This is a genomic window from Streptomyces sp. NBC_00457, assembly GCF_036014015.1.
Classification (GTDB): Bacteria; Actinomycetota; Actinomycetes; order Streptomycetales; family Streptomycetaceae; genus Streptomyces.
The window spans coordinates 6,981,715-7,095,011 of sequence record NZ_CP107905.1 but is presented as its reverse complement, the minus strand read 5'-3'; the positions used below and the strand labels follow the sequence as shown (position 1 = coordinate 7,095,011).

104 protein-coding genes, 1 tRNA gene and 4 pseudogenes (2 of these 109 only partly in view) are annotated in these 113,297 nt (G+C 70.0%); 60 read left to right on the top strand and 49 right to left on the bottom strand.

What is annotated here, in order from left to right:
* On the bottom strand, positions 1–129 hold the start of the coding sequence (locus OG828_RS32380; protein ID WP_443062452.1) for a protein kinase domain-containing protein. The gene continues 1,662 nt to the left of window position 1, outside the view; 129 of the gene's 1,791 nt are visible here — the first part of the coding sequence; its start codon is at positions 127–129; its stop codon lies off the left edge, out of view.
* A 230-nt stretch (positions 130–359) separates the two neighbouring features.
* On the opposite strand from OG828_RS32380, the gene OG828_RS32375 reads away from it, so the two are divergent.
* Positions 360–1,085 (top strand): LPXTG cell wall anchor domain-containing protein, encoded by a 726-nt coding sequence (locus OG828_RS32375; RefSeq protein WP_328364472.1) that lies wholly within the window; start codon positions 360–362, stop codon positions 1,083–1,085.
* An 88-nt stretch (positions 1,086–1,173) separates the two neighbouring features.
* On the opposite strand, the gene OG828_RS32370 is transcribed toward OG828_RS32375, so the two are convergent.
* Positions 1,174–1,758, bottom strand: a complete 585-nt coding sequence (locus tag OG828_RS32370) for a biotin transporter BioY (RefSeq protein ID WP_328364470.1) — start codon at positions 1,756–1,758, stop codon at positions 1,174–1,176.
* Between the two features lie 314 nt (positions 1,759–2,072).
* Between OG828_RS32370 and OG828_RS32365 the strand changes: the two genes are divergently transcribed.
* Complete coding sequence (locus tag OG828_RS32365) at positions 2,073–2,714, top strand: superoxide dismutase (protein WP_328440659.1); 642 nt, start codon at positions 2,073–2,075, stop codon at positions 2,712–2,714.
* 116 nt (positions 2,715–2,830) lie between these two features.
* Here OG828_RS32365 and OG828_RS32360 read toward each other — a convergent pair whose 3' ends face one another.
* The 3 genes from OG828_RS32360 to OG828_RS32350 are packed head-to-tail and all read right to left on the bottom strand — an operon-like array spanning position 2,831 to position 5,705.
* Entirely contained in the window at positions 2,831–3,604 is a 774-nt protein-coding gene (locus OG828_RS32360) for an SAM-dependent methyltransferase (RefSeq protein WP_328503144.1), read from the bottom strand.
* 12 nt (positions 3,605–3,616) lie between these two features.
* Positions 3,617–4,246 (bottom strand): histidine phosphatase family protein, encoded by a 630-nt coding sequence (locus OG828_RS32355; protein ID WP_328503143.1) that lies wholly within the window; start codon positions 4,244–4,246, stop codon positions 3,617–3,619.
* 25 nt (positions 4,247–4,271) lie between these two features.
* Positions 4,272–5,705: an FGGY-family carbohydrate kinase gene (locus OG828_RS32350; RefSeq protein ID WP_328503142.1), complete on the bottom strand. Its 1,434-nt coding sequence runs from the start codon at positions 5,703–5,705 to the stop codon at positions 4,272–4,274.
* Between the two features lie 128 nt (positions 5,706–5,833).
* On the opposite strand from OG828_RS32350, the gene OG828_RS32345 reads away from it, so the two are divergent.
* The 4 genes from OG828_RS32345 (at position 5,834) to OG828_RS32330 (ending at position 9,565) form a co-directional block, all read left to right on the top strand.
* Positions 5,834–6,628, top strand: coding sequence for a DeoR/GlpR family DNA-binding transcription regulator (locus OG828_RS32345; RefSeq protein ID WP_328364459.1), 795 nt, complete (start codon positions 5,834–5,836; stop codon positions 6,626–6,628).
* 24 nt (positions 6,629–6,652) lie between these two features.
* Positions 6,653–7,693, top strand: a complete 1,041-nt coding sequence (locus OG828_RS32340) for a 2-hydroxyacid dehydrogenase (RefSeq protein ID WP_328503141.1) — start codon at positions 6,653–6,655, stop codon at positions 7,691–7,693.
* A gap of 232 nt (positions 7,694–7,925) precedes the next feature.
* Positions 7,926–9,371 (top strand): FGGY-family carbohydrate kinase, encoded by a 1,446-nt coding sequence (locus tag OG828_RS32335; protein WP_328503140.1) that lies wholly within the window; start codon positions 7,926–7,928, stop codon positions 9,369–9,371.
* Positions 9,371–9,565 (top strand): hypothetical protein, encoded by a 195-nt coding sequence (locus OG828_RS32330; protein WP_328364453.1) that lies wholly within the window; start codon positions 9,371–9,373, stop codon positions 9,563–9,565. The genes OG828_RS32335 and OG828_RS32330 overlap by 1 nt, the downstream gene beginning before the upstream one ends.
* A gap of 20 nt (positions 9,566–9,585) precedes the next feature.
* Here the strand turns inward: OG828_RS32330 and OG828_RS32325 are convergent, their stop codons facing one another.
* On the bottom strand, positions 9,586–10,230 hold the full coding sequence (locus OG828_RS32325; protein WP_328364451.1) for a mycothiol-dependent nitroreductase Rv2466c family protein: 645 nt from the start codon (positions 10,228–10,230) through the stop codon (positions 9,586–9,588).
* A gap of 148 nt (positions 10,231–10,378) precedes the next feature.
* On the opposite strand from OG828_RS32325, the gene pepN (OG828_RS32320) reads away from it, so the two are divergent.
* Positions 10,379–12,967 carry an aminopeptidase N gene (pepN, locus tag OG828_RS32320; protein ID WP_328503139.1) on the top strand — a complete coding sequence of 863 codons (2,589 nt, stop codon included), beginning with the start codon at positions 10,379–10,381 and terminating at the stop codon, positions 12,965–12,967.
* Between the two features lie 218 nt (positions 12,968–13,185).
* Positions 13,186–14,223, top strand: a complete 1,038-nt coding sequence (locus OG828_RS32315) for a hypothetical protein (protein WP_210577608.1) — start codon at positions 13,186–13,188, stop codon at positions 14,221–14,223.
* Between the two features lie 84 nt (positions 14,224–14,307).
* Here OG828_RS32315 and bla read toward each other — a convergent pair whose 3' ends face one another.
* Entirely contained in the window at positions 14,308–15,252 is a 945-nt protein-coding gene (gene bla / locus OG828_RS32310; RefSeq protein WP_328503138.1) for a class A beta-lactamase, read from the bottom strand.
* A gap of 146 nt (positions 15,253–15,398) precedes the next feature.
* Here bla and OG828_RS32305 point away from each other — a divergent pair, with 146 nt between their 5' ends.
* From OG828_RS32305 to OG828_RS32290, 4 genes are read left to right on the top strand one after another with little or no spacing between them, the layout of a single operon-like run.
* On the top strand, positions 15,399–16,304 hold the full coding sequence (locus tag OG828_RS32305) for a LysR family transcriptional regulator (RefSeq protein ID WP_328503137.1): 906 nt from the start codon (positions 15,399–15,401) through the stop codon (positions 16,302–16,304).
* The gene (locus tag OG828_RS32300) at positions 16,301–16,459 is read left to right on the top strand and encodes a hypothetical protein (RefSeq protein WP_328503136.1); all 159 of its coding nucleotides are present in this window, start codon (positions 16,301–16,303) and stop codon (positions 16,457–16,459) included. The genes OG828_RS32305 and OG828_RS32300 overlap by 4 nt, the downstream gene beginning before the upstream one ends.
* Complete coding sequence (locus OG828_RS32295; RefSeq protein WP_328503135.1) at positions 16,456–16,614, top strand: hypothetical protein; 159 nt, start codon at positions 16,456–16,458, stop codon at positions 16,612–16,614. The genes OG828_RS32300 and OG828_RS32295 overlap by 4 nt, the downstream gene beginning before the upstream one ends.
* A complete protein-coding gene (locus tag OG828_RS32290) occupies positions 16,611–17,537 on the top strand; it encodes a serine hydrolase (protein WP_328503134.1) in 927 nt (308 codons plus the stop codon). The genes OG828_RS32295 and OG828_RS32290 overlap by 4 nt, the downstream gene beginning before the upstream one ends.
* 25 nt (positions 17,538–17,562) lie before the next feature.
* Here OG828_RS32290 and OG828_RS32285 read toward each other — a convergent pair.
* The 3 genes and pseudogenes from OG828_RS32285 to OG828_RS32275 form a co-directional block, all read right to left on the bottom strand.
* Positions 17,563–18,700, bottom strand: a pseudogene (locus OG828_RS32285) (serine hydrolase domain-containing protein).
* Positions 18,701–18,811: 111 nt separating this feature from the next.
* Positions 18,812–19,204, bottom strand: coding sequence for an ester cyclase (locus OG828_RS32280; protein WP_328364431.1), 393 nt, complete (start codon positions 19,202–19,204; stop codon positions 18,812–18,814).
* A 26-nt stretch (positions 19,205–19,230) separates the two neighbouring features.
* Positions 19,231–19,971 carry an SDR family NAD(P)-dependent oxidoreductase gene (locus OG828_RS32275; RefSeq protein ID WP_328503133.1) on the bottom strand — a complete coding sequence of 247 codons (741 nt, stop codon included), beginning with the start codon at positions 19,969–19,971 and terminating at the stop codon, positions 19,231–19,233.
* Positions 19,972–20,066: 95 nt separating this feature from the next.
* Between OG828_RS32275 and OG828_RS32270 the strand changes: the two genes are divergently transcribed.
* Entirely contained in the window at positions 20,067–20,696 is a 630-nt protein-coding gene (locus tag OG828_RS32270; protein ID WP_328503132.1) for a TetR/AcrR family transcriptional regulator, read from the top strand.
* 39 nt (positions 20,697–20,735) lie between these two features.
* Here OG828_RS32270 and OG828_RS32265 read toward each other — a convergent pair whose 3' ends face one another.
* The 3 genes from OG828_RS32265 to OG828_RS32255 form a co-directional block, all read right to left on the bottom strand.
* Positions 20,736–22,496, bottom strand: coding sequence for a TIGR03767 family metallophosphoesterase (locus tag OG828_RS32265; protein ID WP_328503131.1), 1,761 nt, complete (start codon positions 22,494–22,496; stop codon positions 20,736–20,738).
* Between the two features lie 399 nt (positions 22,497–22,895).
* Positions 22,896–23,786: a pyridoxamine 5'-phosphate oxidase family protein gene (locus OG828_RS32260; RefSeq protein WP_328503130.1), complete on the bottom strand. Its 891-nt coding sequence runs from the start codon at positions 23,784–23,786 to the stop codon at positions 22,896–22,898.
* A gap of 2 nt (positions 23,787–23,788) precedes the next feature.
* A complete protein-coding gene (locus OG828_RS32255; RefSeq protein WP_328440645.1) occupies positions 23,789–24,232 on the bottom strand; it encodes a VOC family protein in 444 nt (147 codons plus the stop codon).
* 118 nt (positions 24,233–24,350) lie between these two features.
* On the opposite strand from OG828_RS32255, the gene OG828_RS32250 reads away from it, so the two are divergent.
* Both OG828_RS32250 and OG828_RS32245 read left to right on the top strand, forming a co-directional pair.
* Positions 24,351–24,887 carry a CGNR zinc finger domain-containing protein gene (locus tag OG828_RS32250; RefSeq protein ID WP_328503129.1) on the top strand — a complete coding sequence of 179 codons (537 nt, stop codon included), beginning with the start codon at positions 24,351–24,353 and terminating at the stop codon, positions 24,885–24,887.
* A 244-nt stretch (positions 24,888–25,131) separates the two neighbouring features.
* The gene (locus OG828_RS32245) at positions 25,132–28,419 is read left to right on the top strand and encodes a S8 family serine peptidase (protein ID WP_328503128.1); all 3,288 of its coding nucleotides are present in this window, start codon (positions 25,132–25,134) and stop codon (positions 28,417–28,419) included.
* 48 nt (positions 28,420–28,467) lie between these two features.
* On the opposite strand, the gene OG828_RS32240 is transcribed toward OG828_RS32245, so the two are convergent.
* Both OG828_RS32240 and OG828_RS32235 read right to left on the bottom strand, forming a co-directional pair.
* Entirely contained in the window at positions 28,468–29,208 is a 741-nt protein-coding gene (locus OG828_RS32240; protein ID WP_328503127.1) for a hypothetical protein, read from the bottom strand.
* Between the two features lies 1 nt (position 29,209).
* Positions 29,210–29,731, bottom strand: a complete 522-nt coding sequence (locus tag OG828_RS32235; protein WP_328440641.1) for an RNA polymerase sigma factor — start codon at positions 29,729–29,731, stop codon at positions 29,210–29,212.
* A gap of 208 nt (positions 29,732–29,939) precedes the next feature.
* Between OG828_RS32235 and OG828_RS32230 the strand changes: the two genes are divergently transcribed.
* Complete coding sequence (locus OG828_RS32230; RefSeq protein WP_328503126.1) at positions 29,940–30,959, top strand: aspartate-semialdehyde dehydrogenase; 1,020 nt, start codon at positions 29,940–29,942, stop codon at positions 30,957–30,959.
* Positions 30,960–31,094: 135 nt separating this feature from the next.
* Here OG828_RS32230 and OG828_RS32225 read toward each other — a convergent pair whose 3' ends face one another.
* Positions 31,095–31,574 carry a DUF1203 domain-containing protein gene (locus OG828_RS32225; protein WP_328503125.1) on the bottom strand — a complete coding sequence of 160 codons (480 nt, stop codon included), beginning with the start codon at positions 31,572–31,574 and terminating at the stop codon, positions 31,095–31,097.
* A 120-nt stretch (positions 31,575–31,694) separates the two neighbouring features.
* Here OG828_RS32225 and pepN (OG828_RS32220) point away from each other — a divergent pair, with 120 nt between their 5' ends.
* The 4 genes from pepN (OG828_RS32220) (at position 31,695) to OG828_RS32205 (ending at position 37,658) form a co-directional block, all read left to right on the top strand.
* The gene (gene pepN, locus OG828_RS32220; protein ID WP_328503124.1) at positions 31,695–34,265 is read left to right on the top strand and encodes an aminopeptidase N; all 2,571 of its coding nucleotides are present in this window, start codon (positions 31,695–31,697) and stop codon (positions 34,263–34,265) included.
* 305 nt (positions 34,266–34,570) lie between these two features.
* Entirely contained in the window at positions 34,571–35,104 is a 534-nt protein-coding gene (locus OG828_RS32215; RefSeq protein ID WP_328364405.1) for a hypothetical protein, read from the top strand.
* Between the two features lie 158 nt (positions 35,105–35,262).
* Entirely contained in the window at positions 35,263–35,937 is a 675-nt protein-coding gene (locus OG828_RS32210) for a hypothetical protein (RefSeq protein WP_328503123.1), read from the top strand.
* 2 nt (positions 35,938–35,939) lie between these two features.
* Positions 35,940–37,658 (top strand): hypothetical protein, encoded by a 1,719-nt coding sequence (locus OG828_RS32205; RefSeq protein WP_328364401.1) that lies wholly within the window; start codon positions 35,940–35,942, stop codon positions 37,656–37,658.
* Here OG828_RS32205 and OG828_RS32200 read toward each other — a convergent pair.
* Complete coding sequence (locus OG828_RS32200; RefSeq protein ID WP_328364399.1) at positions 37,630–38,040, bottom strand: nucleotide triphosphate diphosphatase NUDT15; 411 nt, start codon at positions 38,038–38,040, stop codon at positions 37,630–37,632. The two genes, OG828_RS32205 and OG828_RS32200, sit on opposite strands and share 29 nt — an antisense overlap.
* Before the next feature lie 33 nt (positions 38,041–38,073).
* Positions 38,074–38,928, bottom strand: a complete 855-nt coding sequence (locus tag OG828_RS32195; protein ID WP_328442485.1) for a radical SAM protein — start codon at positions 38,926–38,928, stop codon at positions 38,074–38,076.
* A gap of 762 nt (positions 38,929–39,690) precedes the next feature.
* On the opposite strand from OG828_RS32195, the gene OG828_RS32190 reads away from it, so the two are divergent.
* The gene (locus OG828_RS32190; RefSeq protein ID WP_328503122.1) at positions 39,691–40,569 is read left to right on the top strand and encodes a trypsin-like serine protease; all 879 of its coding nucleotides are present in this window, start codon (positions 39,691–39,693) and stop codon (positions 40,567–40,569) included.
* Positions 40,570–40,636: 67 nt separating this feature from the next.
* On the opposite strand, the gene OG828_RS32185 is transcribed toward OG828_RS32190, so the two are convergent.
* The gene (locus tag OG828_RS32185) at positions 40,637–42,106 is read right to left on the bottom strand and encodes an FAD-dependent monooxygenase (protein ID WP_328503121.1); all 1,470 of its coding nucleotides are present in this window, start codon (positions 42,104–42,106) and stop codon (positions 40,637–40,639) included.
* A 115-nt stretch (positions 42,107–42,221) separates the two neighbouring features.
* On the opposite strand from OG828_RS32185, the gene OG828_RS32180 reads away from it, so the two are divergent.
* Positions 42,222–42,806 carry a TetR/AcrR family transcriptional regulator gene (locus OG828_RS32180; RefSeq protein WP_328364394.1) on the top strand — a complete coding sequence of 195 codons (585 nt, stop codon included), beginning with the start codon at positions 42,222–42,224 and terminating at the stop codon, positions 42,804–42,806.
* A gap of 99 nt (positions 42,807–42,905) precedes the next feature.
* Here the strand turns inward: OG828_RS32180 and OG828_RS32175 are convergent, their stop codons facing one another.
* From OG828_RS32175 to OG828_RS32165, 3 genes are all read right to left on the bottom strand, one after another.
* On the bottom strand, positions 42,906–43,199 hold the full coding sequence (locus OG828_RS32175; protein WP_328364392.1) for a hypothetical protein: 294 nt from the start codon (positions 43,197–43,199) through the stop codon (positions 42,906–42,908).
* Positions 43,200–43,416: 217 nt separating this feature from the next.
* Positions 43,417–45,510 carry a 4-alpha-glucanotransferase gene (gene malQ, locus OG828_RS32170; RefSeq protein ID WP_328503120.1) on the bottom strand — a complete coding sequence of 698 codons (2,094 nt, stop codon included), beginning with the start codon at positions 45,508–45,510 and terminating at the stop codon, positions 43,417–43,419.
* A 62-nt stretch (positions 45,511–45,572) separates the two neighbouring features.
* On the bottom strand, positions 45,573–45,848 hold the full coding sequence (locus OG828_RS32165; protein WP_301981076.1) for a hypothetical protein: 276 nt from the start codon (positions 45,846–45,848) through the stop codon (positions 45,573–45,575).
* A 230-nt stretch (positions 45,849–46,078) separates the two neighbouring features.
* Here OG828_RS32165 and OG828_RS32160 point away from each other — a divergent pair, with 230 nt between their 5' ends.
* From OG828_RS32160 to OG828_RS32150, 3 genes are all read left to right on the top strand, one after another.
* Positions 46,079–46,612: a PadR family transcriptional regulator gene (locus tag OG828_RS32160; RefSeq protein WP_328364385.1), complete on the top strand. Its 534-nt coding sequence runs from the start codon at positions 46,079–46,081 to the stop codon at positions 46,610–46,612.
* Positions 46,609–47,295: an ABC transporter ATP-binding protein gene (locus tag OG828_RS32155; RefSeq protein ID WP_328503119.1), complete on the top strand. Its 687-nt coding sequence runs from the start codon at positions 46,609–46,611 to the stop codon at positions 47,293–47,295. Before OG828_RS32160 ends, OG828_RS32155 begins: the two co-directional genes overlap by 4 nt.
* 64 nt (positions 47,296–47,359) lie before the next feature.
* Entirely contained in the window at positions 47,360–48,709 is a 1,350-nt protein-coding gene (locus tag OG828_RS32150; protein ID WP_328503118.1) for an FtsX-like permease family protein, read from the top strand.
* Positions 48,710–48,813: 104 nt separating this feature from the next.
* Here the strand turns inward: OG828_RS32150 and OG828_RS32145 are convergent, their stop codons facing one another.
* On the bottom strand, positions 48,814–49,353 hold the full coding sequence (locus OG828_RS32145; RefSeq protein WP_210576597.1) for an HNH endonuclease: 540 nt from the start codon (positions 49,351–49,353) through the stop codon (positions 48,814–48,816).
* Positions 49,354–49,671: 318 nt separating this feature from the next.
* On the opposite strand from OG828_RS32145, the gene OG828_RS32140 reads away from it, so the two are divergent.
* Positions 49,672–50,772: a mechanosensitive ion channel family protein gene (locus tag OG828_RS32140; RefSeq protein WP_328440631.1), complete on the top strand. Its 1,101-nt coding sequence runs from the start codon at positions 49,672–49,674 to the stop codon at positions 50,770–50,772.
* Between the two features lie 11 nt (positions 50,773–50,783).
* Here the strand turns inward: OG828_RS32140 and OG828_RS32135 are convergent, their stop codons facing one another.
* Positions 50,784–51,203 carry a VOC family protein gene (locus OG828_RS32135; protein WP_328503117.1) on the bottom strand — a complete coding sequence of 140 codons (420 nt, stop codon included), beginning with the start codon at positions 51,201–51,203 and terminating at the stop codon, positions 50,784–50,786.
* A 48-nt stretch (positions 51,204–51,251) separates the two neighbouring features.
* The gene (locus tag OG828_RS32130) at positions 51,252–51,449 is read right to left on the bottom strand and encodes a hypothetical protein (protein WP_328364376.1); all 198 of its coding nucleotides are present in this window, start codon (positions 51,447–51,449) and stop codon (positions 51,252–51,254) included.
* 211 nt (positions 51,450–51,660) lie between these two features.
* Here OG828_RS32130 and OG828_RS32125 point away from each other — a divergent pair, with 211 nt between their 5' ends.
* From OG828_RS32125 to OG828_RS32085, 9 genes are all read left to right on the top strand, one after another.
* Positions 51,661–52,872, top strand: coding sequence for an ROK family transcriptional regulator (locus OG828_RS32125; RefSeq protein WP_328440630.1), 1,212 nt, complete (start codon positions 51,661–51,663; stop codon positions 52,870–52,872).
* An 87-nt stretch (positions 52,873–52,959) separates the two neighbouring features.
* The gene (locus OG828_RS32120) at positions 52,960–54,297 is read left to right on the top strand and encodes an ABC transporter substrate-binding protein (RefSeq protein WP_328440629.1); all 1,338 of its coding nucleotides are present in this window, start codon (positions 52,960–52,962) and stop codon (positions 54,295–54,297) included.
* On the top strand, positions 54,297–55,238 hold the full coding sequence (locus tag OG828_RS32115) for a carbohydrate ABC transporter permease (RefSeq protein ID WP_328503116.1): 942 nt from the start codon (positions 54,297–54,299) through the stop codon (positions 55,236–55,238). Before OG828_RS32120 ends, OG828_RS32115 begins: the two co-directional genes overlap by 1 nt.
* Entirely contained in the window at positions 55,238–56,131 is an 894-nt protein-coding gene (locus OG828_RS32110) for a carbohydrate ABC transporter permease (protein ID WP_328440627.1), read from the top strand. Before OG828_RS32115 ends, OG828_RS32110 begins: the two co-directional genes overlap by 1 nt.
* A gap of 7 nt (positions 56,132–56,138) precedes the next feature.
* Positions 56,139–57,404, top strand: coding sequence for a 6-phospho-beta-glucosidase (locus OG828_RS32105; RefSeq protein ID WP_328503115.1), 1,266 nt, complete (start codon positions 56,139–56,141; stop codon positions 57,402–57,404).
* Positions 57,395–58,366, top strand: coding sequence for an N-acetylglucosamine kinase (locus OG828_RS32100; protein ID WP_328503114.1), 972 nt, complete (start codon positions 57,395–57,397; stop codon positions 58,364–58,366). Before OG828_RS32105 ends, OG828_RS32100 begins: the two co-directional genes overlap by 10 nt.
* Positions 58,367–58,671: 305 nt before the next feature.
* Positions 58,672–60,090 carry a hypothetical protein gene (locus OG828_RS32095; protein ID WP_328503113.1) on the top strand — a complete coding sequence of 473 codons (1,419 nt, stop codon included), beginning with the start codon at positions 58,672–58,674 and terminating at the stop codon, positions 60,088–60,090.
* Positions 60,091–60,104: 14 nt separating this feature from the next.
* Positions 60,105–61,157 carry a glutamate ABC transporter substrate-binding protein gene (locus OG828_RS32090; protein WP_328364360.1) on the top strand — a complete coding sequence of 351 codons (1,053 nt, stop codon included), beginning with the start codon at positions 60,105–60,107 and terminating at the stop codon, positions 61,155–61,157.
* Positions 61,158–61,236: 79 nt separating this feature from the next.
* Positions 61,237–62,571 carry a hypothetical protein gene (locus OG828_RS32085; protein ID WP_328503112.1) on the top strand — a complete coding sequence of 445 codons (1,335 nt, stop codon included), beginning with the start codon at positions 61,237–61,239 and terminating at the stop codon, positions 62,569–62,571.
* 1 nt (position 62,572) lies between these two features.
* Here OG828_RS32085 and OG828_RS49640 read toward each other — a convergent pair whose 3' ends face one another.
* On the bottom strand, positions 62,573–62,893 hold the full coding sequence (locus tag OG828_RS49640; protein WP_443060209.1) for a hypothetical protein: 321 nt from the start codon (positions 62,891–62,893) through the stop codon (positions 62,573–62,575).
* 28 nt (positions 62,894–62,921) lie between these two features.
* Between OG828_RS49640 and OG828_RS32080 the strand changes: the two genes are divergently transcribed.
* From OG828_RS32080 to OG828_RS32065, 4 genes are all read left to right on the top strand, one after another.
* On the top strand, positions 62,922–65,093 hold the full coding sequence (locus OG828_RS32080; RefSeq protein WP_443062451.1) for a tetratricopeptide repeat protein: 2,172 nt from the start codon (positions 62,922–62,924) through the stop codon (positions 65,091–65,093).
* On the top strand, positions 65,094–66,419 hold the full coding sequence (locus OG828_RS32075; RefSeq protein WP_328364355.1) for a PP2C family serine/threonine-protein phosphatase: 1,326 nt from the start codon (positions 65,094–65,096) through the stop codon (positions 66,417–66,419). It abuts the gene before it with no gap.
* A 113-nt stretch (positions 66,420–66,532) separates the two neighbouring features.
* Complete coding sequence (locus tag OG828_RS32070) at positions 66,533–67,879, top strand: vWA domain-containing protein (RefSeq protein ID WP_328364354.1); 1,347 nt, start codon at positions 66,533–66,535, stop codon at positions 67,877–67,879.
* A gap of 82 nt (positions 67,880–67,961) precedes the next feature.
* Positions 67,962–69,413 carry an FHA domain-containing protein gene (locus tag OG828_RS32065; RefSeq protein WP_328503110.1) on the top strand — a complete coding sequence of 484 codons (1,452 nt, stop codon included), beginning with the start codon at positions 67,962–67,964 and terminating at the stop codon, positions 69,411–69,413.
* A 45-nt stretch (positions 69,414–69,458) separates the two neighbouring features.
* Here the strand turns inward: OG828_RS32065 and OG828_RS32060 are convergent, their stop codons facing one another.
* The gene (locus tag OG828_RS32060) at positions 69,459–70,469 is read right to left on the bottom strand and encodes a methyltransferase domain-containing protein (RefSeq protein WP_328440619.1); all 1,011 of its coding nucleotides are present in this window, start codon (positions 70,467–70,469) and stop codon (positions 69,459–69,461) included.
* Positions 70,470–70,610: 141 nt separating this feature from the next.
* Here OG828_RS32060 and OG828_RS32055 point away from each other — a divergent pair, with 141 nt between their 5' ends.
* On the top strand, positions 70,611–71,024 hold the full coding sequence (locus OG828_RS32055; RefSeq protein ID WP_155056979.1) for a globin: 414 nt from the start codon (positions 70,611–70,613) through the stop codon (positions 71,022–71,024).
* Between the two features lie 103 nt (positions 71,025–71,127).
* Here OG828_RS32055 and OG828_RS32050 read toward each other — a convergent pair whose 3' ends face one another.
* The 7 genes from OG828_RS32050 to OG828_RS32020 form a co-directional block, all read right to left on the bottom strand.
* Positions 71,128–71,823, bottom strand: coding sequence for a hypothetical protein (locus OG828_RS32050; RefSeq protein ID WP_328503109.1), 696 nt, complete (start codon positions 71,821–71,823; stop codon positions 71,128–71,130).
* The gene (locus OG828_RS32045) at positions 71,820–72,233 is read right to left on the bottom strand and encodes an acyl-CoA thioesterase (protein ID WP_210576617.1); all 414 of its coding nucleotides are present in this window, start codon (positions 72,231–72,233) and stop codon (positions 71,820–71,822) included. The genes OG828_RS32050 and OG828_RS32045 overlap by 4 nt, the downstream gene beginning before the upstream one ends.
* Before the next feature lie 2 nt (positions 72,234–72,235).
* Positions 72,236–73,900, bottom strand: coding sequence for an energy-dependent translational throttle protein EttA (gene ettA / locus OG828_RS32040; protein WP_328364349.1), 1,665 nt, complete (start codon positions 73,898–73,900; stop codon positions 72,236–72,238).
* A 142-nt stretch (positions 73,901–74,042) separates the two neighbouring features.
* On the bottom strand, positions 74,043–75,455 hold the full coding sequence (locus OG828_RS32035) for a Cys-Gln thioester bond-forming surface protein (protein WP_328503108.1): 1,413 nt from the start codon (positions 75,453–75,455) through the stop codon (positions 74,043–74,045).
* A 260-nt stretch (positions 75,456–75,715) separates the two neighbouring features.
* Positions 75,716–76,192 (bottom strand): single-stranded DNA-binding protein, encoded by a 477-nt coding sequence (locus OG828_RS32030; protein WP_328503107.1) that lies wholly within the window; start codon positions 76,190–76,192, stop codon positions 75,716–75,718.
* Between the two features lie 297 nt (positions 76,193–76,489).
* A complete protein-coding gene (locus OG828_RS32025) occupies positions 76,490–78,742 on the bottom strand; it encodes a GTP-binding protein (RefSeq protein ID WP_328503106.1) in 2,253 nt (750 codons plus the stop codon).
* Between the two features lie 3 nt (positions 78,743–78,745).
* Positions 78,746–80,353, bottom strand: a complete 1,608-nt coding sequence (locus OG828_RS32020) for a dynamin family protein (RefSeq protein WP_328503105.1) — start codon at positions 80,351–80,353, stop codon at positions 78,746–78,748.
* Positions 80,354–80,671: 318 nt separating this feature from the next.
* Between OG828_RS32020 and OG828_RS32015 the strand changes: the two genes are divergently transcribed.
* Positions 80,672–80,747, top strand: a tRNA-Arg gene (locus tag OG828_RS32015).
* Here the strand turns inward: OG828_RS32015 and OG828_RS49635 are convergent.
* Together OG828_RS49635 and OG828_RS32005 are read right to left on the bottom strand one after the other, a co-directional pair.
* A pseudogene (locus tag OG828_RS49635) lies at positions 80,701–81,011 on the bottom strand (transposase); the annotation flags it as partial. The gene OG828_RS32015 and the pseudogene OG828_RS49635 sit on opposite strands and share 47 nt — an antisense overlap.
* Positions 81,012–81,110: 99 nt before the next feature.
* Positions 81,111–81,815: a hypothetical protein gene (locus tag OG828_RS32005; RefSeq protein WP_328503104.1), complete on the bottom strand. Its 705-nt coding sequence runs from the start codon at positions 81,813–81,815 to the stop codon at positions 81,111–81,113.
* A gap of 375 nt (positions 81,816–82,190) precedes the next feature.
* On the opposite strand from OG828_RS32005, the gene OG828_RS32000 reads away from it, so the two are divergent.
* The 3 genes from OG828_RS32000 (at position 82,191) to OG828_RS31990 (ending at position 85,321) form a co-directional block, all read left to right on the top strand.
* Positions 82,191–83,009: an oxidoreductase gene (locus OG828_RS32000; protein WP_328503103.1), complete on the top strand. Its 819-nt coding sequence runs from the start codon at positions 82,191–82,193 to the stop codon at positions 83,007–83,009.
* Between the two features lie 432 nt (positions 83,010–83,441).
* Positions 83,442–84,974, top strand: coding sequence for an MFS transporter (locus OG828_RS31995; RefSeq protein WP_328503102.1), 1,533 nt, complete (start codon positions 83,442–83,444; stop codon positions 84,972–84,974).
* A 77-nt stretch (positions 84,975–85,051) separates the two neighbouring features.
* A complete protein-coding gene (locus tag OG828_RS31990; RefSeq protein WP_328440556.1) occupies positions 85,052–85,321 on the top strand; it encodes a hypothetical protein in 270 nt (89 codons plus the stop codon).
* A 268-nt stretch (positions 85,322–85,589) separates the two neighbouring features.
* Here the strand turns inward: OG828_RS31990 and OG828_RS31985 are convergent, their stop codons facing one another.
* Both OG828_RS31985 and OG828_RS31980 read right to left on the bottom strand, forming a co-directional pair.
* On the bottom strand, positions 85,590–85,796 hold the full coding sequence (locus OG828_RS31985) for a hypothetical protein (RefSeq protein WP_328364331.1): 207 nt from the start codon (positions 85,794–85,796) through the stop codon (positions 85,590–85,592).
* 223 nt (positions 85,797–86,019) lie between these two features.
* Positions 86,020–87,708 (bottom strand): hypothetical protein, encoded by a 1,689-nt coding sequence (locus tag OG828_RS31980; RefSeq protein ID WP_328503101.1) that lies wholly within the window; start codon positions 87,706–87,708, stop codon positions 86,020–86,022.
* A gap of 151 nt (positions 87,709–87,859) precedes the next feature.
* Between OG828_RS31980 and OG828_RS31975 the strand changes: the two genes are divergently transcribed.
* The 5 genes from OG828_RS31975 (at position 87,860) to OG828_RS31955 (ending at position 91,908) form a co-directional block, all read left to right on the top strand.
* Entirely contained in the window at positions 87,860–88,675 is an 816-nt protein-coding gene (locus OG828_RS31975) for an oxidoreductase (protein ID WP_328503100.1), read from the top strand.
* A 141-nt stretch (positions 88,676–88,816) separates the two neighbouring features.
* Positions 88,817–89,914: an SMP-30/gluconolactonase/LRE family protein gene (locus tag OG828_RS31970; protein WP_328503099.1), complete on the top strand. Its 1,098-nt coding sequence runs from the start codon at positions 88,817–88,819 to the stop codon at positions 89,912–89,914.
* 52 nt (positions 89,915–89,966) lie between these two features.
* Entirely contained in the window at positions 89,967–90,563 is a 597-nt protein-coding gene (locus tag OG828_RS31965; RefSeq protein ID WP_328504977.1) for a TetR/AcrR family transcriptional regulator, read from the top strand.
* 143 nt (positions 90,564–90,706) lie between these two features.
* A complete protein-coding gene (locus OG828_RS31960) occupies positions 90,707–91,297 on the top strand; it encodes a TetR/AcrR family transcriptional regulator (protein ID WP_328440550.1) in 591 nt (196 codons plus the stop codon).
* Positions 91,298–91,626: 329 nt separating this feature from the next.
* Positions 91,627–91,908 carry a hypothetical protein gene (locus OG828_RS31955; protein ID WP_328364321.1) on the top strand — a complete coding sequence of 94 codons (282 nt, stop codon included), beginning with the start codon at positions 91,627–91,629 and terminating at the stop codon, positions 91,906–91,908.
* Positions 91,909–91,953: 45 nt separating this feature from the next.
* Here the strand turns inward: OG828_RS31955 and OG828_RS31950 are convergent, their stop codons facing one another.
* The 5 genes and pseudogenes from OG828_RS31950 to OG828_RS31935 form a co-directional block, all read right to left on the bottom strand.
* Positions 91,954–92,757 (bottom strand): ATP-binding cassette domain-containing protein, encoded by an 804-nt coding sequence (locus OG828_RS31950; RefSeq protein WP_328364319.1) that lies wholly within the window; start codon positions 92,755–92,757, stop codon positions 91,954–91,956.
* 2 nt (positions 92,758–92,759) lie between these two features.
* Positions 92,760–93,824, bottom strand: a complete 1,065-nt coding sequence (locus OG828_RS31945; protein WP_328503098.1) for an ABC transporter permease — start codon at positions 93,822–93,824, stop codon at positions 92,760–92,762.
* A 32-nt stretch (positions 93,825–93,856) separates the two neighbouring features.
* On the bottom strand, positions 93,857–94,300 hold the full coding sequence (locus tag OG828_RS31940; RefSeq protein WP_328504976.1) for a substrate-binding domain-containing protein: 444 nt from the start codon (positions 94,298–94,300) through the stop codon (positions 93,857–93,859).
* Positions 94,301–94,406: 106 nt separating this feature from the next.
* Positions 94,407–94,949: pseudogene (locus OG828_RS49630) on the bottom strand (substrate-binding domain-containing protein); the annotation flags it as partial.
* Between the two features lie 352 nt (positions 94,950–95,301).
* Positions 95,302–96,336 (bottom strand): LacI family DNA-binding transcriptional regulator, encoded by a 1,035-nt coding sequence (locus OG828_RS31935; protein WP_328503097.1) that lies wholly within the window; start codon positions 96,334–96,336, stop codon positions 95,302–95,304.
* A 143-nt stretch (positions 96,337–96,479) separates the two neighbouring features.
* Between OG828_RS31935 and OG828_RS31930 the strand changes: the two genes are divergently transcribed.
* The 10 genes and pseudogenes from OG828_RS31930 to OG828_RS31885 all read left to right on the top strand — a co-directional run bounded on the left by OG828_RS31930 (position 96,480) and on the right by OG828_RS31885 (position 106,800).
* A complete protein-coding gene (locus OG828_RS31930) occupies positions 96,480–97,661 on the top strand; it encodes a Gfo/Idh/MocA family protein (protein ID WP_328503096.1) in 1,182 nt (393 codons plus the stop codon).
* A gap of 119 nt (positions 97,662–97,780) precedes the next feature.
* Positions 97,781–98,761, top strand: coding sequence for a 5-dehydro-2-deoxygluconokinase (gene iolC, locus OG828_RS31925; protein ID WP_328503095.1), 981 nt, complete (start codon positions 97,781–97,783; stop codon positions 98,759–98,761).
* Entirely contained in the window at positions 98,736–99,638 is a 903-nt protein-coding gene (locus tag OG828_RS31920; protein WP_443062450.1) for a Cgl0159 family (beta/alpha)8-fold protein, read from the top strand. The genes iolC and OG828_RS31920 overlap by 26 nt, the downstream gene beginning before the upstream one ends.
* A 2-nt stretch (positions 99,639–99,640) precedes the next feature.
* A pseudogene (locus OG828_RS31915) lies at positions 99,641–100,210 on the top strand (5-deoxy-glucuronate isomerase); the annotation flags it as partial.
* The gene (gene iolD / locus OG828_RS31910) at positions 100,207–102,090 is read left to right on the top strand and encodes a 3D-(3,5/4)-trihydroxycyclohexane-1,2-dione acylhydrolase (decyclizing) (RefSeq protein WP_328503093.1); all 1,884 of its coding nucleotides are present in this window, start codon (positions 100,207–100,209) and stop codon (positions 102,088–102,090) included. The pseudogene OG828_RS31915 and the gene iolD, both read left to right, overlap by 4 nt.
* Positions 102,091–102,102: 12 nt before the next feature.
* Positions 102,103–103,599 (top strand): CoA-acylating methylmalonate-semialdehyde dehydrogenase, encoded by a 1,497-nt coding sequence (locus OG828_RS31905; protein ID WP_328503092.1) that lies wholly within the window; start codon positions 102,103–102,105, stop codon positions 103,597–103,599.
* Between the two features lie 29 nt (positions 103,600–103,628).
* Entirely contained in the window at positions 103,629–103,832 is a 204-nt protein-coding gene (locus OG828_RS31900) for a hypothetical protein (RefSeq protein ID WP_328503091.1), read from the top strand.
* Positions 103,817–104,860 carry a Gfo/Idh/MocA family protein gene (locus OG828_RS31895; protein WP_328503090.1) on the top strand — a complete coding sequence of 348 codons (1,044 nt, stop codon included), beginning with the start codon at positions 103,817–103,819 and terminating at the stop codon, positions 104,858–104,860. Before OG828_RS31900 ends, OG828_RS31895 begins: the two co-directional genes overlap by 16 nt.
* A gap of 27 nt (positions 104,861–104,887) precedes the next feature.
* Positions 104,888–105,886, top strand: a complete 999-nt coding sequence (locus OG828_RS31890; protein WP_328503089.1) for a sugar phosphate isomerase/epimerase family protein — start codon at positions 104,888–104,890, stop codon at positions 105,884–105,886.
* Between the two features lie 26 nt (positions 105,887–105,912).
* On the top strand, positions 105,913–106,800 hold the full coding sequence (locus OG828_RS31885) for a sugar phosphate isomerase/epimerase family protein (RefSeq protein WP_328503088.1): 888 nt from the start codon (positions 105,913–105,915) through the stop codon (positions 106,798–106,800).
* A gap of 25 nt (positions 106,801–106,825) precedes the next feature.
* On the opposite strand, the gene OG828_RS31880 is transcribed toward OG828_RS31885, so the two are convergent.
* Together OG828_RS31880 and OG828_RS31875 are read right to left on the bottom strand one after the other, a co-directional pair.
* Complete coding sequence (locus tag OG828_RS31880; protein WP_328503087.1) at positions 106,826–108,094, bottom strand: MFS transporter; 1,269 nt, start codon at positions 108,092–108,094, stop codon at positions 106,826–106,828.
* A gap of 97 nt (positions 108,095–108,191) precedes the next feature.
* Complete coding sequence (locus tag OG828_RS31875; protein ID WP_328364291.1) at positions 108,192–108,881, bottom strand: isochorismatase family protein; 690 nt, start codon at positions 108,879–108,881, stop codon at positions 108,192–108,194.
* Between the two features lie 163 nt (positions 108,882–109,044).
* Here OG828_RS31875 and OG828_RS31870 point away from each other — a divergent pair, with 163 nt between their 5' ends.
* On the top strand, positions 109,045–109,905 hold the full coding sequence (locus tag OG828_RS31870; protein WP_328503086.1) for a LysR family transcriptional regulator: 861 nt from the start codon (positions 109,045–109,047) through the stop codon (positions 109,903–109,905).
* Here the strand turns inward: OG828_RS31870 and OG828_RS31865 are convergent.
* The 4 genes from OG828_RS31865 to OG828_RS31850 form a co-directional block, all read right to left on the bottom strand.
* Complete coding sequence (locus OG828_RS31865) at positions 109,867–110,217, bottom strand: hypothetical protein (protein WP_328364287.1); 351 nt, start codon at positions 110,215–110,217, stop codon at positions 109,867–109,869. The genes OG828_RS31870 and OG828_RS31865 overlap by 39 nt on opposite strands.
* A gap of 77 nt (positions 110,218–110,294) precedes the next feature.
* The gene (locus tag OG828_RS31860; protein WP_328503085.1) at positions 110,295–111,809 is read right to left on the bottom strand and encodes an amidohydrolase; all 1,515 of its coding nucleotides are present in this window, start codon (positions 111,807–111,809) and stop codon (positions 110,295–110,297) included.
* Positions 111,806–112,426: an FMN-binding negative transcriptional regulator gene (locus OG828_RS31855; RefSeq protein WP_328503084.1), complete on the bottom strand. Its 621-nt coding sequence runs from the start codon at positions 112,424–112,426 to the stop codon at positions 111,806–111,808. The genes OG828_RS31860 and OG828_RS31855 overlap by 4 nt, the downstream gene beginning before the upstream one ends.
* Positions 112,427–112,454: 28 nt before the next feature.
* Positions 112,455–113,297, bottom strand: partial view of an ABC transporter ATP-binding protein gene (locus tag OG828_RS31850; protein WP_328503083.1) — the 3' portion only. It continues 147 nt past the right edge of the window; the window shows 843 of its 990 coding nt (coding positions 148–990); its start codon lies beyond the right edge, outside the window; the stop codon is at positions 112,455–112,457.

Sequence of the window (113,297 nt, the reverse complement as noted above, 5' to 3'; positions counted from 1 at the left end):
CCTGGCCTCGCGCAGGGTGCGTTCCCGGCGAGTGCGCGCGTCCTCGCCGTCGAGGCCGTCGATGCGCATTTCCTTCACGGCGACCTGACGATCGAGTATTTCATCGGCGGCTCGCCACACCCGCCCCATACCTCCCTGGCCAATACTTTCGACCAATCGGTAGCGCCCCGTCACCAGTATCCCAGGAACCCCGCCGCTCCTCGTGTTTTCCGTATTCCCCGGCAATCCGCTGCACCCCCTCAACTACTCCTCGTCTGAAACACAATGGTCACACTTCAGGCTGCACCAGCATAGTGCGGAGAAATCTTGTGGTAGCTCTTCAAGTACTGCGAATTCAGGCGCAGCCAAGGGGGACGAACATGAGTTCGCGTCGTATGACGACCATCGCGGGATCGCTGGTTGCGGCATCTCTCTCGACGGTGATGATCCTTTCCGTCACCGCCAGTGCGGATGACCAGGGGCCGGGAAGCAGCAAGGGGGGCAAGGCCGTTGACGAGGCGCCGGCGGATGTCGAGCTGACCACACTGCTGCCCGAGGAGATCTCGGTCGACAACAGTTCACAGGAAACGGCGATGACCGCCACGGTCAAGAACGAGGGGACCAAGGACAGCGGCAAAATCAGGCTCTGGGTCGTGGGCTTCGACGGCATGACCGTAAAGAACGTCCAGGGGTGTTCGCCGATTGCGGAGGGCGATCTTCCCGAGGGCTCGAACAGCGGTTACACCTGCCCGATCGACAATCTCGCGGCCGGTGATTCCAAGTCGTACGACGTCGATGCGACGTACGACGTGAGCCGGACCGGAGAGAAAACCGGAAAGATCTGTCTGCCCGTGCAGAACAGTGACGGAAGCAAGACATTCTGGCAACAGGGCCCGGTGCCGTTCGGCACGACGAATCCGTCACCGGACGCCCCGGCCACCCCGTTGCTGCTCGGCACCGACAACACGCCGGTGGCGCCGGGGAGCGACGAGCTGCCGAAGACCGGTCCAGGACGTGACGTCCTGCCGCTCGGCGCGGCGGGCGCGGCGCTGATCACGGCCGGCGCGGCGGGGCTGTGGTGGTCGCAGCGGAGGCGCGAGACCTGAGTCTCGGCACAAAAGAGCACGAAAAAACCGGGGTGCGGCTCACTGCCGCACCCCGGTTTCACGCTGTCGGCTCACCACAGCCACTAGCTCAGCGCTTGTCGACGAACTTCCAGGCGGTCGGCAGCAGCCCCATCGCCAGAGCCGCCTTGAGGGCGTCGCCGATCAGGAACGGCGTCAGGCCCGCCGCGATCGCCGCGGACGCGGAGATGTCGGCGGCGAAGGCGAGATACGGCACGCCGATCGCGTAGATGATCGCCTCGCCGAGCAGCATCGCGCCCGCCATGCGCAGGACGGAGCGGTCGGCGCCGCGGCGGGCCAGGGCGCCGACGACGGTGGCCGCCAGCATCATCCCGATGATGTAGCCGAAGGAGACGGTGACCCCGGACGCCCCGTTCGCGAACCACGGCACACCGGCCAGACCGGCCAGCGCGTACACGACGAGCGAGAGCAGGCCGCGCCCGGCGCCGAGGCTCGTGCCGACCAGCAGCGCGGCGAAGGTCTGGCCGGTCACCGGCACCGGGGAGCCGGGCACCGGCACGGCGAGCTGGGCGGCGAGGCCGGTGAGCGCGGCGCCGCCGAGCACGAGCGCGGCGTCCCGGACGCGGGAGGCGGGGAGGAGGTCGGCGAGGACCTGCCCGGTGCGGGCGGGGGCGGCGACGGCAGCGGTGCTCATGGGGACTCCGAGTCAGGGCGGTTCGGGACACCGTGACGCTAACCCAGGGCACCTGAGCGCAGCACCGTCACCGCTCGACAAAGGCCGGAGCGCGGCTGTGGTGGGCTCCCGACAAAGAGTGCCGGTTACACGTGACCCGGCGTGATACGGGTCACTGAGGTGGGGCCGCGCAGGTCACCGAGGCGGGCGGAGCCGAGCACTGTAGGGTCCCGCCAATCCGGAACCCGCCGCGGCCCCCTGGTGATCCACCCGGGGGCTTTTTGCTGTTAGCTTGTTGTTGCAAGCTACTTGCAACAAGCCTGAGGGGACCCTTCATGCCCGTCTACACACTCCCGGAACTGCCCTACGACTACTCCGCGCTCGCCCCCGTGATCAGCCCCGAGATCATCGAGCTGCACCACGACAAGCACCACGCGGCTTACGTGAAGGGCGCCAACGACACGCTGGAGCAGCTGGCGGAGGCGCGGGACAAAGAGTCGTGGGGCTCGATCAACGGGCTGGAGAAGAACCTGGCCTTTCATCTCTCCGGGCACATCCTGCACAGCATCTACTGGCAGAACATGACCGGCGACGGAGGTGGCGAGCCGCTTGCCGCCGACGGTGTGGCAGAGCTCGCGGACGCGATCGCCGAGTCCTTCGGATCCTTCGCCGGCTTCAAGGCGCAGCTGTCCAAGGCCGCCGCGACGACGCAGGGTTCGGGCTGGGGTGTGCTGGCGTACGAGCCGCTGAGCGGGCGGCTGATCGTGGAGCAGGTCTACGACCACCAGGGCAACGTCGGGCAGGGCGCCACGCCGATCCTGGTCTTCGACGCCTGGGAGCACGCCTTCTACCTGCAGTACCGGAACCAGAAGGTCGACTTCATCGAGGCGATGTGGCAGGTCGTCAACTGGCAGGACGTGGCCCGGCGTTACGAGGCCGCGAAGTCCCGCACGGATGTGCTGCTGCTTGCGCCCTGAGGCCCCCGAGCGCCCTGCCTCGTGATCGTCTTCTCACCTTTCACGAACGGCAGGCGGAAAGAAGGAAGCCCCCGCGAGGACGTGACTCGCGGGGGCTTCCCATTGAGGGGAGGGCGTCAGGGCTTGCGGCCCACACCGCCGTGCTGACCGATCGGTGTCGGGTTCTCGGTCTCCGGGCGCCAGAGAGGCACCGAGACGACTCCCGGCTCCACCAGTTCCAGGCCCTCGAAGAACGCCTCGATCTTGTCGACCGGGCGCAGGAAGTACGGGACGGCGCCGGTCTCGTTGTAGGCGTCCTGCGCGTTCTCGTAGTCCGGGTCGGTGCCCCGGGAGCCGTCGTTGATACAGAGGTAGCTGCCGGAGGGCAGGCCGGCCAGCAGGCGGCGGACCAGCTCGCGGGCCTGGTCGTAGTCGGCGACGTGACCGAGGATGCCGCTGAGGATCAGGACCGTGGGACGGGAGAGGTCGAGGGTGCGCGAGGCCGCATCGAGGATCTTCTCCGGCTCGTACAGGCTCATGTCCTCATACGCCGTCACGCCCTCGGGGGTGGAGGTGAGCAGGGCCCGGGCATGGGCCAGGACCAGCGGGTCGTTGTCGACGTAGACGATCTTCGACTCGGGAGCGAGGCGCTGGGCGACCTCATGGGTGTTGTCGACCGTGGGCAGGCCGGTGCCGACATCGAGGAACTGGCGTGCGCCCGCCTCCGTCACCAGATACCGGATGCTGCGGCCCAGGAAGGAGCGGCTGCTGCGCGCGATCGTGACGATGCCGGGGAAGACGGCGGTGTACGCGTCGCCCGCCGCCTCGTCCACGGGGTAGTTGTCCTTGCCGCCCAGCCAGTAGTTCCAGATCCTGGCCGAGTGCGGTACCGAGGTGTCGATCTCCATCATGTGGCCATAGTGCTACGTCAGTTCGGGCTCGCAGGGCACATTGAGGGAGAGAAGTGCGGCGGATCCGTCGGCTTTTACGAGGAGTTCGCTGATCGCGGCGTTGCGCAATCGGGGGAACACTCTGCGGTACTCCCCGGCCGGGATCGACAGCAGCGTGCACAGCACCAGACGCAGGAGCGTGTTGTGCGCGACCACGAGGACGCGCTCGCCCGGGTGGGCGGCGGCGATCCGGCGCAGGGCCGCGGCGCCGCGCTCGGCTGCGGCCGACGGGTCCTCCGCGCGGGGGAACGGGTTCGCCACCGGGTCGGTGCGGAACGCCTCCGCCGCGGCCCGGTTCTCGGCCGCGAACTCCGCGAGCGTACGGCCCTCCAGCACGCCGAAGTCGCATTCACGCAGGCCGGGTTCGCGGTGCGGAGAGAGGCCGAGGGCCCGGCAGGCCGGGTCGGCGGTGGCGACGGCACGGGAGAGGGGCGAGGTCCAGATCGCGTCGACCGGATGGACCGCCGCCCAGCGGCCCAGCGCCTCGGCCTGTGCGCGGCCCGTGTCGGTCAGGGCGATGTCGCTGACTCCGGCGTAACGGTTCTCGGCGTGCCAGACGGTCTGGCCGTGGCGGACCAGGAGGAGGGTAGTGGTGGTGCTCATGCTCCGGCAGTATCCATGGTGAGCGTCATGGTTCGGCCGTATCCATCGTGAGGCGGGCGCGGGCGTGGGCCGCGACCTGCGTCGGCAGCCAGCCGCGGGCTTCCAGTTCGTCGATGAGCCGGGCGTACGGTTCGGCGAAGAGGACCGTGCGGTCGGGGCGGGGGTCGACGAGGGTGCGGATGTGGACCATGCGTTCGGCTGTGTCGGCGAGCGAGGGGCCGCCTCCGGTGCCGTACGCCGCCAGCGCGGCCATGCCCAGGGCCGGTTCCGTCTGTTCCGGTACGCGGGCCGTGCGGCCCAGGACGTCGGCGCGGAGCTGGTTCCAGTACGGGCTGCGGGCGGCGCCCCCGGTGAAGGTGAGGGTGCCGTCGAGCGGGGCGCCCAGGTGGTGCAGGTAGTCCAGGCAGAGGCGCTCGGTGAAGGCGACGCCCTGGAGCAGCGCGGCCCACAGATCGGCGTCGCAGCTGGGTTCGCCGAGGAGGACGGCGGTGGCGTCCGGCGCCAGGAACGGGAAGCGTTCGCCGGGCGACGCCAGCGGGTAGGTCACCGCACCGGACGGTTCGAAGGCCGCCGCCTGTGCGTCCATGGCGGCCGGGTCGGCACCAGAGAACGCGGCGGTGAGCACGCCCGCGCCGACGCTGGACGCCCCGCCGGGCAGCCAGCCCCCGTCCGGCGCACGGTGGTTGTAGACGACGCCGGCCGGGTCCCGGACGGGGTGCGAGGTGGCGCCTTTCAGCACCAGCGTCGTGCCGAGCACCGAGTTCCAGGAGCCCTCGCGCAGCGCGCCGGAGGCGATCTGGGCCGCGCAGCCGTCGGTCATCCCGGCGATGACCGGGGTGCCGGCGGGGATGCCGGTGGCCTCGGCGGCGGCCACGCAGACCTCGCCGAGCCGGGTGCCGGGCGGTACGACGTCCGGCAGCGCCCCGTCCGGCAGGCCGAGGATGTCCGGCCAGGCGTCGCGCCCCACGTCGTACGCCGTCTTCAGCGCATGACTCGAGTCGGCCGGCACCCGCCGACCCACGAGCCGTGCGGTGATCACGTCGGGCTGATGGGTGAGCCGTCCGGGCCCGTACGTCTCCGCCAGCCACCGTGCCTTCGGCAGTGCCCAGGTGTCCTGCACCGACAGCCCCGCCGCCCGGGCCTTGACTCCCTGCTCCCCCGCCCGCCCGTCGTCGTACATCAGGGCCGGGCTGATCGGCTCCCCCGAGATGTCGGTCAGCAGTACCGTCCCGGACGTCCCGCACACCGCGACCCCGCGCACCGACGCGTGCCGGGGCAGCGCGGCCTGGGACGCCGCGCACACCGCGTCCCACCACTCCCCCGGGTCCTGCTCGTGCCGTACGCCGTCACGCCGACCGGTCAGCGGGGCCGTACCCCTGCCCAGGACCGTGCCGTCCGCGGTGACGAGCAGCGCCCGGACGCCCTGCGTCCCCAGGTCGATCCCGAGCCATGACTCCATCGGACCTCCCACACCTGGCCGTGAACTTCTCACTCTGCACCGAGGTTTCCACCTGCGCGAGGGATTGACGCCCCCCTTTCGCCGTTCCACCCTCTGTTAACGAGTCGATTCGACGTGTTGGACCCACGATGAGCAACGCACAGCAGGGGCCCGCGGCCCGCCAGGCCGCCATGGCGGAGCAGGTCCTGGCCGACGGCTCGGCGACCGCCGCCGAGCTGGCCGAGCGCTTCGGGGTCAGCCTGATGACCATCCACCGGGACCTCGACGAACTCGAACGGCAGGGGATCGTACGGAAGTTCAGAGGTGGCGTGACGGCGCAGCCGTCCGGGGTGTTCGAGTCGAACGTGCAGTACCGGCTGAAGACCATGCGGGCGGAGAAGGCCGCGATCGCAGGGCACGCGATGAAGTCGATAGAGCCCGGCATGGCGATCATGCTCGACGACTCCACCTCCACCCTGGAGATAGCCCGCAGACTCCGCCTCGGCGAGGTCACTCCCCTCACGGTCGTCACCAACTTCCTGGAGGCGATCAACCTCCTCTCCGACCAGCGCGGCATCCACCTGATGGCCCTCGGCGGCGACTACGATCCGCTGCACTCCTCCTTCCTCGGCGTGTCCTGCGTGGAGGCGGTGCAGTCGCTCCGCGTCGACGTCTGCTTCGCGTCCACGTCGGCCGTGCACGGGGGTTACGCCTACCACCAGGAGCAGCACATCGTGTCCGTGAAGCGGGCGATGCTCGACTCGGCCGCGCGGAACGTCCTGCTGATCGACCACACCAAGCTCGCCCGGGTCGCCCTGCACCGGGTCGCCCCGCTCTCCCGCTTCGATCTGCTCCTCGTCGACGACGGGGCGTCGGCCGAGGCGCTGCGGGACCTGGACGAGCACAAGGTCCGTTACGAGGTCTGCGCGACGCCGACGTCATGACGCCGAGACGGGAGACGCACTGCGATGAACGGAACGCTACGGGTCCTCGCCGCCGGGGATCACTTCGTACTGCCGTCGCTGATCACGTCGGCGGTGGGCCAGGAACTACGCGACCACCAGTGCGACGTGGACGTAAGGGAGTTGACCCTCGGCTGGCCCCTGGAACCCTTCGGCCCGGTAGCCGAGGTGACGGAGGCGAGCGACGCGGAAGACGAACTGATCGAGGCCCTGTCGGACGACCGCGAGGTGCTGGTGACACAGATGGCCCCGGTCACCGAACGCGTCCTCGACGCCTCCCCCTCCCTCCGCCTGGTCGTCGTCTGCCGCGGCGGCCCGGTCAACGTCAACCTGGAAGCGGCCAAATCCCGTGACGTACGGGTGTGTTTCTCACCCGGCCGCAACGCCGCCGCCACCGCCGAGTTCACCGTCGCCCTGATGCTGGCCGCCCTGCGTCGTATCCCGCAGGCCCATGACCTCCTTGCCCGGCAAGGGAGTTGGCAGGGGGCGACCTATTACACGTACGAGCACAGCGGCCTGGAACTGGAGGACCTGCCCGTCGGGCTCGTCGGCTACGGAGCGGTCGGCAGCCGGGTGGCCCGCGTCCTGTGCGCCTTCGGCGCCAGGGTCATGGTCTACGACCCCTACGTCCACGGTGAGATCCACGGACTGCGGCTGTCGTCCCTGGACGAGCTGCTCACCCGCTCCCAGGTGATCACCCTCCACGCCCGCCTCACCCCCGAGACCCGCGGCCTCATCGGCGCCCGCGAACTGGCGCTCCTCCCGCCCGGCGCGGTCGTAGTGAACGCGGCCCGCGGCCCCCTCCTGGACGAGGACGCCCTCTGCGACGCGCTGGAGAGCGGACACCTGTCGGCGGCGGCCCTGGACACGTACGAACGGGAGCCACTCCCCGCCGACTCGCGCCTGCTGGGCCTCACCGAACGCGTCGTACTGACCCCGCACTTGGGCGGAGCGAGCCGGGCGACAGCAGAGAAGGCGGCGTCCATAGCAGCCGGCGAGGTAGGACGCTGGGCACGTGGAGAACCCCTGGCCCACAGCTTGCGGTAAGGGCCCACCAACGCGCACCGTCCCCACGCGCCGGCCGGGAGGGAGCCGCAGGGGGCGCGCCGGTGTCGAGACGGCATGGGGGCACCTCCCGCTCGAGCGAAGCCGAGAGTGGGGGAGCGCGGAGGCGCGAAGCGTCGAGCACGATCGCCGTCTCGACACCGGCAGTGAGCGCCCCCGGAGGCGACCGACCCAGAAATTCAGCACGGAAGAGAAAAAGGAGGATGGTGACGCCGTGTACATCGGGATGGATGTAGGCACGTCCATGGTGAAGGCCGCAGCTTTCGACTCCACAGGCCGTCAACTCGCCGTAGAAGCACGCCCCGTACGCCTCTCCCTGCACAGCGGTCACGTCGAGCAGGACATGGACGAGGTATACACAGCGGTGATCACCGTGCTCGGCGCACTGACCGCCCGCTTGCCGCACGAACCCATCGAACTGGCAGGCCTCACCGGCCAGGGCGACGGAGTATGGCTCATCGACGACTCAGGACGCCCCATCCGCCCCGCCGCCTCCTGGATGGACGGCCGCGCGCATGAACTGCTCGACCGGTGGCAGGCGGACGGCACCTTCGAGACGGTGTTCCGGCGCACCGGCAACGCGATGTTCCCCGGCTGTCCGGGCCCGCTGCTCGCCTGGCTGGACGCGCACGAGCCGAAGTCACTCGACGCCGCGAAGGCGACCGTGTACTGCAAGGACATGGTGTTCCAGCGGCTGACGGGAGCAGCACGCGCCACGACGGACGTGTCGGACGCGTCGATGCCGTTCCTGGACCCGAGGTCGCGGTCGTACGACAACCGGGTCGTGGAACTGCTCGGTCTCACCCACCGCCGGGGCCTGCTCGCCCCCATCAGCGACCCAGTGGCCACGGCTGAGGCACGCGGCGAGGGGCTGCCGGCCGGGACTCCGCTCGCGAACGGCCCGTACGACCTCCCCGCCAGCGCGCTCGGCGCCGGCGTCACCTCCCCGGGCGACGGTCTGCTGATCGTGGGCACATGCCTCGCCGCCCTCGTCGCGACGACCGACCTGGACCTGACCGGTGAGCCGGCCGGGCTGTACATCTCCACCGACCGGCCCGGCCACTGGCTGCGTGCGATGCCGGCGATGGTCGGGACGGCGGCGCTGGACTGGGTGCTGTCGACGACGGGCGTCGCCCATGAGGAGGTGGACTCCCTGCTGACCGACACGCCGCCCGGTGCGCACGGCGTCCGCGTCCTGCCGTACTTCGCTCCCTCGGGCGAGCGCGCGCCCTTCGTCGAGCCCGGGCTGCGCGCCGAACTCACCGGCGTCAGCCTGGAGTCGACCCGTGGCGACCTGGTCCGGGCGACCTGTGAGGGTATCGGCTATGCCGCCCGGCACTGTCTGGAGGCGGCGGGCCTGACGGGGTCGCTCGCGGTGTGCGGGGGCGGGACCCGCAGCCATGCCTGGATGCGGCTGCTCGCCGATGTGCTGGGCCGGCCGCTGCGGGTGGTCGAGGGCGAGGTGGGGGCGCGGGGCGCGGTGCTGGCGGCGGCCGAGCGGTACGGGGTCGCGCTGGACGAGGGGGTGTGGACGAAGCCGACGGAGGTCGTCGAGCCGGACGCGGGGCGGGCCGCGTACTACGCGCAGGGGTATCGGGACCACCTGGTCCGGCTGGCGCAGGCGCGGGCCGCGGCCGGCACCGCGGGGCGGACCGCCTGATGTTCAAACGGTGCCCGAACTGCGGCGGCGGCCCGCTCCAGGAGTTCCGCGAGCTCAACGACGCGGAGAAGGAGATCGTCCGGCAGCAGAAGAAGGAGTTTCCGCCGGAGGCCTACATCCGGTGCGCCCGCGACGGCTGCAGACGCTTCCAGCGGAAACTCAAGTGGGACGACGGGGGCAACTTCCCCGAGTGATCCCTACAGACCTACAAGGCTTACAGGTTGCTGAAGTCCGGCCCCTTCGTCCGCGTGCGCTTGATCTCGTAGAAGCCGGGGACCGAGGCCACGGCGAGGGTGCCGTCCCAGAGGCGGGCGGCGTCCTCGCCCTTGGGGGCGGGGGTGACGACCGGGCCGAAGAAGGCGATCTGGTTGCCGTCGGCGCCGGGCACGGCGATGACGGGGGTGCCGACGTCCTGGCCGACCTTGTCGATGCCCTCCTTGTGGGAGGCGCGCAGCTCGGCGTCGAACTCGAAGTCCTCCTGGTCGAAGTAGTCGATCAGGTCGGCGGGCAGGCCGGTGTCGGCGAGGGCGCCGACGACGGCCTCGCGGGTCGGGCCCTCGCCCTGGTTGTGGATGCGCGTGCCGAGCGCGGTGTACAACGGGCCGAGGATCTCGGAGCCGTGCTTCTGCCAGGCCGCGGTCACCACCCGGATCGGCTGCCAGGCCTTGGTCTCCAGCAGCTCGCGGTACTCCTCGGGCAGCTCGTCCACCTTCGGCTCGTTCAGCACGGCCAGGCTCATGATGTGCCAGCGGACCTCGATGTCCCGGACCTTCTCCACCTCCAGCACCCAGCGAGAGGTCATCCAGGCCCAGGGGCACAGCGGGTCGAACCAGAAATCGACGGGGGTCTTCTCCGACATGTCTCTCCTCATGAGGCGGGCAGGTCTCCGCGGAACCTCTGGGGGAACGTTCCTGCTCGCCCGGCCATTCCCTGATGCCGCCGGTCAGGGCCACATGGCAGGATCAGGGCTGTCCGCATGCTGAACACACCCCGAGGGAGTGCCGCCCGTGCCCGGTGAGAATCTGTCCCGCGACGAGGCCCGGGAGCGGGCCGCCCTGCTGTCCGTCGACGGGTACGACGTGTCCCTCGACGTGCGCTCCGCCGTCGGTGGCGGCGACGGCGAGGACGGGGCGCCGCGCACCTTCCGTTCGGTCACCACGATCCGCTTCCGCTGCGCCGAGCCCGGCGCGACCAGCTTCGCGGACCTGATCGCGCCGAGCGTGACGGCCCTCTCCCTCAACGGCAAGGACCTCGACCCGAGCGAGGTCTTCGACGGGACGCGGATCACCCTGGAGGACCTCGCCGCCGACAACGAACTCGTCGTCGACGCCCAGTGCGCCTACTCCCGCACCGGCGAGGGCCTGCACCGCTTCGTCGACCCCGAGGACGGCGAGGTCTACCTCTACACGCAGTACGAGCCGGCCGACTCCCGCCGCGTTTTCGCCAATTTCGAGCAGCCGGACCTCAAGGCCCCGTTCCGCTTCGAGGTGCGGGCGCCCGAGGAGTGGACGGTGTGGAGCAACGGCGTCGGTGAACTCGCGGACGGGGTCTGGCGGTTCGCGGAGACGAAGCCGATCTCGACGTACATCACGTGTGTGGTGGCGGGCCCGTACCACTACGTCACGGACTCCTACTCCCGTACGTTCACCGACGGTACGACGCTGGACATCCCTCTCGGCGCCCTGTGCCGCAAGGGGCTCGCCCCCTACTTCGACGCCGACGACGTGTTCCTGGTGACCAAGCAGGGCCTGGACTTCTTCCACGACCACTTCGACTACCCGTACCCCTTCGGGAAGTACGACCAGGCGTTCGTGCCCGAGTACAACCTCGGCGCGATGGAGAACCCGGGACTGGTCACCTTCCGCGAGGAGTTCATCTTCCGGGGCAAGGTGACGCGGGCGTCGTACGAGGGCCGCGCGAACGTCGTACTGCACGAGATGGCGCACATGTGGTTCGGCGACCTGGTCACCATGGAGTGGTGGGACGACCTGTGGCTGAAGGAGTCGTTCGCCGACTTCATGGGCGCCTTCGCCCTGGTGGGCGCGACCCGCTTCCAGGACGGCTGGATCACCTTCGCCAACCGCCGCAAGGCGTGGGCGTACCGCGCGGACCAGCTCCCCTCCACGCACCCCGTCACGGCAGACATCCGTGATCTGCAGGACGCGAAGCTGAACTTCGACGGCATCACGTACGCGAAGGGGGCTTCGGTCCTGAAGCAACTCGTCGCCTACGTCGGTCAGGACGCGTTCCTGGAGGGCGCGCGGCGCTACTTCAAGCGGAACGCGTACGGCAACACGCGCCTCGGTGATCTGCTGTCGGTGCTGGAGGAGACCAGCGGACGCGACATGGCGACGTGGGCGCGGTCCTGGCTGCAGACGGCCGGCGTGAACTCGCTGACTCCGCAGGTGCTGCTGGACGCCGAGGGCCGGATCGACGAGCTGGCGGTGCTGCAGGAAGCCGCCGAGTCGCACCCGGAGCTGCGGCCGCACCGGGTGGCGGTGGGGCTGTACCGGCGTTCCGAAGGCGGGGCGCTGGAGCGGTACGCGCGTGCCGAGGTGGACGTCGACGGGCCGCGTACGGTCGTGGCGGAGCTGGTGGGTGCTCAGGCGCCGGAGCTGGTCCTGGTCAACGACGACGACCTGACGTACTGCAAGATCCGCTTCGACGACACTTCGCTGGCCACGCTGAAGGACGGTCTCGGCGGGATGACCGATCCGCTGGCGCGGGCCCTGTGCTGGTCGGCGCTGTGGAATCTCACCCGGGACGCGCTGCTGCCGGCGCGGGACTTCATCGGGCTCGTGCTGCGGTTCGCGGGGCGTGAGTCGGACATCGGGGTGCTCCAGGTGCTGCACGCCTGGGCGAACTCGGCGCTGGTGCACTATGTGGCGCCGGGGTGGCGGCCGGTCGGCGAACGGCTGCTGGCCGAGGGCGCGTTGCGTGAGCTGCGGGGTGCCGAGCCGGGCAGTGAGCACCAGCTGGCGTGGGCGCGGTTCTTCGCGACGGTGGCGGCGGCCGAGGGCGATCTGAAGCTGCTGAAGGGGCTGCTGGAGGGCACGGAGACGATCGAGGGCCTGGCGGTGGACCAGGAGCTGCGGTGGGCGTTCCTGGAACCCCTCGCCGCGCACGGGGTCGCCGACGAGTCGGTGCTCGCCGCCGAACTGGCCCGCGACGACACCGCGTCCGGCAAGCGGCACCAGGTCCGCTGTCTCGCCGCGCGTCCCTCGGCCGCGGTCAAGGCGCAGGCGTGGGCGCAGGTCGTCGAGTCCGACGCGCTGTCCAACGCGCTGGTCGAGGCGACGATCGCGGGGTTCGCGCAGTCGTCGCAACGGGAGTTGATCGCGCCGTACGCGGAGAAGTACTTCGCGGCCATCGAGCGGGTGTGGTCCGAGCGGTCGATCCAGATCGGGATGGACGTGGTGCGGGGGCTGTTCCCGGGGTTGCAGGACTCCGAGGAGACCCTGGCGGCCACGGATGTCTGGCTGTCGGCGCACGAGACGGCTGCACCGGCCCTGCGGCGGCTGGTGCTGGAGGCGCGGGACGATCTGGCGCGGGGGCTGCGGGGGCAGGCGTGCGATGCGCTGGCCGAGGGCGCGTAAAGCTCCGGATGACCCTTGGCCAACGATCACGGCCTCCGTGACCGTTACGGAATTCAGGCAATAGCAGCCGTAACCCCTGGTCCAACCCGAACGGACCAGGGGTTTTCCGTGCCTACTCGGCATCCGAACACCCGTCCTTTAGTGCCAGGTTGTCCGCTTTTGTCGACGGACGTGTAACAACGGTTAAAGGGCGGATCGGACGCGGGAACCTCCGGGTCATGAACCACAACACCCCGCTCTCCCCCCGCCCCCTCCGCCACCTCTCCGAGGTGCACCGCCGCGTCATGACCGCGGCCCAGCTCCGCTCGCACGGCGTGTCCGCGGCCGACGCGAACGACCAGTGCCGGCCCGGCGGCCCCTGGCAGCAGATCCTGCCGGGCGTCTTCCTGCTCCACCCGGGCCCGCCGACCGGCGAGGAGCGGCTGCACGCGGTCCTGATGTACGCGGCACGCGAGTCGTCCCCCGGCGTGCCGGCCCAGCCCGGCGCGGACGACCCGCACCGACCCGTGTACGCGGAGGCCATGATCACGGGCCTCGCGGCGCTGGCCCTCCACGGTTTCGCCTCCGCTCCCCCGCTGCTGTCCCTGGAGAAGCTCGACATCCTGGTCCCCCGGCTGCGCCGGCTGCGCTCCACGGGACCGGCCCGGATCGTCCGTACGGCGGCCCTGCCCACCCCGCAGCAGGTCACCGGCGTGCCCGTGGCCCCCGTCCCCCGCGCCCTCGCCGACGCGGTCTCCGGCCTCGCGGACGCCGGCGCCGTACGCCGCCTCCTCACCGAAGCCGTGCGCGGCGGCCACTGCGAACCGGCTTCCGTGGTCCGGGAGTTGAACAACGCCAAGCTGCTGAGCCGACCGCACGTCGTCGACGCGGTGGACTCCCTGCTGGCCGAGGGCCGCGCGATCGCGGAGGACCGGCTGTACCGCATGGTCCGCGAGTTCGGCCTGCCCGACCCGGTGTGGAACGTCGACCTGCGGCTACCCGGTGGGCCCCACCTCGGCGGCCTGGACGCGTACTGGCCCGAGCAGGCGGTCGCCGTGGAACTGGACACCCGGGCTCCCCGGCAGGACGAGGACGCCCTGTGGTCCGAATACGCCCGCAAGCGCGAGCACCTGGAGCGCCTCGGCATCACCGTCGTCCACATCACACCGAAGAAGCTCCGGGACTCGATGGAACAGCAGGCCACGGTCGTCCGTACGGCCCTGATGGCGTCGGCGGACCGCGATCCGGCCGCGTATGTCGTGGTGCTGCCCCGGTAACGACGGACCGGGACCGGCATCAGGAGGGGAGAGGAGGGGCACCGGGCCCGACGCCCGGGGCCCCTCCTCATGCGCATGTGGCCCCTAGCGACCGAGGCCCTCGACCGCCACCGTGGCCGCCTTGGCGATCAGCGCGTCGTCTCGCTCGGCGTCCTTCTTGCCGCGGGTGGACAGGACCGTCACGACGATGGGGTTGCCGCCGTCGTCGGGCCAGACCACGGCGATGTCGTTGCGGCCGCCGTATCCGGCGGTGCCGCTCTTGTCGGCGACGTCCCAGGCCTTGGGGACGCCGGCCCTGATGAGGGTGCGGCCGGTCATGTTGGTGGTCATCCACTGCCTGAGGAGCAGGCGTTCGTCGCTTTTCAGGGCGTCGCCGAGGAGGAAGGCGCGCAGGCTTCCCGCCATCGCGCGGGCTGTGCTGGTGTCGCGGATGTCGCCCGGAGTGCCCTCGCTCATCTCCGTCTCGTAGCGGTCCATCTCGGTGACGTCGTCGCCGAACTCCTCCAGCACCTTCTCCAGGCCGTCGGGACCGCCGAGTTCGTCGAGGAGCAGGTTGACGGCCGTGTTGTCGCTGTACCAGAGGGTCGCGGCGCACAGCCCCCGCAGGGTCATGCCGGTGTCGACGAAGTTCTCGGAGACGGGCGAGTTCTCGACGAGGTCGTCGCGGGAGTACGTGACCACCTTGTCGATGCCGTCCGTGCCGTACTTCCGCAGGATCGCGCCTGCCGCCAGCGCCTTGAACGTGGAGGCGTACGCGAACCGGTCGTCCGCGCGGTAGCCGACCGAGCGGCCCGTGCCGGTGTCCAGGGCGTAGACGCCGAGCCGTGCGTCGAACTCCCGCTCCAGGGAACGGAATGCGGGGCCGGTGGGTTGCTTCGTGGCTGCCGCCGGTGACTCTGATCTCGCCGCACCGGCGGACGAGCCGGTCCCGGACGCGGATTCCTGGCCGCATGCCGGAAGCACGGCGAGGGCGAGCAGTCCGGCCGCCGCCCAGGCGGCGCCTCGGCGGATGCGAAGCGGATACGTCATGGATGAACCTCCAGGCCGTCGAAGGACAGGTGGGCGGTGTGGGCCCCGGGGAACCCCCTGGACCGCGACCAACTCTCCGGCCCGCGGGGGGCCGAGGTCCAAGACGCGGACGTTCGACTCCATGCTGTTTTGGCATAGTGGAGCGCGTGGATCTTGTCGCGGCATGCCGGGCGTTCGTCAGTGTGAGCGAGCACGGCAGCTTCACGGTGGGCGCCGCGGCGGCCCGTACGGCCCAGTCCGTGGTGAGCCGTCGCGTCGCCGCGCTGGAACAACGCCTGGGCGAGCGGCTGCTCGACCGGTCCTCGCGAGCGGTGACGCTGACGCCCTTCGGCCGGGACATGCTGCCGACGGCGAGGCAACTCGTGCTGCTCGCCGACCGGTTCGAGTACGAGGCGGAGGCGGCCCGCCGGCGGCCGCTGCGGCTCGCCGTGCCCGCCGTCTGCCCGACCGGCGCCCTCGCCCGGCTCATCGCCGACGCACACGAGCAGGGCGTCCTCCTCGACCCGTTTCCTGCCGGTCCGGCCGAGCGGGCCGACCTCGTGAGCTCCCGGCAGGTGCGCGCGGCGCTTCTCGCGGTGGCGCCCGCCGAGGCGGCCTGGACGGTGCCGCTGGGGCTGGCGGTCGCGGACGAGCCCGGCGGCGGGGCGATCTACCTGGACACCCTGCGCCCCGGCCGGGCCGACCGCGACCGGCGGCCCCGGCGTGTGTGGCTCCAGCCGGAGGACGATGTGCCGCACGTCCGGGACCGGCTCACCCGGCTGCGCGACGCCGTGGGGCTGCGCCCGGCCCAGCTGGCCGTCGCACCGGCCGTGGCCGCCGCCGCGGCGGACGTGCTCAGCCACGGCGACGCCCTGCTGTGCTCGGCCCCGCAGGCCCGCGAACTCCGCCTCCACTGGCGGCCCGTCGGCGAGCTGGGCCCCGGCTTCGCCCGCGGTTTCTCGCTCGCGGTGGCGGACGAGACGGACGTCGATGCCGGGCGCATACGCCAGACCTGCGCGCCCGCCATCGCCCGGTGCCTCGGCGCCACGGAGAGCGCGGAGGGGGCCGTATGACCACCGGTACCGAGAGACTGCTCGGGGAGCTGCGACGGGCGCTGCGCGACGGCGGGCTGTACGGCTCGCTCCTCACCGGGCTCATACGCCAGGCGTACGCGCCCGGCATCGCCCCGTGCCTCGGCGCCACGGAGAGCGCGGAGGGGGCCGTATGACCACCGGTACCGAGAGACTGCTCGGGGAGCTGCGACGGGCGCTGCGCGACGGCGGACTGTACGGCTCGCCCCTCACCGGGCTCATACGCCAGGCGTACGCGCCCGGCATCGCCCCGTGCCTCGGCGCCACGGAGAGCGCGGAGGCGGCCGTATGACCACCGGTACCGAGAGACTGCTCGGGGAGCTGCGACGGGCGCTGCGCGACGGCGGGCTGTACGGCTCCTTTCTCGTCCGGGATCTGGAGACGGGCGACGAGATCGGGATCGACCCCGACACCGAGTTGCCGGCCGCGTCCCTCGTGAAGATCCCGCTCGCCCTGGCGACGCTGGAGCGCATCCGGCGTGGCGAACTCGACGGCGCCCAGGTGATCGAGGTGGCGCCCGGGCGGGTCACCACCCCCGGTCCGACCGGCCTGAGCCGGTTCCGGCACGCCGCCCACATCGCCGTGGAGGACCTGCTCTACCTCAGCACCTGCATCAGCGACAGCAACGCCGCCGACGCCCTCTTCGCCCTCACGCCTCCTGCCCAAGTCGGCGCGGTTCTGCACGAGTTCGGGCTGCGCGGCATCGCCGTCCGGCACACCATGGGGGAGCTGATGGACACCCCGGTGGAGCGTTTCGACCCCGCGGACGTCCACCTCGCGCATGCCCTCGCGATCGACGCCGGCACGCCGGGGCGCGGCCACCGGGTGCCGCAACTCGACATCTCGCGCGCGAACACCGGAACGGCACGGGCCTTCGTCGACCTCCTCCAGGCCCTGTGGACCGAGGGCGCCGAGCGCCCGGCGATCCACCCCGAGGTCGCCGCACAGGTACGCGGCTTCCTGGCCAACAACCTCCTGCGCAACCGCCTCGCCCCGGACTTCGAGTCCGACGCCTCCACCTGGTCCTCCAAGACCGGCACGCTGCTCAATCTGCGCCACGAGGTCGGCGTCGTCGAGCATGCCGACGGCCAGACCTACGCGATAGCCGCCCTGACCGAGTCACAGGTCGCCGCCGGCCGGCAGCCGGGCGCCGACGCCCTCATGGGCCAGGTCGCCCGGCGCCTGCGCGACGAACTCCGTTCGAGGTGGGTCTAGAGGCCAGGAGGCCACGGCGACCCCGTCACTTGGCGCAGTACTCCCCCTCGAGCACCGCGGCCGCGTCCCCGGTCCAGTCCCCGTTGAAGTTGAAGGCGAGGGAGTGGCGGCCGTCGGCGGTCGTGACGGCCACCGAGGAGGAGCCGTGGATGCCGCCTTCGTGGCCCCAGACGTGGACGCCGCAGCTGAGCTCGACGTCCATCAGGCCGAGGCCGTAGCGGATGTCGTTCGTGTCGGGGTCCGTCACCGTGGTCTTCATCTCCTTCAGCTGCTCGGCCGGGAGCAGCCTGCCCTGCATCAGGGCGCGGTAGAAGCGGTTCAGGTCCGCCGAGCCGGAGATCATCCCGCCCGCGGCCCCGGCTCCGGAGGGGTTCAGCACCGTCACGTCGTACGTCGGTCCCGTCGCGTCCTCCGCCAGCTTGGAGTAGGCACGGCTGCTGGGCTGCGGGACCGTGGCCCGGGTGCCGGGGACGGAGGTGGCGGTGAGACGCAGGGGCTCGATGATGCGCCGGCGCACCTCGTCGCCGTACGAGTGTCCCGTGGCCTTCTCGATCACCATGCCCGCGACGATGTAGTTGGTGTTCGAGTAGCTGTAGGAGGTGCCGGGCGCGAACTCCGGCTTGTGCCGTACAGCGATCGACACCAGCTGCCGGGGCGTCAGGGTGTCGTAGCGGTGCTTGAAGAAGCCGTCCGCGAGGAAGTACTTGCGGATGAAGTCGTCGTCCGAGGTGTAGCTGTAATTGCCGCTGGTGTGGTTGAGGAGCTGCCGGAGGGTGATCCGCGCGCCGTCGTGGCCGTTGCCCTCGACCACGCCCGGCAGCCACTGCTCCACTCTGTCGTCCAGGGACAGCCTGCCCTCGGCCTCCAGTTGGAAGCACCGTGGCCACGAAGGTCTTGGTGATGCTGCCGACGCGGTAGCGGTCGTGCTCCGAACGCGGCTGGTCCGTCTTGATGTTGCCGACGCCGGCCGTCGTGGACCAGCTGCCGCGGCCGTCCTTCGCGGTCGCCGTGACACCGGGGACACCGGCGTCGACGGCGGCCTCGATCGCCTTGCGGGTGGCGTCGTGATGGCTGCCCTTGTCGGCGGCCACGGCGGGTCCCGCGAGTGCCACGGCCGACAGCGCGACTGCCGTCGCCGCCGCCAGGGTCATCCGTACGGTCATGTCTTCCCCCACTTGTCGTACGCCCTTGAGCTCGGTCGCGGGGAAGGACCCGGCGTCCGGGGGGAAGGTTGCCGCGCCGTGGGGAGGTTGAGCGGCTTTCAGCCCTTCTGGTCAGGCGGCCAGCTGTCGCTGCACTGCCTGGGCGTCGATCAGGTAGTTCATCTCGTAGAAGCGCCCGTCACGAACCTTGTGGAAGGCGTACTCGGCATACTCGACGGTGGTGCCGGTGGGGGGCACGCCGAACCACTCCTTCGCGGGCGTGCCCTTGTTGAACAGACGGGCCGCCACTCGATCACCGTCGATGGCGAGGTCCTTGACCCGCCAGGTGAAGTCGGGGACCGCGTCGACATGGCCCTTCTGGGCCGCGATGACGTCGTCCCGCTTGACCGGGGAGCCGTTCATGACGACCTCGTCGTGGACGAACTCGGTCATGCGGTCGAACTCATGCGCGTTGAGCGCGTCGATGTAGCGCTGGAAGAAGTCGCGCAGTTCGGCGTCAGACATGATTGCCTCTCAGTCTCTCGGAATCGTCAGATCTGGTTCAGCCCGCCGTCGACGTAGAGATTGGCGCCGTAGACGAAGCTGCTGTCCGGCGAGGCGAGGAAGGTCACGGCGGCGGCGATCTCGTCCGGGTCGGCGACCCGCTTGGGGGGCAGGCCGGCCGCGACCGCCTTCAGCATCTCCTCGGCGCGATCACCGAAAGCCGCGTCCCACAACGGGGTGTTCACCGGGCCCGGCGAGATCGTGTTGACCCGGACACCCCGGCTGCCGAGCTCGTCGGCCCAGGCGCGGGCGTAGGCCCGCACGGCCGCCTTCGACGCTCCGTAGGCGCTCATGCCCGCGGCGCCCGACTCGGCGGCGGTGGAGGCGGTGAGGATCACCGAGGCGCCCTCGTTGAGCAGCGGGAGGGCCTTCTGCACGGTGAAGAAGGTGCCCTTGACGTTGATGTCGAAGACCGCGTCATGGATGTCCTCGGTGAGCTCGTCCAAGGTCGCGATGTGGTTGATGGCCGCGTTGGCGAACAGCACGTCCAGGCCCTGACCGCGCTCCCGCACCCTCTCGTACAGGCGGTCCACATCGGCACCGACGCTGACGTCACCGGGCACCGCGGTGGCGTTGCCGATGGCGGCGACGGCCTTCTCCAGCTCGGTTTCGCGCCGGCCGGTGATGAACACGTGCGCGCCCTCGGCGGCGAACCTCTTCGCAGTCGCCAGGCCGATCCCGGTGCCGCCGCCGGTGACGACCGCGGTCTTGCCCTCAAGCTGCCCCATGAATATGACCTCCACAAATTTCGGTACCGATCGATACCGAATGCGACCGTAACACCTTCCGCACCGACCAGTACAGAAGAGGTACGATCGCTCGCATGGAGAAGCGGCAGAAGGCACCGATCGGCCGACCGAGGGGTTTCGACGCCGACGCGGCCCTCGAACAGGCCATGCGGGTCTTCTGGGAACAGGGCTACGAAGGCGCCAGCCTCACCGACCTGACCAACGCCATGGGCATCACCCGCACCAGCATGTACGCGGCCTTCGGCAACAAGGAGGAGCTGTTCCGCAAGGCCCTGGAGCGCTACACCGAGGGCCCCGCCTCGTACGGGGCGCGGGCCCTGCGGGAGCCGACCGCCCGCCAGGTGGCCACCGCGTTCCTCAACGGCTCCGTGCGGGCCACCACCCGCCCCAGCTGCCCCACCGGATGCCTGGGCGTCCAAGGGTCCCTCGCCGCCGGCGACCCGGGACGCGGCGCCCGCGACGCCCTCGTCACCTGGCGCAACGAGCACACCGCTCTCCTGCGCGACCGGTTCCAGCGAGCCGTCGACGAGGGAGACCTGCCCCCCGGCACCGACCCCGGACTGCTCGCCCGCCACCTCATGACCGTGGCCAACGGCATCGCCGTCCAGGCCGCCGGCGGCATCACCCGCGACGAACTCCAGCAGGTGGCCGACATGACGCTGCAAAGCTGGCCACCGGCCACGAACCCGGCACAGCTCCCGTGATGCCCGTGGTGCGGGCCCGGCGCTTCAGCGCCCGGTAGCTCACCCCTTCTTCAGCACCAGCTCGGTGTTCCGGTCGCCCGCCTCCCCCGCCAGCTTCGTACTGGCGCCCGGGGCGTTGAAGGAGAGTTCGCGGTAGAGGGCGGCCAGGCCGGTCTGGGAGAGGTCGGCGAAGTCGGTGCGGTGCGGGGCGGCGGACTCGATGAGGGTGGTGAAGAGCGACAGCGTGCCGTCCTTGTTGTCCACCACCTCGATGATGCGGGCGAGTTGGGGGAAGTCCACGTGGGAGGCGGTGGAGATCTCCCAGAAGGAGTGGCCGCCGGAGCCGGTGCGCGGGGTGATGACGTTCCGGTGGATGTGGCCGTTCACCCAGGCGAGCACGTTGGTGTTGCGGCCGAGCACGGCGAGGACGTCCTCGCCGCCGTGCCGGCGGTCGTTCGGGCGCGCGGGGTCGGGGCGCAGGTTGGTCATCGTGCCGCTGGTGTGGTGGCTGAAGATGATCGCGTACGAGTGCTTGTTCTGCTTCAGCGTCCGGTCCAGCCACTTCAACTGGGATGCTCCGATGGACCCGTTGTAGTGGCCGCCCGCGTCGGTGGTGTCCAGGCTGATGCCGATGACGTCGTCGGAGATGCGGAAGCTGTAGTACTGGGTGCCCGCCTCGACGTTCGCCGCGGAATAGCCGTGCCCGACCGGGCCCACACCCTTGTACGCCGGGTCCAGGTGGGCCTTGACGTACTCGGCGGCGGTGAACGGGGCGCGGCTGTCGTCCGGGGTGACCGAGCGCAGATCGCGGGAGTGCGCCTTCAGCAGGTCGCGGAACCAGGTGCCCTTGGGGTCCGTGTCGCCCTTGAGCGTGTCCTGGAGCTTCTTCGCCTCGGACGCCGACAGGCTCATCAGCTTCTTGCCGCCGACGGCGAACTCGGCGAGATAGGAGTCGCCGTGGCCGTAGGTGCCGAGCGGCATGGCGTCGTGGTTGCCGACGGTGGAGTACCAGGGGATGGTCAGTCCCGGGCTGTTCATCTCGCGGATCGCGGCGGCCAGGAAGCCGTCCAGGTGCGGGAAACCGAGCTGTTTGTCGGCGTCGCGGGTCGTGGAGTCCGGCTGCCAGTACTGCTTGAGGCCGCTGTTCTGGACGCCCTCATAGCGGCGCGGATCCCCGGTGTTGGGGGTGACCCGGCCGCCGCTCATGATCGTCAGGAACCACTCCAGCTCGGACTTGGCGTTGTTGTCCGTGTTGTCGCCGGTGGTCATGGCGAAGTGGAGCGGGGAGCCGGTGACGGGGGCTCCCCGCAGCGCGTTGACCCGCTCCACCAGCGAGATGGCGCCCGGCACGGTCAGCGCCTCCTGCGGCCGCCAGGCGTGCACGTCCGTCGAGCGGAGGAACTCCAGACGCAGCGGGTGCTGGCTGTCGATCAGATGCAGATCGGTGAGCTGCACGAACGCGGCGAGCGCGGTACGGCGGCCCGCGCGGCCCGACTTGGGGGCGGCCAGGTCGCTGCGGACGACGCGCTGCCAGCCGGGGCCGTCGCCGAGGCGCCGGTAGCCGGAGGAGGTGCGGGGGGCGGCGACGCCGGCGAGTGTGGTGCCGCGCGTGTAGGGCACGAGGGGTGCGGTGGCGGCCTCGCGGGCGGTGACGACCGGGGCTTCCTTGGCGATGGCGGTGCTCGCGGTGGCGGCCTGGCTGTCGGTGGGCCGCAGGGCGTAGCCGACGCCGGCGGACAGGGACACCGCCCCGGTGGCGGCGAGCAGCGTACGACGGTGGACCCCCAGCGCGGAGCTGGCGACAGAGCGTATCCGCGACATGCGCGTGTCTCCCCGAGTGCGAACGCGTCGACAGTGGTCGCGGGCCGCCGCTCTCGCGAACTTCCCGCTCGTACTGGATCGTTGGCAGCAGGGATGACCTGCGCGTAAACAAGACCACAACGCGCAACGCCGATCACCGTACGTCGATCTTGGACTACCCTGCGCGTACGCGACCGCTCCGCGAACGTGCGGGATGCGGTCACTCAGCGTTCATCTTCGGGGGTACTGAAGCAAAGCCTCCGCGGAATTCCGGTGTGCTGGCTGCGGGTCCGTCGTGGCTGGTCGCGCAGTCCCCGCGCCCCTTACGGGGCGCGGTACCGCACCGTCGGCAGCGCCCCGAAGGGGCGCGGGGAACTGCGCGACCAGCCCCCACCGGCCCGCAGGTCCATCACCGCAACGTTAATCGGCGGAGGCGGGATTGGCGGGCGAGTATTCGGGCTCGGCCCAGCGCAGTGGCAGCGCCTCCGGCGTCTCGACCGACTCCGTCACCGTGAAGCGGACCGTGCGCGTGCCGTCGGTGGTGAACTCCGTGTGCGCCTCGCCGGTGAGCTGAAGAACCGTGCCCGTCGTCCAGTCCAGGAACAGCAGGCCCGCGCGCGGGTCGGCCACCAGGTTGCCCAGGGTGAGGAACATGGAGTTGCCCGGGTAGTCGCGCCAGCTCAGTCGGGTGGGGGAATCGACGTGCACGAAGCCGGGGTTGCCGCCTCGATGGCTGACGTCGGCTCCGTTCTCGTGGACGGTGGCGAGGAAGAAGGTGTCTGCCGACTCGATGAACTCGGCCTGGTCGGCGGTCAGTTCGGGGCCGAGTCGGGAAGCGCCCGGCCTGCGGCCGTCGACGACTTCGTACGCCTCCCTCTTCTGGAGGTACTTCGGGCAGTTGGCGAACACCCGCTCGGCCTCGACCGCGAAGCCCCGGGGTGTGGGGCGGAGCCGGCCGTCCAGGCGCATGCGGCGGCGGGTGCGGGGGTCGAGGGCGAGGGTGCCGACGGGGGTGCCGGGGGTGGTGAGGGCGGCGGGGGCGAGGGGGTCGGCGGGGTGGGTCGCGGCGGTGACCGAGATCTGGCGTGGTCCCGTGGTCCGTACGAAGCCGGGGGTTCCGGCGAGCGCCGAGGCCCATACCCTCCCGGTCGCCGGGTCGGCCGCACCCAGCATCAGCAGCGGCTGGAGTTCGAGGAAGGCGGCGGCCACCGGTTTGATGCCCTCGCCGACGGACCGGCCGACGTGGTCGGCGAGATCACGGACGCCGACGCGGTCCTGCACGGCGCGCGAGCCCTCGTGATAGACGCCCATGACTAGAAGAAGCCGCAGGTCGGTGCCGACGAGTTCGGGGCGGGGGCGCCTTCCGCGCCGCTCGGCACCGAGATCTCCAGGCGGGTGCCGTCGGGGTCGTGGAAGAAGATGCCACCGGAGCCCGCGCCCTCACTGTGGGCCACGACACCGTCGTACGCGAAGTCCACGCCGTACGCCCGCAGGGCCGTCTCGTACTCCCTGACCTGCTCGATCGAGTCCGCTTCGAGGGCGAGGTGATGCAGGCCCGCCCGCTCGCTGTCGTACGGCTGCTGCGCCTGCTGCCAGAGGGTGAGGACGAGCTGTCCGTCCGCGCCCAGGAACGCGTACCGCCGGTCGTCCTCCTTGCCCTCCGCGATCAGGCCGAAGCGCAGGACGTCCCGGTAGAAGGCGAGCGAGCGGTCGAGGTCGGTGACGTTCAGGCCGAGGTGGCCGGTGCGCAAGGTCATGGCTGTCCCCTTCAGTAGATCTGAGATCTAACCCCTGACATTGAGATTAGAGGTTAGGTTCGGGCACGTCAACCGTTCACGTACTCTTGAGCGGTTAGCAGAGAAGGGAGCCCTCCACATGTCCGCCGACCCCCGTCCGCTCACCGGCGAACCGCTCTCCCTCGACCTGCTCAACACGCGATGGATGCAGGAGGGCGCCGTGCAGGACCTGCTGACCGACACCGACGGGCTCGCGGTGTGGCTCGCGGCGAACCAGCTCGACGTCAATGCCGATGCCGATGCCGCGACGCTCCGGCACGTCCTCCAGGCGCGCGACGCGCTGGCCGCGGTGGTCGACGGATCGCTCGCCGAAGGTGCCGCGGCCGTCGACGCCGTGCTCGCGCACGGGCGGATCCGGGCGACGCTCAGCGCCGAAGGCCCCGGAGAGCTGCCCGAGTTCCGCGACGGCTCCTGGAGGCCCGCCTGGCTCGCCGCGCGCGACTACCTGGAGCTGCTGGCCACCGCGCCGGACCGGATCCGGCGCTGCGCCCACGGCGCCTGCGTCCTGCACTTCTTCGACACGTCACGGAACGGCACCCGGCGCTGGTGCTCGATGGCGACCTGCGGCAACCGGGCGAAGGCGTCCCGGCATTACGCGCGGTCGAAGGATGCCTGACAGGCAGCAGCCCGAAGGGTGGCGGCCTGAACGGGTGGGCGGCTTTGCCCCGTTCGCGAGGTATACCCGTAAAGGCCATCGCGGGTTTTCCCCATACATGCATATCGTTTCGGTCAACACTCCCCAAACATCTGCCCCTTGCGTAAAGCTGTGCGGTCGTCCGGGGTCGCATTCCGGACCAACGTGACCGAGCTTGACCGGCCCGGTCGCGACACGCTCGTTCCTTTACCTGCAAGGGATGCCGATGACCCTCACACCCCAGCGCGATCCGATATCGGGTGCAAGACATGTGGCCCGCATAGCCGTGGCCGCGGGTCTCGTCGCCGCACTCTCCGCGGCCGGGCCGATACCCATGGCCATGTCCGCCGACCAGGCCGCGCCCGCGGCCGACCCCAGCGTCAAGTCCGCCCACGACAAGCTCGGTTCGGACGACGCCGATCTGCTCGCCGAGGCGAAGGCCGGCGGCGCCAAGACGGTCACGATGATGGTGGCCACGGCCCCCGGCAAGACCGAGCAGGTCGCCGAGCAGCTCGACGCGGTCAAGGGCGGCCTGGTGGGCCGTACGTACGACAAGCTCGGCTACGTCCGCGCCACCGTCCCCACCGCGAAGGCGGACTCGGCCATCGCCGCCGCCACGAAGCTGTCCTCCGTGCACGGCATCGACCTGCGCGAGGAGATACCCCTCGACGACCCGACGCCGAGCGCGCACACCACCAAGAGCGCGAAGGCCACGGGCAGTTACCCGGCCCCCGGCAAGAAGACCCCCGCCGAGAACCCGTACAACCCGTCCTTCGAGACGGGCGCCGTCGACTTCGTGGCGAAGAACCCGAAGTCGGACGGCCGCGGTATCACCATCGGCATCCTGGACTCGGGCGTGGACCTCGCCCACCCGGCGCTGCGGAAGACCACCACCGGCGAGCGCAAGATCGTCGACTGGGTCACGGCGACCGACCCGGTCGTGGACGCCGACCGCACCTGGCGCCCGATGGTCACCTCGGTGTCCGGGCCGACCTTCACCTTCGGCGGCAAGACCTGGACGGCGCCCGCGGGCTCGTACCGGATCAGCACGTTCCTGGAGTCGTACACCACCGGCGGCGACGCGGCGGGCGACGCGAACCGGGACGGCGACAAGACCGACTCATGGGGCGTCCTCTACGACGCCGCGGCCGGCACGGTCCGCGTCGACCTGAACAACAACTACGACTTCGGTGACGACACCCCGATGAAGCCGTACAAGAACGGCTTCCAGATCGGGTACTTCGGCACCGACAACCCGAAGACCGATGTCGCCGAACGCCAGCCGTTCGTCATCGAGATCCGCAAGGACGTCGTCTACAACGAGGCCGGCGCGAAGGCCGACTTCGTCAACATCGGCGTCATCGAGTCCGAGCACGGCACGCACGTCGCCGGTATCACCGCCGCCAACGGCCTGTTCGGCGGCCGGATGGACGGCGCCGCTCCCGGCGCGAAGCTCGTCTCGTCCCGTGCCTGCACCTGGTCCGGCGGCTGCACCAACGTCGCGCTCACCGAGGGCATGATCGACCTCGTCACCAAGCGCGGCGTCGACATCGTCAACATGTCGATCGGCGGCCTGCCCGCGCTCAACGACGGCAACAACGCGCGCGCCGAGCTGTACACGCGCCTCATCGACGAGTACGGCGTGCAGCTGGTGATCTCCGCGGGCAACTCCGGCCCCGGCACGAACACCATCGGCGACCCCTCCCTGGCCGACAAGGTCATCTCGGTCGGCGCGACGATCTCCAAGAAGACGTGGGCCGCCAACTACGGCTCCGCGGTGCAGAAGTCGTACGCGATGATGCCGTTCTCCTCCCGCGGCCCGCGTGAGGACGGCGGCTTCGCGCCGACGCTCTCCGCGCCCGGTGCCGCGATCAACACCATCCAGACCTGGCTGCCGGGCGCCCCGGTCGCCGAGGCGGGCTACTCGCTGCCGGCCGGCTACGGCATGCTCCAGGGCACCTCGATGGCGTCCCCGCAGGCGGCGGGCGCGAGCGCGCTGCTGCTGAGTGCCGCCAAGCAGAAGGGCATCGCCCTCACCCCGGCGAAGCTGCGCACCGCCCTGAACTCGACCGCCGACCACATCTCCGGTGTGCAGGCGTACGAGGAGGGCGCGGGCCTGATCGACATCGTGGACGCCTGGGACGCCATCAAGGACGGCGCCACCGCCCACGACTACACCGTCAAGGCCCCGGTCGACACCGCGATCGACTTCGCGCTGAAGACGCCGGGCTTCGGCACCGGCCTGTACGACCGTGAGGGCGGCCTCAAGGCCGGCCAGAAGAAGACGTACGACGTCACGATCACCCGTACCTCCGGCGCGGACCGCGCGCTGCGGCACGAGCTGGACTTCGAGAACAACGCGGGCGGCACCTTCAAGATCGTCGGCTCCGACGTCGTCAAGCTGCCGCTGAACCAGCCGGTGACCGTCAAGGTCCAGGCCACGCCCAAGAGCGCGGGCATCAAGAGCGCGATCCTCGAGATCGACGACCCGCGCACCGAGGGCGTCGACAAGCAGGCCATGAGCACCGTCGTGGTCTCCGCGCCGCTGAAGTACAGCTATTCCGCCTCCGGTTCGGTGCAGCGCAACAGCAGCAAGTCCTACTTCGTGACCGTGCCCGAGGGCGCGAAGGCGCTGGAGGTCGCGATCGGCGGGCTGAAGGGCAAGAGCCAGACCCGGTTCATCGCCATTCACCCGTACGGCGTTCCGGTCGACCCGACGTCGACGATCAACTGCTACCCGAACTACACCAACCCGGACAGCGCTCCCTGCCGCCCCGACGTGCGCTCGTACGCCGATCCGCAGGCCGGCGTCTGGGAGATCGAGGTCGAGACGCGCCGTACGTCGCCGCTGCTCGACAACCCGTACAAGCTGAACGTCGCCGTCTACGGCGCTGACTTCGACCCCGAGGTCGTGACCGTGCCCGAGGCCAAGGTCGGCACCCCGGTCGAGGCGTCCTGGAAGGCGACCAACAAGTTCGCCGCCCTGGACGGCAAGCTGGCCGGCGGCCCGCTCGGCTCGTCGAAGTCGGCCCGCCCGACCATCGCCAACGGCGTGACCCAGACCAGCACGGTCGTGGTGCCCGAGGGCGCCACGTCGCTGGACGTCGCCATCGGCAACGTCTCCGACACGTCGGCCGACCTGGACCTGGTGGTCCTGGACGCCGCCGGCGACGAGGTCGGCAGCTCGGCCGACGGTGACTCGGAGGAGTCCGTCTCGGTGCCGAAACCGGCCGCCGGTACGTACACCGTCCAGGTCATCGGCTACTCGGTGCCGGCCGGTTCGACGGCGTACGACTACCAGGACGTGTTCTTCTCCACCGTCCTCGGCAGCGTCACCGTCGACGACGCGCCGGTGAAGCTCGGTACGGGCGCCTCGGCGACCGTCTCCGCAAGCGTCACCGCCGCTGCGCCCGCTCCGGAGGGCCGTGAGTTCTTCGGCCAGGTCCAGCTGGTCAACGCGCGCGGCACGGTCGCGGGCGTGGGCAGCGTGAAGATCGAGAAGGTCACGCCGTAGTCGTTACGGCTGCTGGGGCGGGCGTCCGAAAGGGCGCCCGCCCCTTTCTCATTCGCAGGTGAGGGTGCGGGACTCGGGGAGGGCCCTGGTGATCCAGGTGCGTTCCCGGGCCATGTCCTTCCTGCCGACGGCCCACAGGTCGGGCGAGGCCGCGTTCCGCTGGAGGCCGATCAGGGCGTGGTCGCCCTTGTCGAGGATGTCCTCGTCCATGACGAAGACGGCCTTGTCCTCTCCCTTGGCGGGCTTGTAGGAGCGGGTGACGTCCAGGGTGACGCGTTCCTGTGCGGTGCCGGGGACCGGCACCACGGCGGTGACCGTGCCCTCGACGACGAGGCGGGCGCAGGCGAGGTAGCGGGCGCGGCTCTTCGACGTGCTCTCCGCCTTTCCCGAGGCGTCGTCGTTCTCCGGCTTCGCCGCGCTGTCCGAGCCGCTGCTGTCCGCCAGCGAGCCGCTGTCGTCCGTCGTCCCCGACCCGGACTGCACGACGAGCCACCCCATCCCCGCGAACAGCGAGGCGGCACACGCCACCGCGAGCCCGCCCAGCGCGAGCCTCAGCGTCCGGCGCCTCCGCAGCCGTACCGCCGGCGCGGGTTTCTCGGCCTTCTTCTTCGCCGGCTCGGCGGCCAGCGCGTCCCCGATGACCCCCAACTGCTCGCGCAGCAGCGCCAGATCGGCGAGAGCCGACTCGTGCTCGGTCATGAAGGCGGCGTCCGCGCGGGCCTCGTCCGTCAGCGGCTCGTCGGTGAGCGCGGCCATCAGCGCGTCGGCGCCGTTGTGTTCGGCGGTCATGTCACACCACCTCGTCCTCGTGCAGGCGGGCGCGCAGTGCCCGTACCGCCGTGTGCAGCCTGCTCTTGACCGTGCCTTCCGGGATGCCGAGTTCGTCGGCTATCGAGCGCACGGGCAGATCGGCGTAGAAACGCAGGACGAGGACCTGGCGCTGGGGGTCGGGCAGCTCGTCCAGACCCTGGGCGACGGCGAGGGAGAGCACGCTGGTGTCCTCGCCGGAGGGGTGCTCCAGCTGGCGCAGGGAGGCCAGGCGCTCGCCGAGCCGATCCTGGCGGCGCTTGGCGCGGTGCCAGTCCATGGCGAGGTTGGAGGCGACCACGGCCACCCATGCGGAGACGTCGCGCGGGGCCTCGTACCCCTTCGCCGCCCGCTCCAGCAGCCGCAGGCGGACCTGCTGCACCCCGTCCGGCAGGTCCGTCTGCGGCACACCGCCCAGCGCGAGCACCGCCCGCACCCGGCGTTCCTGAGCCGCGTCCAGAGGGTCATCGTTCCCCTGGTCACGGCGGGCCTTTCTGCGCAGCACAAGCCACCCCCCTCACCGCGTTTCCTCTACGACGCCGCAGCGCACGGAAACGTTCGGCGGATCTCGGGGAAATCTGCCCGAGGTGTACGTCACACTGCCCGGTGTCCCACTCCTCGGGCATGGAGCGCAAAGAATTGGACAGGCGGACCGGGGTCGGCCGCATGATGGAAAAGCCGCAGACACGTACGTACACGCAGAAGGAGTCGCCGTGAGGGTCGGAATCGTCGGAGCCACCGGGCAGGTCGGCACGGTCATGCGCAGGATCCTCACGGAGCGTGCCTTCCCGGTCACCGAGCTGCGTCTGTTCGCCTCGGCCCGCTCCGCCGGGACGACCCTGGACGGCGTGACGGTGGAGGACGCGGCGACCGCCGACTACCGCGGCCTGGACATCGTGCTGTTCTCCGCGGGCGGCGCGACCTCCCGGGCGCTGGCCGAGAAGGTCGCCTCCCAGGGCGCGGTCGTGATCGACAACTCCTCGGCCTGGCGCAAGGACCCGGACGTACCGCTGGTGGTGTCCGAGGTGAACCCGCACGCGATCGCCGACCGGCCCAAGGGCATCATCGCCAACCCGAACTGCACGACGATGGCCGCGATGCCGGTACTGAAGCCGCTGCACGCGGAGGCGGGGCTGGAGGCGCTGGTCGTCGCGACGTACCAGGCGGTGTCCGGCTCGGGTCTCGCGGGCGTGGCGGAGCTGCACGGGCAGGCGCAGAAGGTGGTCGCCGACGCCGACCAGCTCACCCACGACGGCGGCGCGGTCGACTTCCCGGAGCCCGGTGTCTACAAGCGTCCCATCGCCTTCAACGTGCTGCCCTTCGCGGGCAACCTCGTCGACGACGGTCTGAACGAGACCGACGAGGAGCAGAAGCTCCGCAACGAGTCCCGCAAGATCCTCGAGATCCCCGCCCTCAAGGTCTCCGGCACCTGCGTCCGCGTCCCGGTCTTCTCCGGCCACTCCCTCCAGGTCAACGCCCGTTTCGCCCGCCCGATCAGCGCCGAGCGCGCCACCGAGCTGCTGGCCGCCGCGCCGGGCGTCGAGCTCTCCGACATCCCGACCCCCCTCCAGGCCGCCGGCCAGGACCCGTCGTACGTCGGCCGCATCCGCACCGACGAGACCGTCGACAACGGCCTCGCCCTCTTCGTCTCCAGCGACAACCTCCGCAAGGGCGCGGCCCTGAACGCGGTGCAGATCGCGGAGCTGGTGGCGGCGGAGCTGAGCGCGAAGTAGTCCCCGGCGCCGGGGCCGGTCACTCACGGGTGGCCGGCCCTTTCGCATACCCGAGGAATAGCGCCCTTAGGGGCGCGGGGAACTGCGCGACCAGCCACGACGGAGCCGCAGCGGACCAACGACACATCGCGGCACTCACAGCGGAGCTCGCCGCACCTCGTACAGGAAGCACCCGTACTCCACGGCCCGCACATGCACCAGCGCCACGGCCGGGTCGTCGAACGCCTTCCGGAAGGCCTCGTCGTCGACCGCGTCGACCAGCTCGCCGCCCAGGATGCGGCCCTCGGCAGAGTAGCGCCGGACGGTGCGGTGGGCGCGCGCGAAGGGGTGGCCGTCCGGGTCGGGGCCGGGGCATTCCTCGGCGTGGATGAAGACCGGGCCCTGCTCGTCGTACGCGCCGGGATCCGCTCCTGTCTCGGCGGCCCAGCGGCGCAGCGGGGCGTACGAGACGAGGGCGATCCGCTCCCCCGGCTCGCTGCGGCGCAGACAGCAGCGCAGCGGCGCCCCGCCCTCCTCGTCGGTCACGGGAACCATCTCGCGCCCCGCATCGTCAGCAGAACGCAGCTCCTTCAGGGTCACGGGGGTGATGGGTCGTGCGATGTACGTCGTCGTCATACGAACAGCGTCCTGCGCGTCCGGCCCGCTCACCGGCGGGAACCGGACATCGCGTTTCTCACAGGTCCCGTGGAAGGATGACCGAACCGCCGAAGCCACCCATATCGAGGAGATGACCGCGTGCCTGGCACCAACCTGACTCGCGAAGAGGCGCAGCAGCGAGCCAAGCTGCTCACCGTTGACTCGTACGAGATCGATCTCGACCTCTCCGGCGCGCAGGAGGGCGGTACCTACCGGTCCGTGACCACGGTGCGCTTCGACGTCGCCGAAACCGGCGCGGAGTCCTTCATCGACCTGGTCGCCCCGACCGTCCACGAGATCACGCTCAACGGCGATCCGCTGGATGCCGACGAGGTGTTCAAGGAGTCCCGGATCGCCCTGCCGGGGCTGCTGGAAGGCCGCAACATCCTCCGTGTCGTCGCCGACTGCGCGTACACCAACACCGGAGAGGGCCTGCACCGGTTCGTCGACCCGGTCGACAACCAGGCCTACCTCTACACCCAGTTCGAGGTGCCGGACGCCCGCCGGGTCTTCGCCTCCTTCGAGCAGCCGGACCTGAAGGCCACCTTCCAGTTCACCGTGAAGGCGCCCGCCGGCTGGACGGTCGTCTCCAACTCGCCGACGCCGGAGCCCAAGGACGACACCTGGGTCTTCGAGCCGACGCCGCGGATCTCGACGTACATCACGGCGCTCATCGTCGGCCCGTACCACTCCGTGCACAGCGTGTACGAGAAGAACGGGCAGTCCGTCCCGCTCGGCATCTACTGCCGCCCCTCCCTCGCCGAGTACCTCGACTCGGACGCGATCTTCGAGGTGACCCGGCAGGGCTTCGAGTGGTTCCAGGAGAAGTTCGACTACGCGTACCCGTTCAAGAAGTACGACCAGCTGTTCGTGCCGGAGTTCAACGCGGGCGCGATGGAGAACGCGGGCGCGGTGACGATCCGCGACCAGTACGTGTTCCGGTCGAAGGTGACCGACGCCGCGTACGAGGTGCGGGCCGAGACGATCCTGCACGAGCTGGCCCACATGTGGTTCGGCGACCTGGTCACCATGGAGTGGTGGAACGACCTGTGGCTGAACGAGTCGTTCGCCACGTACACCTCGATCGCCTGCCAGGCGTACTCCCCCGAGTCGCGCTGGCCGCACTCCTGGACGACCTTCGCCAACTCCATGAAGACGTGGGCGTACCGCCAGGACCAGCTGCCCTCCACGCACCCGATCATGGCCGAGATCCGCGACCTCGACGACGTGCTCGTCAACTTCGACGGCATCACGTACGCGAAGGGCGCGAGCGTCCTCAAGCAGCTCGTCGCGTACGTCGGCATGGACGAGTTCTTCCGGGGCGTGCAGGCGTACTTCAAGGCGCACGCGTACGGCAACACGCGCCTGTCGGACCTGCTGGGCGCGCTGGAGGAGACTTCCGGGCGCGACCTGAAGACCTGGTCGAAGCTGTGGCTGGAGACGGCCGGAATCAATGTGTTGAGGCCGGAGATCGAGACCGACGCGAACGGCGTCATCACCTCCTTCGCCATCCGCCAGGAGGCCCCGGCGCTCCCGGCGGGCGCCAAGGGCGAGCCGACGCTGCGCCCGCACCGCATCGCGGTCGGCCTCTACGAACTCGACGACGAGACCGGCAAGCTGGTCCGCGACGAGCGCGTGGAGCTGGACGTCGACGGCGAACTGACGGCCGTACCGCAGCTGGTCGGCAAGCGCCGTCCGGACGTGGTCCTGCTCAACGACGACGACCTGTCGTACGCGAAGGTCCGCCTCGACGAGCAGTCGCTGTCCTTCGTCACGGACCACCTCGGCGACTTCGAGGCGTCACTGCCGCGGGCCCTGTGCTGGGCGTCGGCGTGGGACATGACGCGGGACGCGGAACTCGCCACCCGCGACTACCTCTCCCTCGTGCTGTCCGGCATCGGCAAGGAGTCCGACATCGGTGTCGTGCAGTCGCTGCAGCGCCAGGTGAAGCTGGCGATCGACCTGTACGCCGACCCTGCCGCCCGCGAGGCCCTGCTCACCCGCTGGACCGACGCCACGCTGGCCCATCTGCGGTCGGCGGCGCCGGGCGGCGACCACCAGCTGGCGTGGGCGCGGGCGTTCGCGGCGACGGCTCGTACGCCGGAGCAGCTGGACCTGCTGGAGGCGCTGCTTGACGGTTCGCAGACGATCGAGGGCCTGGCCGTCGACACCGAGCTGCGCTGGGCGTTCGTCCAGCGGCTCGCCGCCGTCGGCCGGTTCGACGAGGCGGAGATCGCGGGCGAGTACGAGCGGGACAGGACGGCGGCGGGCGAACGGCACGCGGCCACCGCCCGCGCGGCCCGGCCCACCCCGGAGGCGAAGGCGGAGGCCTGGGCGTCGGTCATCGACTCCGACAAGCTCCCCAACGCCATCCAGGAAGCCGTCATCTCGGGCTTCGTCCAGACCGACCAGCGCGAGCTGCTGGCACCGTACGCCGACACGTTCTTCGAGGTCGTCAAGGACATCTGGGAGTCCCGCTCCCACGAGATCGCCCAGCAGATCGCCATCGGCCTCTACCCGACCATCCAGGTCTCCCAGGAAACCCTGGCGAAGACGGACACCTGGCTGACCTCCGCCGAGCCGAACGCGTCCCTGCGTCGGCTCGTCTCGGAGTCGCGGGCGGGCGTGGAGCGGGCGCTGAAGGCGCAGGCTGCGGACGCGGTGCAGTAGTCCGTCGTACGTCGATGGGGGCGCCCGGCACGATGCCGGGCGCCCCCTTTCGTACGGTCAGTCAGCAGGCCGAGGCGCCTCCGGCTCCGGCCTCTCGATGCGCGCGAGCCGATATGCAGCCCCCAGTTCCCGACCTTCCTCACAGGCGGTAGGCGCGAAGCATGGCGTCCTCGGCGTACTGCAGGCAGGGCTCCGGCGGGCGCTGCTCGGCATCCCGAGTCGTACGGGAACTGAATGATTCTTCGATCGGCCCGCTCACTGGCGGAGTTGTACCGTCCACCCGACCGCCACGCCATCATGACGGCGTGAGCATCTCGCCGGCCGAGGCCGCGATCATAGGCACTTCACTGGGCGCGACGGCGACCTTGAGCGCCGCCTGGCTCACTCAGCGTGCGACAACGAGGAGAGACCAGGAGCGGCGGCTCTGGGATCGCCGAGTGGACACCTACGCCGACCTGATGAGCACCATCCACGCGTTCGCCCGCATGCGCGCACAGGCACGGCTGACCGGCGAACTCCCGGACAGCGAGGAGCGCAGAGCCACTGCGCAGAACGCCGCCGTCACACTCGTGGCACGCATCGAGCTCTACAGTTCCGAGCCCTTGCGCCTGGCCTGCCAGAAGTCCTTCGACGGGATCGACAAGTGGCAGGAGGCATGGGAGCAGTGGCACAACCAGGGCGAGGACATCCGCTTGGAGGCCGACAAGCGGTGGCAGAGGTTCGCGAGATTCGTCAAGGAGTCGAGGGCGGCCGACCGTGAACTGCTGGAACTTCTGCTCGCCGACGTTCACGTTCACCAGAGGGAACAGAAGAAGTGGATCAGAAGGCTCTTCCTCTGAACTCGACCGGAAAAGACCGCCACCGTCACCCCTTCCGCATCAAGAGAGACATTTCCGAAGAACAGGTCGACCAGGAATTCTGATCATGGCTAGCATTGCCTTCCCAGGGCGGGACGCCTGGATCGCATGACCGGTCAGACGGGGGGAGCCGTACTGCAATGCAGAACGAACACCTGATCGACATTTACGCCAACGGGGAACGTGTCGGATTCGCCTTGCGAACCGAACGGGCGTTCGCCTATACGGCTTTCCATCTCCTGCGGGAAAAACTCGGTCACGATGTTTCCGCGACAAAGCCACCCCTTCACCTCAAGGACGGGACCCCGGTTTCCATCGTGCGGTGCAACAAACCGTCGGACCTGGCACTGCTCAGGATCGAACTGAACGGCACCAGGGAGCCACTGCGGAGAATTCTTTTCGAGAACCCCAGGAAGGGGAACGCCTGGCGAACAACAGCGTCGCCCCGCGCCAACAAACCCCTGACAGGCACGATCATCGAGGCGAACTCCGAGTACTACAAGACGCCCGACCTCAAAGTGAAAGCAATGCGGCTCCGCTGCGAAGGCCAGATCGACGACTACAGCACCTATGCAGGCGGCCCCATCGAGCGCCATCCGTCGAAATCCCCTCCCGTGGTCCTGGGCATGCTCGTCGAGCCGCGAAGGAATCAACCGACCGAGAACAATGAAGCGTTCGCCGTCTCCATGTCGGAAATAATCCGGCTACTACGGAGTTCCGGGAACGGAAGGTCAAGGAATAATTCCAGGAAAGGGTACATCGACGCCCAATGGAACCGGCCCCATCCGAATGGGCGCCCACGAGGGGGAAACTGACCATGGATGGGATCCGTAGCCTCGACGAAGCGACCTCGATGGCGGAGAGGGCCTGCGAGGAAGAAGAAGAGACACGTCAGAGCAGTCATCCCGGAGTCGAGATCGAGGATCTCCTCACCGACTACGTCCACCGGATCTCCACTGGTGCGGCTCCATGGGAGGACGTTCCGAAGAGCATCGGCGCTTACATCGACCTGGCCCAGTCATTACTCGGGCTCGGCATGAAGAAAGAGTCGATGGACTTGACGAACGCGACCTTGCGGAAAATGGAACTCGACGAGAGCGACCGAGTTGTGTACCCGGACGCCGGAATCTGGAATCAGCTGGGAGCGCTGCTCGCGGCGCACGGCGACCTGATGCGGGCCAAGGCCACGCTCAAGTTCGCCCTCGACCGGGCCCATCAGTTCAAGACCCATGAAATCTCCGCGATTCTTGCCAACTTGAGCGAGGCAAGTCTGCAGATGGGCGATGCGCAAGCCGCCGGCCTATGGGCCGACAAGGCTCTTGCCGCGCCCGAACACCCCTGGGAGAGAGACCTGGATGCCCGGCTGACAGCCAACCGCGTGAAGCTCGCCATAGCCCGAACCCATCGGGACACCGAGGATCTGCGCAGCGCGCTGGGCAGATTCAGTGAATCGGTGGGGCTCCTTGTCGAAAGGGACGGAAACCTGAGCCCTCGGGCCATCGACGCGCAAGTCGCCTTAGCCGCCGCGCAGCACGAGTCCGAGCCGGACGGGCAGGCCCTCACCGACCTGGAAGCCCTCCATGTGACGGCTCAGGTGGTACTCGGTCCCAAGCGCCGCGAGGCGATCATCGCTCAGGCCACGCTCGCTGTCGCCGAGTTCGGCGCAGCGGGCGGCTGGGACGGGGTCGACGACGAACGAACCAGGGCCGCCGTGGAAACGCTCGAAGCGGCCAAGAACTACGCGACGGCCTCCCTGGACCTCGGCCGGGCACATCCCCAGACGCGCATCCTGCAGGAGGCACTTGCGGACATGCGTGCTGCCGGGATGACGGACGGCAAGGCCGCGTACCAGATCGAGAAGGTATACCTGCCTCAGGACAGCGGCCAACGCAACGCTGCCAAGAAGGCGGCCCTCCAGGCTGAAAACAACGTCATCCGGCTCATCGCCCACGCGGGCGCTTCCTACTTCCTCAGCCAATTCGACTTCTACCAACCGGTCATCGCCGCGCTGGACCGCAAGGTGCACTTCAACGTCATCATCAGCAGTCCTTGGAGCACTCTGGCAGCCTTCTTGCCCAGCGACCCCACGGCAGATCCCGGAAACTACGGGAACATTGAGGCTCTGGTGCGGAAGAGTCCTTACTACAACGACGCATATCTCAAGGTGACCGAGTCGTATCAGCGGCTCAAGGACAGGTATCCCGACCACGTCGAACTTCGGGTCACACCCATGGACATCGCAGGATCGACGCTTCTCACCTCGGACGTCGGATTCTTCGAGCCCTACACCACATCCGATCCGAACGGCCGGACCCTGCGCGGCATGAGCGCCTTCGAGGTCATGTACCGCAAGGACAGCCAGTACTACCACGATGCCCGCAAAGAGTTCACAACCCAGTGGGAACTCTCCAGCACTTGGGGGGAGTTCCAGAAAACCGAGCAGAGTCATATCGAGACGCTGCAGACCGAAATGCAGGCACACGGCCACGTCCACGTCCGGGAAAAGGTCAGAAGGGGAGAAGTGCCCCTTCCTTGACGCGGCGCAACACCTCCACCGAGCCGATGAAGAGCGGGTCGGGCAGAGCGTCGAGCGGCCAGAACTGCCACTGTTCACATCGGTCCGGCTCTCTCACCTCGATCTCACCCGTGTGGTCAAGGATCTCCACTCCGACCTGCATATGGTGATTGGCGGCGGGATCCGGGTCGGTGACACAGATGATGCGAGCGCCCAGGGCGTGCACTCCGGTCTCCTCCGCCAACTCGCGGCAGGCTGCGCCGGTCAGCGACTCGCCGACCTCGAGGTGCCCTCCGGGAAGTCCCCAAGTGCCATGTCCGAAGACGTTGATCCGCAACCCCAGCAGGACCCGGTTCCCCGAACGGACGATGGCCTGGACCCCCACACGCACGTTTGCCGTCATCTCAACCCCTTGGCTGGTCCGGCTGGTTTCGCATCACTCATCGGGATAGGTTCGGACGAAGTTCTCCATGTTCCGGGACGGCAGCACCAGGTCGGCAGGACGAGGCGCGCCGTCCTCAAGCAGGCTGAAGAAGTTACCGAGCCTCCGTTCCCCGCCCTCGTCGACGACGACCACTTCACAGTCGGGATCGATGAAGAAGTAACTGCCTGTTCGCGTGGAATTCCGGTAGACGCGAAGGGTGACACCACGCTCCTCGGCCTTCTGCTGGCATTTTTCCACCACCTCCTCGAACTCCTCGTCCCCGACCGAGAGCCAATCACCGTTGTCCGCACCGTAATTGGTCTCCGACATTTGATAGACCTTCCAGACGTCAGGAAGCCAGGAGTCCTCCTCGATCAGGTCAAGAACACGTGGCGCACCGGAAACGTTGCGTCTGGTGATCACGGTCCCCAGTTTTACGCGCACTCTTTTATGGTTCTTCCGTACTTCTTTCAGAAGGTCGAGAACCCGCTTCCGGTGCGGCGCGGCACTGCCTGTCCTCAGCTCCCGGTGCTCCTTCTCATCCGCCGATTCCAGCGGGAGCGCGAGCCAGGACAGCCCGGGCAAGACACGCTCCATCACCTTGAGCGAAGCAAGACCATTGGTACTGAGAACAACTCTGGGTGGAAAGCGACCCGGCAGCGGAGAGCTCAATTCTTCAACGAGCTGGGCCAGGTATCGGAGGAGTGTAGGTTCACCTCCCGAAATCACAACACCTTGCACGCCTTCCTGCCGCAGTTTCGCCGCAATCCGGAATGCGACCGCCTGGGGCATGGTGGGAACATCATGTCTGGGACCGAAGCAGAAAGGGCAGCTCAGGTTACATCTGCCGATCGGACGAAGATCCACATAGGGGGGGAGCACTGGGCGAGACTATCCCCATGTCAGCGCCTCTCGGGGCCGAAAAGGTCAAGCGACACCACTGCGGAACAGACTTCCCAGAGTTCGTAGTGATCACGCTCGCGGGCCTCGCCGCTCGGACTGACGCGCTGGACTCCCCGACGCCGAGGCCAGCCGTACTCCCGGAGTGCCCATAGAACTCGTAACACGATCAAGCAAACCACCCAGTAGTCGTGTCGTAGTGGAGCGTGGGAGCGTGGCTCTGGATCGTGGGCGATGACCTGTGTGGCGAAGAGGGCTGGATGCGCGTGGTGTGGGCGGCGACGTCGCCGGAATCGGGACTGTTCCATCCGGTTGAGAGACGTTCAGAGGTGGCGCATCTGTCAGACCGCTTCAACGACCTGCGTTCCCGTGGTCAGGGGTACGTCGAGGTTCACGCGGTCGTCCATCTGATAAGTGACACCGAGCATGGACGACCTCGCCGCGTTCACGGGCGACTTTGTCCTGGATATCGATCGGGCGTGGGACCTGGTGCACGACTTCACCCAGTCGTCATCCACGATCCACGGCCGAGTACTCACACCCTCCCGAACGGGCGAATCGTCACATCGGTCAGCCCGACCAGGGGCACCTCAACAAGATCGTGTTACGAGCTCATAGGGCTTTCCCTATGGATGGATCACCCTCTTGCCGCAACGCTCCCCAGGCGCTTCACTTGGCCCACCTCCCACAGGAGAACACCCACTCCCGCCTGCCGAAGGGGTAGTTCTTTTGTCAGCCCTACGCGTCACCGCCACCGCCGTCACCGCGGCGGCCTGTGCGGCCGTGCTCGCCACCGCACTGCCGGCCTCGGCCATCAACTCCTACAACGCGACGCCCGCCCCCGAGCGCACCGAGGTCGGCGCGCTCGTCGCCACGTGGGACAACGACGACAACCCCGCGACCCCGGACCGGGTCGACTGGGTCTGCTCCGGCACCATGATCGACACGGACACCTTCCTGACGGCCGCGCACTGCACCACCGACTGGCCCGACAACGTGAAGTTCTACGTGTCGCTGGACCAGGATGTGCAGTCCGACCTCGACGCCGCCGCGAAGAAGTACCCGGGCGACCCGGCCGCCCAGGCGAACGCCGTCGCGGTCCAGGGGACGGCCCACAGCCACCCCGACTTCCCCGGGCCCGCGTATGACACCCACGACATCTCGGTGATCGAGCTCTCGGCCGCGAAGATGAAGGCCCGCTGGTCCTTCGCGCCCGCGGCCCTCCCGACCGCCGGTCAGCTCGGCGCGCTCGGCCCGCAGGGCCTCAACTCCACCGACTGGTTCGTCGCCGGATACGGCACCCAGGAGGCCGTCAACGGCCCCGGCGGCCAGACCCACCCCGGCGGCGGCGTCCGTATGAAGGCACCCGTCACCTTCAACGCGCTCAACAACTCCTGGGTGCGCCTGGCCATGACCGCCCCGCAGGGCAACGGCGGTGCCTGCTACGGCGACTCCGGCGGCCCCAACTTCGCGGTGATCGGCGGGAAGAACGTCCTGGCCGCCACCACCATCACCGGCGACACCCCGTGCTACGCGACCAATGTGACGTACCGCCTGGACACCCTGGGCGCCCGCGCGTTCCTGTCGCCGTTCGTCACACTTCCCTAGGGCTGCCGACAGCACACCGAAGGACCGAGGAGCGCGACGCTCTCCTCGGCCCTCCGCCCTCGCGCCCTCACCCCAGATGCGCGGCGAGCGCGGCCTCGATCGCGGCCGGTTCGGCGGTGTCCGCCGCCCAGGCCGCGTATCCGTCGGGGCGCACCAGCACGGTCGTACGGCGGTCTCCTGCCCAGTGCTCGACGGCCAGCCGGGACTCGCGGGCGCCCCTCTCGTCGTAGCCCTCGGGCGTGATCAGCACGAAGCGGCCGCCGCGCAGGGCCTCGTAGAGACGGCCGCTCTTGAGGGCGACGTCGGGGACTCGGGTGCCGGTGAGGCGGTGGGAGAAGTGGGGGGCCGGGTATTTGTAGCCGAGGCCGGAGATCTGGGCCAGGGCCTTGCGCTGGGCGGGGCGGGCGACGTTGACGAGGGCCGAGACGAGTGTGCGTACGGCACGCAGTGCGGGGCTCTGGGCGCGGGCCAGCCGGACCAGACCGCCGCTGCTGCGCAGGACCGCCTTGCCGACGGGGTGGCGTTCGGCCTGGTAGGTGTCGAGGAGGCCCGCGGGCGCCCAGCCCTGGACGGCCGCGGCGAGCTTCCAGCCGAGGTTGGCCGCGTCCTGGAGGCCGGTGTTCATACCCTGGCCGCCGGCCGGTGAGTGGATGTGCGCGGCGTCCCCGGCGAGGAAGACCCGGCCGACGTGGTACTCCGGCGCCTGGCGCTCGTCGCTGTGGAAACGGGAGAGCCAGCGCGCGTCATGCATGCCGTAGTCGGTGCCGAGGGCGCGGCGGGTGACGTCCTTGATCTCGTCGAGGTCGAGCGGGGCGTCGTCGGCCGCCTCGTTGCGACTGTTCCAGCCCATGACGCGGTACCAGCCGTCACCGAAGGACGCGATCATCGCGAAGGCGTCGCCCGCGCCGTTGACGGTGAGTACGCCCTCGGGCTGCTGGGCGAGCCTGACGTCCGCCAGGAGCAGGGACTTGATGACGGAGACGCCGGGGAAGGGCAGGCCGATCGCCTGGCGTACGGCGCTGTGGTGGCCGTCCGCGCCGACGACGTAGGCCGCGCGGTGAGCGGTGACCTCGCCGTCGGGGCCGCGTACGTCGAGGTCGACGCCCTCTTCGTCCTGCCTCAGCCCGACGACCTCACTCTCGTACGCGAACTCCACCCCTGCCTCGCGCGCCCGCCGCTCCAGCAGCCGCTCCACCTCGTACTGCGGGGTGATCAGCAGGAACGGGAAGCGGGACGGCAGCGTGCCCAGGTCGAGTGAGAGGCGACGGAAAAGGCGCAGGCCCGTGATGGTGTCGCCGGTGGCGAGCAGCGGGTCGGCAAGGCCGCGGGCGTCGAGCTGCTCCAGGGTGCGGGCGTGTACTCCGAAGGCGCGGGAGAGGTTGCTGATCTTGTGGGGGCGCTTTTCGAGGAGGGTGACGGGGACGCCGGCGGTGGCGAGGTCACCGGCGAGGAGCAGGCCGGTGGGGCCGGAGCCGACGACGATGACGGAGGGGGTGGTGCGGTTTTCGGTGCCTGTGTCCGTGCCGGTGCCGTTCATGGTGGCCTCCCTGGATGCCAACGTTCGTTTGCCAACGACTGTTGACCAACGCTCGTTGACAAACGTAGGGCCCCGGCCTGGACGTGTCAACACCTGTTGGCCTACGCTTGTTGGCATGACCGACAGCAAGCCCCCCGCCCCCGCCCCGCCCCGCCGCTCCGACGCCACCCGCACCGCGATCCTCGCCGCCGCCCGCGAGCGCTTCGCGACCGACGGATACGAGCGGGCCACCATCCGCGCCATCGCCAAGGACGCGAACATCGATCCGTCGATGGTGATGCGCTACTTCGGCAACAAAGAAGGCCTGTTCGCGGCGGCGGTCTCCGTCGATCTACGGTTGCCGGAGTTCGCCGCGCTGCCCCGGCAGATCATCGGCGAGACCCTCGTGACGCACTTCCTCACGATGTGGGAGGAGAACGAGGAACTCACGGCCCTGCTGCGGGTCGGCGCCACCAATCAGGCGGGCGCCGAGCGGATGCAGGGCATCTTCCGGGACCAGGTCATGCCGGTCGCCCGGTACGCCTGTCCCGACCCCGAGCAGATCCCGGCGCGGGCGGGGCTGGTGGCGACGCAGATGCTCGGGCTGGCGCTGACCCGCTACGTCCTGAAGTTCCCGCCGGCCGTGGCGCTCAGCCGGCAGGAGATCGTGGCGTGGCTGGGGCCGACGGTGCAGAGGTATCTGACGGCCCCGAGTCCATGACACCAAGGAACGCGAAAAGGCGCCGACCTCGCCCACGTACGGCTGCTGCGCGTACGTGCGGCGGGGTCGACGCCCTCGAAAGAGTCTCGGGGAGCCCGGTCAGGCCTTGGAGCCGGCTTCGGCCTTGGACTTGGGCCGGGTCTTGATGTTGCGGGTCGTCACCCGGTGCGCCTCGTGCGACTTGTCCAGGACCATCACCAGGCCGGCGATGACCACGAAGAGGGCGAGCGGGGCCACGACGAACAGGCCCAGCGTCTCGATGACGCTCAGGCCCGGGCCGGGGTCGTCGCCGTCGTCGCGGGTGATCGCGAGCGCGGGGGACGACATGAGCAGCATCATCAGCGTCGTACCGGCAGCCAGGGCGCCGGCGCGCAGGGCGTTCTTCTTGTCCACGGAGCCAAAGTATCCAACCGCGGGAGGGGACGCGCGTCCGGGGTGCCGTAAGAGGCGAACCACGCACACCGGACCAGGCACCAGGGGACCACGCGCCGCCCACCTCACGCCTGCCGCCCACCGGACGACGCACCGCCCACCTTCACGCCTGCCGCACACCGGACCACGCGCCACCCACCTCACGACCGCCGCACACCGGACCACGCGCCACCCACCTTCACGCCTGCCGCCCACCAGCCGCCCGCACCACCTCCACCAGCGCATGCAGCCGCGCCGACCCCGCCAGCTCCTCCAGTGTCATCGGCCTGCCCTCCGCGTCCGCGACCGGAAGCCGCCAGTTCGGGTACTGGTCCCACGTACCCGGCAGGTTCTGCGGACGGCGGTCGCCGACCCCGTCCGGCAGCCAGATGCCGATCATGCGGGCCGGGGTGCGGAGCAGATAGCGGTGGACGGCCTGGACCTCGGCCTCCTCGGCGGACGTGCCGAGGCCTCCGCTGGTCCCCTGCAGGAGACCCAGCTGGGCGAGCAGTGTCAGCCACTCCCCCGTGTCGGCGGCGGCCTCCGCCCGCTCCTCGTCGACGGGGCGCGTCAACAGGCCGAGGCGGTCGCGGAGTTCGACGTGGTCGCCGGTGAGGCGGGCGGCGGTCGGGGGCAGGTCGTGGGTGGTGGCGGTGGCGAGGCAGTCGGCACGCCAGCGGTCGGGGGGCAGGGGGCGGCCGTCGCCCTCCCAGTCCCGTTCGAACCACAGGACCGACGTGCCGAGCACCCCGCGCTCACGCAGCGCCTCGCGGACCCCGGGCTCTACGGTGCCCAGGTCCTCGCCGATCACCACGGCCCCGGCGCGGGAGGCCTCAAGGACCAGGATCGCCAGCATGGCCTCGGCGTCGTAACGGACGTAGGTGCCCTCGGTCGGCGGCAGCCCTTCCGGCACCCACCAGAGCCGGAACAGGCCCATGACGTGGTCGATGCGCAGGGCGCCGGCGTAGCGGAACAGGGCCTTCAGGAGCATGCGGAAGGGGGCGTAGCCCGACTCGGCGAGCCGGTCCGGGCGCCAGGGCGGCAGCCCCCAGTCCTGGCCGCGGGCGTTGAAGGCGTCCGGTGGTGCGCCGGCCGACATCCCGGCCGCGAAGTACCGCTGCTGCGCCCAGGCGTCCGCGCCCTCCGGGTGCACGCCGACCGCCAGATCGTGCACGATCCCGACCGGCATGCCCGCCTCCCGCGCGGCGCGTTGCGCGGCGGTGAGCTGGGCGTCGGTGAGCCAGGCGAGCCGGCAGTGGAAGTCGACGCGGTCCATCAACTCGCCCCGGGCGCGGGCGGTTTCCGTCGAGCGGGGGTCACGCAGGCCCGCAGGCCAGCCACGCCAGTCCGGGCCGTGCACCTCGGCCAGCGCGTACCAGGTGGCGTGGTCCTCCAGCGCCTCGCCCTGCTCGGCGAGGAAGTCGGCGTACGCGGCCTGCCGCCCCGGTCCGAGCGGCACCTCCCGCACCAGCTCCAGCGCTTCCCGCTTCAGCGCCCACACGGCGTCCCGGTCGATCAACTCCCCCTTCTCCAGCACCGATTCCCGCAGCCGCGCCGCCCGCTCCAGCAGCCCCCGCACCCGCTCCCGCCCGTCCACGTACGCGAACTCGGGGATGTCCTCGACCCGCAGATGCACCGGGTCGGGGAAGCGACGTGAGGAGGGCCGGTAGGGGGACGGGTCTGTGGGTGTGCCGGGCACGGCCGCATGCAGCGGGTTGACCTGCACGAATCCGGCGCCGAGCGCCCGCCCGGCCCAGGCGGCCAGCTCGGCGAGGTCACCGAGGTCGCCCATGCCCCAGGAGCGCCGGGAGAGCAGGGAGTAGAGCTGGACTAGGAGGCCGTACGAGCGTCCGGGCGGCGCGGGCAGCCGGGGCGGGGCGACGACCAGGTGGACGCGGGCGGTGCGGCCGTCGGGGGCGGTCGCGGTCAACCGGTGGACTCCGGGCGGGAGTTGCTCGGCGGCGGCGCGGGTCTCGCCCTGCTCGGTCTCGATCCGCAGCCGGGTGCCCGCCGGGAGAGCGGCGAGCGCGGCGGGCGCGCTGCTGCTCCAGCACACCACCGTCGGCGGCAGCAGCCGTTCGCTCAGCTCCCGCTCCCGGTCGGCGAGCGCGGCGCGTACGGCCCCGGGGCTGCTCGCTTCGACACCGAGCGCCGCCAGCGCCCGGGTGAGCGCGGCGGCCGACGCGGTGACGGTGCGGTCGGGCGACGGGCTGTACGACGGGGCGACGCCGTGCAGCTCGGCGAGCCGGGAGAGGTCCTCGTCGGGGGCCGCGGCCGACCGGGGTGCTGTCATCTACGGCTCCGCAAGGGAAGGGTCCGAAGTGTCCGGTGGACATCTACCACTCCGGGGGACATCTACCACTCCGGGCGGAAGGTGTCCGAGTAGGCGTCGAGCTCGCCGGCCGGCGTGTCCGGGTAGGCGTCGGACTCGCTGGTCAGCGGGGCGGCGTCGGCGAGCGGCGGCTCGCTGGTGAGAGGTTCCGCGTCCGGCAGCGGGGGTTCGCTGGTCAGCGGCGCCTCGGCGCAGGCGCCCTCCGCGCTGAAGACGCACAGGTGCAGATCGGATGCGGCGGACGGCTCCGCCTCCTGTTTGGAGAGGGCCGAGAGCAGAAGGTGTGCCGATGCGGCCACGGGGAACTCCTTGTCGAGTACGGCGGGTAAGGCTTCGTACGGGTTACCGCAGCCCTACCCAACGGACGCGAGACCAGACGTCCACGGCCGGACTACGTGCGCCTCATCACACACATCCTGTGCGACCGCAGCACTCCTTCCCGCACTTCTTCCCGCGAATTCCCGCTGGTTCCCGCGAATTCATAGATCACTATTCACTCAGTACATGTAGTGGGTGCATACTGGCCCCCATGAGCACCCGCCACATCCTCCTGGGACTGCTCGCGACGGGACCGAGCCACGGCTACGACCTCAAGCGACGCCACGACGAACGCTTCCCGCAGGCCCGTCCGCTCGCCTACGGACAGGTCTATACGACCCTCCAGCGCCTGGTCCGCGACGGCCTCGCCGAGGTCGACGGCACCGACTCGGACGGCGGTCCGGAGCGCACGACGTACCGCTCGACGGACGACGGTGTGCGTGAACTCGGCAAGTGGGCGGGCGAGATCACCCCGCCCGCGCCCTTCGTGACGAACGAGATCTTCGCCAAGGTCGTCGTGGCGATCCTGTCCGGCGGCGATCCGGAGGCCTATCTGCGCGCCCAACGCGCCGCGCACATGGAGCGGATGCGTGAGCTCACGGCGGTCAAGACCGCTCCGGGCGCCGATCTCGCGACCGTGCTCTCGGCCGACTACGCCCTCAACCACCTTGATGCCGACCTCCGTTGGATGACCACGACGGCGGCCCGGCTCACCACCCTGACCGCGGAGGTCGACGCAGCATGAGCAACCCAGTGCCGCTCTTGGCGGCCCATGATCTGGCGAAGGCGCACGGCAGCACGCCGGCCCTGCGCGGCGCCTCGGTCGCGTTGCAGGCCGGCGAGATCCTCGCCGTGACCGGCGCCAGCGGCAGCGGGAAGTCGACGTTGTTGCACTGTCTGGCGGGGCTGGTCCGCCCGGACGAGGGCGTGGTGACGTACGACGGACAGCGGCTGGACACGCTCTCCGAGAAGCGGCTGAGCGAGCTGCGCCGTACCGACTTCGGCGTGGTCTTCCAGTTCGGGCAGCTCATCCCGGAGCTGACCGCGCTCGACAATGTCGCCCTGCCGCTGATGCTGGCCGGGACCGCCCGCAAGGACGCCCAGGAGCGGGCCGGCGAGTGGCTGGAGCGGTTCGGGGTGCGGGGGCAGGAGGGACTTCGGCCCGGCGAGATGAGCGGTGGGCAGGCCCAGCGGGCGGCGCTCGCCCGGGCCCTGGTCACCGGCCCGAAGGTGGTCTTCGCCGATGAGCCGACCGGCGCGCTGGACTCCCTCGCGAGCGAGCAGGTGATGACGGCCCTGACCCACACGGCCCGCGAGTCCGGCACGGCCGTCCTGCTGATCACCCACGACGCTCAGACAGCGGCGTACGCGGACCGCGAGGTACGGCTGAGCGACGGCACCGTGAGCCCGCTGGAGGTGACGGCATGACGACCCAGCTGTGGACCATCCGCCGAGTACGCCTGAGCAATGTGACCGCCCTGGAGGTGACCGCATGAACGCCGATCTGCGGCTGGCCTGGTTGCTGACCCGAGGCTCGAACCGGCGGGAGTGGTGGCGGGCGGGGCTGATGGCGGTGGGGGCGGGGCTGGCCACCGGGTTCGGGCTGGCGGCCGTGGCGATCGCGTCGATCGAGGGGCAGTACGTCGTGCCGTTCGGCAACGGGCTGCTGAATCAGCCCGGCGAGCGGACGGGCGTGGTCTTCGCGCTGGTGCTCCTGCTGATCCCCGTGCTCGGGTTCCTCGGGCAGTGCGCCCGGGTCGGTGCCGTGCACCGCGACCGGCGGCTGGCCGCGCTGCGGCTCGCGGGGGCCGCGCCGGGACAGGTGCGGCGGATCGCCGCGCTGGAGGCCGGGCTGGCCTGTCTCGTGGGGTCGGTGATCGCCGTACTCGCCTCCGTGGTGGTCGTCCTCGGGGAGTGGGCGGAGCCGCCGGGCATCGTCTGGGCCGGGTTCGTGCTGGTCGCCGTCGCCGTGCCGGTGCTGGGTGCGCTGGTGAGCGCGCTGGCGCTGCGCCGGGTGATCACCTCGCCGCTGGGGTGGGTGCGGCGGGTGCGGACGACGAGCCGGCCGGGGCTCGCGCTCGCGGTGGTGGTGCCGACGTTCGCCGTCCTGGTGCTGCTGACGGCCCTCACGCCGTACCGGGACAATCCCCTCATCGGGTTCGCGATGGTTCCGCTGACGGTTGTCGCCGCGGTGGTGCTGGTCGGGGTGGTCTCGGTGTGGCTCTCGGGGTTCACGGCCCGGCTGACCGGCCGGTACCTCGCCGCCCGCACCGAAAGCCCGGCCGTGCTGATCGCGGCGGAGCGGCTGCGCGACGACCCGTGGGCGGCGGCCCGTACGCATGCGGCGGTGCTGCTGGTGACGGTCGTGGGCACGGGCTTCGTGGGCGTCCGGCAGGGGCTGCTCGCCCATCTGCATGGCATGAGGTACCCGGCCGAGAACATGTCCTTCTACGAGACGGGCCTGAACCTCACGGCCGCCGCTATTCTCGTCGCCCTCACGATCACGCTGTGCGCGCTGGCCGTCGGCACCGCCGAGTCACTGGCCACCCGGCGCCGGGGCCTGGCCGCGCAGACCGCCGCCGGGGTGCCGCGGGCGGTGCTCGGCCGGGCGCTGCTTCTGGAGACGGCGCTGCCGCTCGCGCCCGCGCTGCTCCTGGCGGGGTTCGGCGGCCTGGCGATCGGTGTCGGATACGGCGGGATCGTCGGCGACGTGCTCGCCCCGTCCTCGTTCGCGGCCCTGCTGGTCCCGCTCGCGGTGTACGCGACGTGCCTGCTGGCGGCGGCCACCTCGCTGCCCCTGCTGCGCCGCTCGGCGCACCCCGGGGAGCTGCGCTACACGTGAGGCTTCCGGCCCCGGGGGCACGGGGGACCCTCGGGACCGGCGGAAGGCGTGCCGCATGCCCGGCCGTGCGGGAACCGGCCGGGGCTATGCGAAAGCCCGGATCGTCAGGCGGAAATAGCGCCGTCGATCCGGGCCAGGGCGTCGTCCGCGCCGAACGGCTGCAAGTACGGCAGCCAGCGCGGATCCCTATGGCCCGTCCCGATGATGCGCCAGGCCAGGCCGGAGGGCGGAGCGGGTTTGTGGCGCAGCCGCCAGCCGATCTCGAAGAGATGCCGGTCGGCCTTCACATGGTTGCAGCGGCGGCAGGACGCCACCACGTTGTCCCAGACGTGCTTGCCCCCGCGGCTGCGCGGGATGACGTGGTCGACGCTGGTTGCGACGCCACCGCAGTACATGCACCGGCCCCCGTCGCGCGCGAAGAGCGCCCGCCGGGTCAGAGGAACGGGCCCCCGATAGGGAACCCGGACGAATCGCTTGAGCCGGACCACGCTTGGTGCGGGGACTGTGACGGTTGCGCTGTGCATAAAGGCGCCGGACTCCTCGAGGCATACGGCCTTGTTCTCGAGGACGAGGACGAGCGCGCGGCGGAGCGGTACGACGCCGAGCGGCTCGTACGACGCGTTCAGGACCAGGACATGCGGCACGGATGCCTCCTTGTGCGTCGGCGGCGCGTGGCTCGCGCCGGGACGATCTGTAGTCAGTCTCCCCTCATGCCTGGTGGAAGCGCCACCATGTCCCGGTAACGGGCTGGGAGTGTTTTCGACCACATCTTGAATCATCCCCAGGATCACGGGCGGTTCATCCCACCAGTTCATCCCCGGCGGAGCGCCTCTCCTCCCTCGAACACCGCAACGATCCACACACAATGCCCCGATAGTGTGGTGAGCCTGCCCGTCCGGTGACCTTCTTGTGATCTTTACTGCCTGCCGGCGGGCGGACCGCTGCACCTGGAGGTACCTGCCGTGTCCCTGTCCGCCGTCCTCTTGGCCGCCGGTTCGTCGCCCTCGCCGTCGCCGTCTCCCTCACAGACGACGCCCCCGGCGGTCCCCTCGCTCCAGGACGCGCAGGAGAGCGCGACCAACGCCGCGGGCTGGGTCGAGCAGAACTGGTCCACCTGGCTCGCGATCGGGCTCAGAGTCCTGCTGATCCTGGTGATCGCGGCGGTGCTGAGAGTGGCGGTGCGCCGGGCGATCACCAAGCTGATCGAGCGCATGAACCGCACCGCCCAGGCGGTCGACGGCACGGCGCTGGGCGGTCTGCTGGTCAATGTGGAGCGCCGCCGCCAGCGCTCGCACGCGATCGGCTCGGTGCTCCGCTCGGTGGCCAGCTTCCTGATCATGGGCACCGCGGGCCTGATGGTCCTCGCCACCTTCGAGATCAACCTCGCCCCGCTGCTGGCCTCCGCCGGTGTCGCGGGCGTCGCCATCGGTTTCGGCGCCCGCAACCTCGTCACGGACTTCCTCTCCGGCGTCTTCATGATCCTCGAGGACCAGTACGGCGTCGGCGACACCGTCGACGCGGGCGTCGCCTCCGGCGAGGTCATCGAGGTCGGCCTGCGCGTCACCAAGCTGCGCGGCGACAACGGCGAGATCTGGTACGTCCGCAATGGCGAGGTCAAGCGCATCGGCAACCTGTCCCAGGGCTGGGCCACGGCCGGCGTCGACGTCACCGTCCACCCGTCGGAGGACCTGGACCGGGTCAAGGCGGTCCTCACCCGGGTCGGCGAGGAGATGAGCAAGGAAGACCCCTGGAACGAGATGCTCTGGGGCCCGGTCGAGATCCTGGGCCTGGACAGCGTCCTGCTGGACTCGATGGTCGTCCGCGTCTCCGCCAAGACCATGCCCGGCAAGTCCCTCACCGTCGAACGCGAACTCCGCTGGCGTATCAAGCGCGCCTTCGACGCCGAGGACATCCGCATCGTCGGCGGCCTCCCGGCCCAGCCGGACGGCGAGTCGCCCGCCGACCCGACCGCGGGCATGGCGGCCCCGTCGGTCTACTCGAACACGTCGTCCCCGCAGGCTTCGGCGGCCACACCGCTCACTCCGCCGAGCGCGACGAAGTAGGCGTCGCGCGACTACTCCGGCGCCGCGGCCGACTGGGTCCGCGGGTTGGACACCAGTTCCCACAGGTGCCCGTCGGGGTCGGTGAAGTAGCCCATGTAGGACCCGTCATAGGTGCCCGCGCTCTTGGGGACCGACCCGCCCGCCGCCGTGGCTCGGGCGAGGATGTCGTCGACCTCCGCCCTGCTGCCGATGGCACAGGAGATGACGCACGCGCCCGCCACGGCGGCGTCGGGAGTGGCGACGCCGGCACGGTCGGTGTACGTCGCGTACTCCTCGCGCTCGATCAGGAAGAGCGACAGGTTCGGGAGCTCGAAGAGGACGGCGCCTTCGTCTTCGGCCGCCGCGGACAGGCCCAGTCCGTCCCGGTAGAAGCGCAGGGCCCGCTCCAGGTCGGCGACCGGAAGCGAGAGGACGACGGTTTTCGGCTTCATGGTTTCTCCTGACTCGGTCGGGATTCGCTATGGACTGGTCGTCATGGGCTAGTCGTCGCTGGAGCTGGAGCCCGATTTCCCGCTCCCGCTGCTGCTGCGCCCCAGAAAGCGCACCACCTCGCCCACTCCCAGCGTCACGGCGGCCACCGCCCGCACCCAGCGCGGGCCACCCCGCTGCGCCCAGACGACACAGACACAGGCGCCGACGACGAGCGCGAGGGCGACGAGCAAGACGAGTACGGCCATGTGCCGCCCCTCCTTCTGTTGGGGTCGCGTTCTGTTGTGATCACGCCATCCTGGCAGGACCGGTTGCACGGACCTCTCTTGACGCCCCCTTCGTGCCGGGCTTACCTTCCTGAACACCACGATAGGAAACTTTCCTAACAGTGGTCGGGCGGTGGACTTCCCTCCCCCGGCACTGAAAAGCTGGGCGGCTGAAAGGCAGGTGTCGACTCACATGGCAGGAACCGCCGGTACGCCGGGCACCCCGCGCGTCCTGCGCGCCATGAACGACCGTGCCGCGCTGGACCTCCTGCTGGCCCACGGCCCCCTGTCCCGCACGAAGATCGGCAAGCTCACCGGCCTCTCCAAGCCGACCGCCTCCCAGCTTCTGGCCCGCCTGGAGGCCGCCGGGCTCGTCCTCGTCACCGGCACCAGCGAGGGCCGCCCGGGTCCCAACGCCCAGCTGTACGCGGTCAACCCGACCGCCGCGTACGCCGCCGGGCTCGACGTCACCCCCGAACGCATCCACGCCGCCGTCGCCGACATCACCGGCCGCACGGTCGGCGAGTACGAGCTTCCGACCCCGGGGAGGCGACCCAAGGGGCCCGTCGTCCAACAGGTCACCGACGCCCTCGACGGCGCCGTCAAGGCGGCCGGGCTCGCCCGCGCCGACCTCCACCGGCTCGTCATCGGCACCCCCGGCGCCTTCGACCCCGGCACCGGCCGACTCCGCTACGCCTCCCACCTCCCGGGCTGGCACTCCCCCACGCTCCTCGACGAACTCGCCGCCGCGCTACCGATGCCGGTCGAGTACGAGAACGACGTCAACCTCGTCGCCGTCGCCGAGCAGCGACTGGGGGCGGCCCGGGGGCACGAGGACTTCGTGCTGCTGTGGAACGAAGGGGGCCTGGGTGCCGCCCTCGTCCTCGGCGGCCGGCTGCACCGCGGCTGGACCGGCGGTGCGGGAGAGGTAGGTTTCCTGCCGGTCCCCGGCGCACCGCTCGTGCGGCAGGTGACCAAAGCCAACAGTGGCGGCTACCAGGAACTGGCCGGTTCGCAGGCCATCCCCCACCTCGCGCGCGAGATCGGCATCTCCGACATCCCCTCGGGGTCGCACGCAGAAGTCGCCGCCGCTCTCGTCGCGCGGGCCGCCGCGGAGGACACGGTCCTCAACCGGCTGCTCCTCGAGACCTACGCGACCCGGCTCGCCACGGGTCTCGCCTCCCTCGTCTCCGTCCTCGACCCCGAACTCGTCGTCCTCAGCGGCTCCTCACTCGCCTCCGGCGGCGAGGTGCTGCGGGCCCTCGTCCAGGCCGAGCTGGAGGAGCTGGCCGCGGCCCGGCCCCGGCTCGTCGTGGGCGACGTCCATGAACACCCCGTGCTGCGCGGCGCGTTGGAGAGCGCGCTGGCAGCCACCCGCGACGAGGTCTTCGACACCTCCCGCTGACCCCGTAGTCACACACCTTCTTTCCCCGCCACACCTCCTTCTCTCGCCACACCTTCCTTCCTCGCCCCGTCCCAGGGAGTCCTTGCCATGCCCGGAATATCCCGGAAAGCCGCGATCGCGCTCGCCGCCTCCGCCTCCATCGCCCTGCTCGCCACCGCCTGCACCGGCCAGTCGAGCTCCGGCGCCGAGGACGACGCCTCCAAGGAGACGACCCTCAACTTCTGGCACGCCTGGAGCGCGCCGGCCGAGGTGAAGGCCGTCAAGTCGCTGGTCGCCGGCTTCGAGAAGGCGCACCCCAACATCCACGTCAACGTCGTCGGCAACATGACCGACGACAAGATCAACCAGGCTCTGCGGGCCGGTGGCGGCAAGGCCCCCGACGTCATCTCGTCCTTCACCACGAACAACGTCGGCAAGTTCTGCTCGTCCGACGCCCTGGTCGATCTCAACCCGTTCTTCGAGAAGTCGAAGATCGACCCGGAGAAGACCTTCCCGAAGGCGATGAACGAGTACACGCAGTTCGAGGGCAACCGGTGCACCGTGCCGCTGCTGGGTGACGCGTACGGGCTCTACTACAACAAGACGGCCTTCGACAAGGCCGGCATCAAGAGCCCGCCCAAGACCTGGTCCGAATTCGAGACGGTCGCCAAGAAACTGACGATCGCTCAAGGGAACACATACAAGCAACTCGGCTTCATGCCGAACTACCACGGCTGGGAGTCGACGACCGAGCACTACCTCGGCCAGTTCTCCCCCACGTATTTCGATGCGGACGGCAAGTCCAACCTCGCCAAGGACCCCGCCTTCGAGGCCGGTTTCACCCTCCAGAAGAAGCTCGTCGACGCACTCGGCGGGTACAAGAAACTGGAGACCTATCGCGCCACGCTCGGCGACGAATGGGGCCCGAAGCACCCCTTCCACACCGGTCAGGTCGCCATGCAGCTCGACGGCGAATGGCGCCTCGGCATGGCCCTGGACGCGAAGACGGACTTCGAGATCGGCGTCGCCCCGCTGCCCGTACCCGACGACCAGGCCGATGAGTACGGCAAGGGCTACATCACCGGGACGATCGCCGGAATCGCCGCGACCAGCGAGAAGCAGAACGCGGCCTGGGAACTGGTGAAGTACATGACCACGGACACGGACGCGGTGGTCGGCTTCTCCAACGCGATCCACAATGTGCCGTCCACCCTGGAAGCGCTGAAGTCGCCGAAGCTGAAGTACGACCCGCGTTTCAAGACGTTCCTGGAGATCGCCGCGAACCCGAATTCCACGACGTCTCCCGCGTCCGTCAACGGCGGTGTGTATCTGGCGACGATCCAGGAGTTCGGGTACGACTACGAGAGCGGCAAGGAGACCGATCTCAAGGCGGGCCTCGCCAAGACGGCGAAGCAGATCGACACGGACATCGCGCAGGCGCGGTAATGGCCACGATCACCCTCGCGTCGAAGCGCCGCCGGTCGGCGCTTCGCACGGCCGCCTTCATGTCGCCCTGGCTGATCGGCTTCGCGGTCTTCTTCGCGTATCCGCTGATCTCGACCGTCTACTTCTCGTTCATGCACTACGACGGCTTCAAACCGGCGACGTGGAGCGGAACGCAGAACTGGACGTACGTCTTCGAGCACTACACCTTCTTCTGGCCCGCCCTGCGCAACACCCTGTGGCTGGTCGTGATCATGGTGAGCCTGCGGGTCGTGTTCGGGCTCGGCGTGGGCCTGCTGATCACCAAGATCAAGACGGGTACGGGCGTCTTCCGCACGCTCTTCTATCTGCCGTATCTCGCCCCGCCCGTCGCCGCGACCATGGCCTTCGCGTTCCTGCTCAACCCCGGCACGGGCCCGGTCAACTCGATCCTCGAGAAGGTGGGCCTGCCGGCCCCTGGCTGGTTCAACGACCCCACCTGGTCCAAGCCCGCCCTCACCCTGCTCGCCCTCTGGGGCATCGGCGACCTCATGGTCATCTTCATGGCGGCGCTGCTCGACGTGCCCCGGGAGCAGTACGAGGCGGCCGAGCTGGACGGGGCGCCGGCGTGGCAGCGGTTCCGCTATGTAACCCTTCCCAACATCTCGCCGATCGTGATGTTCGCGGTGGTCACCGGCGTGATCCAGGCCATGCAGTACTACACACAGCCATTGGTCGCCGGGAAGGTCGCATCGGGCGTGATCCAGGGCGCGGGCACCCAGTTCGAGCCCGGCTACCCGGACAAGTCCACCCTCACGCTCCCCCAGCTCGTCTACAACCTCGGCTTCCAGCGCTTCGACTACGGCTCCGCCTGTGTCGTCGCCCTCGTCCTCTTCGCCCTGTCGATGATGTTCACCGCGTTCCTGATGCGGCGCCGGGGCGGTCTCATCCAGGCAGGTGACTGATGACGCAAGTACTCGACAAGCCGGTGGAGTTGAGGGCCCCGGCTTCCCCCGCCGAGCGCACGGCCCGTCGCAAGGCCGTCCTGGAGTGGATCGCGGTCCACGCGCTGGGCGTCGCCGCCGCCCTGTTCTTCGTACTCCCCTTCGTGTTCGTCTTCCTGACCTCGCTGATGAGCGACAGCCAGGCCCTCAGCCGCGACCTGATCCCGGACACCTGGGAGTGGGGCAACTACCAGAAGGTCTTCGACACACCGGGCTTCCTGACCTGGTGGCGGAACACGCTGCTCTACGCCGGACTGGGAACGATCCTTACAGTCGTGTCGTCGATCCCAGTGGCGTACGCGCTGGCCAAGTTCCGCTTCCGGGGCCGCAATCTGTCCCTGATGCTGGTGATCTCGATGATGATGCTGCCACCGCAGGTGGTCATCATCCCGATGTACCTCTTCTGGGCGAAGCAGCTGGACCTGTCCGGCACGCTCTGGCCGCTGATCATCCCGATGGCCTTCGGGGACGCGTTCTCGATCTTCCTGCTCCGCCAGTTCCTGATGACGGTCCCGAACGAGTACCTGGACGCGGCGAAGGTCGACGGCTGCGGAGAGCTGCGCACCCTGCTGAAGGTCGTCGTTCCGATGGCGAAGCCCGGCATCGCCGCCGTGGCGCTGTTCCAGTTCTTCTACGCCTGGAACGACTACTTCGGCCCGCAGATCTACGCCTCGGAGAACCAGAGCGCCTGGACGCTGAGTTACGGCCTGGAGTCCTTCAAGGGCATGCACCACACCGACTGGAACCTGACCATGGCCGCGACCGTTCTCGTCATGGCCCCCGTGATCCTCGTGTTCTTCTTCGCGCAGAAGGCGTTCGTCGAGGGCGTCACTCTCACCGGAGTTAAGGGTTGATCCATCTATGAAACTCACCGTGGTCGGCGGCGGCTCGACCTACACACCCGAACTCATCGACGGTTTCGCGCGGTTGAGGGACACCCTGCCGATCGAGGAACTCGTGCTCGTCGACCCGGCGGCCGAACGGCTGGAGCTGGTGGGCGGGCTGGCCCGGCGTATCTTCGCCAAGCAGGGCCACGACGGCAGGATCGTCACGACCTCCGACCTGGACGCGGGGGTCGACGGCGCCGACGCCGTCCTCCTCCAGCTCCGCATCGGCGGTCAGGCGGCCCGCGAGCAGGACGAGACCTGGCCACTGGAGTGCGGCTGCGTCGGCCAGGAGACGACAGGCGCGGGCGGCCTCGCCAAGGCGCTGCGCACGGTGCCGGTCGTCCTCGACATCGCGGAACGAGTCCGTCGTACGAACCCGAACGCCTGGATCATCGACTTCACCAACCCGGTCGGCATCGTCACCCGCGCCCTGCTCCAGGCGGGCCACAAGGCGATCGGCCTGTGCAACGTGGCGATCGGCTTCCAGCGGAAGTTCGCCCACATGCTGGGCGTCGCCCCCGCGGACGTCCACCTGGACCACGTGGGCCTCAACCACCTCACCTGGGAGACGGGCGTACGGCTGGGCGGCCCCGAGGGCGAGGACGTACTGCCCAAGCTCCTTGCGGAGCACGGCGACCTGATCGCCGCCGACCTGCACCTGCCCCGCCCGCTCCTGGACCGCCTGGGCGTCGTCCCGTCGTACTACCTGCGCTACTACTACGCGCACGACGAGGTCGTACGAGAGCTGCGCACCAAGCCGTCCAGGGCCGCCGAAGTGGCCGAAATGGAACGGCAACTGCTGACGATGTACGGCGACCCGGCCCTGGACGAGAAACCGGAACTGCTCGCCCAGCGGGGCGGTGCCTACTACTCGGAGGCCGCGGTGGACTTGGCGGCGGCCTTGCTGGGCGGCGGGGGCAGCCCGTATCAGGTGGTGAACGCCTACAACCGGGGCACGCTGCCCTTCCTGCCCGACGACGCGGTGATCGAGGTGCAGGCGGCGGTGGGGCCCCAGGGTCCGTCACCGCTGCCCGTACCGGCCGTGGACCCGCTGTACGCGGGGCTGATGGCGCAGGTGACGGCGTACGAGGACCTGGCGCTGGAGGCGGCCGTGCACGGCGGCCGGGAGCGGGTCTTCCGGGCCCTGCTGTGCCACCCCCTGATCGGGCAGTACGCGTACGCGGAAGCCCTCACCGACCGACTGATCGCACACAACCGGGAGCATCTCGCGTGGGCATGACCGCATCCGTCCTCGCCGTCGACGCGGGCAACAGCAAGACCGACGTGGCGGTGGTGGCGGCGGACGGGCAGGTCCTGGCCACGGCGCGCGGCGGTGGATTCCGGCCACCCGCGGTCGGCGTGGAGGCGGCAGTGGACGTGGTCGCCGAGGCCGTGCGGCGGGCCTTCACCGACGCCGGGGTCACCTCCGCCGACCATGTCTCGGCATGTCTGGCCAACGCCGACTTCCCCGTGGAGGAGGAGCAGTTGGCGGCCGCGCTGCACGCGCGCGCGTGGGGCACGACCGTCGAGGTCCGCAACGACACGTTCGCGATCCTGCGCGCCGGGGTCACCGAACCGCGCGGGGTCGCCGTCGTCTGCGGCGCCGGCATCAACTGCGTCGGCATGCACCCCGACGGCAACACCGCCCGATTCCCCGCGATCGGCCGCATCTCCGGGGACTGGGGCGGCGGTTGGGGCCTGGCGGAGGAGGCGCTGTGGTTCGCGGCCCGCGCGGAGGACGGCAGGGGCGAACCGACGGCACTGGCCCACGCCCTGCCCGCGCACTTCCGCCTCGACTCCATGTACGCCCTCATCGAGGCCCTGCACCTGGAGCACATCGAGCCGCTGCGCCGCCACGAACTGACGCCGGTGCTCTTCGCCACCGCGGCGGACGGGGACCCGGTGGCCCGGGCGATCGTGGACCGGCTGGCCGACGAGGTGGTGACGATGGCGACGGTGGCCCTGACCCGCCTGGGGCTGCTGGAGGAGGAGACGCCGGTGGTGCTGGGAGGTGGAGTGCTGGCCGCGGGGCACACGCAACTGGACGACCGGATCAGGGACTTGCTGGCGGAACGGGCTCCGAAGGCGGTGGCGCGAGTGGTGCGGGCGCGGCCCGTGCTGGGCGCGGTGTTGCTGGGGCTCGACCGGGTGGGGGCGGGGGCCGAGGCGCACGAACGGGTGCGCAGTGAGTATGTGACGTAGCACCGGCGCGTACGTGGCACAGCACCGCCGCCACAACGGGACATGACCCTCGAACTCCCACCCGCCCCCCGATGGAACCGAACCGATTCCCCCGGCGTATTCATGGGCAGGGGAGGGTGCGGAGTGCCACGTCATGCCCGAAACTCGGGCTACACCGCTGCGATCCGATCAAGATCCAGTGAAGGCCGGTGCGGAATGTCAGTCCCGGCAGCGATACTTGCGGCGAAGGATGACCATGGGGGAGGTCAGCAGTGACACACTCGCCGAAAAGCAGCGCGGCGCCACCAGCGGGCGCCGTGCCCACGATGCCATCACTACCGCCGCCACCGGGCGACCCCGGCGCACCCGGCCCATCCCTTCCCCCCGCACCACAGGGATCGGCCGCCCCGGACCCCACCGAGCCGCCCCGCCGCACCGCGTTCGCCGAGGGCGTCGACCGCCTCCGCGCGGCGGCCACCACGGAACCCGGCCGCCTGCGCATCATCGGCGCGGTCCTCGCCCTGCTGGTCGTCGCCTTCGGTGCCGTGACGGCCTGGCAGACGACCGAGCGGGCGGACGCGGCCGACGCCGTACTGCACAGCAGCCAGCCGCTCAGCTCGGACGCGGCCGACATCTACCGCTCCCTCGCCGACGCCAACACGGCGGCCTCCAGCGGCTTCCTGGCCGGCGGCCAGGAGTCGGCGGCGACGCGCGACCGGTACGAGAGGGACATCCGCACCGCCGCGGCCAAGCTCGTCAACGCCGCCGCGAACTCGGAGCCCGACTCCCCGTCCGCGGAGACCATCACGCGGCTCAACCGGCTGCTGCCGGAGTACAAGGGCCTGGTCGAGCGCGCCCGGACGTACAACCGCCAGGGCTTCCCGGTCGGCGGCGCGTATCTGCGGTACGCGAACGAGAAGATGCAGACCCAGATGCTCCCCGCGGCCGAGGATCTCTACACGAAGGAGAAGCAGCGGCTGCGCGCCGACTACGCCGACGCGACGCCGTATCCCTGGGCCGCGATCGCTCTCGGTGTCCTCGTGCTCGCCGGGCTGGCCTGGGCCCAGCACCGCAACTACCGGCGCACCAACCGCGTGCTCAACCACGGCCTGGTCGCCGCGACCGCGACGGCCACGGTGGTGCTGCTCTGGCTGGTCGTCGGCCACAGCGTCGCCCGCGCGGGCCTCAACGACTCGTACGACCACGGAGTCCGCTCGCTGAACGTGCTGAACGACGCCCGGATCGCCTCCCTGAAGGCACGCGGCAACGAGAACCTGACGCTGGTGGCCCGCGGCGCCGAGACGGTCACCACCTCGGACGGCAAGACCCTCGACAAGTTCGACGACACCTTCCAGAAGGACATGAAGACCCTCGCCAAGGGCCTGACCGCGGCCGAGGATCTCGCCGACGACAACTCCGGCGAGCAGCCGGTCACGGCGGCCGTGGGCAACATGGAGGAGTGGCACAAGCGCCACACCGCCGCCCGCGCGCAGGACGACAACGGCAACTACCAGCAGGCACTGGACAAGGTGATCGGCGCCAAGGGCGCGACCGGCGAGTGCTTCGACAACGTCGACAAGAACCTCGCCACGGCACTCAAGCACGAGCAGACCGAGTTCAAGCAGGCCGCCGGTGACGGCCTCGACGCGATGACCGGTCTGTCGGTGGGCGCCGCCGTCCTCGCGGTACTCGGTGCCGCTGGCGCGGTACTGGGCATCGGGCGCAGGCTGTCGGAGTACCGATGAAAGGGGGCGTGACGATGCATGCACGGAGGTTCTCCCTTCGCCGCCTCCGAGCCGGCCTCAAGGGCTGGGGCGGTGTCGGTGCGATGGCGGTCGTGTGCGCCCTGGCGTTGGCCTTCGCGCTGCTGCTGCCGAAGACCCAGTCCGCCGGCGACGGCACGGGCACGGACGGCCAGGAGGTCGCCCACGGCAGCCAGGCGCGGGCCGAGGAGTGCGACGACCCGGAGAAGCAGACCCTGTCCCCGTCCGGCGCGGACGGCTCCACCATCGACGCCATCAAGGCCCGCGAGGGCGAGAAGCGGAAGCTGATCGTCGGCGTCGACCAGAACAGCTACCGCTGGGGCTACCGCAACCCCAACAGCGCCGGTACGGCCGAGCTGGAGGGCTTTGACATCGACCTGGTCCACCGGATCGCCCAGGAGATCCTCGGCGACCCGGACGCGGTCCAGTTCAAGGCCATCCCCACCAACCAGCGCATCCCGGCCATCCAGGAAGGCCGCGTCGACATGATCGTCCGCACGATGACGATCAACTGTAGCCGCCTTGAGGACGTCGCGTTCTCCGCGCCGTACTTCAAGACCGGCCAGCAGGTCCTGGCCCCCAAGTCCTCTGCCATCACCGGCTACGACGACTCGCTCGCCGACAAGAAGATCTGCACGGCCGAGGGTTCCACCGCGTACACCAAGCTGGACGAGGACAAGAAGGCGAAGAAGCTGGTCTCCTCCGCCGACATATCCACCACCGTCCCCAACCAGCTCGACTGCCTGGTGCGCCTCCAACTCGGCGAGGCCGACGCCGTGGTGACCGACGGCGCCCTCGCCGCCAGCCAGGCCGCGCAGGATCCGACGGTCGAGCTGAAGGGCGCCCCCTTCACCACCGAGTACTACGGCGTGGCGATGAAGCAGGACGCCGACGATCTGGTACGCCGGGTCAACCAGATCCTCGTGGACTACCGGGAGGACACCGCGAACGGCTGGCAGGCGTCGTACGACAGGTGGTTGTCGGCCACACTGGGTGAGGACCCGGCGAAGGCGGAACCGCCCGCACCGGAGTATCTACGCAAGAGCTGAACCACCGTCAACGTCCGCTCCACGTCAGCCACATAGGAACGTCAACCACATAGGCACACAGAGCAGCGAGAGGTGATCGATGGGCGTCACGGGACCCCCCGGGCCGGTGATGGACCGGGACGAGGTGGACCGTGCGCTGGCGCGGCTCGGCGCGGAGCACGAGGCGATCGAGACCTCGCTCCTCGCCCTGCAGGACCACGCGGGCCGCAGACTCCTCGAAGGTGCGCAGCTGACCGGCGTCACCAAGGAGCGCTGGACGGCGGCCGAGGCGTCGATCACCCTGCTGTGGGCGTACTTCGACGCGTACACGGACGCGTTGCGCGCCGCCCGCGAGATCCGCTCCCGGCGCCGCTGGTCCAGCCGGGAGGACCTGGCGGAGCTGACCGAGCTGCTGCGCGGCGAGGCCGTCACGGTCGCGGGCTCCACCGGCGCCACGGCGAGCGCGCCGACCCTGCACGGCGGCTCGGGCAAGCTCAGCGAGCAGTTCACGCTGGTCACGCTCGTCGACCGGATGAACGAGCTGTACGCGACGTCCCTGGACATGGTCGTCGCCGCCGACGCGGTCTGGTCGGCGCTGCCCGCCCGGATCGATTTACTGGCCGCGGAGCTCCAGCGCACCCGCAAGCTCGCGCACTCCGTCGGCGTACGCCCCGGCGAGCACCCGGCAGGCGACGACCTGGAGCGCATCACCCGCACGCTGACGAACCTGCGCGAGCAGGTCATCTCCGACCCGCTGGCGTTCTGGACGCCCACGCCCGGGAGTTCGGCCCCCGGCGGTGGCCGCCCGGACACCACGGTCTACGACCGTGAGGCGCGCGCCCTGGAGGACGTACGCCGTGAGATCGACGCTGTACTGACCGTCCGTCAGGATGCCGAGCAGCGCCTGGTCAAGCTGCGTGACGTGCTCTCCCGCGCGGACCGTACGCTCGCCGAGGCCCGCACCGCGCGCGGCGAGGTCCTGGCGAAGATCGCGGCCACGGAGGTGCCGGTCGTCAGCGGCCCGCCGACCGTGCTGCAGGAGCAGCTGGCGACGGCCGCCGAGTACCGCAGACATGCCCAGTGGCACCGGCTGTCCCCACTGCTGGAGTCCCTGGAGCAGAAGGCGGAGGACGAACTGCTGCGGGCCCGCGAGTCGTTGACCGCGGTCACCCAGCCGCTGGCGGTCCGCGCCGAGCTGCGCGGCCGGCTCGACGCGTACAAGGCGAAGGTCGCCCGGCACGGCCTCGCGGAGGACCCGTTCCTGATCGAGCGGTACGACGCGGCGCGGCGGATGCTGTGGAGCGCGCCCTGCGACCTGCGAGTCGCCGAACAGGCCGTCCTGCGCTACCAGCAGTTGGCGGCCGAACTGCTGAGCAGCCCGCGCGTCCCGGGGCAGGGCGGGCCGCAGGATCGTAGGGGGGAGCACTCGTCATGAGTCAGGCAGAGCAGAAGTGCCAGCGCCCGGGGTGCGAGGGCGCGTACGAGGACGTGGGCGGCGGCGAGCTGTACTGCGACACCTGCGGTCTCGCCCCGGTCGTCTCATCGAGCGGCATGGTGGGCTCGCCGCCCACCGGCATCAGCCGCAGCGGCAAGGGCTCGTCCGGCAGCGCGAGTTCACGCGCAAGCTCCCGCGCCAGCTCTCGTACGTCGTCACAGTCGTCGAAGTCGCGGCGCTCGGTGTCGGGACGCCTGTCGCGCTCCCTGTCGGGCCGTTCCACAGGCCGCTCGGTGTCGGTGCGCAGCTCCGGCTCCGGCACTGGTTCCAGCGGTCGCAGCCGGCTCGGCGTGGGACTCGTCCAGGTGCCGGGCGTGCCGCGGCCCGACCCGCGCGAGATGGTCCTGGAGAAGGCGGAGGTCCCGGAGCGCAAGCGGTTCTGCTCCCGCTCCGACTGCGGGGCCCCGGTCGGCCGGGCGCGCGGCGAGCGACCCGGCCGTACGGAAGGCTTCTGCACCAAGTGCGGTCACCCGTACTCCTTCGTCCCGAAGCTGAAGGCGGGCGACGTCGTCCACGGTCAGTACGAGGTCGTGGGCTGCCTGGCGCACGGCGGCCTGGGCTGGGTCTACCTCGCGGTGGACCGCGCGGTGTCGGACCGGTGGGTGGTGCTGAAGGGTCTGCTCGACACCGGCGACCAGGACGCGATGGAGGCCGCGATCTCCGAGCGGCGCTTCCTCGCGGAGATCGAGCACGCCAACATCGTGCGGATCTACAACTTCGTGGAACACCTCGACCAGCGGACGGGCTCGCTGGACGGGTACATCGTCATGGAGTACGTCGGCGGCAAGTCGCTGAAGGAGATCGCCAACGAGCGCCGCACACCGGGCGGCAAGCGGGATCCGCTGCCCGTGGAGCAGGCGTGCGCGTACGGCATCGAGGCGCTGGAGGCCCTGGGCCATCTGCACAGCCGCAACCTCCTGTACTGCGACTTCAAGGTCGACAACGCCATCCAGACCGAGGACCAGCTCAAGCTGATCGACATGGGCGCGGTCCGCAGGATGGACGACGAGGAGTCGGCCATCTACGGCACGGTGGGCTATCAGGCGCCGGAGGTGGCGGACGTCGGCCCCTCGATCGCCTCCGACCTGTACACCGTCGCGCGTACGCTCGCCGTCCTCACCTTCGACTTCCAGGGCTACACGAACGTGTTCGTGGACTCCCTGCCCGACCCGGACAACATCGAGGTCTTCCGGCAGTACGAGTCCTTCTACCGGCTCCTGGTCCGCGCCACCGACCCGGACCCGGCCCGCCGCTTCGCCTCCGCGCAGGAGATGACCGAGCAACTCACGGGTGTCCTGCGCGAGGTCGTCTCCCTGCAGACGGGCACGGCCCGACCGTCGCTGTCGACACTGTTCGGGCCCGAAGTGAAGGTGACGGACACCGAGTTGTTCCCCAAGCTGGAGGGGGATGTGTCGCGGCTGGGGGCACGCATGGTGACCCCTCGACGGCGCGTGGCCGGTACCGGTGCCGCCGAGCTGCCGGCCGTCGGATCCGGCAATGGACAGGGCGCCCAGGACCTGGTCAAACACATCAACGCGCCCGCTGCCGCGCTCGCCCTGCCCGTGCCGCACGTCGACCCGAGCGACCCGAACGCCGGGTTCCTGGCGGGCCTGATCGCCTCCGCCCCGGGTGAGTTGATCAGTGCGCTCGCGGCGGCGCCGTCGGAGTCGACCGAGACGCGGCTCCGGCAGATCAGGGCCTGGCTGGAGACCGGCGACTCCGGCACCGCGCTGGAGACCCTGGCACGCTTGGAGGCCGACCACCCGGACGACTGGCGGGTCGTCTGGTATCGAGGCGTCGCCGCACTGGTGACGGGCGATCACGAGAACGCCGCGCTCTCCTTCGACGCGATCTACGACGCCTTTCCCGGCGAGCCCGCGCCCAAGCTGGCGCTCGGCCTGTGCGCGGAGGTGCTGGGCCAGCTCGACAACGCCGCCGAGTACTACCGCCTGGTGTGGTCGACCGACCCGAGCTTCGTGTCCGCAGCGTTCGGCCTGGCCCGCGTCCGGCTCGCGACGGGCGATCGCCGGAGTGCCGTACAGACGCTGGAGTCGGTTCCCGAGTCGTCCATCCATTACACGGCCGCGCGCGTGGCCGCCGTACGGGCGCGGCTGCGTCAGCGCACGGCCGCCGCCGGCGACGTACCCTTCCTGGAGGACCTGACCGCTGCCGCCGGGCAGGTCGAGGCCCTGGAGGCGTATGGTCTGGACCCCGCGCGACGCGAGCAGTTGTCGGCGGAGGTGCTCGGCAGTGCGCTGGACTGGATACTCTCCGGTGGCCAGGGTTCCGTACCCCCCGCCGCCGGGGGACGGGTGCTGCTCGGCAGCGGACTGGACGAGCGGGGACTGCGTTTCGGCCTGGAGCGTTCGTACCGCACGCTGGCCCGGCTCGCACGGGGCGGCGAGGAGAGAATCGATCTGGTGGAACGTGCCAATCGTTACCGCCCCCGGACGTGGGTGTAGTTGATGTCGCAGATGCCCCAGCAGACCGCCCTGTCCCGGTGCCCGAGCTGCGAGGAACCCCTCGAGTCGGGTGACCGTTTCTGCGGTGCGTGCGGATACGACCTGTCCGCCGTCCCCGCACGACCGGAGGACCAACCGACGATCACCATGAACGGCTCGGCACCGCCCCCGCCGGCCGGTGCCGCCGATGTGGACTGGCCCGTCGCCCCCGGCCGGCCCGCCGCCGCGCATCTGCCGGCCGATCTCCCGGCCACGGACCCGGACGGCCACGCGATCCCCGCGCAGGCACCGGTGGGCTCCCCCGTGTCCCCCGCCTCCGGTGTCCGCTTCGACCGCCCGCCGGAGCCCGACGAGTACCCGCTCCAGGCGCCCGACCCGCGCATCGCCGACCTGACGTCCCCGCCGGAGGGCACCACCGTGTGCGTCGCCTGTCGTTCCGGCCGCGTCGACAACGACGGCTACTGCGAGAACTGCGGGCACGCCCAGCCCCGCGAGCGCGACCACATGGAGCAGGAGACCGGCCCGGTCGCCGCCGTCAGCGACCGCGGCCTGCGCCACCACCGCAACGAGGACGCGTTCGCCCTCGGCTGCACCGCGCTGCCCGACGGCGCCCCCGCGACCGTGGCGATCGTCTGCGACGGCGTCTCCTCCGCGACCCGCCCGGACGACGCCTCCCTCGCCGCCTCCCGGGCCGCGAGCGAGTCGCTGCTGGCCGCCCTGCCGCGCGGCACGCACCCGCAGCAGGCGATGCACGAGGCGATCGTCGCCGCCTCACGCGCCGTCAACTCCCTGGCCGGCGAACCCGCCACGGCCCGCGAACACGCCCCGCACCAGAACGCCCCCGCCTGCACCCTCGTCGGCGCGATCGTGACCGCCGGACTGCTGGTCGTCGGCTGGGTCGGCGACAGCCGCGCCTACTGGGTACCGGTGGACCGCAGCTCCCACCCGGCCCGGCTCACCGAGGACGACTCCTGGGCCGCGCAGATGGTCTCCGCGGGCCTGATGAGCGAGGCCGAGGCGTACGCCGACGAGCGCGCCCACGCGATCACCGGCTGGCTCGGCGCCGACGCCTACGAACTGGAGCCGCACACCGCTTCCTTCAAGCCGGACCGTCCGGGTGTAGTGGTGGTGTGCACCGACGGGCTGTGGAACTACGCCGAGGCGGCCGAGGAGATGGCCGAGGTCGTCCCCCTCGACGCCGCCGTGCGCCCCCTGCACAGCGCCCAGGTCCTCGTCGGTCACGCGCTCGACGGCGGGGGCCACGACAACGTAACAGTGGCCGTCGTGCCGTTCCCGGCCCCGCCGCAGGGGGCAGGATCGGCCTGAGGCCACCGCACGAAACGGACTGGAGGGGACCAGTCCGGACACAGTCATCACCCCGCTCCTGTGGGGTTTTCGAGGGGATCTTCAGGAGATCTTCAAGGGGGAGCAGAGAAGGCATGGCCAATTTCTCGAAGTCGAACGTGCCGCAGTTCTCGGTGGACGTCTATCAGAACGAGTACCTGCCGGAGGGCGCTCGCGAGGTCAACGCGATCGTCACCGTGACCGCGACCGGTGGCGGCACGATCGGAAGCGCGGTCGCCGCACCCCACCTCTACGCTCCGGGCCAGGGCCCGGACGCGGCGGTGGCCATCATGGTCGACTGCTCCGGCTCGATGGACTACCCACCGACCAAGATGCGCAACGCCCGGGACGCCACGTCCGCCGCGATCGACACCCTGCGCGACGGCGTGCACTTCGCGGTGATCGGCGGCACACATGTCGCCAAGGAGGTCTACCCGGGCGGCGGGCGCCTCGCGATCGCCGACGCCACCACCCGCGACCAGGCCAAGCAGGCGCTGCGCAAGCTCAGCGCGGGCGGCGGTACGGCCATCGGGACCTGGCTGCGCCTCGCCGACGGCCTGCTGTCGTCCGCGGACGTCTCCATCCGGCACGGCATCCTGCTCACCGACGGCCGCAACGAGCACGAGTCGTCCGAGGCTCTGAAGGCCGCGCTCGACTCCTGCGCCGGACGCTTCACCTGTGACGCCCGCGGCGTGGGCACCGACTGGGAAGTGAAAGAAGTCACAGGAATCGCCTCCACCCTGCTCGGCAGCGCCGACATCGTCGCCGACCCGGCCGGTCTCGCCGCCGACTTCACGCAGATGATGGAGACGGCCATGGGCAAGGAGGTCGCGGACGTCGCCCTGCGGCTGTGGACGCCGGTGGGCACCACCGTGAAATTCGTCAAGCAAGTCGCGCCCACGGTCGAGGATTTGACCGAGCGCCGCACCGAGTCCGGCCCGCGCGCCGGGGACTACCCCACCGGCTCCTGGGGTGACGAGTCCCGTGACTACCACGTCTGCGTCGAGGTCCCGGCCGCCAACATCGGCCAGGAGATGCTCGCCGCCCGCGTCTCGCTGGTGATCCCGCAGCCCGACGGCACGGCCCAGAACCTGGGCGCCCAGGGCCTCGTACGGGCCGTGTGGACCGACGACATGGTCGCCTCGACGTCGATCAACCCCCAAGTCGCCCACTACACCGGCCAGGCCGAACTGGCGCAAGCCATTCAACAAGGGCTCGACCTTCGCAAAGCGGGCGATATCGATGGAGCAACGGCCAAACTGGGCCGCGCCGTTCAGCTCGCCAGCGACTCCGGAAATGCGGATACCGCGAAACTCCTTGCGAAGGTGGTGGACGTTGTCGACGCCGCGACAGGTACTGTGCGACTGAAGGCGAAGGTCGCGGAGGCCGATGAGATGACCCTCGAGACCCGGTCCACAAAGACTGTTCGTGTAAAGAAGTGACCTGAGACAGACGCGAGCCTGACCCCTTGGGGTTGGAGAAATCCGGTCGTCGCGGCCGGAAAGGAGAGGGGGAAGCGCCGACATGCCGACCTGCCCGAACGGACACCAGTCGGGTTCCGACGACTGGTGCGAGGTCTGCGGTCACCGCATGGCCGGTGCCGTACCCCCGCCCCCGGCCGCCGGGTACGGCTACCCGCAGCCCGGCCCGGCCCAGGCCCCGCCGCCCGGCGCCCACCCCGGCGGGCGCCCGCATCTGTCCGCCGTGCCGGACCCCGAGCCGGAACTCTGCCCGCAGTGCCGCACGCCGCGTGAGGGCGGAGCGCCGTTCTGCGAGGAGTGCCGGTGGAACTTCCTGACGAACACGGCGACCTCGTACACCCCCGCGGCCCCGCGCCCGCAGGGGCCCGGCCCGGCCGTGCGCTTCCAGCAACAGCCGCCGCCCGGTCCGTCGTACGGCGGCGGTGAGTCGTACGACTACCAGAGCTCGCGTCCGTCCCAGATGAACCGGCCTGCCGAGCCGCTCCCACCGTTCGGCACGGACCCGTCGGGGCAGGGCGGCCCGCCTGGTCCGCCTGGCCCTATGGGTCCGCCCGGTCCGCACGGTGGTCATGGCGGTCAGCCCGGTCACGGCGGCCAGCCCGGTCCTGGTGGTCCGTCCGGCGGTCACGGCGGCCAACCCGGTCCCGGTGGTCCGTCGGGTCCCGGTGGTCCGTCCGGCTTCGGTGGCGATCCGTCGCGGCAGGGTCCGCCGCCCGGGCCGAACCCCGGTGGTCGTGGCGGTCCTGGTGGACCCAACGGTCCTGGTGGTCCCATGGGTCCCGGTGGCCCCAACGGCCCCGGTGGTATGGGTGGTCCCGGTGGACCCGGTGGTCCGGGGCATCCCGCGCAGGCATTCCAGCAGTCCGGTCCGCCCGCCCCGCCCGCGTTCCCGCAGGAGACGAACAGGCCGCAGCAGCCCGGCGGTCAGTCCTTCGGCGGCGGTGAGGACGACTGGCTGCTCTCCCCGCCCGGCTCGACCGCGCCCGGCGGCCCTGGCGGTCCTGGCCCCGGTCAGGGCGGCTACGGCTACCCGCAGCAAGGCTCGACCCAGGCCCCGCCCCCGCCCGGCCCGGCGTACCAGCAGCAGCCGACGACCTGGCTGGCGACCATCGGTCCGGACCGTGACTACTTCATGGCGATGATGCAGCGCTCCGGCCCCGAGGCCGCGGGCCTCAACCTGCCCGCGTACTCGCCCGAGCAGCAGCGCGCGCTCACCGGCAACCAGGTCACCATCGGCCGCCGCCGCCATTCCACCGGCGACACCCCCGACATCGACCTCTCGGTGCCGCCGGAGGACCCGGGCGTCTCGCACCAGCACGCGGTGCTGGTCCAGCAGCCGGACGGCAGCTGGGCGGTCGTCGACCAGAACTCGACGAACGGCACGACGGTGAACGGCGCCGAAGAGCCCATCCAGCCCTTCGTGCCGGTACCGCTGCAGGACGGGGACCGGGTCCACGTGGGCGCGTGGACGACGATCACGATCCGCCGGGGTTAGCGGCTTCCGCTCACTCGGTGGCTTCCGCTCACTCGGTGACTTCGCTCACTCGGTCAGCAGGCGTGGCCGGTCGTTCGGGAGGGGCCAGGCGTACGGCCCCTCCGGGTCGTCCAGCCAGGCCCACTCGTGCTCGCCGCTGACCGTCACCCCGTAACGCTCCCGCTGCGGCTGCCCCTCGCGCTCCCACAGTGCGTACGCCTCCTGCGGTTCGAGGCTGCCGCGGCTCAGCGCCAGCAGGAAGCGGAACAGCTCGTGCTCCCGGGCCCGGCGCGGTACGCCGCCGAGGTGCGCCGGTTCCGCGTCGGGCCTGGCCGATCCGCGCAGCGGCACGAAGTAGGCGGGCGTGTGCAGGAACCGCCCCTCGGCGTGCCCGGCGTCCCGCACCTCCAGCGCGATCAGGCCGGTGGCCAGCGGTGTCAGGATGCGGGCGCCGGGATTGCACTGGGCGAGCCAGGCGCACGGGATCGAGGTCAGGGTGCAGGTCGCGATGACCCGGTCGAAGGGGGCGCGTTCCGGCACCCCGCGCGCTCCGTCGCCGGTGACGACGGCCGGGTGGTAGCCGGCGGCGGCCAGGTGCCGGCGGGCCGACTCGGTGATCTCCGGTTCCAGGTCGACCGTGGTGACCAGGTTGTCGTCGCCGAGCCGGTGGGCCAGCAGGGCGGCGTTGTAGCCGGTGCCCGCGCCGATCTCCAGGACCCGGTTGCCGTCCTCCACCCGCAGTTCCACCAGCATGATCGCCATGAGCGAGGGCTGGCTGCTGGAGGAGACCAGCTCGCCGTCGCGCAGCCGGGTGGCCAGCGGGGCATCGGCGTACGCCCCGCGCATCCAGCGTTCGCGCGTACGCGGGTCGGGGCTCTCACCCCACCGGCGTTCATAGCCGCCGACGACGCCGACGTAGTAGTACGGCACGAAGAGGTGACGCGGCACCGCCTCGAACGCCTCCCGCCACACCGGATCCCCCGCCCAGGCCCCGCTCAGCTCGATCTCGCGCACCAGCGCGGCCCGCGCCGACGCGGCGAGGTCGTCGAGTCCGTTGTCGAGAGCGTGCGCACCCATACGTCCACTTTCCTGCGGGACGGCCCGAGAGGCGAGCACCCATACCGGTCGAACCGGAATCGACCAGTCAGCACGGATGGGGATCCACCAGTCGGGACGGTGGTCCTAAGCCTTGAGTCCTGGTCCTCCCCGTCTGAGACCATGGGTGATGTGAAAGAGATTCGGCGCGGCACGCTTCAGGAGCAGACCTTCTACGAGCAGGTCGGCGGGGAGGAGACCTTCCGCCGACTGGTCCACCGTTTCTACGAGGGAGTCGCCGAGGACCCGATCCTGCGGCCGATGTACCCCGAGGAGGACCTGGGCCCGGCCGAGGAGCGCCTCACCCTCTTCCTGATCCAGTACTGGGGCGGCCCGACGACATACAGCGACAACCGCGGCCACCCGCGTCTGCGCATGCGCCACGTCCCCTTCACCGTCGACCGCGCGGCCCACGACGCCTGGCTGAAGCACATGCGCGACGCCGTCGACGACCTCGGCCTCTCCGAGGAACACGAGCGCACCCTGTGGAACTACCTGACCTACGCGGCGGCGTCGATGGTGAACACACCGGGCTGACCGCCTCCGGTGTCTGCGCCCCGCAGGGGCGCGGGGAACTGCGCGACCAGCCACAACGAACCAGCAGCCGACGCACCGGCCTTCCAGCGGAGCGCTGGCGCGCTCAGCGGGACACGCTGACGTCCAACGCCCCAAGCCCCGCCCTGCGTACGGCGATCGACCCGTACGGCGTGCGCAGCCTGAGCCAGGCGCCCGACGAGAACAGCGCGAGCTGCGGCTCGTCGGACGCGTGCGTGTCCTGTCGTACGCGAAGAAAGCCCAGTGACTGGGCCGCGTGCACGGCCCGCACCGGCAGATGCGTGTCCCCGACCGACCGGGACCAGATCTCCCGCCCGATCCGGTCGAGTGCGGCCCGCGTACGCTCCTCCGGCGTCAACTCCTGCGTACGGGACCGGAATTCGGCGACCCCCGCCCGGACCATGGCCCGCAGGGCGTCCGGTGCCGGCAGGCCCGGCTCGGGCCGCCACCCGCGACGCGGCGGCAGCACCCCGGCCCACGGGGGCCCGGTGACCTCGGCCGGGACGGCAGCGGTGGCCGCCGGCTCGTCCAAGGCCTCCAGCAGCTCACCCGCGGAGACGGTCACGTCCAGCGTGACGTCGAGCCCGTTCTCGTACGGCTTGGCGAGCCGTACCGCACGGATCGCCAGCACCTCGAAGGACGGCGGCCGCCCGAAGACGGCGAGCGCGGTGCCGGCCGCCTGCAGGCGCACCGCGGCTCCACGGTCGTAGTGGAGCAGCCGGGAGAGGAAGGCCGCGAGGTCCGCCGCCTCCCCCTCGTCGGCGAGGTGGAGCACCGTCATGCGGCGACGGCCTCCTCCTCGTCGTCATCCCTGTACTCCGCGAGGAATTCCCGTTCCTCCGCCGTGAGCCGACGGGGACGCTGCGCCTCGAAGTCGAACGGCACTATCACCGTCGAGGCCCGGACATAGACCTGGTCCGGGTCCTTGACCTCGTAGGTGATGGTGAAGGAAGCCGCCCTGATCTGGGTGATCCACAGCTCGATGTCCACGGGCGTGTGCCGGTGGACGAGCTGCCGCTTGTAGTCGATCTCATGGCGTGCCACCACCGACCCCTGCTTGAAGTCCTTCTCCGGGCGGAACAGGAAGTCGATACGCGCCTCCTCCAGATAGCGGAGGAAGACCACGTTGTTGATGTGGCCGTACGCGTCCATGTCCGCCCAGCGCAGTGGGCAGCGGTAGATGTGCCGCAAGATCAGCCCCGGGTCAGCTTCTTGTAGGTGGCGCGGTGCGGACGGGCGGCGTCCGGGCCGAGCCGCTCGATCTTGTTCTTCTCGTACGACTCGAAGTTGCCCTCGAACCAGAACCACTTGGAGTCACCCTCGTAGGCGAGGATGTGCGTGGCGACCCGGTCCAGGAACCACCGGTCGTGGGAGACGACCACGGCCGCGCCCGGGAACTCGAGCAGCGCGTTCTCGAGGCTGGACAGGGTCTCGACGTCGAGGTCGTTCGTCGGCTCGTCGAGGAGCAGCAGGTTGCCGCCCTGCTTGAGGGTGAGCGCGAGGTTCAGCCGGTTGCGCTCACCGCCGGAGAGGACGCCGGCCGGCTTCTGCTGGTCGGGACCCTTGAAGCCGAACGCGGAGACGTACGCCCGCGAGGGCATCTCCACCTGGCCCACATTGATGTAGTCGAGCTCGTCACTCACGACGGCCCACAGCGACTTCTGCGGGTCGATGTTCTCGCGGCTCTGGTCGACGTACGAGATCTTGACGGTGTCGCCGACCTTGATGCTGCCGGAGTCCGGATCCTCCAGACCCTGGATCATCTTGAAGAGCGTGGTCTTGCCGGCGCCGTTGGGCCCGATGATCCCGACGATGCCGTTGCGCGGCAGGGTGAAGGACAGGTCGTCGATGAGGACCTTCTCACCGAACGCCTTGGAGAGGTTGTTGACCTCGACCACGACATTGCCCAGACGCGGGCCCGGCGGGATCTGGATCTCCTCGAAGTCCAGCTTCCGCATCTTGTCCGCCTCGGCGGCCATCTCCTCGTAACGGGTGAGCCGCGCCTTGGACTTGGCCTGACGCCCCTTGGCGTTGGAGCGCACCCACTCGAGCTCTTCCTTGAGCCGCTTGGCCCGCTTGGCGTCCTTCTGACCCTCGACCTTGAGGCGGGAGGCCTTCTTGTCGAGGTACGTGGAGTAGTTGCCCTCGTACGGGTGGGCGCGGCCGCGGTCCAGCTCGAGGATCCACTCGGCGACGTTGTCGAGGAAGTACCTGTCGTGGGTCACGGCGACGACGGTGCCCGCGTACTTCGCGAGGTGCTGCTCCAGCCACTGCACGGACTCGGCGTCCAGGTGGTTGGTGGGCTCGTCGAGCAGCAGCAGGTCGGGGGCCTCGAGCAGCAGCTTGCACAGCGCCACACGACGCCGCTCACCACCGGAGAGGTTGGTGACGGGCCAGTCGCCGGGCGGGCAGCCCAGGGCGTCCATGGCCTGCTCCAGCTGCGTGTCCAGGTCCCACGCGTTGGCGTGGTCCAGGTCGTCCTGGAGCTTGCCCATTTCCTCCATGAGCGCGTCCGAGTAGTCGGTCGCCATGAGCTCGGCGACCTCGTTGAAACGCTTGAGCTTGCCCATGATCTCGGCGGCGCCGTCCTGCACGTTCTCCAGGACCGTCTTGGACTCGTCCAGCGGCGGCTCCTGGAGGAGCATGCCGACGGAGTAGCCGGGCGACAGGAAGGCATCGCCGTTCGACGGCTGCTCCAGTCCGGCCATGATCTTGAGAACGGTGGACTTACCGGCACCGTTCGGACCGACCACACCGATCTTCGCGCCGGGCAGGAAGCTCAGCGTCACGTCGTCAAGGATCACCTTGTCGCCGTGCGCCTTACGCGTCTTGCGCATGGTGTAGATGTACTCAGCCAAGAGAAACCGTCCGGCAGCTTGAATTCTGGCAGTGGGCAGATACACCCCATCTTGCCCGACCGCCACCCCTCGGGGGAAACGGGTATGGCCGGGGGGCTCTGACCTGGGGATTCGCTATCGAGTTGTCAAGCATCCGTGCCGCTCAGCCCTGTCCAGGCGTCTTCTTGTTCCGTACGAGGACCAGGACGCCGCCGCCGATCACGACGAGGGCGATGGCGGTGCCGCCGATTACGGGGGTCGCACCGGAGCTGCCGGTTTCGGCGAGGTTGGTGTCGGGGGTGGTGCCGCCGACCGTGGCGGGGCTCGGCTCGGTGAGGATCTGGGTCGAGTCGCCGGTGTCGCTGCCCTTTGTCCGGCAGTCGAGGACGCCGGTGAACCGCTTCTGGAAGCCGCCCGGCGCCTCGATGGTGAAGTCGTACGCCTGGTCCTCCTGCAGGGGGATCGTCACCGTCCGGGACTCGCCGGCGGCGATGGTGTGCTCGATGCCCATCAGCTTGAAGGTGAAGTCCTGGTCGCCCTTGTTGGCCGCGGTGAGGTCCACGCCGCCCGCGGCGCAGTTCTTCACCGCGGACAGTGCGGGTATCGGGCCCTGCTCCGCCCAGGTCGCGCTCGCCGTCGCCGAGACCGTGGACTCGCTGGAGCCGGCCAGGATCTGCGTCTGGCTGCGGCTCTCGGAGGCGAAGGCGCGGCCGACCGGCACGGTGGTCGAGGCCTGCACGGTCAGCTCGGCCGATCCGGCTGCGGCGTCCTCGGGGACCTCGAAGAACACCTGGCTGCCGTCGGCGGCGGAGGTGACGGCCTTGCCGTCCCCGTCGACGATCGTCACCCCGCTCGTGGCGGAGTCGGCAGGCGGTGTCACCGTCACGGATTCCGCGTTGGTGTGCACCGTCACCGGGCCGAGCCGCTCGCCGGAGCGGCCGGAGACCGCGGGCGGGTCCAGGGTCAGCGACGCCTTCGGCTCCGCCACGTCGCGGGCGTTCTTCTCGAGGTAGTCCGCGAGCTTCTCGGCCTGCGGGTCGACGGCATCGACGTCCACGTCGTCCGAGTGGCGCCAGATGGCCACCTGGGTGCCGGCCGCCGCGTCCTGCTCGGTGAGGCCGCCCTTGACGCCGGCCTTGGTGGCGAGCGCCGCGAGGTCGTTCACCTGCGGGTAGGAGTTCTGCAGGATCCAGCGGATCTTGCCCGCGTCCTTGTTGACGCCCAGGGACGTACCGCTCCAGGGCGTCTCGTGGTACTTGGCGTCCTTCTGTGTGGGGTTGCGGATGTCGACGCAGTACGTCTGCAGCATGCCGCCGCCCTCGACGGACATCTCGAACAGGCCGGCCGACAGCTCCTGGTCCCCGGCCGCGTCGTGGATCACGGCCGCGCCGTACGTCTTCAGGCCGCCTATGGTCGCGGTCGCACCGCCCTGGTTCTGCGCCGTCCCGTCCGCGACGGCCGTGCCGGCCCCTGCCATCACAGCGGTGACGGCCGCGAGCCCGGACACCGACGTCGCCACGGCGAGGCGGACTGCCCCTCGCCCGCGCGCGGACGGCGCAGAGAACGAAGAAAACACAGAATTCCCCTTCGAGCAGGACCCGTTGACGTGGGGGGTGCGGTCCCACCAGCAGCATCAGAAGCCCCGAGAGCTACGTCCCGCATCCTAGGGACGTGGCGCACCACGCCTCCCGGGGATAACGTCGGACAGCCGATCCGACTCGGAATCGTTATCGCCAAGACCGCTTGTGAGCAGGGCTTACCGACAAATCCACCGCGGTGGTGCGGTGCGCATTCGCCGATAAGCCGTAGTTCAGTCGGCTCAGGGCGAAGGTGACATCACGTCACCGCCACGGGTTCCGGCTCCCGTTGAGCTTCTGCGCCGACCCTGTCCCCGGGCGGCGTCTCCCAACTGGGCTCCGACTGCACGGGTGCCGCCCCGGCCGCCCCCATGTCCGGCTTGTTCGGGCGCCGGAAGACCGATGTCCCCCGTGAGAGGTCGTGCCCGATCGCGACCGCGTCGATGTCGGCCGACGTCCAGCTCTGTCCCTCACGTACGTCCGAACGCACCTTCAGCCTGCCCTGCACGATGACCGGGTCGCCCACCGACAGCGACGACGCCACATTCGTGGCCAGTTGCCGATTGGCCCACACCGTGAAGAAGTTGGTGTGCCCGTCGGTCCAGGTGTTCTTCTCGCGGTCCAAATACCGCGCGGTCACCGCCAGCCGGAACCTCGCCGAACCGCCCGACGCCAGCTCCCGGTACACCGGCTGCGTCGCCACGTTTCCCACCGCGCAGACCATCGTCTCGTTCATCACGACCCCTCCCTCGCCCCGAGCGGTTCACCCCGGGCGGATACGCCGACGGGCCCGTCCCGTACGGCTGCGTCTGCCGCGACGACCCGGTACACCAGGTACGTCGCCGCGTCCGCGACCACCGCGTCCGCCGCGATCGCCGCAGAGCCAGACTGCCTCCGCCGGGCCGAGCCCGCTGAGCGCTGTGGACCACCGACCGCCTGTGGAAAACTCCGTCACCCGAACGGGCGCCCGAGCCCCCGCGCCCTCACCTCAACACGGCCCCGCGCCCTCGCCTCACCACGGTCTCCGCGCCCCTCACCTCACCACGGCCTCCGCCCCCAGCACCCTGCCGTACTGCTCCCGCACCTCCCGATATCGCAGCAGTTCCGCCGCCACCGGATCCAGCACACGCGCCCGCCCGCACCCGGCAGCGGCCTCGCGCAATCGCCGCTCCGCCTCCAGCCCGTACCGCCGTGCCGGTCCCCGCGCCGCGAGCTTGCAACTCCATTCGACGAGCGGACCGCCCACGATGCCCGCCACCATCAGCAGCACCGGCACGCCCAGGTTCGGCGCCATGACCTGAAAGATCTGTCCCGTCAGCCAGACCCCGCCGACGACCTGAAGGATCGTCATGGCGGCCTGCGCCAGCACAGCCACCGGCCACCAGCCCGGCCGCGGCGGTCGCCCCGGAGGCAGTCCGGCCCGCGCGGCCAGCTCGTCCAGCGCCTCGGGCAGCCCCTGAGCCCCCCGTACGGCCGCCTCCCGCACCGCCTGCGCCCAGGGCGCGGGCAGCCCCGCCGAGGCGCGGTCGGACACCGCCCGCACGGCCTGCTCGACACGCTGCCGGGCCGTGACCTCCTCGTCGTTGTGCGTACGCGACGACAGGCGCCCGGTGGGCGGTTCGCGCCGGTCGTTGAACCACCCCCACAGCCGCAGCCAGGGCGTGCCGCACGCGCGACCCGCGTTGCGCAGCCACGCGCGTTCGGCGGCTTCACCGGCGGCGGTCGCGCCCACCGCGTCCGCGAGTCGCGCGGAAAACTCCTCCCGTGCGTCCTCGCTGAGCCCGCTGCGCCGCCCCGTGGCGTAGACGGGCCGCAGCCGCCAGGCCGCGGCGTCCACGTCGGCCGCGATCCGACGTGCCGCTGCCCCGCGTTCCGCCACGAACTCGCCGAGCGCCTCCCGCAGTTCCCCGACCCCGTCCCCGGTGAGCGCGGACAGCGCGAGCACGGTCGCGCCCGGCTCGCCGTACTCCCCCAGGGCGATGCCGTCCTCGTCGAGCAGCCGCCGCAGGTCGTCGAGGACCTGGTCGGTGGCCTCCCCGGGAAGCCGGTCGATCTGGTTGAGGACCACGAACATGATCTCCGCATGTCCCGCCATCGGCCGCAGATAGCGCTCATGCAGCACGGCGTCGGCGTACTTCTCGGGATCGACCACCCAGATGACCGCGTCGACGAGCGCCAGGACCCGCTCCACCTGCTCGCGGTGCTGTACGGCGGCCGAGTCGTGGTCGGGCAGGTCGACCAGGACGAGCCCGCGCAGCTCGGCCTCCGTGTCCGGGTTCTGCACCGGGCGCCGCCGCAGCCGTCCCGGAATGCCGAGCCGGTCGATGAGGGACGAGGCGCCGTCGCTCCAGCTGCACGCGATGGGGGCGGCGGTGGTGGGCCGACGCACCCCGGTCTCCGAGATGTTCACTCCGGCGAGCACGTTGAACAGCTGCGACTTTCCGCTGCCGGTGGCGCCCGCGATCGCCACGACGGTGTGCTGCCCGGAGAGCCTGCGCCGCGCCGCCGCCTCGTCGAGGACGCGCCCTGCCTCGGCCAGCGTCTTGCTGTCGAGCCGCGTCCGGGACAGCCCCACCAGTTCGCGCAGCGCGTCCAGCCGCGACCGCAGCGGCCCGTCGTACGCCAGCGGCGCCACGGTCTGCGGTCCGGGACGCCTGCTCTCCACGATGGCGACCGGCTCAGGGGCAGCGGTCTCGTCGACCCGCCGTGCGATCAGCCCGTCGTCCCAGGGGCTGACGGATTCGGTACCGCCGGACTCCGCAGGGCCGGATTCGGTACGACCGGATTCGGTACGACCGGATTCGGTACGACCGGATTCGGTACGACCGGATTCGGTACGACCGCACTCCGTACGACCGGACTCCGTACGACCGGATTCACCATGCCCGGAGTCAGCGCGGCCGGAGTCATCCCGCCCGGCCTCCGTGGGCCCGGCAGCCCCGGTCTCGCCACGCCCGGTCTCCCCACGCCCGGACTCTCCGCGCCCGGCCTCCTCCGTACGCCCGAATCCGCCGCTCCCGTCCCCCACGCGCGCGTGCTCGTCGAGGTCGCCTTCTGCTTCTGCATCAAAGAACCCGCTGCCCATGGACGCACTCTCCCCGTCAGAACCCTCCCCGAGGTCTCCGGACGTGCTCTCCCTGCTCGGTCTGTCCCCAGGGATGCTGTTTCTGGAATCGCGCTCTTCAGGGAGCTCGATTTCGACGCGCGCGTCCTCGGGGGCCACGCCCTCCGGGCGCTCGGCGTGTTCGGTGTGCTCGGTGTGGTCCCGGTCAGTGATGGCGGTCACCGGTCACCTCTCCTTCTGCAGTACGGACAGCGCGGCGATGAGTTCGGCCTGAGGTTCGGGGTGTACGTCGAGTGCGTCGAGCGGGGCGAGGCGGCGCTCGCGTTCGGTGTGCATGACCCGGTCCAGGTGGTCCGCGAGCAGCCGTCCGCCCCGGTCGCGCAGCCGCAGCGCCCCGTGGGGGCCGATCCGGTTGGCGAGTGCCTCACCACCGGACCGCGCCCGGCGCCCGCCGAGCAGGGTGGTGGCGGCGAGGGCGGCGACCACCTCGGCATCGGGCGCGACACTCCGGTCGAGGTCGCGTACCTCTTCCTCGGCGAACTCCTCGAGCTCCCGCCGCCACCGTCGTACGGCCATCCCGATCCGGTGCTCGGCGCTCTCCAGCGACGGATCGCGGTCGGTGAGCCCGGGAGCGCCGGAGGCGGGTTCGCGCCGCCAGGCGTCGTCGACGCGCTCGTCGGCGGCGGTGACGGCGCACAGCAGGAGGGCGGCAAGGCTCTCCACAAGGGCATCGAGCAGTTCGCCCGCGGAGCAGTCGAGCGGGAAGGCACGCCACCGCTTCAGGGCGTCGCCGGCCAGCACGGCGCCCGCCTGCAAACGACCCCGCACGCGCGCGTACTCGCTGTCGTAGGCCGAGTCGACGGCGGCGGTGAGCCGCAGGGCGGCGGCGTACTGGGCGGCGGCGGCGCTGGCCAGCTCGGGCATCCGGGACCGGAGTGATTCCAGGAGGCCGTACGCCGTACGGGCCATCGAGTGCTGTCGGGCGGCCGGATCCTGCGCCTGCTGGACGAGCCAGGTCCGCAGCGGCGCCACGGCGGTGGACGGCAGCAGCCCGCCGCCCCAGGCGGACTCGGGCAGTTCGGGCACCGTGAACCGGGGTACGTCGCCGAGTCCGGCCTTGGTGAGCAGCGCCGCGTATTGCCGGGACACCTCGGACACGACCTGGTGGGGCACCCGGTCCAGGACGGTGACCAGGGTGACGTCGTACTCCTTGGCGGTGCGCAGCAGGTGCCAGGGCACCGCGTCGGCGTACCGGGCCGCCGTGGTGACCATGAGCCAGATGTCGGCGGCGCAGATCAGCTCCGCGGCGAGGACCCGGTTGTCGGCCACCAGGGAGTCGACGTCGGGCGCGTCGAGGAGGGCGAGCCCGCGCGGCAGGGTGTCGGCGGTTTCGATCCGCAGCACGCGCGCGGGGTTGTCGCCCGGCAGCAGTAGCTCGTCGCCGGGGTCCTGATGGGGCATCCACACGCGCGTGAGGTCGGGCAGCACCCGCATGCCGCTGAACCAATGATGGTCTTCCGGGTTGCACACCAGCACCGGAGTCCGCGTCGTCGGGCGCAACACCCCCGCCTCGCTGACCCGCCGTCCCACAAGGGAGTTGACCAGCGTCGACTTCCCAGCCCCGGTGGATCCACCCACCACGGCGAGCAGCGGCGCTTCAGGCTCTCTCAGCCGGGGCACCAAGTAATCGTCGAGCTGAGCGAGCAGTTCGTCGCGGTTGGCACGCGCGCGCGGGGCCCCCGCCAGGGGCAGCGGGAAGCGTGCGGCGGCGACACGGTCGCGCAGGGCAGAGAGTGCGTCGAGCAGCTGAGGCCGTACGTCCAAGGTCACCACATGCGAAGAATGCCCAATTTTAGGGGATATCTGAAGCATATGAGCATGTCTGCGCGCCGACAGGACACAAGGGATGGAAGGGGCGAGTGGGACGAGGGCGAAGCCCAGGCATAACGAGTGCACAACACCCGAGGTGTGAGGCGCCAAAAGCGGTGCACGATTCGTACCTGCCTGCGATTATCAGGACCGCTTCACCGAACCTCCACATCGAGCCACGGAGGCGAAGCAACAGGGACAAGGATCGGGGAGCCCTATCCTTGTCCCCGGCAATGTCACGGATCAGCCCCCGCCCGGGCACCACGACACAAGCCACCACCGGCCCCCGTAGCTCAGTGGATAGAGCAGGCGCCTTCTAAGCGCTTGGCCGCAGGTTCGAGTCCTGCCGGGGGCGCCAACCAGACCGCGGGGACCCCGGTGGCCGCCCAGCGCCGCCGACCCCTCTCCCGCACTTGGCAGCGCAGGAGTTCAGGGCCCACTGACAGCCGGTCCGGGACTGGTTGAGGATCGAGTTCACGATCTCCCGCATCGGATAGCGGCCCTGGTGGCCGCTCACGCAACGGTGCCGGTTCTTCCAGGCCGTGAGCACCGGCTCGATCAACGCCCACTGCTCGTCGGACAAGTCGCTCTGGTACGGCTTGCGTTCACTCGTCCCACCGATCCCAGCAGACCACCGGCACCGGACCGGAACGTTCCGGCTTTACCCACGCGATCAGGCGACACCAGAACCACTCTCCGGCCGCTCCCGCTGGGCTGGGGATCACTTTGCCGGCCGTCCAGCCGGACAGGCCGACTGAACGTAGCGGACACTGCCCGACGACATGTCCCTCAGTGAGGCCACCGGGCCCGTGGCAGCAACACACCGGCAGCGCCGCCGAGCGAGGAGGGTGGGAGTCGCGAACTCGCCCGGTACGTCGATCCAAGTGAACGCGGCCGCAAGAACGACCAGGAGGGCGAAGGCGCCGAAGGCACTTTGGCCCGAAGTGCGGCGGCGATGCTGTCGGTGCCGGCAAGGCGGAGGGCCCCCGATGGCGCTGCCACTGCGGCCCACCCAGATGCGCGCGCCGTAGAGGTCGTCGCCCGGCTCGACCTGGCCGACCACGACCTCGCCCGCCGGACCCTGGCGGTGCGCCGGGGCGAGCACACTCATGTTGTCCACCTCGACGATCTGAGCACCGCCCTCATGGCCGACTGGCCGCGCGAGCGCCGCCGCCACTGGCCCCAGGCCACCGACCCGCACCTGCTCATCACTTCGCAGTCCTACCGGCACCCGGCTTCCCCGCAGATCAGCTACTGCGCGATGCGGGCCGCGTTCGACCAAATCGGGCTGCTGCCACGGCAGGTACGGGCCGACCGCATCCTGGACAAGGCCCAGGCGACCGCCGACCCGGTCCACCTCGTCCGCATCTTCGGCATCTTCGGCATCCACCCCAGCATCGCCGTGAAGTACGTACACGCCGCGCACACCCGGACAATGCCCTGCTCCGGATCCGCTGACCGGGCGGCACCTCCCAGCCCCATGACGCACGGTGGAAGACGTCGGCCATGCCTTCAATCTGGCCCCCGCCGGCTCCGATGCTCGCCGCACCCACTTCCGATCCCGCACTCGCGCCGGATCAGGCGGCGGAGCCCAAGTGGGACGGCTACTGAGCACTCGTGGGCCGGTGGTCCGGCGACCGGGTGCTGATCCGCTCCCTCGCCGGCGGTATGCGCTTTCCGGACCTTGCTCAGATCTTTCCTGGATCGTCCGGGCGTGACCACTTGCCATCGGCCGACGACCCCCGTATGGTCGTACGAACGTAAGACATACGAACGTACTTTAAAACCGAGGGAGCTCGTGATGACTTCGACAAACCGACCGGTGGCACTCGTGACAGGTGCGTCCACCGGTATCGGAAAGGCGGCTGCCCTCGCGCTCGCCGCAGCGGGTTTCGAGACGGTGGGAACGAGCCGGAAGACGTCGGGAGCCGACCGTCGCGACGGCGTGACGTTCCTCGCCCTCGACGTGGGCAGCGACGATTCGGTCGCTGCCGCGGTGGAGCAGGTGATCGAGCGGTTCGGGCGGATCGACGTTCTCGTCAACAACGCGGGCATCGGCTCCTCGGGCGCGTGGGAGGAAAACTCTCTCGCGCAGGCCGAGCGCCTCTTCAACACCAATGTCTTCGGTGTGATGCGCATGACCAAGGCCGTTCTCCCGCACATGCGCGCCCAGGGAAGCGGGCGCATCATCAACATCTCGTCCGTCCTCGGGTTCCTCCCTGCGCCCTACATGGCCAACTACTCGGCGTCCAAGCACGCGCTCGAGGGGTTCACCGAATCCCTGGACCACGAGATCCGCGAACACGGGGTCCGGGCCGTTGTCGTCCAGCCGGGCGGTACCAAATCCGCGTTCGAGGCGAACACCGTCGCGCCCGACATGCCCATGCAGATCTATGCGGAGCAGCGGCGCATCGCCGACCAGGTGGCGCTGGCGGTCAACCAGGAGGGCGACGACCCCGCCGTCGTCGCGAAGGCGATCGTCGCGGCCGCCACCGACTCCAAGCCGAAGGTGCGGTACACCGCCGGCCGGCAAGCCCGGCTCGTCAGCGCCGCGCACCGATTCCTTCCCGCCGGGGTCTTCGACGGACAGATCCGCAAGAGCAACAAGCTTCCCGGCTGAGATCTGCAGACAGTGAACTGCTCTGATACCGGTGGAGGCTGCGGACTGTCCCGAGGTGGGTGGAGCCGAGTACCCGTGGACGTCGCCGGGGACGGCATGGTCGGGCACTGAGCGGCTTCGTGCACATGGCTGCGGACGAGCGGATCGGCGCGCCCGAGAGGCCGGGCAGTTGCGCCCCGATGTGGAGTCCGGCGATCTGATGGCCGCCGTCAGCCTGCGCACCGTCATCTGCAGTCGTGACATGCGACGAGCGTGACTGATCCGGTCGGTCGGTCAGATCGATATCGATTGGTTCGGCGCTCGGCGCCCGCCAGTAGTCGTAACCAGTAATCACCTCGTACAACGCTTTCGGCCGTCGACGATGACGAGCCGTCCCAGTCCCTGTCTCGATGTCTCGCCACGAAGTCCCGAAGTCCCGAAGTGGGTATCCCCATGTCTGAAACAGTTCAGGCCACCGCCAAGGCGGCAGCCGACTCCCATTCCAACCGCTGGAAAGCGCTGACATTCATCGCGCTCGCCCAGCTGATGGTCGTGCTCGACGCGACCATCGTGAACATCGCGCTGCCCTCCGCCCAGCAGGACCTGGGCATATCCGACGGCAACCGCCAGTGGGTCATCACGGCGTACGCCCTGGCCTTCGGTGGTCTGCTGCTCTTCGGCGGCCGTATCGCGGACAAGTGGGGCCGCAAGCGCACCTTCGTCGCCGGTCTGATCGGCTTCGCCGCCGCGTCCGCCCTCGGCGGCGCGGCCACGAACGAGGCGACGATGCTCGGTGCCCGCGCCCTGCAGGGTGCCTTCGGCGCGCTGCTCGCGCCCGCCGCGCTCTCCCTGCTCGCCGTGATGTTCACGGAGCCCAAGGAGCGCGCCAAGGCGTTCGGCATCTACGGTGCGATCGCCGGTGGCGGCGGCGCCGTGGGCTTCATCCTCGGCGGCCTGCTCACCGAGTACCTCGACTGGCGCTGGACGTTCTTCGTCAACATCCCGTTCGCGGTCATCGCGGCCGCGGGCGCGTACTTGGTCATCCGTGAACCGTCCGGCAGCCGCAACCGTTCGCCGCTCGACCTCCCGGGCGTCGTCCTGTCCATCCTCGGTCTGGTCACGCTGGTCTACGCCTTCACCCGCGCCGAGTCCGACGGCTGGGGCGACTCCACGACCGTCGGCCTGTTCGTCGCGTCGGTCGTGCTGCTCGCCGCGTTCGTCCTCGTCGAGTCCAAGGTCAAGGCCCCGCTGCTGCCGCTGCGCGTCATCACCGAGCGCAACCGCGGAGGCGTCTACCTCTCCCTGGGCCTCGCGATCATCGCGTTGTTCGGCCTGTTCCTCTTCCTGACCTACTACCTGCAGCTCGTGCTGGGTTACTCGCCGGTCAAGACCGGCCTCGCCTTCCTGCCGTTGATCGGCGGCCTGATGGTGGGCTCCACGCAGATCGGCACCCGCCTGCTGACCCGGGTTCCCCCGCGCCTGCTGATGGCTCCGGGCTTCCTGGTCGCCGCGACCGGCATGCTCATCCTCACCCGGCTGGAGATCGGCACCTCGTACGCCAGTGTCATCCTGCCGGGGCTGGTGCTGCTCGGTCTCGGCATGGGTACGGCGTTCATGCCCGCCCTCTCCCTGTCCACGCACGGTGTCGAGCCGCGTGACTCCGGTGTCGCCTCCGCGATGGTCAACACCTCGCAGCAGGTGGGCGGCGCGATTGGTACGGCCCTGCTGAACACCATCGCCGCCTCCGCGACGACCGCGTACATCAAGGACCACATCGGCGGTGCCGGTTCCCAGGCCCAGCAGCAGCTGGTCCAGCTGGAGGGCCAGGTGCACGGGTACACCAACGCGATCTGGTTCGCCGTCGGCATCCTCGTGCTCGCCGCGACCATCGCCTTCACCTTCATCAACACCGGCAAGCCGGAAGTCGGTCCGGCCTCCGGCGAGGGTGCCGAGGATGAGGCGAAGATCCCCGTGATGGCCCACTGACGGCCCGTACACCGGGTACGCCCGGTACTTCGGGTACTGCGATCACTGCGATCACTTCGGGGTACTTCCCGTACTTCGTGTACGGCGCGGGGTGGGGACGCCTCGCCGTACGCGATGCAGGGTCAGCCCCGGCTCCGAGAGCGACGGAGCCGGGGCTGACCGTATTCGGGCCTCTCTTCCACGACGAAGACGCCGAGTACGCGCGTCGGCTCAGTGACAGCGGCGTCCCCTGCGACCTCGACGTCATCCCCGGCGCCTTCCACGGCTTCGACCTCGTGTTTCCCAAGGCCGAAATCTCGCGGGAGTTCTGGCGCCGGCAGGCACGGGCGCTGAAGGGCGCACTGTGAGACCGACCGAAAATGAAGGCAGACCGACTCCTCACGGCGGCGGCAACGGGATCAGGGGGGAAGGGGTGCTCGGACTCATCTCCGAGCTCGGGGACCTCCTGCTGGACGGCCTCAGCTCGGGCATGTCCGAGAGCGTTTGAAGTACGGCAACACCTCGTCGTACGAACCAGCCCGCAGCTCCCATCGTGGGGCACCTGGTGTGAATGACGACAAGCTCTACCCAGCGCTGGGCGTCAGCGGCGCCCGGTCCTTCCCCGAAGGCGGCCAGTCAGCCGATCGGATGCAACCCGTCCCCGAAGTCGATGCGCGCGAGGTCGGCGCGCGAGACGATGCCGAGCTCGGGGAACACGTTGGCCAGGTGATGAGCCACCGTGCGAGTGCGGGCAAGCAGAGGCGCCGCGTCCAGTCGCCGCAAGATCTCCGCGGCTTCGGCAAGGCGGCGCTGGCAGCCGCCAATGCTCAGCTCCGGGATCACAGGGCCACGATCGCAACGGCCTCCACCTCTTCGACACCGTCGACCGGAGGGCTGCCGGGCCCAGGCTCGTCGATCTGACCGTCCGACCGCTTGGGACTGCGGCATCCCAGCCGGTCGGCGGCCTCGGGCGTGCTGGGCGGAACGCCGTGAGCGAGCGCAAGCCGACAAGACACGTGAATCTCCAGCAGGTCACGATCACGCCGATCGGCAGGCTTCGTGACCGTCAAGGGCGGACCAGCTGACGCGTGATGCCGGCGATCACCGCGGTGGCGAGGATCCAGCCGGCGACGATCAGGCCGTAGGCGACGGTCTGCCCCGGGCCATGCGGACTCCACGCGGTCTCCTGGCCGAGGTTCACCGCCGGCAGCAGGAGATCCAACGTGTAGGCAGCCGGCGAGAAGGGCGGCGGGTTGTCGCGGGCGGCGCTCGGAGGCGTGGCCGTGAAGAACACGGTGCCCGCGGCCAGCAGCACCAGCAGCCAGAGGCCGGCCAGCCATGGTCGGTATCCGTAGCCGACGAGCAGGTCCTGGATCAGGCCCCACGTACGGCCAGGTGGTGCGAGCGTCCTGCGGCGTTCGCGCTGCTTGTGCAGCAGGACACGCCGGGCGTCCTCGTCGTGGCCGATTCGCCGGTAGTGCGCCGCGAGTTGTTCGAGGGGCTGGGGTCGGTAGTCGTTCCGGCCGCGGGAGAGCCAGTCGAGTCGTGCCGGTGCGGGGAGGCGAGGCGCCAGGTCCTCGTATCGCAGACCATCGAGCCTGGTTTCCCGTGGCCAGTGCGCCGGGTCGTCACACAGGCTGTCGACCTGTGCCTGGCGTAGATCCAGCACGGTGAGGCGGGTGTTGTCGAGTCGCAGTTCGCGCTTGATCCCTGCGCCACGTAGGTCGAAATCGCCTTCGATTGCGCACACGGCACGGTCGGCGTTGTACCCGAGGCGGCAGTACATGCCGTTTTCGACATCGAGGCCTCGGGCGAGGACCCCGCGGCGGATGGTGGAGCCGTCCAGCTCCGCGCAGCCCTTGATGTGAGCACCGGGCAACCGTAATTGTCCGTCGAGGACGGCGTCGTGGCAGTAGAAGGCGCCGTCGATCGTGGCGAGATCACCCTGTACCGCGACGCTCGGGGAGGTGAACGTCGAGCCGGAGATTTCCACGTCTCCCGTTCGCGCTCCGTAGAGCGACAGCTTGTCGAGTCGGCAGCCCGCGACCTCCAGTTCCCCGTCGAGAGTGATACGGGCCGCGTTGATGTGGGAGAGGTAGCAGCCGCGCAGCCTGACGCTGCGGGTGGCTGCCTCCGTCAGCAACAGGTTGCCGTCGAACACGCAGTGCTCGAACAGGAGCGAGGTCTGCAGTCGTGCGTTGGCCAGGTCGAGGTCGCCGGAGACCCTGACCCCGCACAGGGTGAATCGGCTGAGCGAGTCCGCGCCGGACACCAGGGCAGCGATCACTACGGCGCGGACCCGACGCTCCTCGCTCCACTGTTCCGCCTCGTTGGGGCCGTAAGCGTCGTCGGTTCGGAAGTCGACCACCATCTCCTGGCGGGCCCTCGCCACGAGGCGCTGCTCGGACTCGGACAGGTTGTCGGGCATGTCCATGGCCGAAGCATGCCCGACGACAACCGAGCCCTCAGCCAGCCGCACGTGTGAGGTAAGCCGCCTTTCAACTGGGGTAGGCAGGCTGGTCGGGGGCCGCCGGGCGGCTAACCGCTCCGCGCGGCGGCAGGTCGTGCGGAAGCAGGTCCCACTGGCAGCGGTGCGGCCCTGGCAGAGGAGCGCGTTGACGATTCCCCGCACTTCGTACCGGCCCTGAGGGCCGCTGACCGAGGGGCGCGCGGCCTTCCACGCGGCGATCACCGGCTCGATCAGCGCCCACGGCTCGTCGGACAGGACGGTCTTGTAGGGCTTGCGCTCGCTCACGGTGTTCAGCCCACAACACCTACCGAATCGCATACCGCCCTCTCAGAACTTTTCGGATCGCCGGGCGCGACCACTTGCCATCGGCCCACGACCACTCTATGGTCATACGAACGTAAGACATACGAACGTAAGCTAAACAAAGGATTCCGTGATGCTGACAACTCGACCGGTAGTGCTCGTGACAGGTGCGTCATCGGGGATCGGCAAGGAGACGGCCCGCGGCTTCGTCGCGGCGGGGTTCGAGGTGATCGGAACCGGCCGCAAGACTTCCGGGCTCACCCCGCCCCCCGGCGTGACGTACCTCGATCTCGACGTGGGCAGTGACTACTCGGCCACCGCCGCCGTCGCAGAGGTGATCGACCGGTTCGGGCGGATCGACGTCCTGGTCAACAACGCCGGGATCGGCGCGTCGGGCGCCGTCGAGGAGAACTCCGTCGCCCAAGCCCAGAGCGTCCTGAACATCAACGTCCTCGGTGTCATCCGCATGACGAAGGCCGTCCTGCCGCACATGCGGGCCCAGGGCGGCGGACGCATCATCAACATCTCGTCCGTCCTCGGGGTCGCCCCCCAGCCCTTCATGGCCCTCTACGTCGCGTCGAAGCACGCCATCGAGGGCTACTCCGAGTCCCTGGACCACGAGGTCCGTGAACACGGCATCCGGGTCCTCATCGTCCAGCCCGCCTACACCAAGACCCCCTTCGAAACCAACGCCGCGCAGCCCGACACCCCGCTGCCCCTGTACGCGGAGCGACGACGCGACTTCGACGAGATGGTCGCGGAGGCGATGGAGAAGGGCGATGACCCCGCCGTCGTCGCCAAGGCGATCGTCACCGCGGCCACCGACAAGAAGCCGAAGCTGCGGTACACCGCCGGCCCGCTGGCCTCACGCGTCACCAAGGCGCGCCGCCTCGTCCCCGCCGGAGCGTTCGACAAGCAGATCCGCAAGAACAACCGCCTGCCCGACTGACACGCCGGTCCGGCTTCGAGGGCGCTGATTCCGCCCGAACCATCTCCGATGTACCCGACATCCCAATGTCTCTGACGTCTCTGATGTCCCCAAAGCCACTGATCAATCGATCAGTTACTCGTTGATTTACCGAGGAGAGTCATGCAGCAGCAAGGTCAGCACACGGTCCGGCGCAGTGCATCGAGCACCCGGCGTTTCGGGAAGGCGAGGAGGAAGGGCGTCATGGCGCTGGCGGTCGCCGCGGCGGCGGGCGTCCTGGTCTCGGCGCCGTCCGCGTCCGCAGGAACGGGACAGACGGGACGCTGGTCCGGCGGATCCGTGGTCACCGACGTACGGACCACGGCGACGTTCGACTACGCCGTCGGCGAGGTCCCCGAGAACATCACCGTCAACCCCGACGGCTCGGTGACCCTGTCCATGCTCGGCAGTTGCGCGGTGTGCGAGCGCACCCATGGGCCGCAGCTGATGCGTATCTCCGCGTCCGGAGAGCGCACCGTGCTCGTCACCGGGCAGGTGGGTGAGGCGATCAGCGGCAACACCCGTGGCAGTGACGGCACCGTCTACTACAGCGTGTGGGCCGCGGGCAACGCGGCCAGGAACGGCGTGTACAAGCTGCTTCCGGACGGCACCCCCCAGCGCATCGCCGCGCTGGCCCCCGACTCGGGCCCCAACGGGCTGGCCATCGATGCGGCCGGACGCACCCTCTACATCGCCGACAGCCTCAAGGGCACCATCTGGTCCGTTCCCGTCGCGGGCGGATCGGTGACCCCGTGGCTGACCGATGCCGCGCTCGCGCCAGTGCCGACCGAAGCCCTGCCGATCGGCGCCAACGGGCTCAGGTTCCACAACGGCGCCCTGTGGGCCACCAACTTCAACAAGGGCACCCTGCTGCAGATCCCGGTCACCCCCACCGGCACGGCCGGCCCCATCCGCCAGGTCACCGGCGGCCTGCCCAACATCGACGACATCAGCTTCCTCACCCCCCGCTCCGACGTGGTCTTCGCGGCGCAGAACGGCTCCTCTTCGCAGAACGGTCCGGACAGGGTCGTGGTCATCTACCCCAACGGCACCTACAAGCCCGTCCTGACCAGCGCGGACGGTCTCACCTCGCCCTCCGCGACCGCGATCCGCGGCGACCGGCTCTACGTCACCAACGGCGGGGTCCCCGAGCCCCACGACCCGAAACTGCAGACCGCCAGGATCAACTTCCCGGCTCTCCTCGCAGGCGCGGCACACTGACCCGACCCGGACGGCAGCCGGGGCGCAAGCCCCGGCTCCCATGGAGGAACGCATCGTGCGGTACACGAAAGAACACAAGCAGCAGACACGGCAGCGGATCATCGCGAAGGCCGGCCGCCGACTCAAGCGCAACGGCATCGACGGCTCCGGAGTTGCCACGCTCATGAGGGACGCCGGCCTGACCCACGGCACCTTCTACGCCTACTTCACATCCAAGGACGAACTCGTCACCACCGCGGTCGCCGACCAGATGCGCGCACAGCACGAGAACATCGTCGCGCAGGCGGCACCCGGCCGTGCCGGACTCGAGCAGATGATCCGCTGGTACTTCTCCCCCGAACAGCGCGACAGCATCGAGGACGGCTGCCCCAACGCCGCCCTGCTCGACGAGATCGGACGCGCCACAGATCCCACCAGGCAGGCGTACACCGAGGGCGCGCTCGTCCTCATCGACGGCTTCGCCGCCCGCCTGGCACCCCACGACCCGCCCTCGGCGCGTCTGAAGGCACTCGGCCTCCTCGGCATGATGGCCGGGACACTGCAACTCTCCCGCGCCCTCACCGACCGGCACCTCGCCGACCAGCTCCTCGAACAAGGCATCCGCAACGCCCTCGCCCTGATAGACGCAGACACCGAACAGCACAACTGATGGGGCCGTGTCTGCCTTCACTGATGAAAGCCCCACGCTCGCCCGTCGCCGCTGCCGCCTCTTTGGATTACGTTCGCAATACCATAGACTGGTGAGTCCGTGAAGGGCAACCAGCCCTTCCGGTCGGCGAAGGAGCGTGTGCTGTGGTCCGGTACGCAAAAGAGCACAAGCAGGAGACGAGGCGGCGGATCATCGAGACGGCGGGCCGCCGGCTCAAGCAGGACGGTATCGACGGCTCCGGGGTCTCGACGCTCATGAAGGACGCGGGGCTGACCAATGGGGCCTTCTACGCCCACTTCGAATCCAAAGACGACCTCGTCACCACGGCAATCGCCGACCAGTTGAAGGTACAGGCCGAGGAGGTCGTCGCGCGGGCTGCTCCTGGCCGTGCCGGACTCGAGCAGATTGTGCGCGGGTACCTGTCGCCCCAGCACCGCGAGAGCCTTGGCGACGGCTGCCCCAACGCCGCGCTGCTCGACGAGATCGGGCGCTGCACCGACACAACCAGGCAGGCGTACACCGACGGCGTGCTGGTCCTCGTCGAGGGCATTGCCGAACGCATGGTGCCCGAGGACCCGTCCTCCGCGCGTGTGAAGGCGCTCAGCCTCCTCGGCCTGATGGCCGGGACACTGCAGCTTTCCCGCGCCTTGACCGACAGTCAACTCGCCGAAGAGCTCCTCGATCAGGGCGTGGACAACGCCCTCGCCCTGCTGGACACCTGGCAGCGCGGCTGACGCACTTCCGCGCGCGGACCGGTCGCCCAGTCCGCATGCGCACCAAGACGATCCGATCCGGGCGGGTCGGCGACACCGGATCGGTGCCGGTTCCAGGCTGAGCGAGGCGTGCGTGGAGCGCCGTACCGAGGGCAGTCGAGGCGACCGCACCGAGGTCTCCGCATCGTCACCCTTCGCGGCTCCTGCTCAGCGGCTGACACTCCCCCGTCACGGTCCACCTGCTTTATGGGACGCCTCGCCCACAGATGGGCGCATTGGGCTTCGGATTTCACAATTGATGATGATATGGGCCGGTCCAATGTTCCGTACTCGAACGGAGAACGCCCCACATGCGCATCCGCACGCTCCTGACCGTAACCGCCATGGCTGCCGCAGCAGTCCTCGGCAGCATTGGCCCGGCCACCGCCGGGGACGAAGAGAACAGCGGCAGCATTGTTCAATCCGCTTCCGGGAATGACCAGCCGGAGCATGTCGGACATGAAGTGCCGAGCTCGTCGCCTGAGCACGGCGTGAATCGAATCGGGGGCATTTCCGACCAACGCGAGATTCCGGCTGCGGAGCGTCCTGACGAAGACGCAGGCGGAGGCCTGCTCAGCAGGCTGTTCGGCTGAGCGAACGCAGAGGCTGAGCCCTCTTGGCCGGTGGAGGGCACAGTGTCAGGCTTCCGTCTCGGCCTGGAGTTGCATGTCGGCCAGTTCCGCTTCGAGGTGGGCCATGGCCTCGCCGCCGGCCATGAGGTCGGTGATCTGCTCCCGGGTGCGTTCGCCCTTGCGGAAGTCGTCGGCCTTCTGGCCTCGGATGAGGACGGCGAAGTGGTCGCCGACCATCATGGCGTGGCGGACGTTGTGGGTGACGAGGATGACGGCTACGCCCTTGGCGCGGGCCTGCATGATGATCCGCAGGACGTGGGCGGCCTCCTTGACGCCGAGGGCGGCGGTGGGCTCGTCGAGGATGAGGACGTTGGCGCCGAAGTAGACGGCACGGGCGATGGCCAGGGCCTGGCGCTCACCGCCGGAGAGGCTGCCCACGAGACGGCCGCCGTCGGTGACGCGGGTGATGCCGAGGGACTGCATCTCTCGTACGGCGATCTCGCCGGCCAGCTTCTTGTCGAACAGCTTGAACGGGCCCCAGCCCTTGGTGGGTTCGGCGCCGACGAAGAAGCAGCGCCCGACGCCCATCAACGGGAAGGTGCCGCCGAACTGGTGCACGGTGGCGATGCCCCGGTCGCTGGCGTCGCGCGGGCTGTCGAAGACGACCGGTTCGCCGTTGATCTCGATCGTGCCGGTGGTGGGCTTGTGGAAGCCGGAGAGGATCTTGATCAGGGTCGACTTGCCGGCGCCGTTGTCGCCGAGCAGGCACAGCACCTTGCCGGGCTCCACCTCGAGGGAGATGTCCTGCAGCGCGTTGGTGCCGAGAAACGACTTGCTGATGCCGGTCAGGCGCAGAAGGGGTGCGGTCATGGTCAGGCCTTCTTCGCGGATCGGGGCTTGTAGGACAGGGCGAGCCGGCGGAAGGTGTTGTTCATCAGGACCGCCGCGAGGATGAGGATGCCGAGGATCAGGCTGGCCCAGTCGGAGTTCCAACCGGTGTAGTAGATGCCCTGGTTGACGATGGCGAACGTCAGCGTGCCCAGTCCGACGCCGACGACCGAGCCGTAGCCGCCGGTGAGCAGCACACCGCCGATGACCACGGCGATGATGGAATTGAAGACGAAGGACTGGCCGTTGGCGACCTGGGCGCCGTTGTAGAGGATCGTCTGGATCACGCCGACCAGGGCGGCACCCAAACCGCTGGCCATGTACAGGGCGATCTTCACCCGGGCGACCGGGATGCCCGTGGCGCGGGCGCTCTCCTTGTCGCCGCCGATGGCGAAGATCCAGTTGCCGTACTTCATCATCGTCAGCAGCACCGTGACGAGAACCGCGATGCCGATCCACCAGAAGATCGCCACCTCGAACTGACCGCCGATCAGCTGCCCGAACAGCGACTTCGACAGCGGGTCGGGGTTGATGGGGACGCTCGTGGTGCCGGTCGTGACGCGGGACAGGCCAAGAGTGAGACCGGCCAGACCGGACAGCGTGGCCAGCGTGACGATCAGTGAGTGGACGTTGGTGCGCGTGACGATGATCCCGTTGAGCAGGCCGACCAGCAGCCCGAGCCCGAGCGCGCACAGGATGCCGACGGTCATCGGGGCGCCCCAGTGGCCGGAGACGATGGCCAGCGTCATGGAGCTGCCGGCCAGTACCGAGCCCACGGACACGTCGAGTTCACCGGCGATCATCAGCAGCCCGACGGGGATGGCGATGATGCCGAGCTCGGCGGCGATGTTCAGCCAGCTCGCCGCGCCCGCCGGGGCCAGGAACTTCTCGCCGCCGAAGATCGCGAAGAAGACGAAGACACTGATCGTTCCGATGAGCGCGCCGACCTCGGGGCGGTGGCGCAGTTGCCCCAAGGGGCTCTCGGACTGCTTCGGCACGGCGACGGCGGGCTCTTTCCCGGCCGTCGTTCCGGTAAGTGAGGTTGTCATCGGGCTGTGTCACCTTCGTGGATCGGGAGGGATCAGCGGACGCCGGCCTTGGCACCCGCGATCGCCGCGTCGACGTTGTCGGCGGTGACCAGGAGCGGGCCGGTCAGGATCGGGTTCTGCGGCGGGAGTACGCCGTAGGACAGGTACTGGTTGGCGATCGACACGACGTAGAAGCCCTGCAGGTACGGCTGCTGGTCGATGGCGAACATCTGGTCGCCGGCCTTGATCCGGTCGAGCTGGCTCTGCGAGAGGTCGAAGGTGCCCAGCTTGATCTTGTCGCCGGCGCCGGCCTGCTTGATCGCGGCGGCGGCGCTGTCGGCGTCCCCGACGCCGATCGTCACCACGGCGTCGATGCTGCCGTCCTTCAGCAGCGCGCCCTTGATCGCCTGGGTGACGGCGGACGGGTTGCCGAAGTTGGAGGAGGGCAGGGGGAGTTGCTTCGAAGCGGCGCCCTTGCTCGTGGCGCCGTCCTTGATGCCCTTGCAGCGGGCCTCCTGGTTGGCGGAGCCCGGGGACGGTGTTGACGCACAGGATGTTCTTGGCGCCCTCTTCGGCGAATTTCGCGCCGCCCGCCTTGCCGGCCTCGTAGTCGTCCGACCCGATGTACTTCACCGCGCCGACCCGCTTGGCCGCTTCGATGCCGCCCGAGTTGTAGATGAACACCGGGATGCCCTTGGCGATGGCCTGCTTGATCGCGGAGTCCTGGTTCTCGGGCACCCAGTCCGGTACGAGGATCGCCGACGGGTTCTGCGAGATGGCGGTCAGCGTCAGCTTGGCGACATCCGGGCCGAGGTTGTCGTAGTTCTGCGGACCGAGGTAGGTGACCTTGCCGCCGCCCGCCTTCACCAGCTTCGTCGCGTCCTCGACACCGCGCTTGACCGCGGAGAAGAACGGGTCGTCGGACTTGCCGCCGATGACGTAGATGCTGTTCTTGCCGTTGCTCTTCGTGCCGGACGTCGTTCCGCCCTCGGCCGGCGCCGTCGACTGCCCCGATGTATCGCCGGTGGCCTTACCGCTGGCGCACCCGGTCAGCGCGGCCGCCGTCACGGCAAGCAGGCTCACCAAGGTCAGGCCGCTTCTGGAGAGACGACGGCCGGACTGCCGCCGGATCTGGGTGCGTTCCATGTGCGGGTGCTCCTTCATGTGGTGCCGATTGAGGGCGTGAGCGGGACCAGGCATGTCTCGGGGCGCGGGGTGCTGGGACAACTCGTTGCGGCGGTGTCCGGTACCCGGCACGGCAACGCTCGATCGAGGTGTGAGCGTGGATTCAGCGAGCTCTTTAAATCGCTTTAAGTCCTAAGCGGTGCGCAGAGCATGCTTGCGTTTCGGGAATGTGTCAAGAGTTCGCTCACGAGTGCACGCTGCGGCGTGCGCCTGTCGCATAAAAGTGCATCAGCCACATATGTGCTGCCCGGAGGCCTGGTTCAGGCCTTCCACGCCACGCACAGCGGCCAGACGACTCGACGGCTCGGCGGGATCAGCGCGGTCGGCTCGTGGTCGCCCGTACGACCAGCGAGGGAGCGAGGACGATCTCCCGAGGTGCCGTGCGCCCCTGGTCGAGGCGTTCGACGGCGGCCGTGACGGCCTGCCGGGCCTGCTCCTCGGCGTTCTGGCTGACGGTGGTGAGGTTGAAGCAGCTCAGCCGGGACAGGGTGTCGTCGTCGTAGCCCGCGACGGACACGGCGCCGGGGACGTCGACCCCGGCCCCCCGCAGGGCCGTGAGCAGCCCGATGGCGCTCCGGTCGTTGAACGCGACAACCGCGGTCGGTAGGTCGCCGCCGAGGAGATGCCGCCCGGCCTTCTCGCCGGCCTCCTCGGTGAGGTCCCCGTGCAGGACCCTGATCCGCTCGTCGAGACCGTGACGGCGCATGGCGGCCCGGTAGCCGCGGCGCCGGTCGGTGGCGATGACGCCCTTGCCGCCGTCGACGTACGCGATCGCGCGGTGACCGAGACCCACCAGGTGGTCGACGACCTGGCCTACTCCGTCGTCGTCGGCGCTGCGGACGACGTCGAGGTCGGCGCCGGTGATCCTGCGCCCCACCGAGATGACGGGCGCCCTGCGGTCGAGGTCGGCGAGGACGGAGGCGGGCGCCACCGGGCCGAGCAGGATCAGGGCTTCGCAGCGGAAGGCGAGGAGCGTCTCGACGGCCGTGCTCTCGTCGCGGGTCCGGGTCTGGGTACTCAGGACCAGGTCGTATCCGACGCCCTCGGCGGCTGTGTGGAGATGCTCGACCAGCTCGGCCTGGAAGGCGCTGTGGACGTCGATCATGACTCCGAGCAGCCTGCTGCGCCTGCTGGCCAGGGCGCTGGCCGTGCGGTCGGGACGGTAGCCCAGCTCGGCGGCGGCTTTCAGCACGCGCTGCCGGGTGCGCTCGCTGGGGCCGGGGATGTTGCGCAGCACCAGCGACACCGACGCCGTCGACAAGCCGACGCGCGCGGCGACATCCTCCAGCCGGGGACGCGCAGCCCCGCCGTTGCCGCCCACGGGGCCGCCGGAGCCGAGCTCTTCCACACGACCTCCATGGTTCTGCCGGTTCTGCCGGTTCTGCTGAATCTGCGGTAACAGCCTTGACATCTATCTGTGACGCCGCTGATAGTACCAGGGTTTAAAGCGTTTTAATTCATTGCCTGGCCGGCCACCGGAGGGGAATCACCATGGACACAACACCGATCAGGGTGGCGGTCATCGGGGCCGGAATGGCGGGCCGAGCCCACCTCAACGGCTACCGGCAGGCCGCGACCCTGTACGGCGCAGGACTGCCCGAGGTCCGCCTGGTCGCCGTAGCCGATGCTCACGAGCCCTTCGCCCGGGACGCCGCCCGCCGCTACGGCTACGAGCGGGCCGAGACCGACTGGCGGGCGATCGTCGAGGCCGAGGACATCGACGCGGTCAGCGTCGTGGTCGCCAACCATCTGCACCGCGAGATCGTCGAGGCGCTGCTGGCGGCGGGCAAGCACGTGCTGTGCGAGAAGCCCCTCGCACCGTCCGTGGCCGACGCCCAGGCCATGGTGAAGGCCGCCGAGAACACCGGCCTGGTGGCCGCGACCGGCTTCACCTTCCGCCGCTCCCCCGCCGTCAACGCCATCCGGCAGCAGGTGCTGGAGGGCTCGCTCGGCCCCGTGCAGCACTTCAACGGGCACTACTGGTGCGACTACGGACACGACCCCGACGCCCCCATCAGCTGGCGCTACCGTGGCGGGCCCGGTTCCGGCGCGCTGTCCGACGTCGGCAGTCACCTCATCGATCTCGGCGAGTACTTCTGCGGGCCGGTGCGCAGCGTGCAGGGTGCGGTGCTGTCCATACAGGTCCGCGAGCGGCCGACACCCCTGGGCACCACAGTGGGGCACTCGGCGAACGTGCAGGTGAGCCAGGAGCGGCAGCCGGTGGAGAACGAGGACCTCGCCACCTTCACCGCGACGTTCGCCTCCGGCGCCGTCGGCACCTTCTCCGTCTCGCGCATCGCCCGCAGGCTGGCCAACTCCCTTGGTTTCGAGGTGTTCACGAGGGGCGGTGCGGCGACCTTCGAACTGTCACGGCCCGCGGAGTTCACCATCGCCGACGCGGCGGCCTCCGCCCCCGTGGACGGCTACCGGCGCGTGGTGGTCGGCCCCGGCCACCCCTACATCGCCGGTGGCCTGCCCATGGACTTCCCCAGCGTGGGCCACGGCCAGCACGAGTTCTTCGTCTGGCAGGCCCGCGCCTTCCTGGAGCAGATCGCGGGCCTGGACCGCCTTCCCCCGTGCCCCACCCTCGCCGACGGGCTGCACAACCTGCGCGTCATCGACGCGGTCGTGGCCTCCGCCGATGCCGACGGCAAGGCAGTCACCGTCCAGTAGCCCGCGAAACCTCGTAGCAACAACCTATTGACATGACATTCGGACGGAGTCATCGTTCTCGACTAGAGCGCGCTATTCAAGCGCTTCAAGCTTGTCTGCTCGAAGGGAAGCCAGCTGTGATGCCGTTCGAAGTGCTGACCATGGGCCGCGTCGGAGTGGATGTGTATCCGCTCCAGACAGGCGTGGGGCTGGCCGAGGTCACCTCGTTCGGCAAGTACCTCGGCGGCAGCCCCACCAATGTCGCCGTCGCCGCCGCCCGCTACGGGCGTACCGCTGCCGTGATCACCAAGACGGGCCGGGACCCGTTCGGGGACTTCGTCCGTACGGCGCTGGAGGGCTACGGCGTCGACAGCCGCTTCGTCGGTACGTCGGGCCTCGCGCCCACCCCGGTGACGTTCTGCGAGATCTTCCCGCCGGACGACTTCCCACTGTACTTCTACCGCCTGCCCAAGGCCCCCGACCTGGACATCGCTCCGGGCGAGCTGGACCTGGACGCGGTGCGGGAAGCGTCGGTCTTCTGGATCACCGGGACGGGGCTGAGCGAGGAGCCGAGCCGCTCGGCGACGCTCGCCGCGCTGGCCCACCGGGCGAAGGCGGGGACGACGGTGTTCGACCTCGACTGGCGGCCGATGTTCTGGGGTGATCCGGCGCAGGCGCGCGACTACTACGCCGAGGCTCTCCGCCACACCACCGTCGCCGTCGGCAACCTCGACGAGTGCGAGGTGGCCACCGGTGAGCGTGAGCCGTATGCCGCCGCGAAGGCACTGCTCGCCGCCGGGGTGGAGCTGGCGGTGGTGAAGCAGGGGCCGAAGGGCGTGCTGGCGATGGACCGGGACGGTTCGACGGCCGAGATCCCGCCGGTGCCGGTGGACGTGGTCAACGGGCTGGGCGCCGGTGACGCCTTCGGCGGGGCGCTGTGCCACGGGCTGCTGTCCGGCTGGGAGACCCGCCGCACGGTGTCCTTCGCCAACGCCGCCGGCGCCATCGTCGCGGGCCGGCTGTCCTGCTCCGACGCGATGCCGACGGAGGCCGAGGTCGAGGCCAAGCTCCGTGAAGCATCCCTCGCCTCCCCCGATGGCTCCTCCGAACGAAAGGCGTGACGACGTGCTGTCCGACAACGTGAGCCGGATCGTGGACGCCCGGGTGAGCGACCCCGGCGCCATCGCGGCCGCTGCCGCGCGCCGCGTGAAGGCGGCCTCGCTGCTCGGCGAGCACGGCAAGGCGATGATCATCGCCGCCGACCATCCGGCGCGCGGCGCGAACGGCGTGGGCGGTGACCCGTCCGCCATGGCCGACCGCTTCGAGTTGCTGGACCGGCTGTGCGTGGCGCTGGAGCGGCCGGGTGTGACCGGGGTGCTGGCCACCGCCGACATCCTGGAGGACCTGCTGCTGCTCGGCGTCCTGGACGGCAAGAGCGTCTTCGGGTCGATGAACCGGGCCGGTCTCGCGGGTTCGGTGTTCGAGATCGACGACCGGTTCACCGGCTACGACGCCGCCACGATCGCCGCGATGGGCTTCGACGGCGGCAAGATGCTCACCCGTATCGCCCTGGGCGACCCTGCGACTCCGTCCGCCCTGGAGAACAGCGCCCGCGCCGTGGACGAGCTGAATGGCCGTCAACTCATCGCCCTGGTCGAGCCGTTCATATCGGTGTGGCAGGACGGGAAGATCCGTAACGACCTCTCCACCGACGCCGTCATCAAGTCGGTCAGCATCGCCTCGGGGCTGGGTCGCCGTACCGCCTACACCTGGCTGAAGCTGCCGGTCGTCCCGGATATGGAGCGCGTGCTGGCCTCCTCCACGCTGCCCGCGCTGCTGCTGGGCGGCGAGGTCAAGGACGCCGACGCCGCGTTCGCGTCCTGGGGCAAGGCGCTCAAGCAGCCCACCGCGCAGGGTCTGGTCGTGGGCCGGTCCCTGCTCTATCCCGCGAGCGGCGACGTCGTCGGCGCGGTGAACCGGGCGGTGAGTCTGCTGTGACCTCGTCCACCGTCACCACGGACGGCACGGCCTTCGAACTCGTCGGGCGGTCGGGCGTGTTCGACTCCGTCACCGACTTCGCGTACCTCCCCCGCGCGTCGGGGGCCCTGATCGGCAGCGCATCCGGTGGGAGGTTCGCGCTGCCCTCCGCCCGTACCGAGCAGGGAGGTCACTCGGCTCGGTACGGGCGCAAGGAGGACGTCCCCGTCGAGCTGCGCGGCGCCGGGGTGTGTTCCCGGCAGGTCAACAACTACTGCCTGCCCGGCACCTTCGACGCCGAGCAGCTGCTGGTGTGCGAGGTGCGCACGCCCGGCGGCAACTGGTCGGCGTATCCACCGCACAAGCACGACGAGGCACGGCCCGGCGACACCGTGCCGGTCCCGCACGGCCGGCACGGACCGTCGATCGCCGCGCCCGGCTACGACCTCTACCACCTCGACGTCATGGCCGGTCCGGGCCAGGACCGCGCCCGGCTGATCTGCGACGACCCCGCCCACGGCTGGGTGCGCTCCACCTGGGACGCGCAGGACATCGACGACAGGCTTCCCTTCGAAGGACTCGGCGAGCGATGAACACCATCCGACTGACCACCGCTCAGGCCCTGGTGCGCTTCCTGGCGAACCAGTACAGCGAGCGCGACGGCCAGGAGCAGCGGCTGATCCCCGGCATGTGGGGCATCTTCGGGCACGGCAACGTGGCCGGGATCGGGCAGGCTTTGCTGCAGGCCGCCGTCACTCAAGAGGCCGATCTCCCTTACTACCTGGCCCGTAACGAACAGGGCATGGTGCACGCGTCGGTGGCGTACGCGAAGATGCGTGACCGGCTGGCGGCCTTCGCCTGCACGGCCTCCACCGGCCCCGGCTCCACGAACATGATCACCGGTGCGGCCCTGGCGACCACCAACCGGCTGCCGGTCCTGCTGCTGCCGTCCGACATGTTCGCCACCCGCGCCGCCGACCCGGTGCTCCAGCAGTTGGAGGACACCCGCGGCGGGGACGTCACGGTCAACGACGCCTTCCGCGCCGTATCGAAGTACTTCGACCGCGTCTCGCGCCCCGAACAGCTCATCCCGGCCGCGCTGGCCGCGATGCGGGTGCTGACCGACCCGGTGGAGACGGGTGCCGTGACGCTCGCGCTGCCGCAGGACGTGCAGGCGGAGGCGTACGACTGGCCGGCCGACTTCTTCCGGCGCCGGGTGTGGCATGTGGGCCGTCCGGTGCCGGAACCCAGCGCCGTGGAGCGGGCCGCGCGCCTGCTGCGGGGCGCGAAGAAGCCGCTGATCGTGGCGGGCGGCGGGGCTGTGTACTCCGGCGCCGAGACCGCCCTGCGGGCCTTCGCCGAGGCCACCGGTATCCCGGTCGCGGACACGCACGCGGGCAAGGGCGCCGTGGCCTGGGACCATCCCCGCGCGGTCGGCGGCATCGGCTCCACGGGCTCGTATGCGGCGAACGAACTGGCGCGCGAGGCGGACGTCGTCCTCGGCATCGGCACCCGGTACTCCGACTTCACCACCGCCAGCCACACCGTCTTCGGCAACCCGGACGTCGCCTTCGTCAACCTCAACGTCGCCCGCCTCGACGCCGTGAAGCACTCGGCGGAGCCGCTGGTCTCGGATGCCCGCCTCGGCGTCGAAGCGCTGGCGGGGGCGCTCGCAGACTGGGAAGTGGACCAGGAGTACCGCGACCGCACCCGCCAACTCATCGCCCGTACACGGGAGATCGAGGAAGAGTGCTTCGCACCCGACCGCAACACCGGCGAGTTCCCCGCCCAGACCCAGATCCTCGGCGCGCTCAACGACGTACTCGACGACCGGGCCGTGGTCATCAACGCGGCGGGCTCCATGCCGGGTGACCTGCAACAGCTGTGGCGGGCGCGGGATCCGAAGGCATACCACGTCGAGTACGCCTACTCCTGCATGGGTTACGAGGTCGCCGCCGGTCTCGGTGCGAAGATGGCCGACCCGTCGCGCGAGGTCGTCGTCCTGGTCGGTGACGGCTCGTATCTGATGATGGCTCAGGAGATCGTGACCATGGTCTCCGAGGGCCTGAAGGTCATCATCGTCCTGGTCCAGAACCACGGCTTCGCCTCGATCGGCGCCCTGTCGGAGTCGCTCGGCTCGCAGCGCTTCGGCACCAAGTACCGCTTCCGCGACGGGGATTCGGGCCGACTCGACGGTGGTGTCCTCCCGGTCGACCTCGCCGCGAACGCCTCCTCGCTCGGCGCGGACGTCCTGCACGCCACCAGCGTCGACGAGTTCCGCAGCGTGATGGAGAAGGCCAAGGCCGCCCAGTACACCACCGTCGTGCACGTCGAGACCGACCTCTACGGCCCCAATCCGCCCGGCCACGGCTGGTGGGACGTCCCCGTCAGCCAGACCTCCGCCCTGGACTCCACCCGCGCCGCGTACGAGACGTACGCCGCGAACAAGCTCAACCAGCGGCACTACCTGTAAGGACACCCTCACGTGAAGACCATCCCGCACTGGATCAACGGCAGCCCCGCACCGGGCTCCACCGCCGACACCCAGCCGGTGTTCAACCCGGCCACCGGCGCCGAGCAGGCCCAGGTGGTCCTGGGCGGCGCGGCCGATGTGGACGCCGCCGTCGCCGCCGCCGCGAGTGCCTTCGAGACCTGGTCGGACTCCTCCCTCAGCCGGCGCACCCAGGTGATGTTCGCCTTCCGGCAGCTGCTCGTCGAGCACGAGGAGGAGCTGGGCCGGATCATCTCCGCCGAGCACGGCAAGACCGTCGACGACGCCCGCGGTGAGATCACCCGTGGCCGCGAGGTCGTGGAGTTCGCCTGCGGTCTGGGCGACGTACTGAAGGGGTCCTTCTCCGACCAGGTCTCGCGTGGCGTGGACGTGCACGACTTCCGCCAGCCGCTGGGAGTCGTCGCGGGCATCACGCCGTTCAACTTCCCCGCCATGGTGCCGCTGTGGATGCATCCCATCGCCATCGCGACCGGCAACACGTTCCTGTTGAAGCCCAGCGAGCGTGACCCGTCCGCCGCCAACTTCGTCGCCGAGCTCTATCAGAGGGCCGGCCTGCCCGACGGGGTTTTCAACGTCGTCCACGGCGGTAAGCCGGCCGTCGACGCCATCCTCACCCACCCCGGCATCCAGGCCGTGTCCTTCGTCGGCTCCACCCCGATCGCCAAGTACGTCCACGAGCAGGCCACCGCCCACGGCAAGCGCGTCCAGGCTCTCGGCGGCGCCAAGAACCACGCCGTCGTCCTGCCCGACGCCGACCTGGAGTTCGCCGCCAACCACATCACGGCGGGCGCCTACGGTTCGGCCGGCGAACGCTGCATGGCCGTCTCCGTCGCCGTGGCCGTGGGTGACGCGGCCGACGGGCTGGTCGAGGTGCTGGCCCGCAAGGCCCGCGAGGTCGAGGTCGGCCCGGGCGACCGGCCCGGCACCGAGATGGGCCCGCTGGTCACCAAGGCCGCGCAGGAACGTGTCGAGAACGCGGTCGGAACCGCTGCCGCGCAGGGCGCGACGGTCGTCGTGGACGGCCGCGGACTGAAGGTCGACGGCCACGAGGAGGGCTTCTTCACCGGCCCGTCCCTCCTCGACCACGTCACCACCGAGATGGAGGCGTACAAGGAGGAGCTGTTCGGCCCGGTCCTGGCGATCGTCCGTGCCGAGTCCCTCGACCAGGCCATCGAGTTGATCAACGCCAACCCCTACGGCAACGGCACCGCCCTGTTCACCGCCTCCGGCGAGGCCGCCCGCCGGTTCCAGCGCCGGATCAAGGTCGGCATGATCGGCATCAATGTGCCGGTCCCGGTCCCGATGTCGTACTACTCCTTCGGCGGCTGGAAGGACTCCCTCATCGGCGACTCGCCGATCCACGGCCCCGAGGGCATCCGCTTCTACACCCGCCCCAAGGTCGTCACCTCCCGCTGGCCCCAGACCGAGCAGCAGGTCGCGGCCGGCTTCAACTTCCCCACTTCCAGCTGAAGTTCCCGTCCCCTCCCCCAAGGAACGTCATGGCAACGACGCCGCCCCCGGCCGTCTCCCGGCGGCTGCGGGTCGTCACGGTCATCGCCACCTTCGGCGGGCTCCTCTTCGGGTACGACACCGGCGTCATCAGCTCGGGCAGGAACTCAAGGCCCGCTACTCCTGAACTCCCCGTGCGCTCCCGGCGGTTGGCGTCGGGGCTGGAAAGGACTTCCCCATGTCTGTGCGCGTAGGGGTGATCGGGGCCGGCTGGATCGGTCAGGATCACATCCGCCGGCTCACCGACACCGTGGCCGGTGCCGAGGTCACCGCGGTCACCGACATCGACTCCGCGCGGGCCGCTGAGTCGGCGGCCCGAGCCGGCGCCCGGGTGTGCGCCGACGGTGCCGGGCTGATCGCGGCGGACGACGTCGACGCGGTGCTGGTCACCTCCTGGGGCCCCACCCACGCCGAGCACGTCCTGAACGCCATCGCGGCCGGTAAGCCCGTGTTCTGCGAGAAGCCCCTCGCCACCACCGTCGAGGACTGTCTGCGGATCATCGAGGCCGAGTCGGCGTACGGCCGCCGTCTCGTCCAGGTCGGTTTCATGCGCCGCTACGACGCGGGCTACCGGCAGATGAAGCAGGTCATCGACTCCGGCCGCGTCGGCGAGCCGCTGGTGGTGCACTGCGCCCACCGCAACCCGACCGTCCCGGAGTCGTACATCTCCGAGATGGCCGCGCTCGACTCGGCCGTACACGAGATCGACGTACTGCGCTGGCTGCTCGACGACGAGATCGTCTCCACCCAGGTCGTCGTGGGGCGCTCCACCAGCCGACGGTTCGCGCACCTGAAGGACCCGCAGATCATGCTCTTCGAGACCGCCAAGGGCGTTCGCATCGACCTGGAGCTGTTCGTCAACTGCCAGTACGGCTACGACATCCAGTGCGAGATCGTCGCCGAAGAGGGCCTCGTACGACTGCCGGACCCGGCCTCGGTCGCCGTACGCACGGCGGGCCGGCACAGCACGGAGATCCTCCAGGCGTGGGTCGGCCGGTTCACGGACGCCTTCGACACCGAGTTCCGCGAGTGGATCGCCTCGGTCGCGGCGGGCACCGAGCCCACCGGGCCGTCCGCCTGGGACGGCTACGCGGCGACCGTCATCTCCAACGCCACCGTCGAGGCCCTGACATCGGGCCGCATCGTCGACACCGGCATGAAGCCCCGGCCCGCTTTCTACAGCGGCGGTGCCGTCGCCGTGGATGTTCAGCCCGCCGCCTGACCCGTACGTAGAGAAGGACATCGACACATGGCTCTCAAGCTCGGCGCCTACACCGCCTGTCTGCACGACCGCACCCTCACCGAAGCCCTCGACATCCTCAAGGAGAACGGCCTGACCTCGGTCGAGGTCAACACCGGCGGCTTCATCCCCGCCCCGCACTGCCCGGTCGACCTGCTGCTGTCCTCGGCCACGGCGCGCGAGGAGTACCTGGCGACGTTCGCCGACCGCGGGATGGAACTGACGGGGCTGAACTGCAACGGCAACCCGCTCAACCCGCTCCCGGGGGTCGGCCCCAAGCACGCCGACGACCTGCGCCGCACCATCCGCCTCGCGGGTCTGCTGGGCGTGAAGCATGTCGTCACCATGTCCGGTACGCCCGGCTCGGACCCGGACGCCAAGTACCCCTCCTGGGTGGTGAATCCGTGGGACGGCGTCTACATGGACGTCCTGGACTACCAGTGGGGTGTGGCCGTCGCGTTCTGGAAGGAGATCGACGCGCTGGCGCGGGAGAACGACGTCCGGGTCGCCGTCGAGATGCACCCGCACAACGTCGTCTTCTCGCCGGTGACTTTGAAGCGGCTGGTCGACGAGGGCGGCCTGACGAACGTCGGCGCGGAGATGGACCCCTCGCACCTGATGTGGCAGGGCATGGACGTCATCGCCTCCATCAAGTGGCTGGGCCCGCTGGTGTTCCACGCCGCCGCGAAGGACGCGACGCTCTGCCCGGGCGCCGACATCCGCGGCGTACTGGACACGTCGTTCACGCGCGTGCCCGCGGACGCGCCCAGCAAGGTGCCCACGGGCTACGGCTTCTGGTGCAACGCCTGGCCGGAGAACCCGGCGTGGAAGTTCGTCGCTGTCGGTCTCGGAAACGACGTGCCGTTCTGGACCGAGTTCCTGCGCGCCCTCGCCGAGATCGACCCGGAGATGGCCGTGAACATCGAGCACGAGGACGCCGCGTACTCGCAGACCGAGGGGCTCGCGCTGGCCGCGAAGAACCTGAACGGTGCTGCGGCCGCTCTCTGACCCGCCCCTCTCGCCAAAGGACAGCGATGAAGCTCGCCCTTGATCCACAGATGTTCTACTCGACTCACTCGGTGCTGGAGCTGCCTGACCTGGTGGCGCGTGCCGGTTACTCCTGGATGGAGCTCTCGCCCAAGGACGACTTCATCCCCTTCTTCCGCCACCCGCGCGCCGACGACGCCACCGTGGCCAAGCTGCGCAGGCGCGCCGCCGATGCCGGGATCGGCATCGCCTCGGTGCTGCCGGTGCTGCGCTGGTCCGGCCCTGGGGAGGAGGAGCGCCAGGCGGCGGTGCGCGCGTGGAAGCGGGCCATCCAGATCACCGTCGACCTGGGCGTCACCACCATGAATTCCGAGTTCAACGGCCGCCCCGAAGGCGCCGAGTTCGCCGAGAGCCAGTTCCTGCGCTCCCTGGAAGAGCTGATGCCGGTGTTCGAGCGCGAAGGCGTCAAGCTGGTGCTCGAACCGCATCCGGACGACTTCATCGAGGACGGCCACGCCGCGGTGAACATGGTGCGCGGCCTCAACCGGGACTGGATCTCGTTCCTCTACTGCACCCCGCACACCTTCCACCAAGGCGACGACGCCACCGGCATCATCACCGCCGCGGCCGAGAAGGTCACCTACGTGCACCTCGCCGACACCCTGGACCACACCGCCTCGGGCGGGCTGCGCTACATCGTCAACCCGCCCGGCTCGACCGTGCGTGTGCACCAGCACGCCGAGATGGGCCGGGGAGAGGTCGACTTCGACGAGGTCTTCGCGGCGCTCGCCTCGGTCGGCTTCGACGGGGTGGTCTCCTCCTGCGTGTTCGGCTGGGAGGAGCACGCCGAGGACATCAGCGTCCGCCAACGTGAGAAGGCCACCGCCCTGATCGACAAGCACTTCGGCGCGAGCACGCTCGGCTGCGGGCGCTGAAGCCCTCTCACGACACCGCCGGCCTTCACCCGCGAGGGCGAGGGCCGGTGCGGCGGGCGAGTACAGCGGCCGTGGTGAGCAGGGCGAGCAGGGCGCCGGTGAACCACGTCATCGCGGTGGTCACGGTGGTGTAGCGGGTGGCGATGCCGAGGCCGATCGCGGGCAGGGCGAGGCCGAGGTAGGAGATGAGGAAGAGCCCGGCGAGGGCTTCGCCGCGTTTGGCCGGGGTGGCCATGGCGACGACGGTGCCGACCGCGGACTTGAACAGCACTCCGGCGCCGCTGCCGGCCACGATGCCGGCCACCAGGAACACGGGGAGGCTGGCGGTCTGCATGCCGACGGCGAGAGCGGCCATCCCGGCGGCCTGGGCGAACAGGCCGAGGTTGCTGCGTACCTTGGCGTCGAGCCGGCTGGTGAGCGTCTGCGCCGCCGCCGCGGCACCGAACACGGCGAACACGGTCAGCCCGGCCAGTGCGCGGGACGGGTGGTGCAGGGTGTCGCCGACGAACTGGGGGGCCAGCGAGGTGAACAGGCCGAAGACCGCGAAGGACGCGAAGCCCGCGGCTGCGGCGGCCAGGTATCCGGCCGGGTCGCCGTGGTCGGCGCTGACGCGCTGCGGGCGGTACGCCGGCCTGACCGGCCGCTTCTCGACCGTCTCGGGGGTGAGCGCGACCGCGACGATGCTGATCAGCAGCAGGGCGCCGAAGACCAGGTAGGGCAGGCGCAGGGGCGCGTCGAGGTACTGGGCGAGGAGGCCGGCGACGAGCGGGCCGAAGCCGAGGCCGCCGATGTTGGCCGCGGTGGAGACGATCTCGAACCGTTGCGACGAGGCGCTGGGCCGGTGCGCGCTGTGCAGTTCGTGCAGGTGCGCGGTGGCGGCCGCGGTGAGCATGCCGACACCGAGACCGGTGATCAGCCTGGCGACGAGGAGGACCGGCACAGACTGATCGGTGAGGAACAGCGCGGCGGCGACCAGTTCGAGCGTCAGCGCCGTGATCAGGACTTTTCGTCGGCCGAGCCAGTCCGAGACGTGTCCGGTCAGCAGCAGACTGATCAGTACGCCGACGGCGTAGACGGCGAAGACGATCGTGACCGTGAACGTGGAGAAGCCGTCTCGTGCCTGGTACAGGGGGTACAGCGGTGTCGGGACGGTGGAGAACGCCATGGCCGTGACGAACGCCGAGGCGATCAGCCAGAATCCGGCACCGTGCCTGCGGGCCGAGTGCCCCGAGTGCCGCTTGACTGCGCCCTCGGCAGGTGCCCGGAGAGCGTGCCGGAGTGCGGACAACGACATGTGAGTGCTCCGTTTTCGTATGTCGTAGATCTGTGTACGTTGCCGGTCGCTGCCCGGACCGGTGGGCTCACCGGCCCGGGCAGCGACCGACGGGGGCTCAGGCCAGCCGGCCGTGGGCCTGGGCCCACTTGACCTCGGCCCCGGCGGCCTCACCACCGGTGGCCTCCGCCTGGGCGCGGCCCACCGACTCCATGACGGCCGCGTAGCCCGGGCTGACACTCGCGTAGACGCCGCCCCAGTTGGCCGCGTCGTCGCGGGCCCAGGTCTTCTGGAGCTCGGCCGCAACGCCGAGGACGTCGACGACCTTGACGCCGGCCCGGCTCAGGCGCTCGATCGAGATCCGCTGCGCCTCGTCGGAGTAGGTGCCCGAGGCGTCGATGACGGCGTACACGTCGTATCCCTCGGCGAGGGCCGACAGCGCGGGCTCCACGACGCAGATGCTGGTCATGATGCCGGCGACGAGGAGCGTACGGCGGCCGGTCTGCTCGACGGCGCTGCGGAAGCCTTCCACGTCCCACGCGTTGATCTCGCCGTGACGCTGGACGTACGTCGCCTTGGGCGCGTTCTCGAACACCTCCGGGATCAGCGGGCCGTTGGGTCCCTCGGGGACCGACGCGGTGGCGATCACCGGGGCACCGGCCAGCGTGGCGGCCTTGGCCAGGGCGGCCACGTTGTTGCGCAGCTCGCGGACGTTGACGTGGTCGACGATCTGCAGCAGACCGCTCTGGTGGTCCACCAGCAGTACGGCGGCGTCCGCGGGATCGATGAGGCCGTTGTTGCTCGACACGATGTCTCCTTGGGGGTCTGGTTCGTTCGCCGGCGGCTCCCTTGCTGCCGACACCCTCTTCAACCCGGTGCCGCAGTGGCCGCTTCCCATGTCGAGGAGATGGCTCGAGATAACGGTAATCTCAATCAGAGATAGATTTTGATGCCGGCCGTACGGAGACGGAATGGACCTTCGGCAGATGGAAGTCGTCGTCGCGGTCGCCGAGGAGGGCGGCTTCAGCGCGGCGGCACGACGCCTGCACGTGGTGCAGTCCGCGGTGTCCACCACGGTGCGCACGCTGGAGCGCGAGCTGGGAGCCACGCTGTTCCACCGGACCACCCACCGGGTGTCCCTCACCCCGGCGGGCCAGGCCTTCCTCCCGGCCGCCCGCGCCGCGCTGCAGGCCGCCGAACAGGCCCGCGCCGCCGTCGACTTGGTCAAAGGCGAGCTGCGGGGAGAGATCACGATAGGTGTCATGCAGGGTCTCCACACGGGCCTCGCCCAGGCGCTGGCCGCCTTCCGCCACCAGCATCCGCAGGTGACCGTCAGGCTTCATCAGGCGCCGGCGGACGACCTCCTGCAAGCACTGCGCGACGGCACCACGGATGTGGCCGTCGTGGCGCCGGCCCGTCTCCGGCAGCGGGGCCTGGCCGCACGCGTGCTGAAGGAGGAGGAGATGGTCCTGGTCACGGCGGCGAGCCGCGCCGTGGAACCCGGGCGACCGGTCACCCTCGCCGAGGTGGCCGGCCTGCCCCTGGTGGACTTCCCGGTCGGCTGGGCGATCCGGCACTCGGTCGACCGGGCCTTCCGTACGGCCCTCGTCGACCGCGCCGCCACCTTCGAGGTCAACGACATCCTGGGCGCCACCGACCTCGTCCGCCACGACCTGGGCGTGTGCATCATGCCGGAATCTCTGGCCGCCCGCTTTCCCGACCTGACCGTACGCCGGTTCGCCCAGAACGCACCGACCTGGAAGGTGATGGTGGTGCATCCCCGCGGCCAGCTTTCACCGGCCGTCACCGCGCTGCTGCGCCACATCAAGTAGTGCGCCACATCGAGCAGGTGGCGGCTCGCCCCACAGGGCCTGTCCGCGGAGCCTCCGGAACCGGTCCTCAGCCCGCGGCGGCGGTGAGCGCTCCGAGGGCGCTGGCCTGGGTACGCCAGTCGGTCTGGTTGGGGCTCGTGCCTGCACGCCGATGTCGCAGGACTCGGTGAGCACTCCGTTGCGGGTCAGTGCCGGGTTGCTGATGGCGGCGTCGGCCAGGGTCCGCGCGGTGGCCAGCAGCGAAGCGTCACCGGTCGCCTTCCACAGTTCGGTGAAGCCGCCGATGGCCAGTCCCTGGTTGTAACTCCACACCGTGCTGCCGTTGTTGGCGCAGGACGAGGTCAGCCACAGATACGATCCGCTGCCGGGTGTTCGGAAGGGGTGCTATCTCACCTCCTAGCGGTGTCAGGGCCGTGGGTCCAGGTACCGGCGAGCATGGTCGCGTGCACCGGCATTTCGCGCAGGGTACGAGCGTCCGCGGTGAGCGGGTCGGTGTCGGTGACCACCAGGTCCGCGCGGTCGCCGACCCGGATCAGCCGCCGCTGCCGGGACGAGCCGGCGAGGGCGTCCGCGACCGGTATCCGCTGCTCGGGGTGCCATGGCGGGCGCTCGTCGCCGGTCCGGGTCACGGCGGACGCCATGGTCAGCCAGGGGTCGAGGGGCGCGACGGGAGCGTCGGAGCCCAGTTCCAGGACGGCTCCGGCGGCGAGCAGGTCGGCGAAGGCGTAGGCCCGGTGGGTCCGGCCCGCCCAGTGCCGGTCGGCGACATCGCGGTCGTCCACCGCGTGGGTGGGCTGGACGCTCACGGTGACGCCCAGTTCGGCGAAGCGCGGGATGTCCTCGGGGGCGAGCAGCTGGCCGTGCTCGATCCGGCCGTGGCAGCGCACCGCCTCGAAGGCGTCGAGGGCCATCTCGTTGGCGCGGTCACCGATCGCGTGGACGGCGGGTTCGATCCCGTGGGAGGAGGCGCGGCGCAGCAGGGACACCAGCTCCTGCGGGGGAACCATCTCCAGTCCGTGGGAGCCGGGCTCACCGGGGATCGCGGCCGGGTACGCCTCGTGGCACAGCGCGGTGCGGGTGTTGAGCGAGCCGTCGACGAGCAGCTTGAACGGCCCGACCTCCAGGAGCCCGCCGGGTGTGTCCAGGGTCTGGCCGGTGCGGAGCCCCCGTCCGATCGCGGCCTCCAGGTGCGGGGACCAGATGGAGGCGGCCACCCGGAGCGGCACCGGGGCGTCGTTCATACGCCGGGTCCAGTCCGCGATGTTGTCGGCGAACTCGAAGTCGACGATGCCGGTGACGCCCCGCGCGGCGGCTTCGGCACAGGCGTCCCGCACCCACACGTCCGTCAACTCCACCGAGGCCGTGGGGAGTTGTCGCATGGCCCGCATGCACTCGTCCTCGCGCAGCAGTCCGGTGGGGTGATCGCCGCGCTCCACCAGGGCCAGTCCGGCCGAGTTGAGCCAGGCGCAGTGCAGATCCATGCTGATCAGCAGGGCGGGGCGGTCCGGGACAAGGGCGTCCAACAGGTCCTTGTGGGGCGCGTCCGGCCACAGCCCGTCGCGGAAGCCGTGGCCGATCACCGGCTCCCCGGCCGGCAGGGCGGCGGCCCGCCCGCCGACCGCGTCCGCGGCCTCCCGCGCCGAACGGGCCCCGGACACGTCGAGCCGGCGCCGCAGGCCCGCCCACTGGACCATGTGGACATGCGCGTCCCACAGCCCCGGCAGCAGGGTGCGGCCGTCGAGGTCGACGCTCTCCCCGTCGGAGCGCGGCGATTCACCCGCCGGCCAGACGGCCGTGACGCGACCGGACTCGATACGGACATCGCTCAGCGGTCCGCCCGCCCCGAGGTGGACCCGGCGCAGGGTGAGCGGCCGGGTACCGGGCACTGCTCGCGTCGTGGTCACGGCGTCCTCCGGATGTCGCGCATGGCGCGGGCGAGTTCGGGACGGGCATACGGCTCTTCGGATTCGAGCGCCTTGGCGAGGCGGAGGACGACTTCCTCGCGTTCGTCCTGGCTGAGCTTCGCCTTGGCCGTCACCCGCGTGGCCGGCAACCGGAATCCGGTGACGCCGCCGGCGATCCGGCGGGCATAGTCCTCCACCCGGGCCAGCCGCCACGGTTCGGGAAGGCGGTCCTCGAAGTGGTCGACGGTGGCGGACAGTACGTCGTAGGTGTCCGCCGGGTCGAGCACTTCAGGGCGGCCGCGGACATGCAGGACCGTGAAGTTCCAGGTCGGGACGTGGGGTGTCTCCTCGTACCACGTCGGCGAGATGTAGCCGTGCGGCCCCTGGAGCACGACGACCACCTCGTGGGAGCCGAGTTCGTGCTTCTCGGCGTCGGTCCTGGCGAGGTGGCCCAGCAGCGTGGTGCCCTGTCGTGAGTCGTCGATCAGTACCGGCAGGTGGGAGATGACCGGTCCGAGGTCGGGAGAGTGGCTGATCAGGGTCGCCCACGGGTGGGCTCTGGTGAGATCACGGATCCACTCGGGGTCGTCGACCCGGAAGATCTCCTGCTCCAGCATCTGCGCTGTTCCGTCCTGTCAGTGCTCGTCAGTTCTCGGGGAAGTGGCAGGAGACCTGCCGCGTTCCGACGGTCATCGGTGCGGCCGGCTCCGGCCGTTGCCCCGCGCAGATCTCCTGGCTCTTCCAGCAGCGCGTGTGGAAGGCGCATCCGGTGGGCGGGCGGGTCGGGCTGGGAGGGTCGCCCTGGAGGACGATGCGGCCGGTGGTGTTCCGACGGCGCGGGTCCGGGTCCGGTACGGCCGAGAGCAGCGCCCGGGTGTAGGGGTGCGCGGGGCGGGAGTAGACGGTGTCGCGGTCGCCGTGCTCGACGATCCGCCCCAGATACATGACGGCGACCTCGTCGGCGACGTGCCGGACCACCGCCAGGTCATGCGCGATGAAGACGTACGACAGCCCGAACTCCCGCTGCAGCTCCTTGAGGAGGTTGATGACCTGTGCCTGCACGGACACGTCGAGCGCCGACACCGGCTCGTCGCAGACCAGGATCTTCGGGCGCAGCGCGAGGGCCCGGGCGATGCCGAGGCGCTGGCGCTGCCCGCCGGAGAACTGGTGCGGGTGGCGGTGCGCGTGCCCCGGGTCGAGCCCGACCATCTCCAGCAGCTCGCGGGCCCGGGTCGCGCGGTCCTGCTTCGGCATCAGGTCGCGGTGGATGTCCAGCGGTTCACGGACGATCTCCAGCGCCGTCATCCGGGGATCGAGCGAGGTGTACGGGTCCTGCATGACCAGTTGGATGTCACGTCTGCGGCGGCGCAGTTCGGCCGACGACAGCCCGAGCAGGTCGCGGCCCTCGACCCGTACCGTGCCGGAGGTCGGGCGGTCCAGGGCCATCAGGAGACGGGCGAGGGTCGACTTGCCGCACCCGGACTCCCC

What these genes read in the sequence shown, in the direction of transcription:
- OG828_RS32295 (WP_328503135.1), top strand. Translation starts at nt 16,456, where the DNA reads ATGACCACCGGTACCGAGAGACTGCTCGGGGAGCTGCGACGGGCGCTG.
- OG828_RS32120 (WP_328440629.1), top strand. Translation starts at nt 52,960, where the DNA reads ATGCCCGGAATATCCCGGAAAGCCGCGATCGCGCTCGCCGCCTCCGCC.
- OG828_RS32275 (WP_328503133.1), bottom strand. Translation starts at nt 19,971, where the DNA reads ATGGGGCAGCTTGAGGGCAAGACCGCGGTCGTCACCGGCGGCGGCACC.
- OG828_RS32360 (WP_328503144.1), bottom strand. Translation starts at nt 3,604, where the DNA reads ATGATGGAGATCGACACCTCGGTACCGCACTCGGCCAGGATCTGGAAC.
- malQ (WP_328503120.1), bottom strand. Translation starts at nt 45,510, where the DNA reads ATGACAGCACCCCGGTCGGCCGCGGCCCCCGACGAGGACCTCTCCCGG.
- OG828_RS31955 (WP_328364321.1), top strand. Translation starts at nt 91,627, where the DNA reads ATGCGCATCCGCACGCTCCTGACCGTAACCGCCATGGCTGCCGCAGCA.
- OG828_RS32250 (WP_328503129.1), top strand. Translation starts at nt 24,351, where the DNA reads ATGTCCGCCGACCCCCGTCCGCTCACCGGCGAACCGCTCTCCCTCGAC.
- OG828_RS32090 (WP_328364360.1), top strand. Translation starts at nt 60,105, where the DNA reads ATGCATGCACGGAGGTTCTCCCTTCGCCGCCTCCGAGCCGGCCTCAAG.
- OG828_RS32125 (WP_328440630.1), top strand. Translation starts at nt 51,661, where the DNA reads ATGGCAGGAACCGCCGGTACGCCGGGCACCCCGCGCGTCCTGCGCGCC.
- OG828_RS31945 (WP_328503098.1), bottom strand. Translation starts at nt 93,824, where the DNA reads ATGACAACCTCACTTACCGGAACGACGGCCGGGAAAGAGCCCGCCGTC.
- OG828_RS32095 (WP_328503113.1), top strand. Translation starts at nt 58,672, where the DNA reads ATGCCATCACTACCGCCGCCACCGGGCGACCCCGGCGCACCCGGCCCA.
- OG828_RS32300 (WP_328503136.1), top strand. Translation starts at nt 16,301, where the DNA reads ATGACCACCGGTACCGAGAGACTGCTCGGGGAGCTGCGACGGGCGCTG.
- OG828_RS32105 (WP_328503115.1), top strand. Translation starts at nt 56,139, where the DNA reads ATGAAACTCACCGTGGTCGGCGGCGGCTCGACCTACACACCCGAACTC.
- OG828_RS32060 (WP_328440619.1), bottom strand. Translation starts at nt 70,469, where the DNA reads ATGGGTGCGCACGCTCTCGACAACGGACTCGACGACCTCGCCGCGTCG.
- OG828_RS31900 (WP_328503091.1), top strand. Translation starts at nt 103,629, where the DNA reads ATGGCAACGACGCCGCCCCCGGCCGTCTCCCGGCGGCTGCGGGTCGTC.
- OG828_RS32345 (WP_328364459.1), top strand. Translation starts at nt 5,834, where the DNA reads ATGAGCAACGCACAGCAGGGGCCCGCGGCCCGCCAGGCCGCCATGGCG.
- OG828_RS32340 (WP_328503141.1), top strand. Translation starts at nt 6,653, where the DNA reads ATGAACGGAACGCTACGGGTCCTCGCCGCCGGGGATCACTTCGTACTG.
- OG828_RS31895 (WP_328503090.1), top strand. Translation starts at nt 103,817, where the DNA reads ATGTCTGTGCGCGTAGGGGTGATCGGGGCCGGCTGGATCGGTCAGGAT.
- OG828_RS32135 (WP_328503117.1), bottom strand. Translation starts at nt 51,203, where the DNA reads ATGAAGCCGAAAACCGTCGTCCTCTCGCTTCCGGTCGCCGACCTGGAG.
- OG828_RS31855 (WP_328503084.1), bottom strand. Translation starts at nt 112,426, where the DNA reads ATGCTGGAGCAGGAGATCTTCCGGGTCGACGACCCCGAGTGGATCCGT.
- OG828_RS32350 (WP_328503142.1), bottom strand. Translation starts at nt 5,705, where the DNA reads ATGGAGTCATGGCTCGGGATCGACCTGGGGACGCAGGGCGTCCGGGCG.
- OG828_RS32280 (WP_328364431.1), bottom strand. Translation starts at nt 19,204, where the DNA reads ATGTCTGACGCCGAACTGCGCGACTTCTTCCAGCGCTACATCGACGCG.
- OG828_RS32375 (WP_328364472.1), top strand. Translation starts at nt 360, where the DNA reads ATGAGTTCGCGTCGTATGACGACCATCGCGGGATCGCTGGTTGCGGCA.
- OG828_RS32030 (WP_328503107.1), bottom strand. Translation starts at nt 76,192, where the DNA reads ATGAACGAGACGATGGTCTGCGCGGTGGGAAACGTGGCGACGCAGCCG.
- OG828_RS31870 (WP_328503086.1), top strand. Translation starts at nt 109,045, where the DNA reads ATGGACCTTCGGCAGATGGAAGTCGTCGTCGCGGTCGCCGAGGAGGGC.
- OG828_RS32110 (WP_328440627.1), top strand. Translation starts at nt 55,238, where the DNA reads ATGACGCAAGTACTCGACAAGCCGGTGGAGTTGAGGGCCCCGGCTTCC.
- OG828_RS32150 (WP_328503118.1), top strand. Translation starts at nt 47,360, where the DNA reads ATGAACGCCGATCTGCGGCTGGCCTGGTTGCTGACCCGAGGCTCGAAC.
- OG828_RS32180 (WP_328364394.1), top strand. Translation starts at nt 42,222, where the DNA reads ATGACCGACAGCAAGCCCCCCGCCCCCGCCCCGCCCCGCCGCTCCGAC.
- OG828_RS32210 (WP_328503123.1), top strand. Translation starts at nt 35,263, where the DNA reads ATGCAGAACGAACACCTGATCGACATTTACGCCAACGGGGAACGTGTC.
- iolC (WP_328503095.1), top strand. Translation starts at nt 97,781, where the DNA reads ATGCCGTTCGAAGTGCTGACCATGGGCCGCGTCGGAGTGGATGTGTAT.
- OG828_RS32260 (WP_328503130.1), bottom strand. Translation starts at nt 23,786, where the DNA reads ATGGGCGTCTATCACGAGGGCTCGCGCGCCGTGCAGGACCGCGTCGGC.
- OG828_RS32070 (WP_328364354.1), top strand. Translation starts at nt 66,533, where the DNA reads ATGGCCAATTTCTCGAAGTCGAACGTGCCGCAGTTCTCGGTGGACGTC.
- OG828_RS32050 (WP_328503109.1), bottom strand. Translation starts at nt 71,823, where the DNA reads ATGACGGTGCTCCACCTCGCCGACGAGGGGGAGGCGGCGGACCTCGCG.
- OG828_RS32115 (WP_328503116.1), top strand. Translation starts at nt 54,297, where the DNA reads ATGGCCACGATCACCCTCGCGTCGAAGCGCCGCCGGTCGGCGCTTCGC.
- OG828_RS32065 (WP_328503110.1), top strand. Translation starts at nt 67,962, where the DNA reads ATGCCGACCTGCCCGAACGGACACCAGTCGGGTTCCGACGACTGGTGC.
- OG828_RS32330 (WP_328364453.1), top strand. Translation starts at nt 9,371, where the DNA reads ATGTTCAAACGGTGCCCGAACTGCGGCGGCGGCCCGCTCCAGGAGTTC.
- OG828_RS32325 (WP_328364451.1), bottom strand. Translation starts at nt 10,230, where the DNA reads ATGTCGGAGAAGACCCCCGTCGATTTCTGGTTCGACCCGCTGTGCCCC.
- OG828_RS31975 (WP_328503100.1), top strand. Translation starts at nt 87,860, where the DNA reads ATGCTGACAACTCGACCGGTAGTGCTCGTGACAGGTGCGTCATCGGGG.
- OG828_RS32240 (WP_328503127.1), bottom strand. Translation starts at nt 29,208, where the DNA reads ATGACCGCCGAACACAACGGCGCCGACGCGCTGATGGCCGCGCTCACC.
- iolD (WP_328503093.1), top strand. Translation starts at nt 100,207, where the DNA reads ATGAACACCATCCGACTGACCACCGCTCAGGCCCTGGTGCGCTTCCTG.
- OG828_RS32370 (WP_328364470.1), bottom strand. Translation starts at nt 1,758, where the DNA reads ATGAGCACCGCTGCCGTCGCCGCCCCCGCCCGCACCGGGCAGGTCCTC.
- OG828_RS31920 (WP_443062450.1), top strand. Translation starts at nt 98,736, where the DNA reads ATGGCTCCTCCGAACGAAAGGCGTGACGACGTGCTGTCCGACAACGTG.
- OG828_RS31885 (WP_328503088.1), top strand. Translation starts at nt 105,913, where the DNA reads ATGAAGCTCGCCCTTGATCCACAGATGTTCTACTCGACTCACTCGGTG.
- bla (WP_328503138.1), bottom strand. Translation starts at nt 15,252, where the DNA reads ATGACGTATCCGCTTCGCATCCGCCGAGGCGCCGCCTGGGCGGCGGCC.
- OG828_RS32255 (WP_328440645.1), bottom strand. Translation starts at nt 24,232, where the DNA reads ATGACCTTGCGCACCGGCCACCTCGGCCTGAACGTCACCGACCTCGAC.
- OG828_RS31930 (WP_328503096.1), top strand. Translation starts at nt 96,480, where the DNA reads ATGGACACAACACCGATCAGGGTGGCGGTCATCGGGGCCGGAATGGCG.
- OG828_RS32290 (WP_328503134.1), top strand. Translation starts at nt 16,611, where the DNA reads ATGACCACCGGTACCGAGAGACTGCTCGGGGAGCTGCGACGGGCGCTG.
- OG828_RS32185 (WP_328503121.1), bottom strand. Translation starts at nt 42,106, where the DNA reads ATGAACGGCACCGGCACGGACACAGGCACCGAAAACCGCACCACCCCC.
- OG828_RS31950 (WP_328364319.1), bottom strand. Translation starts at nt 92,757, where the DNA reads ATGACCGCACCCCTTCTGCGCCTGACCGGCATCAGCAAGTCGTTTCTC.
- OG828_RS32270 (WP_328503132.1), top strand. Translation starts at nt 20,067, where the DNA reads ATGGAGAAGCGGCAGAAGGCACCGATCGGCCGACCGAGGGGTTTCGAC.
- OG828_RS32225 (WP_328503125.1), bottom strand. Translation starts at nt 31,574, where the DNA reads ATGACGACGACGTACATCGCACGACCCATCACCCCCGTGACCCTGAAG.
- OG828_RS32200 (WP_328364399.1), bottom strand. Translation starts at nt 38,040, where the DNA reads ATGACGGCAAACGTGCGTGTGGGGGTCCAGGCCATCGTCCGTTCGGGG.
- OG828_RS32355 (WP_328503143.1), bottom strand. Translation starts at nt 4,246, where the DNA reads ATGAGCACCACCACTACCCTCCTCCTGGTCCGCCACGGCCAGACCGTC.
- OG828_RS32160 (WP_328364385.1), top strand. Translation starts at nt 46,079, where the DNA reads ATGAGCACCCGCCACATCCTCCTGGGACTGCTCGCGACGGGACCGAGC.
- OG828_RS32085 (WP_328503112.1), top strand. Translation starts at nt 61,237, where the DNA reads ATGGGCGTCACGGGACCCCCCGGGCCGGTGATGGACCGGGACGAGGTG.
- OG828_RS31995 (WP_328503102.1), top strand. Translation starts at nt 83,442, where the DNA reads ATGTCTGAAACAGTTCAGGCCACCGCCAAGGCGGCAGCCGACTCCCAT.
- OG828_RS31890 (WP_328503089.1), top strand. Translation starts at nt 104,888, where the DNA reads ATGGCTCTCAAGCTCGGCGCCTACACCGCCTGTCTGCACGACCGCACC.
- OG828_RS32130 (WP_328364376.1), bottom strand. Translation starts at nt 51,449, where the DNA reads ATGGCCGTACTCGTCTTGCTCGTCGCCCTCGCGCTCGTCGTCGGCGCC.
- OG828_RS31970 (WP_328503099.1), top strand. Translation starts at nt 88,817, where the DNA reads ATGCAGCAGCAAGGTCAGCACACGGTCCGGCGCAGTGCATCGAGCACC.
- OG828_RS32265 (WP_328503131.1), bottom strand. Translation starts at nt 22,496, where the DNA reads ATGTCGCGGATACGCTCTGTCGCCAGCTCCGCGCTGGGGGTCCACCGT.
- OG828_RS32365 (WP_328440659.1), top strand. Translation starts at nt 2,073, where the DNA reads ATGCCCGTCTACACACTCCCGGAACTGCCCTACGACTACTCCGCGCTC.
- OG828_RS32245 (WP_328503128.1), top strand. Translation starts at nt 25,132, where the DNA reads ATGACCCTCACACCCCAGCGCGATCCGATATCGGGTGCAAGACATGTG.
- OG828_RS31880 (WP_328503087.1), bottom strand. Translation starts at nt 108,094, where the DNA reads ATGTCGTTGTCCGCACTCCGGCACGCTCTCCGGGCACCTGCCGAGGGC.
- OG828_RS32000 (WP_328503103.1), top strand. Translation starts at nt 82,191, where the DNA reads ATGACTTCGACAAACCGACCGGTGGCACTCGTGACAGGTGCGTCCACC.
- OG828_RS32205 (WP_328364401.1), top strand. Translation starts at nt 35,940, where the DNA reads ATGGATGGGATCCGTAGCCTCGACGAAGCGACCTCGATGGCGGAGAGG.
- OG828_RS32155 (WP_328503119.1), top strand. Translation starts at nt 46,609, where the DNA reads ATGAGCAACCCAGTGCCGCTCTTGGCGGCCCATGATCTGGCGAAGGCG.
- OG828_RS32315 (WP_210577608.1), top strand. Translation starts at nt 13,186, where the DNA reads ATGAACCACAACACCCCGCTCTCCCCCCGCCCCCTCCGCCACCTCTCC.
- OG828_RS32055 (WP_155056979.1), top strand. Translation starts at nt 70,611, where the DNA reads ATGGGTGATGTGAAAGAGATTCGGCGCGGCACGCTTCAGGAGCAGACC.